Raw genomic sequence first — 115,343 nt, 5'->3', positions numbered from 1 at the left:
AACTGAACGAAGCATTCGCTTCTCAGTCCATCCAAGTCATTCGTCAGCTGGGTCTGGATGAAGAAAAAGTGAACGTAAACGGTGGAGCCATCGCTCTTGGTCATCCGCTGGGCTGTACAGGTGCTAAGCTGACCCTTTCCCTCGTACACGAAATGAAACGCAGAAACCAGCAATTCGGTATCGTCACCATGTGCATCGGAGGCGGAATGGGTGCAGCCGGCGTCTTTGAATTAATAGGTTAATAGGAGGGACGGACCTCGAATGCCGAGGCCCACTGCTCCTTCAAAATAATAATTTTTAGGGGGATTCGAAATGGCGAATCAAACAGAAAAGCTGATCAAGGGTGGAAGTTTTTTAATTGAAGATGTAAGCTGTGAGCAAGTTTTCACACCGGAGGAATACTCTGATGAACAAAAAATGATTGCCAAAACAACCGAGGATTATGTGTTGAATGAAGTTGTACCTGTCATCGATAATCTGGAAAACCATGAATTTGACCACTCCGTTCGCCTGTTAAAAGAAGCGGGGGATCTTGGCCTTTTGGGTGCTGACGTTCCTGAAGAGTACGGCGGATTGGGCCTGGATAAAGTGAGCTCGGCACTGATTGCTGAAAAAATGTCACGTGCAGGCGGATTCTCCATCTCTCACGGTGCACACGTTGGAATCGGGTCACTGCCAATCGTTCTGTTCGGAAACGAAGAACAAAAGCAAAAATACCTTCCTCCATTGGCGACTGGTGAAAAACTGGCAGCATACGCATTAACGGAGCCGGGTTCAGGTTCAGATGCACTGGGTGCTAAAACGACAGCTAAATTGAATGCAGAAGGTACTCACTACATTTTAAATGGTGAGAAGCAGTGGATCACAAACTCTGCATTTGCTGATGTATTCGTTGTGTATGCGAAAATCGATGGAGAGCATTTCTCGGCATTCATCGTAGAAAAAGAGTTCCCGGGTGTTTCAACTGGGCCGGAAGAGAAGAAAATGGGTATCAAAAGCTCATCCACCCGTACATTAATCCTGGAAGATGCTGAGATACCAGTGGAAAACCTTCTTGGTGATGCAGGGAAAGGCCATATCATTGCTTTCAATATCTTAAACATCGGCCGTTATAAATTAGGGGTAGGAGCTGTCGGAGCGAGTAAACGTGCATTAGAAGTAACAGTACAATACACGAATCAACGTCAGCAATTCAAAACACCAATTTCTGCTTTCAACCTCACAAAAGAAAAACTGGCAACAATGGCGTCTAAATTATACGCAGCAGAAAGCTCCGTTTACCGTACAGTAGGGTTGTTCGAGGATCGTATGAGCAAGCTTACGGATGAAGAAGTGAAGAATGGAACGGAAGTGGCAAAATCGATTGCAGAATACGCGATTGAGTGTTCATTGAATAAATTCTTTGCAACAGAAGTACTGGATTATGTAGTCGATGAAGGTGTTCAACTTCATGGAGGATACGGTTTCATGCAGGAATACGAAATTGAAAGAATGTACCGTGACTCCCGTATCAACCGCATTTTCGAAGGAACGAATGAAATCAACCGCCTACTGGTTCCTGGCACGTACCTGCGTAAAGCAATGAAAGGTGAACTTCCATTACTTCAAAAGGCACAGGCCCTTCAAGAGGAATTAATGATGCTTATGCCTGAAGAGGTAGGAGATGAGCCACTGGCTCAAGAAAAATACCTTGTGAAAAACGCGAAGAAAATCGGCTTGATGCTATCTGGTTTAGCGGCTCAAAAGTTCGGTAAAGCCCTTGAAAAAGAACAGGAAATTCTTGTGAACATTGCCGATATCGTTTCGAACGCATACGCGATGGAATCCGTTGTTCTTAGAACAGAAAAAGCCATTCAAAAAGGTGGAGTAGAGAAAGCTCAGCAAAAACTTCTTTACACACAAATCTTCTGTCAAGAAGCATTCAATGAAATCGAACAACATGCCAAAGAAACGCTGGTAGCAACTGAAACGGGTGACACACTGCGCATGATGCTATCCGCACTCCGTAAATTCACCCGCCATACACCGATCAACGTGATCGCAGTCAAACGAGCGGCATCTGAAAAGCTGATAGACGCACAAAAATATACAGTTTAATTAAGTAGTTTAAGGGACGGACCTCTGAAATGGAGGTCCGTCCCTTAATTTTGTTCATAACTTGACATCTACAACTCAATTAATTATTATATGTTTAAACACTTAAACGTTTAAGTGTTTAAACATTAAAGATAAGGTGGTAATCATAGATGAATAAAACAGTATTAATTACAGGGGCTTCAAGTGGTATAGGCTTGCACTTTAGTCATAAATTTGCAGGTTCAGGTCATGATGTGATTCTTGTAGCAAGAAGTGAGGAGAAGCTTCGTATTCTATCAAAAGAAATTAAAAGTAAGTACGGTGTGAAAGCATATGTCATACCATCAGACCTTTCCAAACCAGGAGCATCGGAAACGTTATATGAGGAAGTCAAAGCAAAAGGGATCCAGGTGGATTTCCTAATCAATAATGCAGGATTCGGATTGTTTGGGGAGTTTGAGCGAACTGAACTATCCAAAGAACTGGACATGATTCAAGTGAATATCACTGCCCTTACAGAGTTAAGTAAGTATTTTGGAAAAGAAATGGTGGGCAGAAATAGTGGACAAATTCTGAATGTAGCATCAACAGCAGCATTCCAGCCGGGTCCATTAATGGCCGTTTACTATGCAACAAAAGCGTATGTCCTTTCATTCTCAGAAGCCTTGGCGAATGAATGGGCACCGCACGGAGTGAAAGTAACCGCTTTGTGCCCAGGAGCTACCCAAACGGGGTTCAGTGATGCAGCTGACCTGAAGTCTTCAAAACTATTTCAGTCTGGTGTGATGAGTGTGGAAGAAGTGGTAGATGAGGGATATAACCAAATGATGACGAAGAACAAAACAGTTATCATCCCAGGTTTCAAAAATAGAATGCTGACCCAGTCCATCCGTTTTATGCCGAGGAAAATGGTCACAAATATTGTTCGCAAGGTGCAAGAACGGGTATAATTGAATGTGAATGAGTTTGAAGGGAGAAGACTATGGGTCAAAAAGCAATTGATACATTTCGTGCTTGCATTCCATTATTTCAAGCGCTAAGTGATCCTTATCGTCAGGACATAATATTACTTCTTGCCGAACAAGAACCTCTTACGGTTAATCAGATAACTGAAAATCTAACTTTATCCCGCCCTGCTGTTTCTCATCACTTAAAGATCCTGAGAGATCAACAATTAGTTTCTTTAGAGCAAAAAGGAACCCAGCGCTTCTATTCTCTTGAATTGGATAATGCAACTGTCCTACTAAAGGAACTGGTTGAAACGGTTGAAAAACAATGTGAGTAATGTTTCACAAAAGAAGGATAATAAAGAATATTGTCGAATGTAGAGATAGATTCGAGCAATGTGTATTCTGGATGGGGACTCCCCATCCAGATAAATGAAAGGTGGTGGAATGATGTCGTTGTCTTTTTATTCATATCCGAAGTGTGGTACGTGCCGGAAAGCAAAGAAGTGGCTGGAAGATGAAAACATAGCATTTAATGAAATACATATCGTTGAAACCCCCCCTACAAAAGACGAGCTTAAAAACCTACATGAAAAGAGCGGATTGCCTCTTAAGAAGTTCTTTAATACAAGTGGTAAAAAGTATCGGGAATTAGGCTTGAAAGATAAAGTAAACTCGGCTTCCGATGAGGAATTATTAGAAATACTTTCCACGGACGGGATGCTGATCAAGCGTCCAATCACTACGGATGGAAGTAAGGTGACAGTTGGTTTCAAGGAAGAAACCTTTGAAGAAACCTGGAAGTAAAAAGAGGTCTGGGATTACCAAATCATGGACAATGAAAAAGTTTCATTATTCATGCTAGGTTTTCTTGCTTTTTTAATGAAAAGTGTGTCAATATTAGGTTGTATAACTAGCATTTGGAGGGATAGAGAATGAGTACACCGAAAGAACTTCGTTATTCTGAAGAACATGAGTGGGTCAAAGTTGAAGGGGAAAATGTACGAGTGGGAATCACATCATTTGCACAATCTGAACTGGGCGATATCGTATTCGTTGAGTTACCAGAGGTTGGAGATGAGATCAAAGCGGACGAGCCGTTCGGTAGTGTTGAATCGGTTAAAACCGTTTCTGAGCTATATGCACCTGTATCCGGTAAGGTGGTAGAAGTGAATGAAGAGCTGTCTGATAGCCCTGAGTTCGTGAACGAATCACCTTATGAAAAAGCTTGGATGATCGTTGTTGAACCTTCAGACGCTGGAGAAGTAGACAAGCTTATGACAGCTGAACAGTATGACGAAATGATTAATGAAGGATAATTTCTACCATGCACCTTGAGAATTTCTCAAGGTGTTTTGTTTTTTATTTTGGGCACCATATGAGTAGACGTTTTTTATAAGAAAGCTCTTTTCGCAACAATTGTTGTTCTTAATATATAGACTGCCAGTGCTGTGTGATTCAGTGAGTGTGAACTAGATGGTGAGGGGAAGTTCTCCTCTTTCAGCTAGTATTCGAACGAGCAACCCAGCTTAGCAGAACGGGGCCTCATGCTTAGAAGGTTGATTGGAGCGGAAGGTGCTCGACTCCTGCGGGAATAGCGGGAAAGTTGAGACCCCACAGGGCAAAGCCCGAGGAGGCTCAACTCACGCCCCGCGGAAAGCGAGCACCTGGAGCGGAAATCAACCACTGCACGCTTTATTAAAACAACAAAGTTTACGAAAAATGCCTTCTAAAAAGAAAGGATGAATACGTATGGTGCTCAAGCCTAAGAAATTAGATGTAACCAACAGGGTGACAGGGAAACTGAAAAATGGTGAAGTAGAACTATATTTGGATAATCAGCCAATCGGCAGAATGGCTTTACCTCTTGATGGATTAAGCATGGAGCCAAACTTTGAAGCAAAAGAAAATAAAATTTATCAAAGCTACACTTCCACGGAAGGCGATCAAGCAAGATACACAGATTGTGATGAGGGTGGCTGGTGTTAGAAATGCTCATGGTGCCAGATTCGACAATGAATCTGGCACCATTTGTATAAGCAGATAGGCAAACCACTTGCGCATTTTTTTATAAACATGAGAAAATATAAGTAGAAAGTGGACATCATCTCTTGTTATTTGAATATACTATCGTAATCTTATTTCTGAAAGATAAGGTGATGATCATGATGGAACTTGACGAAAAAGTAATCATTGTCGAAGGAACAACTGACAAACGAAAAGTGAAAGATATCATCAAAGAACCGATTGAAATTATTTGTACAAACGGGACTATTAGCATTACGAAAATGGACGAACTCATTGATGCATTATTGGAAAGGGATGTCTATATCCTCGTAGATGCTGATGATGCAGGTGAAAAATTACGAAAGCAATTTAAACGTGAGTTTCCTGAAGCTGAACATTTGTACATTGATCGTATGTACAAGGAAGTGGCAGCAGCTCCCGAGTATCACCTGGCGTCTGTCCTGATTGGAGCCAATATAGACGTTCATAAAGAATATTTAGGAAAAAGGATGATCTAGTTTTGATTGAGGTAAGTAATACCGAAGCATTAAACGATCTGATTGAAGGCCATACGCTTGAAGCCGTTTACCTTTATACACCGATGTGTGGCACCTGTCAGGTGGCAAGTAAAATGATTGACGTAGTGGAAAAGCTTCCGCAATCTTTTCATTTTGTGAAGGCCAACTTGAATTATTTGCCCCAATTTGCAGAAGAACAATCCATCGAAAGTGTACCCTGCTTGCTTTTATTTAAGGATGGAGTCGAAAGGGAGAGGATTTATGCCTTCCAATCCGTGCCATTTTTATATGAAAGCTTAAACAAGATCACTGATCGTTAGAGGGATAAGAGACCTTTTGGGAGAAGGTCTTTTTTATATGTCTCTTTCTAAACAATTTTCTTTCTACAAACGAAGACATATTTCTCGGGAAATATTGCGAATGGCATCATTTTTTGACTAGTATTCATCCAAATTCTTACTGTTCGACAAATTAGATGAATACGTTCAAAACATGTCGAGAAAGTATAAAAGGGAAAAATACCTAAAAGTGGAATTGTAATAATATAGAAGTTTCACTGGGAGGGTATTCATGCGAATATATTTAGAGGAATTAGTAGATCAGTGTCATTCAAGATATCACTTACGACTCTTATTTCCAGACAGCCCATTTGTTCTTCATTTTGATTGTGGAAGCGATTTGTACGGTATTTCTATTTCGAGCAAGGGATGCGATGTATTAGATGATTTGAGTGAAGACGCTCATTTCGTAATTGAAGGAATGGAGGAAAAAGTGGTTTCCCTACTCACAGGGGAAGAACGGTTGTCTCAACTGATCGAAGCTGGGGCACTTGAAATCAGAGGAGGGTATCGACCGCTTCTATTTGTTGAATCTGTCCTTTGGCTTACGAGGTCAAGGGGAAAAGAGCCGGTGAAAGTTTAAAAAATAATTGACACACTCTATAACCGATGATAAAATCTCTCTTGTAGCAAATTTTCAGAGTCTTTAACTATTTAAAAAAATTTAATAATCGATACTTTACTCTTATAAAGAGAGGTGGAGGGACGTGCCCTATGAAGCCCGGCAACCGTCAATGAAAATTGAAATGGTGCCAATTCACTCAAAGCATATGCTTTGAAAGATGAGAGAAAGGATAGTCCTATATGATTATGCCTTTCTGCTTATCGCAGAGAGGCATTTTTTAATGATTTAGAAAAAGATGACGGGAAAATGCCAGCTATGTGCAACCATAATCTTGATTAAACAGGTCGTTTTACTCCGAAAGAAGGTGGAATACAACATGATTACCATTTCAGATGTGAAAAAAATCTATCAATCCAAATCGGGTCCAATTTCAGCCGTTGATGGCGTCAATATCGAGATTGCCCAAGGAGAAATTTTTGGAGTGATTGGCTATAGTGGAGCAGGTAAGAGTACGCTGATCCGCATGCTCAATGGTCTCGAAGTTCCTACAGAAGGAATAGTGGACGTGAATGGTCAAATCGTTTCCCGGGTAAAGGGTAAAAAACTGCGGGAAGCAAGACAGTCGATAGGCATGATTTTTCAACACTTTAATCTCCTCTGGTCTCGTACAGTATTAGAAAATATACAGTTCCCATTAGAAATTGCTGGAGTACCAAAGAAAGAGAGACTCCATAGAGCCAATGAATTATTGAAGCTTGTAGGATTGGAAGGCAGGGGAGATGCCTATCCTTCTCAACTGAGCGGCGGACAGAAACAACGAGTGGGGATTGCAAGATCCCTTGCTAACAATCCCGATGTCCTTCTATGTGATGAAGCTACTTCCGCTCTAGATCCACAAACAACTGATTCCATTCTTGATTTATTGGTGGATATTAATAAACGCTTAGGGCTGACGATTGTCCTGATCACTCATGAAATGCACGTGATTCAGAAAATCTGTCACCGTGTCGCAGTCATGGAACAAGGAAAAGTCGTGGAACTCGGGGATGTATTGGAAGTGTTCCGAAATCCACAAGAGCAAGTGACAAAGCGTTTCGTGAGAGAAGTCTCGCAAGTAAAAGAAACGGGTGAAACCATTGATCACCTATTGATGCAATATCCTAATGGGAAAGTGTTGAAATTTACTTTTGTCGGTGAATCAACTGAGCAACCGCTTATCACCACTCTGATAAGGAAGTTTGACTTAGACGTAAACATCCTTCAAGGACAAATCTCCCAAACTCAAAAAGGTGCCTATGGAACGTTATTTGTTCACCTTGATGGGGATGAACGGACCATTAAAGATGCATTGACGTTTGTTCAAACGCAACTGGTTCAAGTGGAGGTGTTAAGAGGATGATTGAAAATTTATTTCCAAATGTAGATTGGGAGAAGATGTGGGAAGCAACCCTCGAAACCCTGTATATGACCGGGATGTCTGTAGTGATTACCTTTGTACTCGGAATGATCCTTGGGATTTTGCTCTTCCTCACCTCTAAGGAAAATCTATGGGATAACAAACTGACATACACGATTACAAGTGCAGTCGTAAATGTGTTCAGATCGATTCCATTCATTATATTGATCGTGTTGTTAATTCCGTTCACCAAGTTTTTATTGGACACAATCCGTGGAGCGAATGCAGCTTTGCCGGCACTGATCATTGGAGCTGCTCCGTTTTACGCCCGTATGGTAGAAATTGCTTTAAGAGAAGTGAACAAAGGCGTCATCGAGGCCGCGAAAGCGATGGGGGCGAAAACGAGCACAATTATCTGGAAAGTCCTGATCCCGGAATCCATGCCGGCTTTGATTTCAGGAATTACAGTAACAGCGATTGCTCTCGTTGGATATACGGCAATGGCCGGGGTCATCGGAGCAGGCGGTTTAGGAAACCTGGCCTATTTAGATGGCTTTCAACGAAGCAGGGAAGACGTGACGCTCGCCGCAACCATTATGATCTTACTCATTGTGTTTGCGATTCAAATATTAGGTGATTTCTTTACAAATAAATTAGATAAACGGTAAAAGGAGAGAAATATCATGAAAAAATGGGTAGCAGGAGTTATTGCAGCAACAAGCATTTTTGGATTGGCAGCATGTGGGAGTAATTCAGAATCAGGAGGAGGCAGCGACGAGAAAGAATTAGTGGTTGGAGCTTCCAATATTCCTCACGCTGAAATTCTTGAACAAGTGAAGCCTTTATTAGAGGAGAAAGGTATCAATTTAGAAATTGAAACGTACCAAGACTATATCTTGCCAAATAAAGATCTGGATAATGGGGATATTGACGCAAACTATTTCCAACATGTACCGTACTTAGAATCTCAAAAAGCGGAACACGGTTATGATTTTGAAAATGCTGGCGGCATTCACATTGAGCCGATTGGCGTTTATTCTAAAAAGTACAAATCCCTTGAAGAGCTGCCTGAAGGTGCAACGATTCTAATGAGTAATTCTGTAGCAGATCACGGACGTATTCTTACGTTATTAGAAGAAAAAGGTCTTATTACATTGAATGATGGAGTAGACAAGACAAAAGCAACGCTGGAAGACATTAAAGAAAATCCAAAGAAACTAAAATTCGATTACGAATATGAAGCAGCTCTTCTTCCACAATTGTATGAAAATGAAGAGGGAGATGCTGTTCTGATTAATTCCAACTATGCGATCGATGCAGGTTTGAATCCTTTGGAAGATTCGATCGCCATTGAAGACAGTAATTCTCCATATGTGAATGTGATTGCTGTGAATAAAGGTGACGAAAACAAAGAGGAAGTGAAGGCGCTTGTTGAAGCTCTTCGTTCAAAAGAAATCCAGGACTTTATTAAAGAGGAATGGGACGGGGCAGTTGTTCCGGTGACCGAATAATTTCATATAGCGTAAATAAGAAACCCGATTCTGATTGATCAAAATCGGGTTTCTTTTCTGGATAAGTACTTACCGTATTTTTTTTAAACATAATCATTTCCATTATAGCTCATACTATTTTCGATGAATCTATTTCAGAAATGGAGCTGAATGAAATGCAGATAGAACCAAGAAATACAACAGAAGCTGCCCTTCATGATTATAAAATGGGACTTGGAATCTTCACTGAAAAAATGCCTGAGCTTGCCGAGCAGTATAATACGTTTACCGAGCACTGCTTTAGAGAAGGAGTTCTTTCAAAAAAAGAAAAGCAGTTGATCGCGTTAGGAATAAGTCTTTATTCCCAGGATGAATATTGCATCATCTATCACACAAAAGGATGCCTGGATCAAGGGTGTTCAGAAGAAGAAATCCTTGAAGCAATAGGAGTAACGGCTGCATTTGGCGGCGGAGCTGTCATGAGTCAGGCTGTGACTTTAGTACAGCAATCGATTCAGGATTTGAATCAGTTAAAACAATAAGTAAGGGATGAGTCGAAGGGGAGGAATCCTCTTCGATTTTTTTGTTGAAATTAGTGTTTGAACAAGGCTTTTCATTCAATTACATAATCTTCCTGGGCTTTGTCAATTAGTGTGTTGGATGGTGAGGTGACTTTTCTTGAAGTTAGCGTTTAACAGCCATAAAGTAGTAGCACAGAGTGGATTGTAGCGGAAGGCACTTGACTCCTGCGGGAAATAGAGGAAAAGTAGAAAAGCGGATGCGGCTCGCTCAGCCCCGACAAGCATAAGATGAATGGGCCTAAGAAGGCGTTCTTTGCCTTCTTGGACCATTTAGCTTATGACCTCGAGGGGCTAGCCGCCGGAGCTAGAAAGGTCGAGACCCCGCAGGGCAAAGCCCGAGGAGGCTCGACTTCCTCCCCGCGGAAAGCAAGTCCCTGGAACGAAAAGGAACGGTCCCTGTTTTCAAATTACCATCCGTTCAATAGAAAAATTACATTTTTGGAAGCTGCCCGAAAACAGTGGGAGAGACCCTAAAAGATCGACAAGGATACTCACCGGCCGTACTTTCTTTATGTAAAATAGCGACAATGTTTATGAAAAAAGCTATTTTATTTAATATGAGGTGGAAAGTTCGTTTGTGATCACCAAGTACTAAATACTTATTCAATAAAATGAATATATATTAAAAAAGCTATTAATTGGCAGTATAATGGCGGAATTTTGTGAAAACTTAATGGTAGCCCCTCGGAGTCAGGTTGAAAAGATGAATTTAAGAAAAAATGACCCTATACTGGTTTTGTCTTGTGAACGAGGGGGTAGTATAGTTGTAAAGTAATTAAAAACCTGAAAGGAATGATTCATTATCGACTCTCTTGAGAGTATCTCGTACACAAGTGAAATGGAAAAGGCAATGCATGGAGCCCATGGGATTGGTTATGAGGTGTACAAACGAAAGCATGATGTCAGAATGCAAGTAGAGAAAAGAAGAGAGCAGGACTATAAGGAAAGCAGAAGAATGATTGCTGCACTTGATCGTAAGGTGCACTCTAATATATAATAAGGAAGAAAAAAGGAAACCAGTGTAGACGATGCACTGGTTTTTTTATTGTTATGCAATCAACGCCAAGTCTAATAACGGAAGAACAAAGCGGACGGTTTCATAGGTTTCAAATTATATCAGTATCGATATGTTCACCATGACAGGAAACTGTATAAGAAACCCCTACATTTTTCCTGTATTTTAAGTTAACAATAGAAAAGGATTATCTTGTCAAGTTTACACTATCTGTATAGTTGAAAAAGTTGATAATAGCTTTTATTTGTTATAAGATTGTAATGAGAATAAATTGAGAATGATTAAAGAATTTAATTCTTAAATTCATTATAAAGTCACGGAGGTAAATACACATGGCAGGTTCTACTTTAACAATTAAAGATCTTCATGTTGAGATTGAAGGAAAGGAAATCCTGAAAGGGGTTAACCTTGAAATTAAAGGTGGAGAAATCCACGCAGTAATGGGACCAAATGGTACAGGTAAATCTACTTTATCTTCTGCTATCATGGGTCATCCAAAGTATGAAGTGACAAAAGGAAGCATTCACTTCGACGGTGAAGATGTGCTTGAAATGGAAGTTGATGAGCGTGCTCGCGTAGGTCTATTCCTTGCAATGCAGTATCCTAGTGAAATCAACGGTGTTACGAATGCGGACTTCTTACGTTCAGCAATCAACAGCCGTCGCGAAGAGGGCGAAGAAATTTCTCTAATGAAATTCATCCGCAAAATGGATTCTGAAATGGAATACCTGGAAATGGATCCAGATATGGCACAGCGTTACTTAAACGAAGGGTTCTCTGGTGGAGAGAAGAAGCGTAATGAAATCCTTCAATTAATGATGTTACAACCTAAGATCGCCATCCTGGACGAGATTGACTCTGGTCTTGATATCGATGCCCTTAAAGTTGTATCAAAGGGAATCAATAAAATGCGCGGTGAAGATTTTGGTTGCTTAATCATCACTCACTATCAGCGTCTTCTTAACTACATCACTCCTGATCATGTTCACGTCATGATGCAAGGACGCATTGTGAAATCTGGCGGAGAGGAATTAGCACAACGCCTGGAAGCTGAAGGATATGACTGGATTAAAGAAGAGTTAGGAATCAAAGACGAAACTGTTGGCCAAGAAGCGTAAGTGTTAGGGGGATGAAAATGACTGTAGAAACGAAACTACCAGTAGATCAGGACTATGTCAGCTCCTACTCAAAACAACTTGGAGAGCCAGAATGGTTAACAACCCTTCGTACAGATGCCTTTGATAAAGTAAAGGATCTAAGCCTTCCAGTTGCTGATAAAACAAAAATCACGAATTGGAATTTTACTCAATTCCAGAAGCATACTGTGGAAAGTGATGCGTTTTCATCATTGAGTGAGCTGCCGGATGAAGCTAAAGCATTAGTTGATTTGGAAAGCACAGACCAAAGTTTATATATTCAACGTAATAATACACCTGCTTTTCTTTCTCTTTCGAACGAATTAAAGGATAACGGTGTTATTTTCACGGATATTTTTACAGCAGTGAAGGATCATAGTGAACTTGTTCAAAAGTACTTCATGACTGAAGGCGTTAAAACGGATGAGCATAAGCTAACAGCACTTCATGCAGCGTTAATGAATGGAGGGGCATTCCTTTACATTCCGAAAAACGTAGAATTAACCCAACCGATTCAAGCGGTATACGTCCATGACAATGCTGAAGTGGCGATGTTTAACCACGTATTGGTTGTTGCTGAAGACAATAGCTCTGTCACGTATGTTGAAAACTATATTTCTACTACAGATGTAGAAGGTGGCGTATACAACATCGTAACGGAAGTTGTGGCAAATAATAATGCGAAAGTGGCGTACGGTGCGGTGGATAATCTAGCAAGCGGATTAACGACTTACGTTAACCGTCGTGGAGTTGCACAAAGAGATGCACGCATCGAGTGGGCTCTTGGATTGATGAACGATGGAGACACCGTTTCTGAAAACGTAACAAACCTAATGGGCGATGGCTCATACGGAGATACAAAAACGGTTGTTGTTGGACGCGGAAAACAGAAACAAAACTTCACGACAAAGGTTGTTCACTTCGGTAAAAACTCTGAAGGATACATCCTTAAGCATGGAGTAATGAAAGACGAAGCATCTTCCATCTTTAATGGTATCGGTAAAATTGAACACGGTGCGTCTAAGTCGAATGCAGAGCAAGAGTCTCGCGTCTTGATGCTTAGCGAAAAAGCACGTGGAGATGCAAACCCGATTCTTCTTATCGATGAAGATGACGTAACGGCAGGTCATGCTGCGTCTGTGGGTCGAGTGGATCCATTGCAACTATACTACCTGATGAGTCGTGGTATCCCGCAGCATGAAGCGGAACGTCTGGTTATTCATGGTTTCTTGGCTCCAGTGGTGAAACAATTACCGATTGAAGGAGTTAAGAAACAACTTGTTGAGGTTATCGAAAGGAAAGTAAACTAATGGATGTAAAAGAGATTCGTAAACAATTTCCGATTCTCGACCAGGAAGTAAATGGCCATCCACTTGTTTATCTTGACAGTGCCGCAACATCACAAAAGCCAGTTTCAGTTATCGAAGCGATGAATGATTATTATCGTGGATATAACTCTAATGTTCACAGGGGTGTTCACACTCTTGGGACGAGAGCGACAGATGGATATGAAGGTGCCCGCGAAAAGGTCCGTAATTTCATTAACGCTTCCTCGACTCAAGAAGTAATCTTTACCCGTGGGACGACAACAGCAATCAATACAGTTGCAGCAAGCTACGGTCGCGCCAACCTTACCGAGGGTGACGAAATTGTGATTACTCACATGGAGCATCACAGTAATATCATTCCTTGGCAGCAGTTAGCCAAAGAAACCGGAGCGACTTTAAAATATGTACCTCTTCAAGAAGATGGAACGATAGCGATTGAAGATGTCAGAGCGACCGTCTCATCTCAAACGAAAATTGTTTCGATCATGATGGTTTCAAACGTGCTTGGTACGATGAACCCAATTAAGGAAATCACCAAGATTGCTCATGAAAATGGTGCAGTCATGGTCGTTGACGGAGCACAGGCCGCTCCACATATGAAGATCGACGTACAAGACTTGGACTGTGATTTCTTTGCCTTTTCAGGTCATAAAATGGTAGGTCCCACAGGAATCGGAGTGCTTTATGGTAAGAAAAAACACCTGAACAAAATGGAACCGGTCGAATTTGGTGGAGAAATGATTGACTTTGTCGGACTTCAAGAATCCACCTGGAAAGAGCTTCCGTGGAAGTTTGAAGGTGGTACACCGATCATTGCAGGTGCCATTGGACTTGGAGCTGCGATTGATTTCCTTGAAGAAGTAGGACTTCATAACATTGAAGAACATGAACATAAGCTTGCGGCTTATGCATTGGAGAAAATGAATGAAGTTGAAGGCATGAAAATTTTCGGACCAAGTGATCCCGGAAAACGCGCAGGTCTTGTTACGTTTAACATTGATGATGTTCATCCGCATGATGTGGCAACCGTACTTGATGCTGAAGGGATTGCCGTTCGCGCGGGTCATCACTGTGCACAACCTCTGATGAAGTGGTTGAACGTATCCGCAACAGCACGTGCCAGCTTCTACCTCTATAATACGGAAGAAGATATTGATAAACTTGTTGCAGGCCTATTGAAGACAAAGGAGTTTTTCAGCGATGTCTTTTAATAATTTAGATCAGTTATATCGACAAGTCATCATGGATCATTATAAGAATCCACGAAATAAAGGTTCTTTAGAAGATGGAAGCTTTACCATCGATATGAATAACCCTACTTGTGGAGATCGCATACACCTGACTTTAAAGGTGGAAGATGGTATCGTTCAGGATGCGAAGTTCGATGGAGAAGGTTGTTCGATCTCCATGGCTTCTGCTTCAATGATGACACAAGCGGTTAAAGGGAAAGAGATTGAGAAAGCATTGAAGCTTTCCAAGATCTTCTCTGATATGATGCAAGGCAATGACTATGACGACGATGTGGATTTAGGAGATATTGAAGCATTACAAGGAGTCGCGAAATTTCCTGCCCGTATCAAATGTGCGACATTGGCATGGAAAGCGATGGAAAAAGGAGTGTCAGAGGAAGAGCAGGAATAATGCTCTCCTTCGGCACTACCAAAGAATGGAGGAATCAACATGGCTAAGAAAGCGCCTGAGATTGGAGATTATAAATATGGATTCAGCGACAAAGACGTCTCAATTTTTCGTTCCAAACGTGGTTTGACGCGTGAAATCGTAGAAGAAATCTCCCGCATGAAAGAAGAACCTCAATGGATGCTTGATTTCCGTTTGAAGTCACTTGAGCATTTTTATAATATGTCTATGCCTCAATGGGGCGGTGACATGCAGGAACTGAACTTTGATGAGATCACTTACTATGTGAAGCCTTCTGAAAAGTCAGAACGCAGCTGGGATGAAGTACCTGAAGAAATCAAGCAGACGTTTGATAAATTAGGTATTCCGGAAGCAGAGCAAAAGTATCTTGCAGGGGTTTCTGCTCAATATGAGTCAGAAGTTGTATACCACAACATGCAATCAGATCTTGAAGACATGGGGATCGTTTTTAAAGATACAGATTCTGCTCTTAAAGAGAATGAAGAACTTTTCCGCGAGCACTGGGCAAAGGTTATTCCTCCAACGGATAACAAGTTCGCTGCCCTTAACTCAGCGGTATGGTCCGGTGGATCTTTTATCTATGTTCCTAAAGGAATCAAGGTGGATACACCACTTCAAGCCTATTTCCGCATTAACTCAGAGAACATGGGTCAATTCGAGCGTACACTGATCATCGTGGATGAAGGCGCAAGTGTTCACTATGTTGAGGGTTGTACAGCACCTGTTTACACAACGAATTCACTTCACTCTGCAGTCGTTGAAATCATCATCAAGAAAGATGCGTACTGCCGATATACGACGATTCAAAACTGGGCGAACAACGTGTTCAACCTGGTTACCAAGCGTGCTGTATGTGAAGCGAACGCAACGATGGAATGGGTGGATGGAAACATCGGTTCTAAATTAACGATGAAATACCCGGCGGTTATCCTTAAAGGTGAAGGCGCTCGAGGTATGACACTATCCATCGCATTGGCAGGTAAAGGCCAGCATCAGGATGCCGGAGCGAAAATGATTCACTTGGCACCAAATACTTCTTCTACAATCGTTTCTAAATCCATCTCCAAGCATGGTGGTAAAGTAACGTACCGTGGAATTGTACACTTTGGCCGTAAAGCGGAAGGCGCACGTTCAAATATTGAGTGTGATACGCTGATCATGGATAACCAATCAACTTCCGATACGATCCCTTACAACGAAATTCTTAACGATAACATCTCGTTAGAACACGAAGCGAAGGTATCAAAAGTGTCTGAAGAACAATTATTCTATCTTATGAGCCGCGGTATTTCAGAGGAAGAAGCAACAGAGATGATCGTAATGGGCTTCATCGAGCCATTCACGAAAGAACTTCCAATGGAATACGCAGTCGAAATGAACCGCCTGATCAAGTTCGAAATGGAAGGTTCAATCGGATAATCTTTTAAACCAAACTCCCTTGATGTCTCATCAGGGGAGTTTTTTCTGGTTCCAATAATCACTACGATTCTTCCTCAATCCATTCAAACATAAGAATTTCCATTCCCCTTATGATAAAATGGACATGTTCATAATAAAGCAGGTGAATGAAGATGATATACATAGGTGTAACAGGCTGGGGAGATCATGATACCCTTTATGAAAATGTTTCCCCTAGAGACAAACTAAAAGAATACGGTGCTCATTTCCCCATCGTCGAGGTGGATACAACTTTCTACGCTGTCCAGCCTATTCGAAATGCTGAAAAATGGGTAAGGGAAACACCCCGGGACTTTAAGTTTATAGTAAAAGCGTATCAGGGTATGACGGGACATCAGCGGGGAGAAATCCCTTTCGAAACAAAGGAAGAGATGTTTAGGGCCTTTAAAGAATCCCTTGCTCCATACGTAGATTCAGGTAAGTTAGCGATGGTACTGCTTCAATTTCCCCCTTGGTACGATTGTAATAAGGAACATGTTGACTATATCCGGTACTGCCGGGAACAATTAAAAGGGTTCCCCCTGTCGCTTGAGTTCCGTCATCAAAGCTGGTTCAGACCACAGTTTCGGGATAAGACGTTAACGTTTATGAAAAAGGAAGGGTGGATCCATAGCATTTGCGATGAACCTCAGGCAGGAGAAGGATCTGTACCGCGGGTCTTGGAAGCCACTCATAAAGATGCGACTCTTATTCGGTTTCACGGCAGGAATCTGTATGGCTGGAATAAACCGAATGGAGGAGATTGGCGGGAGGTTCGTTATTTATATCGCTATAATCGTGCTGAATTAGAGGAGTGGATTCCGCATATTTATCAGCTGCACAAAACCTCTAACGATCTTTATATTCTTTTCAATAATAATTCCGGTGGAGATGCCGCTGATAACGCGAAAGAGCTCATTGAATTATTAGGCATTGAATATGGAGGACTTGCACCAAAGCAACTGGATTTATTTTAGCTGACAGGAGATGAAAGACAGATGGAATGGATTGTTCTTCTATCAATCGGACTTTTAGCAGGAGCAATAGGATCCCTCGTCGGATTGGGCGGAGGCGTCATCATTGTTCCTGCCCTCATTTATTTCGGTACATATACAAGCTTGATAGAAGAAATGAACCCTCAGACAGCAGTAGGAACATCATTGGTCATTATGATTTTTACAGGGTTATCATCCACCCTGGCCTATCTAAAGCACAAGACCGTAGATTATAAAAGCGGTTTGATCTTCTTTGCAGGCAGTGGGCCGGGTTCAATACTGGGAGCGTGGGTAAACAAGGGATTGAACATGGAAAGCTTTAATTTATACTTCGGCATTTTCATGATACTGATCGCCATTATTCTCATGGTCCGAAACAAGTTAAAGCCTATTGAGAAATTCAAGGATGCTTCCTTTCAACGGAAGTTTACGGATCCCGCTGGAAAGACCTTTCGTTATGGGTATCCTCCTTTATTAGGAGGGGCTATTGCTTTTGTAGTTGGATTTACGTCAGGTTTATTTGGCATTGGTGGCGGATCATTAATGGTACCTGCCATGATCTTAGTATTTCTTTTTCCTCCCCATGTAGCCGTTGCCACATCCATGTTCATGATTTTTCTATCTGCGTTGGTTGGCTCAGGTACACATATCATGTTAGGCAATGTAAAGTGGTTGTATGCTCTTGCCCTTATTCCTGGGGCCTGGATTGGAGCTAAGTCCGGGGCCTATTTAAATACGAAACTTGAATCGAAAGTATTAGTGAGTATTTTACGCATTATTTTAATTTTAATTGGAATTCGATTGATTTACCAAGGCATTACAGGATAACATACCTCCAATAGGAGTGAGCAAATAGTGAGAGAAACCATTCATATTTATCATACAAACGACCTTCACAGTCATTTTGAACATTGGTCAAGGATTCGGGATTTTTTGAAAATGAGAAAACAATGGCATCTTGATGAAGGGGATCCTGTTTATCTATTTGATATCGGAGATCATGTGGACCGCTGGCATCCATTAAGTGAAGCGACTTTAGGAAAAGGAAACATCGAATTTCTAAATGAAGTCGGCTTTGATGCTGTAACGATCGGGAACAATGAAGGTATTACACTGGACTATGTAGATTTAAACAGCCTTTATGATCATGCCGATTTTCACGTGATTGTAGGCAATCTATTAGATCAGTCTGGACTACATCCAAGCTGGTTAAAGCCTTATCATATTTTTCGAACGGATAGTGGAATGAAGATAGGGGTCATTGGATTGACAGCCTATTTCAAACCATTTTACGAAGCTCTCGGCTGGAATATTACATCTCCAATGGATGAACTGCAGAAGTTGGTTCAAGAGCTTCATCCACAGGTGGATATGATAATCCTTCTTTCACATTTAGGGATAAGGGATGACGAGGTGATTGCAGAACAATTTCCTGAGATTGACGTTATCCTCGGAGCTCATACCCATCATGTACTTCATCAAGGAAAAGAAATTAAGGGAACGATGCTTGGCGCAGCAGGAAAGTTTGGTCATTATGTTGGGCATATGATGATTGAGGTTGATATAACCAATAAAACCATCATAGGGAAAAAAGCACAGCTCTATGAACAGCACGAGCTTCCCTCTGTCGAAAAGGAAGAACAGGAAAGCCTGGAGTGGTATCAGGCAGGAGAGGATTTGTTAAGAAAAGAAGTATCATCTCTTACGAAATCCTTATCCGTGGATTGGTTCAATCCATCCCCGCTTCCGAACGTTTTATGTGATGCCCTTGCTGAATGGTGCCGGGCTGATTGTGCCTTTCTTAATTCAGGCTTGCTCATCGATGGACTGAGTGAGGGATCGGTGACGAAACAGGATTTGCATCGCATCCTGCCTCATCCGATCAATCCCTGCCTGATTAAGGTGAAGGGGGCGGAGCTTAAGGAAATCATTAAACAAACATTTAATGAGGAATGGCCGCATCTTCAAGTGAAAGGGTTAGGGTTCAGAGGCAAAGTGATGGGACGATTTGTATACACGAATGTTCAATTCGGAGACCATGAAATCTTAATCGATAACAAGCCGATCGATTCTCAGAAAGTGTACAAGCTTGCCTTACCTGATATGTTCACGTTTGGACACTTCTTTCCTGACCTTCAAAGACTAGAAAAAAAATACTTTATGCCTGAGTTTTTACGAGATGTTCTTGAATGGAAATTAAAGCAGTAAATGTTTCACCGTTTCCTTTTCCGCGTCATACATATGAGTGAAAGGAGCGATGAAACATGATGAATGTATTTCCGATTACCATTCAGGGACATACCTTTTTAGCGATTTCTGTTGAACTGCCCAAAACCAATCTCCTCGTTGTGACGAGTGATATAGGATATATAATGTGTGGAGCACTGGACGTAGCGTTACTAAATGAGAAGTTAAAAGACAGAGGAATCATTGCAGGAAGAGCCGTCGGTGTAAAAACAATCGATCAGCTACTTGATGCCCCTCTTGAATCCATCACCATAGAAGCAGAAAATCGCGGCATCACACCGGGCATGATCGGCCGGGATGCATTGTTAAAAATGATATAAGTGTCAAGAAGGACCAGTTGCTCTTTTGAGGGCGCTGGTTTTTGTTTTGGTGTCGGAGGACACCATCAATATTCTTTCATGAATAATTAACAATATACAAGGAAATACACCTTGCAAGAACGTTTTTATCCTTTATAATGGAGATACTAGGAAATTTTGTCGAAAAATGAAAGAATTACATAGGAGAATTCTATGAGGCTTATATCAACTAGGGCTTTGAAACCGGGCATGGTTCTAGCTACAACCGTATATAATATGAGAGGTCAAGCTTTAATTCATGATAACGTTCCGATAACAGAACGCATGATTTATAGATTGCAGGAGCTTAGTATTCAGTATGTCTATATTGAAGACTCGCTTTCGAGCGGAATCCATGTAAATGGGACCGTTTCGAATAAAGTGAGACAGCAAGCTGTAAACAATATTGAAATGGCCTTTAATCAATTAAGCGCATCGAAAACGGCGCCAAGTGCGCTCATGATTGAAGATAGTGCTAAGCAATTGAAGCAGGTGATTGATGTAGTCTTGTCTGAAGTAAAGGCAAATCATGATCTCCTAACCATTTTGACAGATGTTTTCACATATGATTCCTATATTTTTCATCATTCATTTAATGTTACATTGTATACGCTCTCAATTGGTCTTGAACTTAAGCTCTCTGCTAAACAGCTCGAGCAGTTAGGGGTGGGAGCGATTTTGCATGATATCGGTAAGATGCTGGTACCAGAGGAGATTCTATTGAAGCCAGGTAAGCTGACAGAAGGCGAGTTCTCTGAAATTAAGAAGCATTCTGAACACGGCTTTGAGATTCTGAGACAGCTTCATTCTGTGTCTTTGATCATTGCTCATTGCGCTTATCAGCATCATGAGAGGCTTGATGGATCCGGTTATCCACGGGGAATCAAAGGCGAGGATATTCATCCGTTTGCAAAAATCATTGCAGTGGCGGATGTATTTGACGCCATGACGTCTAATCGTGTGTATCGGAAAGCCATGCTTCCACATCAAGCGTTGGAGGTATTATATGCAGGCAGCGGCACCCTGTTTGATACAAATGTAATCGGAGCCTTCAGGTCTTCTGTTGCCATCTATCCAAATGGGATGGTTGTGGAGCTGAATGATGGCCGAAAAGGAATAGTGACAGATCAAAATAAAGGGGTAACGGATCGACCGGTGATTCGGATCATCGAAGAAGACGGACAGGAATTACAAACCCCTTATCCCATTGATTTAAGCACGGAATTAGATAAGGTGATTACCGGGTTTGACCCGGATTATGAACCCCAATCTCTAAAAATTAAATAATTTTTTTGCGTTAAACCCCTCTTACTGTGCATACAAATAGCTTGTAAGGGGGGATTTTTTTGTCAAAGTTTAAAACATACAAACCCCGAAGAGGAGGGCCGCTACCTTTTCGATATGTGATGATCATTACGATTCTATTCTTTATGATATCTACTGGATTCGGGTTGTGGATCATTAATAAAGGTTTAAAACCGACACTTCTTGCTTATGCTGAGACCCAGACCAGCAGGATCGGTACGTTAGTTATCAATAAAGCAATTAACAAAAAAATTGCCGATGTTCTTGATATTTCGGATATAACGGAAGAAGTGAAGAATACAGAAGGCGATATTGTCTCATTTAAATACAATACTCAGACAATCAACCGGGTTCAGGCAGAAATCACAAACTTAGTACAGCAAAACCTGCAGGAAGCAGAGGAAGGAAATTTAGAAAACCTGGAATTTATTACCGAAGTGGAAATCGATGAAGGGAAATCTAAAGCAGCGAAGGGCATCACTTACTCGGTGCCTCTTGGTCAGGCGACCAACAACGTGTTACTCGGTAATCTGGGTCCAAAAGTGCCCATTCGCTTTCATTCGATCGGGGATGTCCGTTCCGATATTAAAACGACAGTAGAGCAATTTGGGATCAATAATGCTGTTGTAAAAGTGTTTGTCGAGCTTGAAGTCAATGTCCAGATCATCATTCCATTTGCAACGAAAACGGAAACCATCAAGCAGGATATCCTGGTTGCCATGGGTACCGTTCACCTGGATGTACCACAGTTTTATAACAATGGTGGAGGTGAATCCAGCCCATCCATTGAAATTCCCACAAATTAGTCAGGAAAAAAAGTTGTCAAAAGAATGATAGTTTGTTATATTAATAAAGAAAATTTAATAACACACCACATCATCAGTCCGATGGGGTAGAGGCGCAGGGTTCAAGAGTATGCTGTTTGAGGATGACAACTGGGAGAACAGATGAAAGGGAACTTTTGCCGAAGTAAATATGCATGTCGAAGGTGTATTTGCTGGGGTTATCTTGAAGAAGGATAACACTGTCATTATAGGGGAATCTCTATAATGGGGAGCTACAGATCGTGATGGAGCACTTAAATTACTTACTAAGGTAATGATAGTTTCTCTATCGTTGCCTTTTTTTATTATCCTCTGTCATGCTACGATGGTTCCCCCCTATCAAATAGGAGGAGGACACTATGGAAAACACGATTTACTCACTATTACCACCCCTTTTAGCCATTCTTATGGTTATACTTACGAGACGGGTTCTACTTTCACTCGGAGTAGGAATCGTTGCGTCTGCCTTTCTGTTAGCAGATTTCTCAATTACAAAAACATTCAGCTTTATGTGGGACGCCTTTAAAGGCATCTTTGTCGCAGATGGAGCACTCAACACCTGGAATGTCTATATTATTTTCTTCTTACTTATTCTTGGTGTGATCACGGCGTTTGTGAACATTTCCGGCGGTAGCCGCGCATTTGGTGAATGGGCTATGAAACGTGTGAAAACGAGAAAAGGGGCACAGCTTCTTGCAGCCGTTTTAGGTATCATAATTTTTATTGATGACTATTTTAACGCCCTTGCTGTAGGACAGGTTTCGAGACCCATTACGGATCGCCACAAAATTTCACGTGCAAAACTAGCCTATATCATTGACTCCACATCGGCACCGATTTGTGTCGTTTCACCAATCTCAAGCTGGGGAGCGTACATTATCGGGATTATCGGTTCGATTCTTGCTGCACACAGCATCACTGAATACACAGCATTTTCAGCATTCGTTCAAATGATTCCAATGAACCTTTACGTCTGGGCAGCTGTCCTTCTTGTGATCATGGTTGCTGCTAAAGGCTTGGACTTCGGAAAAATGAAAGAGCATGAAGTAAGAGCCCTTGAAACAGGAGCCCTTTATGACCCTGAAAAAGAGATTCCAGGCGAATTGAAAAATGATCTGCCTGTAAGCTCGAAAGGATCAGTAGGAGATCTTGTCTGGCCAATCGTGGCTCTGGTCATCGGTACAATCGGAATGATGCTCTGGACAGGGTATCAAGCCGTCGGATCATTTGACATCCTGCCGATATTTGAAAATACAGATGTAACGAAATCTTTATTATATGGTGGATTATTCGGTCTCCTTGTTGCGCTGATCTTCTTCCTTCGTCAAGTCAGCTTGAAAGGAATTGAAGGCAAAGCCGTTGGAGTAGCAGTAGTGGAAGGAATCAAATCCATGCTGCCAGCCGTTTACATTCTTATCTTCGCATGGACGATCGTAACATTGATCGATCAATTGCAAACAGGTACGTATCTTGCGGGTCTGGTTGAACAATCCAGCTTACCGATGCAGGCACTTCCGGTCATCTTGTTCTTAGTTGCCGGAATCATGGCGTTCTCCACAGGGACATCCTGGGGATCGTTTGGTATCTTACTGCCGATCGCCGGGGAAATTGCAGCAGCGACAGATGTAAGTATCTTATTGCCTGCTATGGCAGCCGTTTTAGCTGGATCCGTATTGGGAGATCACTGTTCTCCAATCTCAGATACGACGATCCTTTCCTCAACTGGAGCAGGAAGCAATCATATCGATCACGTTCTCACACAGCTTCCATATGCATTGATCGGAGCGGTTGCTGCTTCAATTGGATACCTTGTACTGGGATTCACTGGTAGCACGTTACTTGGTTTAGGAGTTGTGATTATTTTAATCCTGGCATTCGCTTTTCTGTTTGGTGAAAAAGCAAAACCGGCTGTATCAGAACAATAATGAAATGAAGAACCAGGAGCTCATCGGCTCCTGGTTTTTTTATGCAATTTTCACTTGATGTCAGGGTATTTATTAAAACCCATGGTGGTATCAAGAAATCCCCCTCGACCTTTCCAATCATTAATCCTTCATGTTTCGACAAAATTCATATAGTGAAATAGTACCTGTCCCAATTTGAAAAAATCTCTCTGTAGGCTTAAAAATAGCTTTGACAATTGTCCTGGAACTAGCTATACTGACTTTAGATTATAAATAATCTGAAAATATAAAAATTTCAAATACCTTAATATGGTAGTTGAAAAGAACTAGGGGGGACCAATATGGAGAATCGTGCCCAGTTTGGAACACGAGCAGGATTTATTCTAGCTGCCGTCGGGTCAGCAATCGGTTTGGGAAACATTTGGCGTTTTCCGGCAGTAGCGTATGAAAATGGTGGAGGAGCATTCTTTATTCCTTATTTATTCGCTCTTCTAACAGCGGGAATTCCATTATTAGTACTTGAATTTACATTAGGTCATAAGTACCGTGGCTCAGCACCGCTATCTTATTTCCGTCTTAATAGGAAATCAGAGTGGCTTGGCTGGTGGCAGGTGTTAATTGCATTTGTTATTTCTACCTATTATGCCGTCATTATCGCGTGGGCGATGTCCTACAGTGTATTTTCTTTCAATCTAGGTTGGGGCAAGGATACAGAGTCATTCTTATTCAATGACTATTTAAAGCTTACGGTTGATCCTGGTCAAACGGGCAGTATCGTTCCTGGAGTATTCATTCCACTTGTATTGGTCTGGGTGATTACATTAGGAATTCTTTTCAAAGGTGTAAAGAAAGGAATCGAAGTAGCGAATAAGATCTTTATTCCGGCACTAGTTATTTTATTCTTAATCATTGTTGTTCGCGCTTTAACATTACCTGGAGCATTGGATGGTCTGGACGCTTTCTTCAAACCGGATTTCAGCAAAATTGCTGATCCAAGTGTATGGGTAGCAGCATACGGACAGATTTTCTTCAGTTTATCAATCGCTTTTGCAATCATGATTACGTATTCGAGTTATCTTCCGAAGAAATCGGATATTACAAATAACGCGTTCATCACAGGATTCAGTAACTCGGGCTTTGAATTATTAGCAGGTATTGGAGTATTTGCTGCTTTAGGTTTCATGGCTCAATCTCAAGGTGTAGGTGTTCAGGAAGTAGTAAGCGGGGGAGTTGGATTGGCGTTTGTGGTATTCCCGCAAATCATTAATGAATTCCCGGCCCTTAACGGATTATTCGGATTCTTGTTCTTCGCTTCCCTGGTATTAGCAGGGCTGTCATCACTTATCTCGATTACAGAGACGTATGTAGCAGGTGTTTCTGAGAAGTTCGGGGTTTCCCGTACAAAAGCCGTCCTATTCGGTGGAGGACTTTCTGCAATCATCTCTATCTTATTTGCGACTCAAGGTGGATTACTGTTCCTGGATGCGGCAGACTACTTTATCAATCAGTTTGGTGTAGCATTCGCCGGATTAGTTGAAGTTGTAGTAATTGCCTGGTTCTTACGCAAGTTAGGTGCATTTCAATCCCACGCCAATGGAATCTCTGATATCCAGCTTGGTGCATGGTGGAAGATATGCTTAGGTGTCATCACACCAATCGTCCTTGGATGGATGATGTTCGGTTTATTCAAAATGAACCTACTAAAAGAATTTGAAACTGAAACTGGAAACTACGGTGGTTACTCGGATGCCTTCATTCTTTACAGTGGTTGGTTTGTTGCAGGATTCGCGATCCTCGCCGGTGTTGCTTTCTCCTTTAAACGCTGGCATGCAAAAACAGAAGCTGAGAGCTATAAGGAGGTAAGCTAATATGACTGGTAGCGCTATTGCAATGATGGTTGTAGGGATGGTCATCATCTGGGGTGGATTAGCAGCTAGTATCATGAACGCTGTTTCCAAATCCAAATCCAAAAAACAGGTATAAAAAGATGAAGCAGACGATGGGATAACCATTGTCTGCTTTTTTAACGTTTTTTGCTTTTGATTCTGTCTTGTCGTTCCCACATTCGTAAGTGAGGGTATGGATCAAAGGACCACTCCGTCAAGCCGTTATCCTTATACATCCCATAGTGCAAATGGGGAGGGAATTTTCCCGATGTTCCAGGAGGTCCATATCCCGAGCTCCCAACACCGCCTATGACCATACCGGGTTCAACCACTTGTCCTACGTGAAGATCTTTAGAGAAACCACTAAGGTGAGCAAAGTAATGATACGTATTATTAATGTCACGTATCCCGATCCGCCAGCCTCCATATCGGTTCCATCCTTTCATCTCAATGATTCCATACGATGTCGCTCTTACAGGTGCACCATAATCAGCAAAGAGGTCCGTCCCTTCGTGAATTCGTCTTCCTCCCCAACCACGGGCATCACCCCAAGTGTTTCGATAACTGTAGTTGAACCTGAGGGGAAGGGGAAAGGCTTTCTGGTTTAAATGGATTGTACCGTATTGCTTATAAATTTTTGCATTTCCCATGATGATACTGACCGTTTTATCACGTTTGTAATAGTCCCACAGAGCAAGTTTGAAATTATCCCGGTCAATTCCGTACCGCAATATTACCTCTGTCAAAGCTGCCAATATATCTTCATCACTCTTCAGGCTCGCTTTACCGTCGAAGTCTCCATCCCGGCCCACTCCATTGAATAGAGCGATTGTTTCGGGATTGTCATCATCCGGATTAGGGTTTAGAGGGCCGACCCACTTTTCTGGCTCCATATAAATCGATATAAGAGAAGAGGGCTTTTCCCGATCTTTACGGGCAAACCGAAGACTCCTCTCGTACTGATCAATGGCAGCGAGATAGTACCAGGGAATTTGAGTAAGTGCCTCGCTTTTCTGGAATAACTCCATTCTCTTTGTGTGGATCTGTTCATCTGTCAGCTTTTCTGCTGCAAAGGTTTGACAAGGACTAATGAACATGCAAAAAGCCACAAAGGTAAAGACCAATCGTTTGTACAAAATAATCCCTCCATTTTTAGGGGCCTACTTCTAGTTTGTATCGTTCACCGGGATTCATAATCATCAATAAATGGTAATAGGGTATCACATGCTTGTTTTCGCTTTTTTAGTATGATAAAGTGACAAAAGAAGTATATTGATGATGGCTTTTTTTACATAAGATGAACGATCTAGAAAGCGTTTCACTCTTTGCCTAAGTCAGAATTATTTAGGATTGGAGATGAGGGGTATGAGTAAGAAAGATGAACATATTCGGAAACCGGATTGGCTTAAAATTAAGCTGAATACGAACGATAATTATATGGGCTTGAAGAAAATGATGCGTGAAAACAATCTTCACACGGTATGTGAAGAGGCTCGTTGTCCTAATATTCATGAATGTTGGGGAACTAGAAGAACAGCTACATTCATGATTCTTGGAGATATTTGTACAAGAGCATGCCGATTCTGCGCAGTAAAAACAGGCCTTCCAACTGAATTAGATCTGAAAGAACCAGAACGCGTTGCAGATTCTGTTCAATTAATGAATCTGAAGCATGTAGTTATCACAGCTGTTGCCCGTGATGACCTGAAAGATGGTGGATCACAAGTCTTTGCTGAAACAGTTCGTGCAATTCGTCGGAAAAGTCCATTCACTTCAATTGAAGTATTACCTTCTGATATGGGTGGAGTATTCGATAACATCAAAACACTGATGGATGCAAAACCAGACATTATGAATTACAATGTCGAAACCGTTCGTCGCTTGACTCCAAGAGTTCGTGCCCGTGCTACATATGACCGCACATTGGAATTTTTGCGTCGTGCTAAAGAATTAAACCCGGATATCCCAACAAAATCAAGTATCATGGTCGGTCTTGGGGAAACAAAGGAAGAAATCCTTGAAACAATGGATGACCTTCGTGCAAACCATGTTGATATTGTGACATTAGGTCAATACCTGCAGCCATCTAAGAAACACTTGAAAGTACAGAAATATTATCACCCGGATGAGTTTGCTGAACTACGTGAAGCAGCGATGCAAAAAGGCTTCAGTCACTGTGAAGCAGGTCCACTTGTTCGTTCTTCATACCATGCAGATGAGCAAGTTAACGCAGCTGCCAAAGCAAGACAAGCAGCCGGAGAGCAAGAAGTTCAAAAGGCATAATCATTTATATATAAAAGGACTGACCTGAAGGAGAAAATCTCTGACAGTCAGTCCTTTTTGTAGCTAAGTAGAGGATGACAAGGGATGCATTTAAGCATTTACGCCATAATGCTTCGCCTCTGGTCAGCCTCCTCCAATCTTACTTTTAATCGACCATGTTGTCTGTGTTGTCTTTTCGTTTTTGGCGATCTTTGTTAATTTTATGGACGTCGTCGTCCTGCATTTCGTATTTCTCAGATGTCATTTCACCATTTGGATTTTCACCTGCGTCTACATTTCTTCCCTGAGGAGAATCCTGCAGCATTAGGTTAATGGTATCATCGATAGCTGTGTTGGCGTTACGGCTATCACTATCCATCTTGGCAAGGTTCTCTACATTCCGCATCAGGCTCTTGTCATCAGTCACATAGACGTGGTACCAGCGGGGAATAACAGACATGGCTGTTTTCTTTACCTGATCGGCTACTTCAAAGCGACCATCTTTATCCTTTTTGTCGGTCACATATGAAATCAATACTTCTTCGTCTGTGACAAGAGTGGAACAATCTTTCACGTCAGGAAGAGCCACACTCATTTTGCTGATCGTGTCGGCTACTTGTTCACGATTGATGCTGTACATATCCTTGGTGGAAATGGTTTGACCACCTGTAGGACTTTTCTGTTGGCGAACATAACCGAAGTCCTCACCGCGGTGGGCTCCTTTTTTGGTCCAGCTATTTTCGTTGTACAGGTCTTCCCGGTCATTCACGTTTATGGTGTTTCCATTGTCGTGAAACATTTCCTCATTGGCCGTGTCGATTCCATCACAGGCAGTTCCGATTAGCGCAATACTTAAAACAGTTGTACCCAGAATGAATTTATTCAACTTAAACACCCCCTATTTGATAGGGTGACCATCTCTTATGACAATTTTTCATAGTAATTAATGGACAATCCGTTATAATTTAAGATAAGGAAATGAAAGTGGGTGGACGAAATGATTTGTGTGCAGAATACATGCTACGAAATCGTTGAGGAATTTAGAGACGGATTCAACGAGGAAGCATTTAAGGAAAGATATAGCGATATCTTAAGCAAATACGACTATATCCTTGGGGATTGGGGATATGGCCAGCTTCGTTTAAAGGGATTTTTCGATGACCACAATCAAAAAGCGTCATTTGATACAAAGGTAAGTACACATAAGGATTACTTGTACGAATATTGTAATTTTGGCTGCGCTTATTTTCTTTTAAAGAAAGTCAATAAATAATGATGAAAGGAACAAACCGTCTGGTTTGTTCCTTTTGTATTTTTACTTATTTTCAGTATATGGAGGTTCTTCATTCACATCGGTGTCTGCATGAACAGGATGAGACCCAGGCTCCTGACGTGGAATATCCTGATGAAGTGATTTGTTTTCATAGTTGAAGGCACTGTAATACCGTTGTCCTTCTTCCCATGGAGTGCTTTTGTTCTCGACTGGAGTATGCTTTCCCCGCGGAGATCCGTAAGGTCCTTCAGGAAGTGTTTCTGGAACGATAAAATTGCGATACGTTTCAACATTAGAGAAGTCACTATATACTTCTTCTTCTTTGTCTCTAGGTTCTTTACTCATTTTATCTCCCACCTTTCATACTTGTAGTATGTGAGAGTGGGGTGGACTTCATTCTTCAGTGCACATTTTACAAAATGATTTCCCCTAAGAAGTCCCTCAATTCATCGGCTTCTTCCAGAGTTAACTTGAATACACTTTCTACATATCCGGGTTCATCAAGATCATCTCTGCCAACGATCGCAAATCGACTGCCTTGAAGGTCTAGTACCAAAGATTTACCATAATATCGATCTGTCTGGGTAATAGCTAAGTCGTACCGCTGATTTTCCCCCATAAAGCTCACAAATCGTGTTTTTGTATTTTCTGTATCATCGTATAAATAAAATCGTTCACTCATGACGATGTCCTCCTCTTTTTCTGCTTATTTCATCATAACAAACTGAAGTGAGTTTTGCAGGATGTACCTGTATGGTGATGGTGAAATTATGTTAGAATAAAGTGTGATGATATCGTTCAGGAAGAGGTGGCACCATGTATTTCGTAGATAGAGAAAAGATTGAAGTGATATTGCTTTATATGAGTGAGCAGTTAACCATCGTTCGTTCCAATGATCAATGGAACTCCATAGTAGAAAAACTAGCCCTGGAGCGAATGGCTCATACGATCATTGAATCCGTACTTGATGTAGGGAACAGCATGATCGATGGGTTCATTATGAGAGACCCTGGAAGCTATGAAGACATCATTGACATTCTTTTGGATGAAAACGTGATCGATGACAAGATGAGTAGAGACCTCAAGCTTCTTGTAGGCAATCGTAAGATACTTGTTCAGGAGTATACAGCCGTCAACCATGATCAATTACATAAGGTTTTAAACGAGGTATTCTACTCGTTAGAGAAGTTTCCTCAACAGGTTCGCAGCTACCTTGAAAATGAACTGGGACCTGTATCCGCATTTAAAAATTAATGAGATATGACAGCGCTTTCTGACCAGGAAGCGTTTTGTTTTATTTAAAGCTACATTTTATCGTAAATAGAACAGACTTTAAGGTGTTTGGGCATACTAAAACAATCATATGGAGGTAAACAATGAAAGAATATAAAGGATACTTAATCGATTTAGATGGCACGATGTATAAAGGGAAAGAAAAGATCGAGGAAGCGGGAGTATTCGTTAAACGTCTTCAGGAGAAGGGATTACCCTATCTGTTTGTAACAAACAATTCTTCAAGAAGACCTGAGCAGGTTGCAGAAAAGTTGCAGTCCTTTGCCATTCCTGCCACGAAGGAACAGATATTCACAACATCAATGGCGACAGCTCAGTATATAGCAAAGAAAAAACCAAATGGAACCGCATATGTCATCGGGGAAGAAGGAATTCGTTCGGCACTGGAAGATAGCGGGATTACTCTTAGGGATGAGAAACCGGATTTCGTAGTAGTGGGGATAGATCGTGACATTAATTACGAAAAATTGTCTCTCGCTTGCCTGGGTGTTAGAAATGGTGCTACTTTTATTTCAACCAATGGAGATATCGCCATTCCGACTGAAAGAGGATTGCTTCCTGGGAATGGTTCCCTGACGTCAGTTATCACCGTCTCCACACAAACAGAACCGACCTTTATCGGAAAGCCCGAATCGATCATTATGGAGCAAGCCCTATCTGTATTAGGGGTCCCGAAGGAAGACACGTTAATGGTTGGGGATAACTATGATACCGATATTTTGGCTGGAATCAACGCCGGACTCGATACGCTGCTTGTTCACACTGGAGTCACAACCAAAGAGGCTTTAAGTTCGAAGGATATTCAGCCGACCTACACAATTGATACATTAGACGAATGGGATATATAATAATAAAAAAGTGGAGGCTGTTTTTACAGTCTCCACCTTATAAGCCCTTCTGAATACAAAAATAGAAAAATGTCTTAAATTAGTAACACATTCATAATAGACAACCCTCGTTCGTATAAGTAAAATAGAACTAGTGTTAAAAGAAGTAATCAAAATACTATTTATACTTAAGGACCTACGTAATTGGTCCTTTTTGCTAATATCTATGCCTCTATAGATACTGTAGCAAGTAAAATAATAGCAGGAACGAGAATTATACTCCTAAAGTATTATATGGTTTTTCCTCTAACTAACTTTTCCATTACACATATTTGAGTACTCAGAAGGACTAGGAAGACAGGATCTGAAAAACAATAAGAATATTTTTAAAAAATATTACGAAATTAAGTGTAAAGGTATTAATCTAGGGTAAACATCAAAGGTAGTAGGGGACTATTAGCATTGATACCTTTTCAATTTCTAACTATTCTTTACGAATGCAAACAACTTTAAGAATGAAAGTCACTGTTTCATAATTGATTTTCGAAACATTCCACGTCATTTCTAAAGAATTTTTAAAAGGGTAGTGAGGTAATGAGTATTACAGTTACAGGACTTGTCGGAAAGAAAATAAGGTACCACAGAAGAGCAAAAGAAATCACCATACAAGAATTAAGTCACAAATGTGGATTGACGGTTAATTATATTTCGTTGATTGAAAAGGGAGAGGCAAACCCGTCCCTGAACAAGTTGAATGCCATTGTATGTGCTCTTGACGTTCAGTGGGAAGACATCATGCCGACTTGTGAAGAACACGAAGACATCTACAATCAAACGATTCTTTAATGAACTAATTTTCTCTTTTTAATTTCTTGTTCGATCAGAATGATAAAATCATTACTGAGTTTTAACTGTTTTGCTTCCTTGTATGCAGCGATAAGGGCTAGGTCACTTAGGAGTTGGACGTGATTTCATCTTGTTTATTTTTTGTATGTATGTGTGAACCCGTCTAATCCCGTTTAAGTGATGGCCTTTATTTGCTGTGTATTCGTTTAGAAGTCCTTGATACAACTATATTTATGGTAATTACAACTATAATTGTAATTATATAAAACTATTCATTGATGTGCAATAATAAAGTTAGTGAAAAGGAACTATTTATGTTTTATGTGATTTTTAGGGGATACAGTATGATTTATTTTGTCAGTTTTTAGGACACTTCTTCTTTCACTAAAAAAATCAGACGACGCCTGTCGTCTGATTTGGATACGTATTTTATTCCGTCTAGGCTTATTCTGCGCATTTAGCCCGGTGTGCCAGTCTACTTGATGCAGCTGCTGCAATTGCACCTACAATATCGTCCAAGAAGGTATGACACATACCAGATGATTTATCATTCAACCTCTCCAGGATTCCCGGCTTTTGTTTATCGATATAGCCGTAGTTTGTAAATCCAATCGATCCATATACATTAACAATTGAAAAGGCTAGAATTTCATCCACACCATATAAACCTTCATCTACTTCAATTATCGCCTGAAGTGGTTCTTCCAGCATTTTTTTCTCAGCTAATATATCAAGTTGAATACCCGTTAGTATCGCATTTTGCACTTCCCGCTTCGTTAACACACGTTCAACGTTATAGACACATTCCTTTAGTTCAAGATCAGGATGGTACTTTTGTTGAAGGTACATGACCAATTGAGCAATATCTTCAATCTCTACTCCTCTTTCATGCAGCCATTTACGTGCCGTTTTCTCTAATAAATCCATTGATTCTTTATCCTTCATCCTATTCACCTTTTCTTTGAAAGATTATAAAACCCCTATTTCGATTAGACGAAGCCTTGTTTTACACATATGATTCCCATTTGAAAAATAGACATAATAATAGCTTCTATTCTCATTCTTGCCCATCTCCAGTTTTAGATATTCATAATTGTCTATAAAGGTTGTTTTCATATAAAGTGAGTGAGTGGTAATGAAGTGATTTTGAAAGGAATTGACATTATGAAAAAGGACTTGTTTGACACGGATCACCCTGTGAAAAAAGATGGTTACTTTAGATAGGAGAGATCAATATGTCTCAAGAAATATTAATCAATCATTTTGGATTGCATCCAGAGCGGGCATTTTTTGATGGAATGATGGATCGATATATGGTCGGGGGATTAGTATATAGTATTGTGGGCGTATCGAATATGGAACAAGAAACCTTAGTGGAACTCTACAAATTGGCAGAACACCTAAAAAGTCAGGGAGATCGGCATGTTTCAACCTTCGTCCAGAGCAACGAAGGAAGATTCCTTGTGGTAGAAAAGGATAAAGATTATGTGGTGCTGCGAAATGAAAGCATCCAATCTCCCCCTGATAAAAAGATGGGCAGAAAGTTAAGCAAATTCCATTTCAGGGGACGGACCTTTGAAGAAAAAGTAGAGAAAATAAATCGTATGGGACAGTGGAAAAGTCTGTGGGAAAAGAGGCTTGCTCAGTTAGAGAAGGCTTATTATCAGGTTATTCAGGACCAGCCGGCTGACGAGTTTGAACGCCGCTTTGTTGAGAGCTACCCTTATTACAGTGCTTTGGCAGAAAACGCCATCCAGTACCTGGTTGATACGGAGCTTGATGAGGATCCGAAGCCAGAGGATGCGGGAACGGTTTGCCATGAGCGTTTTCTTCAATCCACATGGGGGACGGAAGTGTTCATTCATTTTCCATTCCAATGGGTGTTCGATCACTGCAGCCGGGACATAGCAGAGTGGGTGAGAGAACGCTATTTCATGAGAAGCCAAACGTTTCATCCTGAGCTCCAGGAATTCATCAGAGAGTATGAATCCATTACCCCACTCTCACCATTCTCTTGGAGACTGCTGTATTCACGTCTCTTGTTTCCCCTTCACTATTTCGAGTGCATAGAGGAGTATTATATTTCACAATCAGAACAGAAGAAGAAGGTAGTTGAAGATAAGCTGGAGCGCTATCTGAAAAATTCCCACCAATATGAAGCATTCCTGTCTGACTTTTATCATATGTCTGAAGTTCCCGTTAAAAAATGGGGAATTCCCCTTGTTGCATGGCTGTAACATCGACGACCCTCCCAATCTGAACGGCCTTCACTTTTATGCTAAACTGTAGAAAAAGAGTGAAGGTAGGGACTACATATGAAGCCATCCATCTATATTACAAGAAAATTGCCGGAATCAATCATTGCACCCTTGCAGAAAGAATTTGAAGTTGACATGTGGGAGCATGAAGATGTTTCGGTACCAAGAGACGTTCTTCTCCATAAAGCAGAGAGTGCCTCTGCTTTACTTACGATGTTATCGGACAAGATAGATCGGGAGCTGTTACAGAGATCTCCACAAGTAAGAGTCGTGGCAAATCTGGCTGTCGGCCATGACAATATAGACCTTGAAGCGGCAAAAGAATTAGGCATCACCATATGCAATACGCCTGATGTTCTAACGGAAACAACGGCTGATTTAACCTTTGCATTATTAATGGCAACGGCAAGACGAATCGTCGAGGCAGACCGTTATGTGAAAGAAGGAAAGTGGAAAAGCTGGTCACCCCTTTTATTAGCCGGCTTAGATATTCATCACAAAACCATTGGCATTCTCGGAATGGGAAGCATAGGTGAAGCTGTGGCAAGAAGAGCGAAGGGATTCAATATGAATGTTCTATATCATAATCGTTCCAGAAAATATGCAGTGGAACAAGACCTTGGTGTTCAATATGCAACTTTGGAGAAACTCCTCACTCAATCGGATTTTGTCGTGGTTCTTGCTCCCTTAAACGAAGACACAGAAGGTATGTTTCAAGAAGAACAATTCTTATTGATGAAAAATACAGCGATTTTCATCAATGCAGCCCGTGGCCCGATCGTAAGTGAAGAAGCTTTAGAACAAGCGTTAAAGAGGGGAGATATTGCAGGGGCAGGATTAGATGTATTCGAAGCGGAGCCGATCGATGCAGACCATCCTCTTCTCAAGTTACATCAAGTGGTCGCACTTCCTCATATCGGAAGTTCCTCTAAAGAAACACGTTATGGGATGATGGCTTTATGTGTAGAGAATATTCATGCCGTATTAAAGGGAAAGAAACCGAGAACATCCCTATAGTCAAAAAGAAACAGCCTGAATCCAATGAAGGATTCAGGCTGTTTCATTAATGGTGTATTAGAATACTTGCTCTACTTCAACGATACCAGGAACTTCTTCCACTAATGCGCGTTCGATTCCTGCTTTTAATGTGATGGTTGAACTTGGGCAGCTTCCACAAGCACCTAGAAGGCGTAATTTTACAATACCATCTTCAACGTCCACTAGTTCACAGTCTCCACCATCGCGAAGTAGGAACGGACGTAATTTATCTAATACTTCCTGAACAGGTGCGATCATTTCGTTTTCAGCCATATTTATCTACTCCTTTCCTTACTCTCTATTATAATGACATATTCACAAAAAATCTATCAACCTGCAAACTATTGGGAATTTCTTTTTTGGAAATGGTTCTTTAATGAATTGTGGTGTAATATTATGGACCGTTCCTTTCCGCTACACTCTGTGCCACTAATTTTCATGCATTTTAAATCTCGCCAAACTTCACATTGCATAAGAAATTTTCAAAATGCAATTCCCAGTACAGAATTTACATATAATCGTTCCAACCCGGCTGTTTTTTTTGTAAAATAAACAAAGAGGGAAACAAAGGGGAGAGAGTGACATGGAGAGAAAACCTGTTGAACTTTACGTGTATGGGGCAGAAATACTGTGTCCAAGCTGCGTAAACTTACCATCATCGAAAGAAACGTACGAATGGCTTGAGGCTGCTGTTAGTCGTAAGTATCCAAACCAGCCATTCGTGATTAAATATGTTGATATCCACAATCCTCCTGAAGATGAATTCGTTAAGCAGTTTGCTTCAAGAGTGATCGAAGAGGATATGTTTTATCCGATTGTTCTGTTAGAAGGGAATATTATCGGAGAAGGAAATCCCCGCTTAAAGACAATCTATTCTGAGCTTGAGAAATTTGGGTATAAAGCGGTTTGATTGATTGGGGTATCAGGGCTGTCCTTATTGGGAGAGTCCTTTTTAATGAAAGAAATAAAGCTGAACCTAAAAAAAAGAACCGCACATTGCGGTTCTTTTTTCCATCATCCATTATGATATTTATACATCCATAACACACCGGATTTCAACAATCGAGCGACGCGACCTGTGATGGAGCGCTCGTTTACCAGACCGAAACCATGTTTCTTTCCGAGCGAGCCGAGAATTCCTTTTAGCTTAATCTTAGGTAATTCTGCCGGCAGCGGTTCATTCTTCCAACGTTTAAGTAAGACTGTCACGATTTGTTCCGCTTGTCCCTCAGCAAGCTGGGCACTTGGAGCTTGAGGAAGGCTTGCGCAGTCACCAACCACGTAAACATTCTCATCCTGAGGCAGGTTATGATACTTTGTCAGAATAACGCGACCGCTTGCATCTTTTTCAACATCCATATCTCGGACGACTTTGCTTGGTTGAATTCCTGCTGTCCATACGATGGCATCGCAAAAAATTTGTTCTTCATGGTTATGAAGGGTGTTTGGTTCCACTTTTGTGATGTTCGAGCCGTTGACGATGTCTACATCATTCTCGTCGAACCAACTGTGAACATAAGAACTTAACCGTTCAGGGAAGGCATTAAGAATACGCGGACCACGATCGAATAGCTTAATTTTCAAATCAGAACGGCTTTCACGAAGCTCACTCGCAAGCTCGATCCCGCTTAAGCCGGCTCCAACAATTCCTACGATCGAACCAGCTGGAAGATTACATAAGGTTTGGTATGTTTTACGGGATTTTTCAATTGTTTGAATGGAGTAAGTATGTTCGTCAGCACCGGGAACATTATGATATTTATCCTCACAACCGAGTCCAATCACAAGGTCGTCATAAGGAACTGGATCTTGATCTTTCATATTTACGAGTTTGTTTTCCATGTCCACTCCGGAAATATCTCCGTACACATAGGATAAACGGGCATGTTCCGGGAATGATACGCGTACATGTTGATCTGAAATCGTACCAGCAGCTAATGCGTAGTATTCAGTTTTAAGACAGTGGTAAGGATTTCGGTCAATCAGGGTAATCGATACATCTTCAGGTAATTGGTTGGGTAATAAGCGAAGAAGAACTCGCATATTACCGTATCCTCCACCAAGCAGCACTAATTGTTTCATGAAAAATTTCCCCTTTTTTGCACTCTACATTATTGTTGAAATAGTGTGTTTGTATATGATTTATATCCCTAGAGTTGTATGGGACAGGATTCAAAGGACATTCACGTTAAAACGGGTCCTGAAAAAGTAAGCATTTTCAATATGAAGCATAATTCGAGCAATTATCACATTAATAAACCTATTAACATTAAAAGTATATCGAAATAGTGGCGTTTTCACAACAGAAATAAGCGAAAATGTTCACAATCTGTTATACCATTACATGGAACTCAAATGATTGACGATATTGATAAAAAAAGGTAGCATAACAAAGAGTAGTGAGGTGATAGAATTGAAACCTATTATAGAATTTTGTATAAGCAATCTTGCTAGTGGTGCGCAAAAAGCGCTTGAGATATTAGAAAGGGACCCCAACCTTGATGTCATTGAGTACGGATGCCTGGGTTACTGCGGAAAATGCGCACAATCCTTTTATGCTCTCGTCAATGGTGAAGTCGTAACAGGGGACACACCTGAAGAACTGGTGGATCATATCTATCAGTTCCTGGAAGATAATCCGATGTTCTAAAGAAAAGCTGGTCTTGTGACTGGCTTATTTTTTTTGTCTTATTGAATTCTTTTTCCTCTAAAGTAGCAACAAACATGATCAAAAGAGCCCAATAAAAAGTTTTCTTACATTCATTCACCAAAGCTCCTTTGGTTGAGTAGTAAAATAGAAAGGAGTATACTAAGTAGTAAGAAATGAAAAGGTTGGGGGTGTAGTAAATGAGTGAAGTTGTCATTCTAACAGAAGCCGCTGCCCTTCAGATTAAAGATATGATGAAGGAACATGACGAAACAGATGCCATGTTGCGAGTAGCGGTAAAAGGGGGAGGCTGCAGCGGCCTTTCTTACGGTATGGGATTTGAACATGAGCTTCAAGATGGAGATACAACACTGGAACAACATGGAATAAAGCTTGTTGTAGCTAAAAATGATGCTGCTATCTTGAACGGTACTAAAATAGATTACAAGCAGTCCATGATGGGCGGCGGGTTCACCATCGACAATCCGAACGCCATCGCTTCATGCGGATGCGGATCATCATTCGTGACGGCGACGAATAAGGGTACGCCGGAGAACTGCTAATGATTAAAAGGGACGGACCTCCAAAGTGGAGGTCCGTCCCTTTTCAAGTATCAATGAATATTCTTTAACGCTTCTTCGACAGGTGTGTCACCGCTTAAGATCTCGAATACTTTGTGATTGGTTTCTTCGATTGTCAAGGCGTCGACAAGTACTTTCGCGACATCTTCACGGGAAATGTCTCTGCTTTTGTCTTCAATGGAAGTGGCTGCTTCAATTTTTCCAGTTGCATCATCAAATGAAAGGGAGCCAGGGCGGACGATCGTGTAGTTTAGGCCGCTTTCCTTCAAGTGGGAATCCGCTGCACCTTTTGCTTTTAAGTAGAATTGCAATTCATCCGGGCCGCTTGACGGGTTATCGGCACCCATTGAGCTAAGCATCACAAAACGCTCAATTCCCATCTTCTTCGCATAATCCACCGCTTTTTTTGCACCCTCCTGGTCAATGGCAAGAGTTTTATCGTCACCGGTCGATCCGCCACTACCAGCTGCAAATATAACGGCATTTACATTCTCAAGAGCGTATGAAAAGTCCTGCTCCAGGTCTGCAACAATCGGTCTTGCCCCTAAATCTTCCATATCCTTCGCTTGTTCTGTTTTTCGAATCATGGCTCTCACGAAATGCTGACTGCTATTTGAAAGTTCTTTCACTATGTGACGGCCAGTGTGACCATTTGCTCCAATAACTAATACATTCATTCTCTCCATCATCCTTTATCTAAGTTTTTGTCTTATTATTGGTCTACCCATTCATTGCTAAAATAAACAAATCAATGGGTGATGATGGAAATCACTCGTATACGTGGATGTTTGATGCATATCAGGTCACGTTGCTTCTTCGATTGGATATTCCGTTTCATAAGAGCTGCCATCTTTTTGCTGTTTTCCTTTGGGTGTTGTCTCCTCCAAATGAAAAAGAGGCTTAGGAATACATATCCTAAAACCTCCCTAATAATAGTCTTTAATCTGTAAACATGGATGTACTGTGCATCGGTTGGACTCTTGCCTTAGGGTCCATATATGCTTTGGCATTGTTAACAGCTGTCGGTGCCTCACCAAATCCGCTTGCAATAAGCTTCACTTTACCGTCGTACGTACTAATATCACCTGCTGCGTATATACCTGGAATATTCGTTTCCATTCTTGAGTTGACAACGATCGAATTCTTTTCAATCTCAAGGCCCCAGTCCTTAATCGGACCAAGAGAAGAAACAAATCCAAAGTTTACGATTAACTCATCAAGATCAATAATTTCCTTCTCATCACCCTTAGTTTCTTCTAAAATCAATTGATTGATTTTGTTATCATCCACAACCAGTTCTGAAGGGACATAAGGTGTCTTAAGTTCAACCGTAGAATTGTGCAGGTTTTCCACACTATGCTCATGTGCCCTGAATTTATCTCTTCTGTGAACGAGGTAGACTTTTTCTGCAATCGGCTCAAGCATAAGCGCCCAGTCAACGGCAGAATCACCACCACCACAAATGACAACTTTCTTGCCTCTGAAATGTTCCAGGTTATCAACAAAGTAATGAAGATTCTTACCTTCAAATTCAGACGCATGCTCTAGTTCCAGGCGTCGAGGCTGGAAAGCACCGTTCCCTGCTGTGATGATGATCGTTCTGGAAAAATGAATCTCTTTATCGGTTGTGAGCTTAAACATGCCATCAGCCTGTTTTTCTACACCTTCCACAGCTTGCTCCAAACAGATCGTCGTCTCAAACTTTGCCATCTGCTCTTTTAAATTATTGACAAGATCCTGGGCTTTCACTTTAGGAAAACCGGCAACATCATATATGTATTTCTCAGGATATAGAGTAGCCAGCTGGCCCCCGAGTTGTGGTAAACTTTCAATAATCTTAACTGATGCTTTTCTCATGCCGCCATAAAACGCCGTAAACAATCCAGTAGGACCGCCGCCTATGATCGTAATATCATACACTTTTTGATCTTCCTTCAACTAGATCCCTCCAACAATTAAGATGTATTTCACTTTAATTTATTCTATCATAGAGCGATCGATTCTTCACAATAATTGAAATTATAATTGGGAATAATCAGTCTTTTTGAGGAGTGGAGTTTCAGACTTTTGGGGGAGATAAATGATCATCCGTTTTCGGGTTGTCCAGCTCCAGGACTAGAGCCGCCTCCGCTTTTCGGAATATTCTTAAGTTTTCAATTTCCTATATATATCTTGAAAATGCATGGTAAAAAGAATATTATGTAATGTAGGCATAATGTTAAGAATTTATGACAATTCTCGCATAAGTATGTAGTAGTTCGTGAAATACGTCACATACTTTCTTGTTTATCGTTTTTATTTATTTTTTATACAATCCTTTCCTCTTAATTGAAGGAAAACTTCTCGTTTGATTTGTTTCAGTTTCTTTCCTATAGGGAAAAAGGTAATAGCATCAGATTGAACGGGATAAAAAAGCATGATGTGGAGGACTCTAAGAGTATCCAAAGCAAATTTATCAAAAAAGGTGGATGTGATTCAGTTGAGAAAGCCAAGAATCGTTGTATTAGGTGCAGGTTATGGAGGATTAATGACGGTAACTCGTCTTCAAAAGCAATTAGGTACAAATGAAGCAGAAATTATTTTAGTTAATAAAAATGATTATCACTACGAAACCACTTGGTTACACGAAGCTTCTGCAGGTACACTTCATCATGATCGTGTACGTTACAACATTAAAGATGTTGTCAATACAAGCAAAGTAAACTTCTTACAAGCTACTGTTGAAGATATTAAAGTAGAAGAAAAGAAAGTCATCACAAGTGACGGTGAAGTAGAATTCGATTACCTGGTCGTTGCATTAGGTGCAGAATCTGAGACTTTCGGTATCCAGGGTCTTCATGAGCATGCTTTCATGATTTCGAACATCAACTCTGCCCGTCAAATCCGTGAGCATATCGAATTACAATTTGCTACGTATAAAAACGAAGAAGAGAAAAACGATGACCGCCTTACAATCGTTGTAGGTGGAGCAGGCTTCACTGGTATCGAATTCTTAGGTGAATTAGGAAACCGTGTACCTGAACTTTGTCACGAATATGATATCGATCGTAAGAAAGTACGTATTGTGTGCGTGGAAGCTGCACCAATGATCCTTCCTGGATTCGATCCTGAGCTAGTGAAGTATGCTCGTGCCAAGCTTGAGAAAAAAGGTGTAGAATTCCACATCGGAACTCCACTTAAACAAGCGACAGCGGACAGCGTATTAATCGCTAAAGGTGAAGATGAAGTAGAAGAAATCAAGGCTGGTACGATCGTATGGGCTGCAGGTGTACGCGGTAACTCCATCATCGAAAGAGCGGGAATAGAAAACATGCGTGCCCGTGTGAAAATCAACAAAGATCTTCGCGCTCCAGGTCATGATAACATCTTCATCATCGGTGACTGTTCACTAATGATCAATGAAGAGACAGAGCGTCCGTACCCTCCGACTGCACAAATTGCGATGCAACAAGGGGAAGTATGTGCCCGTAACATTGCTTCTTTACTACACGGGAAAGATCATATGGAAGAATTCACTCCAGACATTAAAGGAACAGTATGTTCACTGGGTGAAGACGATGCAATCGGTGTCGTTTACGGTAAGAAAATCACTGGGACAAAAGCTTCCTTCATGAAGAAAGTAGTCGACAACCGCGCTCTTTACATGGTTGGCGGACCATCACTTGTCTTCAAAAAAGGAAAGTTCAAGTTCTTTTAATTCTTAAATCATATAGTGAAAAGCAGGGTGGTTTCCACTCTGCTTTTTGTTATGGGGAGATGTTGATGGGGGTGTTTGCAGTGAAAAGAGGGAAAGTTTGGCTGGCGGTTGCCGGACTGGTCATTGATGAAAGTGGTAAATGGCTTGTGGTGAAAAAGAAATACAGCGGATTAAAAGGAATGTGGTCTTTCCCAGCAGGCTTCGTCAATGCAGGAGAAACAGTAGACGAAGCGGTCATTAGAGAAGTGAGAGAGGAAACAGGTTTACAAACGTCGGTCAAAGGAATCATCGGAGTAAGATCAGGAGTCATCCAGAATGACATTAGTGACAACATGGTGATCTTTCTGTTGGAAAATAAGAAAACTTCTTCTATCCTTATCGAAGAAAAAGAATTGTGGGATGTTGGGTGGAAGTCGCCTCAAGAATTATTAGAGGATGATAAAACATCCGTGATGGTGCATGAGATGATAAAAGCAATGACATTCCAACATAAGTTAAATCCGATTGAAGGGATAAACCCAGGAAATCAGTTCGGATACACTCAATACAAATTATTTTTATAAAATTCTGTAAACTTTAAGAAAAAAAGAGATAATGAAAGAAAAACATAAATGTATTCGCTTTCTTAGAGGTACATCCCCTCTACTGTCCCTTTTCTTTATTCTGGATAGATGATATATTATCAGAAAATTAAGAAATTAAAGAAAAGGGAGAGGGAATGATGAGAGCTACTGCAAGTACTAAAACAAAATACTGTCTTTACTGTTCAGGAAAAGGATACTTTCAGTTAGTATTAGGTGGTTCTGAAACGTGTCCGTGCTGCGGAGGCAGCGGGAAGCAAAAATAAGCTCTAAAAGTTAGATGGCAAAAGCAGGCCTAATGAAGGTTGATACTTCGTTTATGAAGTATGAATACTGACATTGGGTCTGTTTTTTATGTCTGCATGATAAATAAGTTTATTTTGTGAATAAGCCACAAAACTTCCTTGAAAATATTGACGCTTTCATTTCACTCGGGGTACACTATTATTTAGTGTTTATGGAGGTGTAAACGGTACAATGCCTATACATGTAATGATTATTTCGATGCTTTTATTTTTTGTTCTATTTTTCGGAATAGGTTTTTTGTTAAATATGTTATTGCGTATGACGTGGATTATGGCTATCATTTATCCAATTGTTGTTATTTTTATCGTAGACGATGTTCGTTTTATAGATTATTTTCGAAATGCAGGCGGGTCGTTTTCTGAGTTAGGTACGAAAATCAGCCACTTGGCTGTAGCCGATCTTGTGATTTTGGGAAGTGGATTGGCAGGAGCGATTCTGGCAGGAGTCGTGATGAGGATTTTAAGAGCAAAAGGATATCGCATGTTTTAACCGCATCCGTTTAACCGAGACATCTTTCTCGAGTTGAACGGTTTTTTATTATGACTTTTTATAAAAATTGTACATACTAATTGAAGTAGGAAATATCATCGTCAGCCCCTGTAAAGTCGCATATGGCCGCATATGGGCGTTGAAATTCCTCTATAAGGGACTCTCGAAACTACCACCCTAATAATTTCCAAATATTGAAACTATTCGATTTTTTTCTCAATTTATGCATATATCCCCTCCTGGTTGGGAAGTAATAATGGTGGGAGGAGTGAATACATGAATTTGTTTAAAACATGGACGAAGAGATTCGTTATGGCCAGTTTGTTTGTCCTTGCACTGGGAACTACGTTTCAATCAGTTTCGGGAGTAGAGGCCGAAACCTTTAAAACCTGGTTGATGGACAAGGGTGAACATGATCAAGCCGGTTTGAATTATAAAGAGCATCAGACAAATCGTTTAGGATTGTCATTTAAATTTCTTAAGAGGCTGGCAGGTTTTGAGACTCAGATTTCTGCGAGTACACCTGTTGAACCGAGGACGTTGGAAGAGTCGGTTGATTGGGATCAGTATACGAAGCATAAGGTTGTAGCGACAGGCTATACAGCCGGGATTGAATCGACCGGGAAAAACCCTGGGCATCCCCTCTATGGAATTACATACTCTGGAGTGAAAGTGAAACGTGATTTATATTCTACGATTGCAGCCGATCTTTCCGTTTATCCTATTGGTACCATTCTTTTTATCCCCCATTATGGATATGGGGTAGTAGCCGATAAAGGGAGCGCTATTAAGGGGAATAGACTGGACCTCTATTACGAGACAGTGGACGATGTGTATAATGAATGGGGTAAACAGACGCTGGATGTATATGTAATCCAGATGGGTTCAGGTGAGTTATCTGAACAGCAATTAGTGGATCTTAATGAAAATAAATCCATGCAAGTGTTTAGACAGCAGATATTATCACCAAAAGAAGAATAGAATAGAGCTCGCAGTTCAACTTGAACTGCGAGCTTTTTATCATCACTGGACCTCTTTATACAATTCAGGATGAAGAACTCCTGCAAGCTTGACAGCACCTTTTAACAGAAGGGGTGATGGCCTGCAATAGAGAGCTTCTTCCAGAACGAAAATCCGGTCATTTTGAATAGCCTTCATTTCGTTCCAACCAGGGCGCTTCTTCACGATTTCGGGGTTAACCCGTTTCTGCTGAACGCCGACCCAGGCAAGACAGATATAGTCTGGATCACGTTTCAGTACATCTTCCCAATCCGTTTGAACACTTGCCAGATCCACATCATCAAATAGATTTCGAGCACCGATCATCTCGCTCAACTCGGTTAACCAGTTGATCTTACCAGGGGTGAAAACGGGCTTTGGCCACCATTCCCAGTATAGAGATGGTGGATTTTGAACCCAGGAACTGATCATTTTTAAGCGTTTTACGGTCTGCAAAAATTCTTGTTGTCGGATCATGGCATGTTCTTCTATTCCACAAGCTTTCCCAACCGTTAAAAGGTCTTCTGCTATGTCAGAGAAGCTCTGTGGATTTAACGTGATGTGGGGGATGTTCCGCTTTTCCAGTTCTTCTATGTTTTTTTCCATACCGGGTACACTTAATGAAGAAAACACCAAATCAGGTTTCAAGGACTCTACCTTATCCATGTTAATAGAGAGATCCGGTCCAAGCCGGGGAAGGGACTCGACCTCTTTAGGATAATCGGAGTAATCATCCACTCCTACAAGATTCGGTGTTAATCCAAGATAATCGATTATTTCTGTATTACTGGGGCAGATTGAAACAATTCTCATCGTGACACTCCTAAGCATAAAAGAAATAATGAAGCAGAAGGGTTAGAATAATCCCCGAAAGTCCCCCAAAGAACACTTCAATGGGTTTGTGACCGAGTAATTCTTTTAGCTCCTTGCGCTTTTCTTGTTCAGGCTTGTTCTGCCAGCCTTTTGCTTCTGACATAAACCTCTGGAAATCCACCATCAACCGATTCAGAACAATCGCTTGTTCTCCTGCCTGCCTTCTGACACCCGTTGCGTCGAACATCGTGATGATGGCAAACATGGCGGATACAGCGAAGATTGGTGAATCCACGCCCACTTCCAGGGCCACTCCAGTAGATAATGCCGTTACGGCCGCTGAATGGGAACTCGGCATCCCGCCTGTTGAGGTAATCAATGACCAATTTAATTCCCTCGTAGCGATAAACTGTATGGGAACCTTTACAAACTGAGCAAAAAAGATCGAAAATAAAGATGCCCATAATGGAAAATTAAAAAATACTTCCATGCTGTTAAATGCCACCCTTTCAATTGTTTGAATAAAAATAATGTTCTCATTATATCATACCCTATTAACCACTGAATTAACTTTGTGGATTGGTTTGGTAGAAAGTCGAAATAATGGGACATCTTCGCTATAATAGAGAGCGGAGGTGTCGGTTAAAATGAAATTTTCGATTAATCAAAATGAAGTAAGAACGGCAAATCAAGAGTGCCTGGTCGTTGGGGTTTACAATCAGCCAACATTCGAAAGAGAGCTGAAAGAACTTGATCGCACGTTTGAAGGCTATCTTACGCAACTTGTAAAAGACGGAGACATTTCTTCGGAAGCAAAGAAAGTGTCAAAAATACATACATTTGGAAAACTGGAAACAAAGCGGTTATTATTTGTAGGTCTTGGAAAACAAAAAGAGCTTACGTTTGATTCTTTAAAAGAATCGTTAGGCGTAGCATCAAAGGCTTTAAAAGAGATGAAAATGTCTTCTTTTTCAGTAGCATTGGATACATTTGTTTCTGAAGAAATGACAGCAACAGATGCAGCTCATGCCTTTACAGAAGCCTTTACGATGTCTACATATGAATTCCACGGATACAAGAAGAAATCAAATCGACCAGAGGTACAGGTAGAGTCGATCGAGTTCTTTACAAGCTCAGATTCTAAGGAAGTAGAGATGGCTTTACATATCGGCTCTGCCTTTGGTAACGGAGTCAATTCAGCCCGTACGCTGGTGAACACCCCCGGTAATCTATTAACCTCGACGAAATTAGCAGAATACGCCCTTGAATTAGCTGAGCGATACAACTTTGAAGTTGAGATTTTAGATAAAGAAGAGATGGAGCATCTGGGAATGGGCGCACTGCTCGCAGTAAATCAGGGATCCGTCGAACCACCGAAAATGATTGTTCTTAAATACAGCGGAAAAGATGAATGGAAGGATGTCATCGGTTTAGTCGGAAAAGGAATCACCTTTGATACAGGCGGTTACTCGATTAAGCCTAAAGATGGAATCGTCGGAATGAAAGCCGATATGGGAGGAGCTGCTGCAGTTCTTGGTGCCATGGAAATCATCGGTGAAATCAAACCGGAACAGAACGTCGTTGCCGTCATTCCTTCAACAGACAATATGGTGAGCGGCTCTGCATTCAAGCCTGACGATGTGATTACCTCTATGAGCGGTAAAACCATTGAAGTATTGAATACAGACGCTGAGGGCCGTCTTGCGCTTGCTGACGGTATGACCTATGCAAAGCATCAAGGGGCAAATTATTTAGTGGACGTTGCAACCTTAACAGGGGGAGTCATCATTGCTCTGGGTGAAGACAAAACAGGTGCTCTCACGAATAATGAAGCTTTCTTCGAGCAAGTGCTGGAAGCGTCAGGTGAATCGGGCGAATACATTTGGCAGCTTCCATATACGGAAAACGATAAGAAACGTGTTCGTGGCAGTGATATTGCCGACTTGAACAATTCACCAGGACGGGCTGGTCACGCCATCATGGGTGGCGCATTTGTCGGAGAGTTCGCTGAAGGTCTACCTTGGGTGCACCTTGATATCGCCGGTACGGCTACCACCAAAGGCAGTTATGAACTGGGGCCTGCTGGTGGAACGGGTGTCATGGCAAGGACGCTTGCACTATTAGTTGAGCGTTTTGTGCCTTTAGAGAAATAATGTGATGGATCGAAGAGTCTTTTTTCAGTGCATGAGCATTCCAGCACTGAAAGAAGGCTTTTTTTGTTGGAATTCCTTATTTGTAATGTATAGGATAGCTTAATTTGTGGATGAAACCGGGATCCGGTTTAGGATAGCAGCTAATCCAGCCGTTTTGCTTTAAAATCCGGCCGAAATAGGGGAAAATCCAGCCACTTTTCTTCAAAATCCGGCCGAAAAGGTAGAAAATCCAGCCGTTTTCGACCAGAATCCAGCCGATTAACATTTAATGGGAATTAATTCAACTCACCCGGAATCACTAAGACCCAACCAGACCCAACAGTCCACATGAACCTACCGTTTTCCTGAAAAATCCCCCATGCCATCTTTCACCCTGCTAAAGTGTTGACAAACTCTCTTTATCTTGTTAAAGTTGAAATCGTGATTTTATTACTCTACCAATTTAGTGAACTAAAGGAAAACGATATATCGTTGTATGGAGAATTTTGAGGAGGAAGTAGTTATGAACGCAGTTGTTATAGCGGTTCTTGTCATGCTTGTACTAAGCTTGGTACGTGTGAATGTTGTATTCGCTCTGATCACTGGTGCGTTAGTCGGAGGATTGACTGGTGGATTGGGATTAGACAAGACGATTGCCGTATTTTCTGATGGAATCAGCGGCGGGGCAAATATCGCGTTAAGTTATGCATTACTGGGTGGATTCGCAGTGGCGATTTCCTACACGGGAATCCCGAATCTGCTTGTTGACTGGGTACTGAAGGTTGTTGGGAAAAAAGGCGATTCTAGAAAAACAGCACTTTCGAAAGCACTTATTGTTTTATCTATTTTAATTATGGCTTGTTTTTCACAGAATGTAATTCCGATTCATATTGCCTTTATTCCTATTTTGATTCCACCTTTATTAAAGGTGATGACAGAGTTACGTATAGACAGACGTTTAATTGCATCCGTGATTACGTTTGGATTAACGGCTCCCTATATTCTTTTACCAGTAGGATTTGGCTTGCAATTCCATGAGATTATTGCACAAAACATGGGTACAAGCGGCATGGAGATTGCATTAGGTGATATTCCAAAAGCGATGCTTCTTCCAGTAGGGGGCATGGTGATCGGGTTACTCATCGCCGTATTTGTGAGCTACCGTAAACCAAGGGACTACAATGAAGCAGAAGAAGTGATCGCTGAAGAGAAGGTCGTTTATAATAAAAGAGCGATGATTTTCGCCCTTGTTTCCATCGTTGTCGCTTTATACGTTCAGCTTCAGCTGGAATCAATGATCTTTGGTGCATTAGCCGGTATTGCTGTTCTTTATATTTCTGGATCAGTTAAATGGAAAGAGGCAGACGGGTTACTGAATGAAGGTATGAAAATGATGGCGTTCATTGGCTTTGTGATGATTACTGCATCAGGTTTTGCTGAAGTGGTAAAAGCCACAGGCGATGTCGAAACATTGGTTGAAGCGACTGCTGACGTAATCGGCGGAAACCAGGCATTAGCTGCTCTTATCATGTTGATTGTAGGGCTTCTAGTGACAATGGGAATCGGATCTTCATTTGCTACGATTCCGATCATTGCAGCCATTTTCGTACCACTTGCCATGGAGCTTGGATTCAGCCCTCTCGCAACGATCGCGATTGTAGGAACAGCAGGTGCACTTGGTGACGCTGGTTCTCCGGCATCAGACAGTACGCTTGGACCGACAGCAGGATTAAATGCAGATGGACAGCATAATCATATTTGGGATACTTGTGTACCAACATTCTTACATTACAATATTCCACTGATCCTGTTCGGTTGGATTGCAGCAATCATTTTATAAATGGAAAAAGCAAGGGATGTGTTCCCTTGCTTTTTTTTATTGAATAGGTAACCATCGTCGATAATTATGCCTTCCCTACATCCACCGAACAATTACGATCAAATGACAGCAATCCACCTGGCCAAGCTTCTCATCGAAGACTAAACGCACACCGTCAGGATTAAATGAGACTACGGGTTGTACTCTTGTGCCGATGGTTTGAAGTAATTTATGAACTTCAGGGAGGTTTGATTGCTGTGCAGCATTCATAAACTTCGATGAAAAATCTTTAGAACTGTTAATTCTGCGCAGTACCTTTTGGGCGTCATCCATCAGGCTCAGGGTTTTACCCGCTGATGACATAAATGTTTTGGTTTCAACAGGGGGATAGTTGCGGTTGTAAGAAGGCTGTGCCCTTGAATAAATAGGAGGATAGGGGCGTTGAGTGGGCGGATAAAAAGGATGGTACCGATACATAACATAACCCCTTTCTTAGGAATGCTCTAAGGATATGTATGAAAATGAAGAGGGAATTATTCATGAAACAAAAGGTGGATGGGGAGAGAGGTCAAGCCCTTTGAGGCAAAATAAAGGATTTTCACAGCCACTATAGAACAGATAATAGAGAAGAAAATATTATGAGGTGATTCACATGAACATGGAAAATACATTAATCAGCGCGTTAGGAATTGAGTTTGTCGAACTGGGAAAAGGAAAAGTAATTGCGACGATGCCCGTAAATGAAAACACGAGACAGCCATTCGGGTTCCTCCATGGAGGAGCATCAGTGGCACTTGCAGAAACGGTTGCGAGTGTCGGGGCGGTGCAATTAATTGATCTGGATAAGGAGATTTGCTTCGGTTTGGAGATCAACGCCAATCATATTAAAGCAAAGCGTGAAGGTCTTGTCACTGCGACAGGAACGGTGATGCACCAAGGGAGAACCACAATGGTTTGGGAGATTAAGATCACGGATGAGGACGATCAATTGATCTGTGTTTCAAGATGTACGATGGCAGTTGTTCCAAAACGCTAAACTGAATTCTTACATATCCATACGTTTAAAAAGTGAATAAATGGGAAATCAATTACTAACCATTTAAATAGGAGGCAATATTTAATGAGTTGGACAAAAAATGATTATCCGGATTCACTCAAAAACCTGCCTGCGGACGTTCGACACAAAGCCATTGAGATTGCCAATGCTCTTCTTGATGAAGGGTATGAGGAAGGAAGAGCGATTGCGATTGCCACTGACCAGGCCCATAAATCTGAAGAAGGGAACGCTTCGGATAAAACGGAATATCATGTCACCCCACATGATGACGGCTGGCAATTAAAGAAAGCAGACGGACAACGTGCCATCCTGGTAGAAGAGACAAAGGATAAGCTATTGTCAAAGGCAAAGGACTATGTGACGGATCATTCCGGCACGCTTGTTGTACACAAACAGGATGGAAGTGTAGAGGATCACTTGTATCAACGATAAGAAAAAGGCTTGACCAACCGAGGAGATCCTCGTGGGGTCAAGCCTTTTTGTATGCTGCTTACTGATTGTTTTGACGATCGTATTCTTTTTTATTTTTCAGGTCATCCCGAACACTTTTGTCCCAGAGCTTAACCCCGGAATTATAAGCAGCTCTTGAGATGAGGTGTCCAGCAACCGGTGCCGTCACAAAGATGAAGACGATTGTCAGAATCAGTCTCGAATTAAAGTGTCCATGCTCCAAATAAAAGTAAAGGAATGTTGCCAAAAGAATCGACATCACGCCCAGTGTCGCACTTTTAGAAGCCGCATGATTTCTCGTATATACATCGGGGAGCCTCAGCAAACCAAAGGCAGTGACCAGGCTGAGAAACCCTCCTACTACTAAAAAGAATCCGATGAAAAATCTAATGATCTCGCTCACGTTCGATGATCTCCCCTTTCTCTAAGAACTTTGAAAAGGCAACGGTTCCTAAGAAAGCCAGAATCCCAAGAAGGAGAATAACTTCCAGAAAGGCGTAAGTATCGAGCATAATGGATACGAGGGCGATGATGGCAATCAGATTAATACCGATTGCATCCAGGGCTACCACACGGTCGGGAGTGGTTGGCCCTTTCACAACCCTGTATACAAGTCCCAGCATGGATAGGGAGACGCATAGCAGTGTGATTTGAAAAATCGTGTGTAACATTAGCGGCTCACCTCCATAATGGCTTTTTCAAAGGAATTTTTTATCTCATCAATGGCTTGATCCACATCCGGGATATCGATGGCATGGACATAAAGGATCTTATTATCATACGATACATCCATCACGAGGGTCCCGGGTGTTAAGGTAATGAGATTAGCTAATAAGGTAATCTCCCAATCTGTTTTTAAATCAGTCGGTAAAGCAAAGATTCCCGGTTGGAAATCAAGCTTGGGTCTTAGAATCGTTTTTAAGACCGAGATGTTAGCAAGGATAAGTTCTTTTAAGAACAAGAACAATAAGTTGATCACGGCAGTCACGCGCAATAAATAAAACCGTGAGCTGAAAAACCTTCTGAATGCAAAAATCACAAGCAATCCTAGCAAATAGCCAATTATGAATGACTGAGAAGTAAAGGATACCGAAAGAAACATCCAGACAAAGGCCATGAAAAAGTTTAATAAAATTTGAAAAGCCATTCTACATTACTCCTTTAACACTGCGTCTATATAGAGATTCGGATTCACCAGTACTTCCGCTGCTTGTGAGAATAAAGGACGGATCGCTTCGGCACCAAAGCCGTAACATACAGCTAACACAACGAGAATCGCTGAGGTCATCCATAAGTAACGAGCGTGTCCTTTTGAAACTCCTTTGTATTCTTTCGGATTACCCCATATACCGTTCAGGAAGATTTTAATAACAGAATACAGTACTAAGAGACTTGAGGCGAGAACCACTCCTGCACCTACATAGGCTTCTGCAGCAAAGCTTCCTCTCAGAATTAATAGTTTTCCAATAAATCCACTCAAAGGAGGGATACCTGCCAAGGAGAATGCAGCGACCAGGAATGTCCAGCCGAGCCACGGGTACTCCTTGATGAGACCTCCCATCTTCTTAAGGTTAGTCGTTCCCGTTATCGCGATCATCACCCCGACAAGGAGGAAGAGGGCGGCTTTAATGAACATGTCATGAACTAGATAGTAAATGGCTCCTTCTAATGCTTCAGGGTTCATGGTCGACACCCCGAACAATATCACACCAACTGCAATGATGATGTTGTAGATAATGATTTTCTTAACATCCCAATACGCGATGGCGCCGATACAGCCAAGCACGATTGTCAGGATGGCTAACATGCTCAGGATTTCATGTGTATACCCGATATCATGGTAGAAGAATAATGTGTACGTTCGTAAAATCGAATAAACCCCTACCTTTGTTAGCAAGGCTCCGAATAAAGCAAGCACCGGTGTTGGTGGAGCGTAGTATGAGCCTGGTAACCAAAAGTAAAGAGGGAAGATCGCACCCTTAAGTCCGAAGACTAAGAGAAACATGATGGCGATCGCTGTAAGAATTCCCGGCTGATTCACATCAGCAATCTTTCTCGAAATATCTGCCATATTCAGTGTCCCCACTACGGAATACAAGTACGCCACGGCAATAACGAATAAAGCAGAGGAGATGACATTGACAAGGATGTATTTAATTCCTTCACGCAACTGAGCCTTTGTCCCGCCAAGAACGAGCAGAACATACGAACTCATCAGCATTACTTCGAAAAAGACGAAGAGGTTAAAGATATCCCCGGTTGTAAATGCCCCGTTCACTCCCACCAATAGGAATTGAACAACAGGGTAGTAGTAGAATCGTTCTCTGTCGGCTCCTATCGATTTGAAGGAGTAAAGTAGCACAACCAATGTGATGATGCTTGTCGTCGTCACCAATAAAGCAGAGAGCATGTCAGAAACGAGTGTAATCCCAAAAGGAGCCACCCAGCTTCCTAAGTTAATCGTTTGTATTCCATCATTGTAGATGGTGTTGATGAGTACAAGGGATGCTGCAATGGTAGCCAGAGTCGATAGGCTTGAAATCCCGCGTTGTAGTTTCACATATTTGCTGATAAACATTAAGATAATCGCCGTAAATAACGGGATTAAAATGGGTAGTATTAATAAGTTAGTCATTTCCTTCGTTACCTCTCATCTGATCCATATTATCCGTTCCAAGCTCTTGATATGCCCGATAAGCAAGAACAAGGAAGAAAGCTGTCACTCCAAAGCTAATAACAATCGCTGTTAAAATCAATGCTTGTGGTAACGGATCGACATAAGATTTTGCGTGTTCTCCAAGAAGAGGTGCAGCTCCTCCTTTTAGACCACTAATGGAAAGAAGTAAAAGATGTGCACCGTGACTCAACAATGCTGTTCCAATAATGATTCGGAGCAAGCTTTTGGATAACATTAAGTACACGGCGATGGTAATAAGGATTCCGACAACAATGGCCATTAATATTTCCATTATTCGCTCACCCCAATCGTTTGAATAATGGTCATCGTGACACCGATCACAACCAGATACACTCCTGTATCAAATAAAACGGCTGTATGCAGGGATGTCTTTCCTAACAATGGAAGATGGAAATAATCGTACGCATGAGTCAGGAAAGGAACATCAAACAGAAGTGCCCCCGCAGAAGTCGCCACAGCCAGAAGTAAACCAATCGCAGTAAGGATTTTATAATCCACTGGCAGGATAGTAGCTACTGTTTTGATATCATACGCCAACAACAGTAATACAATCGCAGCCGAAGTCATCAAGCCTCCAATAAAGCCTCCACCCGGGGTATAGTGCCCGGCGAAGAAAAGTCTCAGAGAAAACAGGATAATGATGAATGCGACAACGTTCGTTACGGTTTGTAAGATGACGTCATTCGTTTTTGTTTTCATCCTTCTTTCCCCCTTGTCAGACGCAATTTAATCATGGAGAAAATACCAAGTGCGGCTATCGCCAACACACAAATTTCAAATAATGTATCAAATCCACGGAAGTCAACGAGTATGACGTTGACCATGTTCTTACCGCCGGCTTCTTCATACACATTCTCGATGTAATAGCTTGAAATTGAGTCATAAAGCTTAGTGCTGTAAGCAGAAATCGCAAATAAGGTAACGACCACCCCGACTCCAATGGCAATCAATGCATTTCCAAGCTTAAATCTCATTCGTTCTTCATGCCTGCTTAATGGAGGCAGGTGATAGAAGCAAAGTAAGAATAGAGCAACGGACACGGTCTCGATTACAAGCTGTGTCAGAGCAAGGTCCGGAGCGCGGAATAATACAAAGAATAAAGAAACCGTATATCCGGCAGCCCCCAGCGAAATGATGGACGTTAATCGAGACTTTGCAAACAAGATGGTAACCGAGCTGATAATAAGTAAAAGCGCTATGGCCACCTCATAGACCCCAATCGGAGCCAAATCATCCGTATTGATCGCAAATGCTCCTTTAAACCACAAACTAAACAGTAATACGGCAATTAAGAAAGAGAATATATATACAAGATACGTACGGATAAAACCTGTCATATAACCTTTTGTAAAGTTGTAAGCTCCGCGTTCGGTTCCGATTAATCCACCATCATAAAATGAATTCAATGTGAAACGATCAGGGATCCATGAGTACACTTTTCTCCATTTTGGAAGGAGGAGATATAACAGGATTCCAAATAGAATGACCCCGAACGTCATAAACAGTTCAGGCGTAAATCCATGCCAGAATGAAATATGAGTTTCGACAGCATGTCCTTCCTGAATCAGGCTGGGAGTAATGGCAGCCACTGCCGGAGCGATGATTCGTTCTGACAGGATATTTGGAAAGAAACCAAAAATAATCACAAGTGAAGCCAAAATGATTGGTGGAATCAACATTCCAAGTGGAGCTTCATGTGGCTTCTTTTCAAGTTTCTCCGGTTGGTGTTCACCTGTGAAGGTTTTAAACACAAGAATCATGCTGTAAATAAATGTGAACACACTGCCTACCCAAGCAAGGATTGGGAAAATCATGCCCAGTGTATCCAAGTTGAAAATATCCATTTCAAGGACCCTTACCATTCCTGTAAAGAACATCTCTTTACTTAAGAATCCATTAAATGGAGGAAGTCCAGCCATGGAGAAGGCTCCGATAATCGCAATGGTGAAAGTGATCGGCATAAAGTTCATCAACCCACCAAGCTTACGAATATCCCTCGTGCCTGTTTCATGGTCAATGATACCGACAACCATGAACAAGCTTCCCTTAAAGGTCGCATGGTTAATTAAATGGAAGACGGCTGCAAGGGTAGCCACCATATAAATATTATCTTCCAATTGACTATAGTGAAGAGCCGCTGCTCCGACTCCCAATAAAGACATGATAAGACCAAGTTGACTGACGGTTGAAAATGCAAGTATTCCTTTAAGATCCGTTTGTTTCACCGCATTAAAGGAACCCCAGAATAGTGTAAAGATACCGAATCCGCCCACAAGCCACAGCCATACACTTGATTCTGCAAATACCGGGCTCATGCGGGCAACAAGATAAATACCGGCTTTGACCATTGTGGCAGAGTGCAGGTAAGCACTGACCGGTGTCGGTGCCTCCATGGCATCAGGTAACCAAATGTGGAACGGGAATTGAGCGGACTTCGTGAATGCGCCTAATAGGACAAGCAATAATGCTGGAAGGAACAGTGCTTCAGTCATGAGCTGATCTGCTTGCATGACTAATTCCCTGATGCTGAAGGTCCCACCCATAAGATAGAGAAGTAAAAATCCTCCTAGCATGCTCAGTCCACCAAATACGGTAATGAGCATGGATTTCTGAGCACCGTATCTCGAACGTTCACGATGATACCAGTAACCGATTAATAAGAATGAGGAGATGGAAGTGAACTCCCAGAACATATAAAGAACGATTAGGTTATCAGAAAGGACAACTCCCAACATCGCTCCCATAAACATCATTAGATACACATAAAAGTTATGTAGTTGTTCTTTCTTCTTATCTAAGTAATAAATCGAGTACAGGACAACCAGTGAACCAATCCCTGTGATGAGAAGGGAGAAAAGTAATCCAAGGCCGTCAACATAGGCGATGAAGTTGATCCCGAAGGAGGGCATCCACTCCAAGGTTTCCTTGACGGTGTCTCCATTTTTGGTAATGGAGATGAATTGAAAAAAGTAAGTAAATAAAGCGACTGGCAGCAGTAATACGAACCAACCGGTATGTACATTCCGAAATGCCTTATAAAGGAATGGAATGAGTATGGCAAATAAAAAAGGCGATACAATAGCCCAATGTAACAAAGTCATATAAAACCCCCCTCATGTAAAATTCATTTATTCTAAAGCATGGTCTAATGTCTTTCCAGTTTTTAAACAAGCATCTTCTTTCAAAAACCTCGACCGAAGCTGAACCTCAAAGAGCATTATAACGTAAAAAATAAATGCTTGCATTACTGAGGATTCCGTTCGTATCAGATTGTTCATGAAGTATTAAATATGAAGACAGACGGAAAATACACCTGAAAAATTGTTAGATTTTTTCTGAATTACTCGAGCTCAAGAATAGTTTCGGTCTAATTGGAGAATCCTATCCATAAGGTGGTGAAGTTATGAAAAAGAAAACTGTAGCGGTTACGACCATATTCTTTACTTTTTTTGGCTTTGCGTGGTTAATTGAATCACAAGATCGGTTTAATAGAGGAATCATTGAAATTGAAGACCCTACCAGTATGAATATCAGGCCGGTTCAATATGGTGAAACAGAAGAAGTGGAAGAAGAAGTAACGAGAGATCCCATTCCTCAAAGACAACCATTTGGATCGCGGGAATATATTCGAGTCGTGCCGCATTCTGGCCCTGAGACCCAACAATAAGGTTCTGTCCTTTCTGCAATGAATGGAAGGGGCAGTCTTTTTGTCATTTTCACGAAATGAATGATAGGTATATAGTCATTGTTCCTTCTGTTTCTATACCCTTTTCAAGATACTCATAAACGATTATGATGAGAGTGGTTGAAGAATCGTTATGGGAGAGTTTTGATTGAAAAATACATACTTAACAAGTTACTTGCCTCTTTTTTCTATATTATTATTTAGCCTTACGTTTTCCGTATATGGTGTGGAAGTGTTTGTAGACATCTTCAAGAAAATTGGTGTCTATCCCGGAATGAGGGAGTTTTTATCGGATATGCAATTAAAGCTCGCCATTTTGATTTTGTTAATGGTTGCTTTTTTTATGGTGTTTGCTGCCTTGAAGCTGATAGCGGAGACGATCAATGGTGTATCCATGCTGTTTTTCTCCATGGATTCGAATGGTTTATTGTATAACCGCGTTCGAACAGGCTCGATGATTTACTTTATCGGTGGCCTCGTGTCTGTCCTGAGTCTGAAATCCTTCCTGGGACTTTTGATCATATTTACTTTAAGCTCCATCGTGTATTTTATTTATTTTGTTTATAAAATAAGTCCATCCCTCTCGAAAATGGGAATCATCGGAGTCGTCAGTTTACAGGTGTTCTCGTGGTCATCCTTATTCTTAACGATATTCTTTGTTTTTTTGAAATTATACAACGGGGTGATGGCGAGTTTGCCAGTGATGTCGAAGGTGAAATTTTAGTAACAAAAGAGTCTTCGGCACATGCTGAAGACTCTTTTGTTATTCCATGATTCTTTTCCAAATCTTATGACTTGGCCGCTGTTGCTCGATCTGACTCATGTTCCGGGGGATGTCGTGCCCGACCCATACTCCAGTAGTGAAGGTGTCTGTTAATCCCATCACCCAGTAGTCATGATAGTTATTGGTGGTTCCGGTTTTGATTCCCACATAAGGTTTTGAAACGTAAGCTGTCCTTCCGGTTCCCGAAGTAGCTGCTTCGCCCAGCATTTTTCTTATTTTGGATGTTGTATCTGCGGACCATACCTTCTTCTGATCATTCTTCCATTTATAAAGAATCTTACCGTTATTGTCTTTCACGTGAATAATGGCATGACTCTCCTGGTAATTCCCATCAATAAAAGATGTATAGGCATCGGTTAATTCCAAAGGGCTCATTCCATAAGTGAATCCTCCAACCGATGAAGCAAACGTTTTGTCCTCGTTTGAGACCTTTTTAAATGAAAAAGCAGATAGGGATTTAAAGGCTTCCTCTATTCCGACTCTTTCCAGCAATCGAAGTGCCGAACTGTTATAGGATTGCGCCAGCGATTGTTTTAACGTCACGTTACCAGGCTGAACCCCTCCATAGTTTATAGGGCAATAATCACCGATGCAGTACCGGTTCGCATTCACTTTATCTGTAATGGAAGCCTGGTATTTCTCAATATATGGCCCATATACAAGAAGTGGTTTTATCGCTGATCCTGGTTGCCTGAAGGCTTGAAATGCATGATGAAAATTGTATTTCTGATACTCCCTGCCGCCGGACAAGGCCACAATGTTCCTTGTCTTGTTGTCGATGGTGATAGTGGCTCCCTGTAGCTCTTTCTGTAAATTATCATTTAAGGCTTGAACACTTTTTTGTTGAAGAGCTGGATTTAAAGCAGTTTGAATCCGGACACCTGAGGAAATCACTTCCTGAAAACGTTCCTCAAGCTTCTGAGCGATCCTTTCCTTTTCTTCAGGAGATTCTGCATTTTCTAATTCCAATTTGTACCCCTCGTGCATGGAGATCAGTTCTTTTAATTCGTTTTCAACGTAAAAAGCGTAGTCAGGGTATAAGTCTTTTTTCTTACGAACGTTTAAACTAATCGGAACTTTTTTTAGTTTTTCCGCCTGTTCTTTAGAAAGCTTGGACGTAGCCACTAGAATATCCAGGAGGCGCTCCTGACGAACTTTCGTTTGATCGAAATGATCGATGGGATCATATTTTCCCGGGTTATTGGGAATCGATGCAATGAACGCCATCTCTGCCTGATTGAGTTCCGTTACACTCTTCTGAAAGTAGTACTGTGACGCAGTTTCAATCCCATAAACACCATTACTGAAGTAAATGACATTCAGATAAAGCTCTAAAATTTCATCTTTTGATAATGATTTTTCAATTTCATGGGCATAAAATAACTCGGTCAATTTACGATTGTACGTTTTTTCCTGACCTAGATATAAATTTCTTGCGAGCTGCTGTGTAATCGTGCTCCCACCCTGTTGAATGTGGGTAAACACTAAATTTTTCACAACAGCTCGAAGAATCGCTCCGGCATCAAATCCAACGTGTTCATAAAAGTTCTGATCCTCTGACGCGACTAGAATTTCCTCCATAAAGGGAGGAATCTGTTCATCCGAAACATATAAACGATAGGGACGGTTCACCTCTGAAAAGACATGCCCGTTTTGGTCGAGGAGTAAGCTCGTCCGATTAAGGTCTATGGTATCTACACTTACAGCGAGTTCCAGTTCCTTTTGAAAGCTTTGTACTTTGTTTAATTCATCCGTCGTAAAAAATAATGTGGTAAAAAATATGAGCATAAAACTAATAACCGTTATATAACCTGCGAAAACTCTCATTTCTCACTCTACTTTTCTAGTAATCTTTCACATGGCTGGTTGTTTCAGAATGACGTATACTCCACCATAGTAATCCAAACGCGCCCAAGAATAAAGCACCTGTTACATAAAAAACGGAAGAAATACCAATATATCCTGACACAACCCCTCCGAAAGCAGGTCCAACCACGTTTCCAAGAAAACGAAAGCTTTGATTGTATCCAAGCACTTCCCCTTGCATGCTTATAGGGGCTTCCTGACGGATATAAGCCGTCACACAAGGAATCATCCCGCCAATCGCGATCCCAAACAAGAAACGGAACAGGACGAGTTGCCAAAGTTCAACAGCAAGTGCTTGAGGCACGATGAAAATAGATGCCAGAACAAGGAGAATCGATAAAACTTTTTCATAACCAATATCATCACCAAGCTGACCCCACCGTCTGGTCGCGAGTAAATTACCAAATCCGGTAGCAGAGAAAGCAATTCCCGCCAGAAATGCCAGATTCGTAGAAGAGGTAAGTTCGTCTACATAAAGGGCGAGAAGAGGCTGGATGCTAAAATTCGCAACCTGGATAAGGAATGACAGTAATAGAACCGTCACTAATAATTTGTGACTGAAAATATGGTGAAGCACTTCTTTACTTGAATACTGGTTTCGTTGATTCTGTTGCTCTTTGCTCCGTTGCTCATTAATGCCTATTAATACAACAGTTGCTGCTACGGCAATGGCAATGGAGGTGAAAATAAACGTGTAGGAAAAGCCCACATTATCGGCGAGGATCCCACCAATCACCGGACCGAATAACCCTCCTGACACGGTTCCCATTTGCAAGGTCCCCAATGTGCGACCTGCTTCTTCCTTGGGGGTCTGGGCGGAAATAAGGGCCATTGAGGTAGGGATGAAGCCTGTCACAGCCCCCATGACCATTCGAAGCAGAAAGAGTCCCCACACCGAATCCATAAAGCCCATTAGAAAAATGGACGCAGCGATTCCGTACCCTGTAATAAGGAGGATCGGCTTATACCCGAAACGGTCTCCGATCCGTCCCCATAATGGAGAAATAAAGAAAGCCGTTAAAAATGTAACCCCAAACACAAACCCTGACCAGCGCTGTACATATTCTTCACTGTACGTACCAAAGGTTTCGATATAAAGGGATAAAAACGGCAAGACCATTGTCGCGCTTGCCGCTACCAGGAAATTGGCCAAAAGCATAATCGTTAAATTCTTTTTTTTGATTGAAATGGTTAACACCTTCTATGTGATATTTATTTCGCATACCTAAATATTCATTTTATTAAAGATACAGTCTCCAGTCCAACGAAGAACATTTATTCACGGTGAAAACCGGGAATTAGTCATAATTTCTAGGTTCAACATGATATAATGTAAGAATAAGAAGTATGGGAAAGTGACGTGTGTACCATTATTTTTGCATTCTATTTATTATAGATAAATTGGGGTCTTATCCACATTTTGAGGAGGGAGTATTGTGGCGAAAGCGGATCAGCTTGTGTTCATAGATTTTGAGTTTTCTATGCCGGAACGACATAGAGTCCCCAAAGGTTTTTATCCAGAGATTATCGAAGCTGGTGTAGTGGTGGTTCAGAATGGGAAAGTGTCAGATACGTTTTCATCTTATGTGAAACCGACTGCGTTTCCCAAACTAACCAATCGCTGTAAACGGTTCTTATCGATCAATCAGCAAGAAGTCGATACGGGAATATCGTTTCATTGCTTGATCGACTATTTTAACGGTTTAAATGCAAGGGGAGTCGAGAAGGTAGTAACGTGGGGAAACATGGATATGAAGGTACTGAGGGATAATTGTTCCCAGACTGATATTCCATTTCCTTTCCAAGCTCAATTCGTCGACTTGTCCATGGAATATAAACGCTTCTTTGGTGATCAAAACCAAACGGGGCTATGGAAAGCAGTTCAGGAATACGGTAGAGAAGGAGTCGGAAAACATCATAAAGCATTAGATGATGCCCTCACCACCCACCATATCTACAATCTGGTCGAAAAAGACAAAAAATACCTCGATAAAGCTGAACCCACAACCATAGGGGACAGAATCGACCTCTCCAAATTTTACAATCAGCTTGCATGATGAAATGAGGGACGGACCTTACTAAGGTCCGTCCCTCATTTTGGGTTAAAATGTCAGACTGTACATCAATTCATATTCTCTCTGAATGGACTGGAGTGTTTCCAGGCTCTTTTGGGCGTGAGGGGAAGAATCTGCTTCCAGCTCATTTTTAAGAGTAAGGTAGGCAGCCACTAATGATTCATTATAGTCTACTATGTTCCCATCAAAGGGCTTGACCATTTTCTCCGGCATGTTTGCCTGCTCACGGTGGGCAAGGGCTTTTCTCTCGTGAAACAGTGGAACATCCACCTCCTGAGGATTATGCAGGTCCCCTTGTCGAGGGTGTTTTAACACTGAGAGAATCTTCACCACATAGGCACCTGGCCGCTCTCCGGTCACCTCGCCGATATACTTCCCGGTTTTATAAAAAGCTGTGACATAATCACCAATTTGTATGTTTTTCATAAAAAATCCTCCTCTAATACTTCAAACTCTATTATAATGAAAGCGGAATGAATTGAGAAATAACTACTATAAAGGTAACATGTGGAGGTACATATATGAAGCGTCTGATGATTGTAATCCTATTTTTACTAGGTTTAGTACTTGCTTCTTGTGGACAAACAGAGAAGGAAGATACCGCTAAAGAAGAAACACAACAAACAGAGGAAAGTAAGAATACTGCGGAAGAATCCAAAGGAGATGACACAATGACATTCCCTCAGCTTACAACAGAAGTTGCTGAAAACGAGAAATTAGTAGAAATGAAAACCTCAATGGGAACGATTAAAATAAAGCTATTCCCCGAGCAGGCACCTAAAACAGTTGAAAACTTTATTACTCATAGTAAAAACGGCTATTATGACGGACTGAAATTCCATCGCGTGATCAAAGACTTCATGATCCAGGGGGGAGACCCGAATGGAAATGGAACGGGTGGAGAAAGTATTTATGGTGAATCCTTTGAAGATGAGTTCTCACCTGAATTGTTCAACCTTCGTGGCGCCCTTTCCATGGCCAATGCAGGTCCTGATTCGAATGGAAGTCAATTCTTCATCGTGCAGAAGGATGACATCGATCCACAGTTTGAAGAGCAAATGAAATCAGCAGGATTCCCATCAGAAATCATTGACGCTTACATGAAGAATGGTGGAACGCCTTGGCTTGATCAAAAGCACACCGTGTTCGGTCAAGTGGTTGAAGGAATGGACATCGTTGATGAAATTGCCAACGTAGAAGTTGGTGCGAACGACCTTCCAAAAGAAGAAGTTGTGATCGAAAGCATTAAGGTTGTAAAATAGGAATGAGAGAGCTGTGAACCCTTTTGGAGGTTCAGGGCTCTTTTTTTTATAGCGTGGAGGATTTGAAGGTTCAGGATATGCAGGAATATACAAGTATTTCCTCGGAAATTGTCGAGGCTTGTTCCCGGGGCTGTTCAATAAATCGTTAAAAACGGACCGAATTCAAGTTGGTTTGTCCTTTACAGTGTTGGTATAATAAAAGAAGAGTTTGTTTTTTGAAAGGAGCTTACGATGCTTTCTTCTTATGTATTAAATTTATTTCTTTACTTTCCTGAAGATAAGTCGGAATATATCCCGGCAAGCATTACAATGGCCATCTTCTTAATAGCTGCCTTATTGACGTTCCGTTTAATTATAAAGGTTTCAAAACGTGAAGAATTGAAAACGAAGAAGATGGAAGAGGAAGCGGGGCAGCGTAAAAGGGAATCAGAATAAAAAGAATGAAACACGCTTAAATATAGGCGTGTTTTTTTGTTGTGTTGATTCACCCCGATTTTCTTCTAATACCGTCTCCAACCTGCAGCTTCTTTTCGGGCAAAAAAGGAATACTTTTTCCCTCAAACGTCAACAATGGAGGAAGAGTATGCAGATTTGGAGGAAGAGCGATATGACAAAATTATCACTATTATATATGATCTTGATGAGTGTTTTACTTGGGGCATGTGCCATTGAAAACCCCAAAAAGGTCGAAGTGGAAATGAAAAATGAGAACGGGGATTCACTTGGAAAAGCCACCCTGCAAGAGAAATCAGACGGAGTGGAAGTCGGCTTGGATCTTGAAGGCCTGCCACCGGGTGAGCATGGGATTCATATCCACGAAAAAGGAGTATGTAAACGTCCGGATTTTGTATCTGCAGGGAATCACTTCAATCCGGATGACACCAAACATGGACTTCTTCATCCTGAAGGGGCCCATGGAGGAGACCTGCCTAATATCATCGTGGATGATGACGGGACAACAAAGGCAAAGCTGATGGCAGGGGGGGTCACCTTGACAAAAGGGAAGACATCTCTATTTACAAAAGAAGGTACTTCTTTGATCATTGATGAAAATAAGGATGATGGCATGACGCAGCCTTCTGGTGATTCCGGTAAACGTATTGCCTGCGGGGAAATTGTGAGCGATAAAAAGAAGTAGAGTGTGTGCGGATTTGCAGCACAGTGTACCAGGTACAAATAGTTCGAATTGTACCAGGTACAAATGATTCGAGTTGTACCAGGTACAAATAATTCGAATTGCACCTGGTACAATTAGAATTTGAAAAGTAAAAAAAACGTGCAAAAGTTGAAATTAACACCCTCTACCCCAACCGATTTCATTCCAGATGGTCACTCAATTCAATGCTTGAACCAATTTATTAACCCAACACTCATTGGTTTGTCCTTATTCTAATCAACACACTAAGATATTTGTGTAATAACATCTTTAAGATTCCAGCTGATGAAAAGGGATACCAATCGATCAAAGCGATGACCTCCCCTCTTTAATACAAAAAACGGGAAGAGTTGCCGGCAACTCTTCCCGTTTTTAACATCAGCTTAAAGCTTTTCGCAATCTTTCCAACCCATCCATCAGCGTCCCTCGTGGACAGGCAATATTCATTCGTACAAAGCCTTCCCCGCCAGGACCGTATTTCGTTCCGGGTTCCAATGCGAGTTTTCCTTTATCCAATAGACGTTCCTTCAGTTCTTCATCTGATAGATTCATCTTTGTGCAATCAATCCAGAGCAGGTACGTTCCTTCTGCGTCCACCACTTGAAGATTGGGTAAATGCTTCCCAATGAACTCCTTCGTGACTTTCACATTTTCCTGCAGGTACGCAAGTATTTCTCCCAGCCATGCCCCACCAAAGCGATAAGCTGCGTCCATTCCAACAATCCCAAACGTATTGAGAGTGAAAAAGCCCTGTTTTTTATGAATGGCGGCGATCTTTTCCCGGAGATCGGGATTGGGAGTGATCATGGCTGAAGCCTGTAATCCAGCGAGATTAAAGGTTTTACTTGGTGCGATGCACGTGATCGTTATATCCCGGAACGAGTCATTCAGAGATGCTAATGGAATATGCTTGTGCGTGTCGTATACCAGATCTGAGTGAATTTCATCCGAGACGATCACGACATTGTACTGATGGCATAATTCAGCCATTTTCGTAAGCTCTTCTTTTTTCCATACACGTCCGCTCGGGTTGTGTGGATTGCATAGTAAGAACAGTTTTGCGCCTGTTTTCAGTGATTCTTCAAAGGCATGATAGTCAATGGAATAGCTGCCGTCTTTATACTCTAATTGAGCATTGACAATTTCCCGGTCATTGTCCTCCACCAAGCTGAAAAACGGTGTATAGACGGGGGACTGAATGAGTACTTTGTCACCGGGTACAGTGAGGGCTTGAATAATGGTTGAAATGGCCGGCACGACTCCTGGACTGTACTGCAGCCACGTCTTCTCGATGTCCCAGCCGTGACGATTTTGTACCCAGTCTTTAATGCTTGATGCCGTTTCATCCCCTACAAAGGTATAGCCAAAGATTCCGTGCTTCAATCGTTCCTGCAGGGCATCCAATACATCTTGTGGAGGAAGGAAATCCATATCTGCCACCCACATGGGCAAAACATCGTCTTTTCCAAATACCGTTTTCGTCAGGTCCCACTTTACGGAGGATGACCCTTTTCGGTTGATGATTTCTTCGAATTTACTCACAAATTTGTCCCCTTTCTAAATATGTAATGATTAATATAATCATATGATGTAATCGAAAAAGATGAAAATTATTTGTTTATCCTTATTGCGGATCTTGTTCGATTTAACTTGTAACATAAAAAAGGGACTTCTCCCTACGTTTCAGAAATGAGCGCTTGGGAAAGTCCTTTTTTGTATAGTGGTTGTGTCTGAGTATCGTCGGAAAACTCTGCCGCATTTGCAGATACAAATTGATGAATGTATTCCAATACTTCCTCAGGCTTCTCTTCAGGAACGAGATGACCGGTTTCCTCTAGGACCACCAGCCTTGAGTTCGGGATATCCTGTTTCAACTTATGCCCCGTGGATAGGGGTACCACTCTGTCATGTTCTCCCCAAACAAGGAGGCACGGTGTTTGGATGTTACGTAAGTCGTTCCCTGATAAATCTCCTTCACGGTCTCGAATCATCCTTGTTAAGGCCTTGAAAATATCATCATCCAGAAAAGGTTTCAAATATCCAAACATCATTTCATCATCAATCATTTTTGAATCATGTACCACATTTTCAAGATTATTCCTTACACCTGATCGAGTTAGCCACAGCTTTACATACAGATGGAAAAAGGGGATGTGACTTAGCATCGTGACAGGCCACTTCATTTTCTTGAGATAGCCGGAACTGCATAGGAGAACGCCTTTTTCGACTAATGAAGGTGCTTTTTTCATCACGTTCAAAGCGATTTGACCACCCATTGAATGACCAGTTAAATGGACATTCCTTACATTCAAGTGATCCAATAAGGCGATGACCGTGTTGGCCAAGTTGTCGTAAGAATAGATAAATCGGTTGTTTTTCTCGCTATTCCCAAAGGGAGGAAGATCGATGGAAATGACATTATAATTTTCTTTCAAAAGAGGTGTAAGCCGTCTAAAGCTAAAGGTTGACGATAGAAATCCATGAAGAAGGACGAAGGTTTCCGAGGCTGTAGGATGCTGATGATGTTCAAAGTAAACATTGGCACCATTCACTTGAACCACTTTTGCAAAATCTTGTTCTTGCATACTTCGTCACTCCTCTCTACTGGCTTACAGGTATTTTACCCGTATTTACTCATTTAACACCTCTATTTGAAAGTTGTAACATATTCAATTGTAATTATAGATGGAATGGGGAAAATAGCCTTAAAGTGATGAACCCTCTTTTCATAATAGTGACTTCTGATATAATAAAACCATTTAGTGGTGATGAGGAGGAAGAAGAATGCAACTAAGAGAAATGGAACTGGATTTAGTTAGGATTTTACAGAAGGATGCCAGGATTTCCACCGAGAATTTAGGGAAAATGCTTCAAGTATCAACAGATGAAATAGAGGAAGCGATTGAGAAGCTTGAAAAAGACAATGTTCTGGTCAGATACAGTACCGTTGTGGATTGGTCCAAGGTAGAAGGACATGAAGGGGTTACGGCGATGATCGATGTAAAAGTCGCTCCAAAAAGAGGAGTAGGATTTGATGAAGTGGCTCACCGTATTTATCGTTACAAAGAAGTGAAGAGCGTCTATCTAATGTCGGGGGCGTATGACCTTTCTGTGACGGTGGAGGGCCGATCCATGCACGAAGTGGCTACCTTTGTGTCTGAGAAGCTATCGACTCTTGATTCTGTATTATCTACAACAACTCACTTTCAATTAAAGAAATACAAACATGATGGAACCATTTTTGGTGATCATGGTGAAGATAAACGAATTGTGGTGTCACCATGACAACCAAGACCTCTTACATATCTCAATCAGTGAAAAACTTAAAGCCTTCCGGTATCCGGAAATTCTTTGATTTGGCTGCAAATATGGAAGGCGTCATTTCGTTAGGGGTTGGGGAACCAGATTTCATTACCTCATGGACGGTTCGAGAAGCCGCGATTCTGTCCTTGGAGCAAGGCTATACCTCATATACAGCAAACGCAGGCTTACTTGAGCTCCGGGAAAAGATTGCTGCGTATATGAAAGATGGATACTCCGTCGACTATGATCCGAAAAACGAGATCATTGTGACGGTCGGTGCCTCTCAAGCCCTTGATATCAGTATGCGGGCAATCATTGATCAGGGAGATGAAGTGATTGTAGTGGAGCCAAGCTTCGTTTCCTACGTACCACTTGTTCAATTGGCAGGGGGAGTACCTGTAACGGTTGAAACCAAGCCGGAAAATGACTTCAAAGTCACAGCCGAAGAACTTGAAGCAGCCATCTCCCCGAGAACGAAAGCCGTCTTACTCTGTTCGCCAAATAATCCAACAGGGACGGTCCTTGAAAGAGAGAACCTGGAGGAATTAGCAGAGGTGATTCGTAAGCATGATTTGGTGGTCCTTTCAGATGAAATTTACTCTGAGCTGGCCTATGATCATCACCACGTGTCCATTGCATCTTTAAAGGACATGAGAAAACGTACCATTGTGATCAATGGATTTTCTAAAGGGTTTGCCATGACGGGCTGGAGGCTGGGTTATATTTGTGCACCTGAAGAGATCGCTTCGTCATTACTTAAAATTCATCAATACGCCATGATGTGTGCGTCTACACCTGCCCAACATGCCGCGGTGGAGGCACTGGATAAAGGGATGGATGATGTGATGGAAATGAAGCGAAGCTATCGCCATCGACGCCACTATTTTGTGGACTCTTTAAATGAACTGGGATTAACCTGTCACACCCCGGGAGGAGCTTTCTATGCCTTTCCATCCGTTAAGAAAACAGGAATGTCTTCAGAGGAATTCGCAGAAAAGCTTCTTATGGAAGAAAAAGTTGCGGTTGTACCTGGTAATGTGTTCGGAAAAGGCGGAGAAGGATATATTCGTTGTTCTTATGCTTCAAGTATGGAGCAGCTGCAGGAAGCTGTGAAACGGATGAAGAGATTTGTTGAGAATCATAGTTAGAAAATGAAGGGTGCCAGGCACAAAGAAACACATTTGTGCCTGGCACCTATTTAATTTGGGCAAAAAAAAATAGGACGATGAAATATCGTCCAACAAATGAAAACAAAAGGGGGAATACTTAGAAAGCTTATTTTCAGTATGACCCCTTTTTCAATTATTTATACATCATTTTATAAAAAGTTTTTAAGGCTGGCTCTTTTCGTATTTCAACTCATATAACATTTGCATCACACGCAGGAAATCATCTTCAGAGAATTCCTTTGCCTTGCGGAGGATCAACTTCGTTCGTTTGGGACCCAATTCTTTGATCAGCTGCTCCATTTCAACATCAACTCCGGTCGGATGATGATCCTTGACTTCCCGTTCAAGCAGCTCGGAAGCTGGTATATCAAGAACGGTTGAAAGCTTTAGAATTGTTTGTGTATCAGGGATTTGCAGATCGGATTCATACTTTTCAATCGTCTTCGTGCCTAATCTGGCCCTTAAAGCAAGCTCCTGTTGAGATAATTTGCGCTCTTCGCGTACACGTCTTAAATTCTCACCAAAGTGTGACATGCTAAAGTCCCTCCCCATAGAATATCTTCCTTATATCTATAGTTTATCACCATTTGGAAAAAAATAGCCCGCCTTCTAGTGAACAAAATGTTAAAAATAAAAGGTCCGTCTTTAGGGACGGACCTCTCATTTAAGATATGAAAACAAGTAGAATGGCTACGGGTACGATGTAGCGCAATAGAAAGATCCAGCAATTGAACAGGGCCGGTGATATAGACGAACCGGATTGGATTTCGCTCCATACATCTTCTCTCTTTAATCGGTAGGAAACGAATATACTGATCAGTAATGCCCCTATCGGCAATCCGAAATTGCTCGTTATATAATCGGCAAAGTCAAAGAAGTTCTTTCCTTGAATGAGAAAATCATCGAATACACCAAATGAAAGGGCACTTGGAATACCTGCAAAAAACACAAGGATTCCGATTAACCATGTAAATGGTTTTCGTTTCGATTGATTTCCTTTTGACAGTGCAGCCACTCCGATTTCAAGTATGGAGAATGCGGAAGTCAAGGTTGCAAACAATAATAAAATGAGAAATACAGTTAAGAAAATGCCGCCGAAAGCAATTTCATTAAAGACGGCTGGCAGGACAACAAAAGCAATTCCAGGTCCTTCATCCGGTTGGAAACCAAGGGCGTACACAGCAGGGAAGATGACCAATCCTGCCAATAATGAGATAAAGATATTTAACCCGGATACGCTGATGGCGGACCGTGGCATACTATCTTCTTTTGAAAGATAAGATGCATACGTCACCATGACAGAGAGTCCGACAGTAAGGGCAAAGAATGCCTGTCCTAGCGCAAGTAACATCGTTTCCCCATTCAAATAGCTCCAGTCCGGCAATAACAGGAAGCGGACACCTTCCATTGCGCCTTCCAAGGTAAGGGACCTGACGACTAAAATAATAAATAAGATAAATAAAGCCGGCATCATATAACGACTTGCACGTTCAATCCCTTTTTGAATCCCGCCTTGTACCACAAGTATTGTGATCACAATAAAGATGAATTGTGCAATCAGCACTTCCTTAGGATTTGCAATGATGCTTTCGAATAAGGTTCCATACTCCTCTTGGGTTTTCCCAATTAAAGAGCCTGTAACACTTCTGGCCAAGTAAGAAAGGATCCATCCGCCCACAACACTGTAAAACGATAATATGATAAAAGAAACAACCGTTCCTAAATATCCGATCCAGTGCCAATGGGAATGAGGAGCCAACTTTTTATAGGAAGTGACAGCGTCGGCTCCAGCCCGTCTTCCGATGACAAACTCTGCCAAAAGAATGGGAGCACCGATCAAAACGGTGAAAAGGATAAAGAGTAAGAAGAAGACACCCCCTCCATTTGCACCAGCCATATACGGGAATTTCCAAATGGCACCCAGCCCTATAGCAGAACCGGCTGCCGCCAGAATGAAACCAATCTTGGAAGTCCATTGTTCTTTTTTGGCCATACCTAAGATCCTCCTTTCAAAAAAATAAGATTTTTCAATCGTACTATGTTTTACACCCTCTGTACACCGGATTTTTAAATTTTCAATATATAAGAAATATGGGGGTGAATACCATTAAATGAGAGATAGCGAACAATTTGGCAACATGTATTTCCATTTATTATGTGTGAAAACGTTTGTAAACATTACAATTAACCTAATTTCTAGAAAACTAGTCAAAAACATGATGAATGGGCTGGAAATTTCTCTAAAATGTAGTATACTAATTGTAACAAAACGTTCACAAATTATTCTTTTTTTCGCCATAATTGAAAGCGTTTACTATCTGATTGGAGGGATTTACTATGGATGTATTTCTTGTATATCTATTTATCGCAACGGCTACTCCGCTATTTCTTTGGATAGAACATCGTAAGTGGGCGGTTCTTCATATCCCATTTGTTATAGCCTTATGGGCAGTGTTTATTTATTACGTAGCCGTTCCGGAACTTGGAGGATGGGGACATGTGACGTTGTGGAGCCTATTTGTTGCAAACCTTGCATTCGCCCATATTGCAGCCTTCATGCTGTATGCCTTGCCATTTATCCAAAAGCAACGAAAGAAGAAATCAATCACTGCAAAGAATTAGTCTGATCCAATTTGAATTGGGTTAGGCTTTTTTTTGTCTATTTTAAAAGAATAAATTAATGGTAAATAAATGAAACAAAATCCACTTTGTAGTCGTTACATAAATGAAACATCCAAATGCTGGATGATAAATATCAAATACCGATCATCCTTTACTATTTTCATGAAAAGAAGTATGAAGAAATGGCTGAAATACTGTCAATCAATTTATCTACTGTCAAAACAAGACTTTTAAGAGGGAAAAACCTCTTGAAAAAAGAACTGGAAGAGGCTGGAAAAAGGGAGGGGAGATTGAATGGATGACAAGATGCTTGAAAAACGCATGGAATTATTGAATCAATCGTATAAGAAAATTCCGGATCAGACTAATCCCTCAGACATCATACAAGCCATAAAACAAGAAGGGAAATCCCAAAAGAAGCGAACACTTATTCATTGGCCATACGTCGCAAGTTTCATTGGTGTCCTTCTGATCGGTGCGGTTCTCATCCTGCAGCTTACGATGGATGTACCGGGAAGACAGAATGGGAATCAAGCTGATTTTGCCGGTGAGTCAGACCAACGACTTCAAAGGGAGATAGAAAATGCGAAAGCTCAATATGATGTAAGGAAAATTCAAGCAATGGAGCGGCTCGGGTTTACGGAAGGCATATTTAATTCGACTGTGATCGCACGGGATGCAGGGAGGCAACTCACATATATCGAGTCCATTCCAAAGCGGGACTTCTCAAATGAAAGAAAAGTGGAGTGGATCCAGAGAGCGAGTGACGAGTTGACTCAGATATTGGCTACTCCTGATGTGATGATGAAAAATCTGAAAGCTCCTTTAACGATGGAAGAAGCAGAAGTATGGGTTGATGATTTTATTAAAAAGGAACAAGATATCCTCCCTCTATATGAGGACGAGTTGAATAAGTATGGTGAATATTGGAAGCCTTATGTTGAGAACGGAGAATTGAATATAAAGGAGTTCAATCATATGAATAACGACTATCCCCCCAAACTATGGTTATTGCGGGATGGAATATTCAATAATGCAGTTAAGCTATCGTATAACAGTGAGACGGACCGGCTTGAAACTACATTGGATGTGGAGTACTACAGGATGATCACAAGTCGTGAAGCCTTACCGGAAGGGTATGAATTGTATATGATTACCCGTTTTGATCCAGTCATTAAAGCAGGTGAATTTACAGGGACATGGAAAGAAGCAGCTGATCGCTTGATGGACTACGAAAAGATGTTAAAGGAATTGCCGGAAAATTCAAGGTTCAGGGTGGAAGTGAAGCTTGAATACGATCTTCTCTATCAAAACTTTACAGATGGAAATGTGTATCAGCCCATCTTTGATGAAAGTGATGAAATGAAATCACAAGTTGAAGAAACCTACCGATATATACTGAAAGAGTATCCAGAGTACACAACATCCCTTCATCTGAAAGAAGTATACGAAGAGTTAAGACGTGTAAATTTCGTTAAGCCAGATCGTTGGGTTCAGACGACACCGGTCATTTTGTCTTCAGAGACAGAAGAACTAAATAAAGAGCGCTAAGTTACACTGTTTTAATAATTTTAAAAATTGGGAAGCATAACTAGTGAGAAAGCAATTATAGGTGAATAAATCAATGAAAATGGGGTTAGTTGCAGAGGTCTTATAGAATAAACTTTTGCCGAATCACGGATTCTATGATATAATCTACAATTGCGTGTAAAGACGAAAAATAATATATATACTAGGAGTGTTACCATGACTACAAAATTCGAAACAGGAACTGTTGTAACAGGTAAAGTTACAGGCATTCAACCATACGGTGCGTTCGTTGCACTTGATGAAGAAACACAAGGATTAGTTCATATCTCTGAAATCACTCACGGCTTTGTTAAAGACGTTAGCGAGCACCTTTCAGTAGGCGACGAAGTAAAGGTTAAAGTATTATCAGTGGACGAAAAAGCTGGTAAAATCAGCCTTTCTATCCGTGCTACAGAAGAAGCTCCTGCAGCACCACAAGCAAAACCTGCAGCAGCGAAAAAACCTCGCCGTCAAGGTCAAGGAAGTGTAAAGCAAGCAAACGAAGAAACAACACCAGCTGGCTTCAACACTCTTAAAGACAAGCTTGAAGAGTGGATCGAACAATCAGAACGTGAAGATCTAATCAAGAAATAATACAATTTTTAAGTAGACTGCCTTTCTTGGAGGGCGGTCTTTTTTATAGATTTGTTTTATATCCCTGGAGGTACCGGAATATCCTTTGAAAAAGAGGGATATTGCTCTTTTTTAGAGAATTGATAGATATAAATAGAAAAAATTGATGGGGAGAGGGAGAATATGAAAGAGGAAATAGGGAATCTTTTAGCTGGAAATCAATGCACTCATGTCCTTTATGCCTATCAGGATCGAAATAAATATTTAGAAAACGCCGTAGCCTATATTCTTGAGGGGATCGAAACTGGGGATTCCGTCGTTCTGATTGAGAACGAAAGGAATCTGAATGTGTTGCTCAAACGGTTAAAAACCCAATTAACAAGCAGCCAATTGGAGAGGATTCAGGTTATCAGTAACTTTGATTTTTATCAATCTAGTGGAAGTTACCATCCTCCAGCCATTTATGAACAATTAACAAAAGCCATTACCCCCTACTTAGAGAACGATATTTCTTTTCGCTCGTGGACAAATGTGGAGTGGGGCACATTAGAAGAGCCAACGTCCATTATTGAATGGTTTGAAACAGAAACGGATCGCGTTGTACACGAGTACAATCTGACCGTTGTCTGTGCGTATGATTCAAAGAAAATGCCAGATCAACTGGAAGACGCTTTAAAGAAAAATCATGGATATTTAATGTCGGATGAGAATATTCTGAACTCGAAAGTATATAGTAAAGCCAATTAGTCAGTAAATATATCGTTGATTCTCTTGATGAGAATCAACTTATTTTTTTTGAAGAAGGTTTGGCCGTTCGTGGAATAATCCATCATAAATTAACGAAAAATAATGAATTTTTGAACAATACACTTGTCCGTACCTCCTTAATGGCCTATAATGAGAAATGAAAGCGCTTAATTTAACGAAAATACATATATACAGGAGGATCTTAGATGCTTTATAATAATCCGAACACTGAAGGGTCACTGGTACAATTTAAAGACAAGTATGAGAACTTTATTGGTGGAGAATATGTGCCGCCAGCAAGTGGAGAATACTTTGAAAATGTATCACCTGTTACGGGGAAAGTTTTCACGAAAATTGCCCGTTCAAACAAAGAGGATATCGAAAAGGCATTAGATGCAGCACATGCAGCGAAAGACGCCTGGGGCAAAACTTCTGTTACGGAAAGATCCATCATCTTAAATAAAATCGCAGATCGTATGGAAGAAAATTTAGAAATGCTTGCTGTAGCCGAAACGTGGGATAATGGTAAGCCGGTTCGTGAAACATTAGCGGCAGACTTACCCCTTGCGATTGACCACTTCCGTTATTTCGCCGGATGTATCAGAGGCCAGGAAGGATCTCTTGGTGAGATCGATAATGATACGGTTTCATATCATTTCCATGAGCCAATCGGGGTTGTAGCCCAAATCATTCCTTGGAACTTCCCGATTCTGATGGGTGTATGGAAGATTGCCCCTGCCCTGGCTGCAGGTAACTGTGTCGTATTGAAGCCGGCTGAGCAGACACCTGCTTCCATCATGGTTCTGGTTGAACTGATTGAAGATTTGCTGCCTAAAGGTGTACTGAATGTTGTTCAAGGGTTTGGAGTGGAAGCAGGGAAACCCCTTGCGCAAAGTAAGCGTGTTGGTAAGGTAGCCTTCACAGGTGAAACGACAACTGGCCGACTGATCATGCAATATGCATCTCAAAACATTATCCCTGTTACGTTAGAACTTGGTGGAAAATCACCTAATATCTTCTTTGAAGATGTAATGGATCAGGATGATGATTTCCTTGATAAAGCAGTCGAAGGTTTCGTGATGTTTGCACTTAATCAAGGAGAAGTGTGTACATGTCCTTCAAGGGCGCTGATCCAGGAATCGATCTACGATAAGTTCATGGAGCGTGCAATCGAACGCGTGAAACAAATCAAGCAGGGGAACCCGTTGGATTCAGATACAATGCTGGGTGCTCAAGCTTCTCAAGAGCAATTGGATAAGATTCTATCTTATATTGAGATTGGGAAAGAAGAAGGAGCGGAATTGCTCATCGGTGGTGAGCAAAATACACTGGATGGAGATCAGGAGGCAGGTTTCTATGTGAAGCCGACGGTCTTCAAAGGCAACAACAAAATGCGTATTTTCCAGGAAGAAATCTTTGGCCCTGTTGTTTCCGTTACAACGTTCAAAACGAAAGAAGAAGCCCTTGAAATCGCCAATGATACTCTTTACGGACTTGGAGCAGGTGTATGGACACGTGATATGAACACGGCTTACCGTTTCGGTAGAGAGGTTCAAGCAGGACGCGTATGGACGAACTGCTATCACCAATACCCGGCACATGCGGCATTCGGTGGATACAAAATGTCCGGTATCGGTCGTGAAAATCATAAAATGATGCTATCACACTATCAACAAACGAAGAATTTACTAGTTAGCTATAGCCCTAAAGCGTTAGGATTCTTCTAAAATGGAACAGCGACTAGAGGCAACTGAACAAGCCCTTCAGCTGATTGAAACGTTAAAAGGCAAGCATGGGGCCCTCCTGTTTCATCAGTCTGGAGGATGTTGTGATGGCAGTTCTCCTATGTGTTTAAGTCAAGATGATCTGATCATTGGTGACAGTGATGTATTAGTAGGTACTGTAGCCGACTGTCCTTTTTATATGAACGAACAACAATATGAGTATTGGAAGCATTTCCGGATCATATTGGATGTAAAGGAAGGAAGGGGAGGAGTGTTCTCTTTGGAATCAATGGAAGGCGTACGCTTTATTACGGATTCCAAACTGATCAAAGCATAAATGTGAATCTTATGGTTCTACCCTTCTACTCTCAATAATAATTTCTAGAGACAACTTTTTTATAGGTTGTCTCTTTTTTATTGTCTTTAGAGCGATTGATTGTGTGGGTATGCCTATCGTATGCTGACTTTACTAATTTTAACGATTACAATTTTAGAATGATTATAATTTGTAATTGACTTTCGTTCTCAAATAGTTAAAATAAAACTATAATTACTTAATAATTATTATAATCTAAAGGAGTGTCTGAAGTGGATAATAGAAAACTAACAACGAATCAAGGTGCCCCGATCGGCGATAACCAGAACTCATTGACAGCTGGGGAAAGAGGACCTGCGCTGCTTGAAGATTATCAACTAATTGAGAAGCTGGCTCATTTCGATCGTGAGCGAGTTCCTGAAAGAGTCGTTCACGCCAGAGGAGCGGGAGCGCATGGTGTATTCATTACAAAAAACAGCATGAAAAAATATACGAAAGCTGCACTTTTTCAGGAAACTGGCAAAGAAACACCTGTATTTGCCCGTTTTTCCACCGTCGTCCATGGCCAGCATTCACCGGAGACCCTGCGCGATCCCCGTGGATTTGCCGTCAAATTCTATACTGAAGAAGGGAACTGGGATTTTGTGGGGAACAACCTGCCTGTTTTTTTCATTCGTGATGCCATGAAGTTTCCGGATATGGTCCATTCTTTAAAACCTAATCCACAAACGAATATCCAAGAACCTGAGAGATATTGGGATTTCATGTCATTAACTCCTGAATCAACCAACATGCTGCTGCATCTCTACACAGATGAAGGGATTCCTGCTAATTATAGACAAATGCGAGGGTCAAGTGTGCATGCATATAAATGGGTGAATGCTGCCGAGAATACTGTTTATGTGAAGCTAAGCTGGAAACCAAAGCAAGGCATTGAAAATTTAACAACAGAAAAAGCAGCTGAAGTTCAAGGGAAAGATTTTAATCATGCAAGCCGTGATCTATACGAATCGATTGAAAAAGGGGATTTCCCGGAATGGGACCTGTATGTGCAGGTGCTGGACCCAATGGATATGGATGCCTTTGATTTCGATCCTCTTGACGCAACGAAGGATTGGTCAGAAGGTGACATTCCATCTCATTTTGTCGGAACCATGATTTTAAATAGAAATCCTGAAAATATTTTTGCTGAGACAGAATCAGTGGGTTTTAACCCAGGAGTGCTAGTAAACGGGATGCTTCCGTCAGAAGACAAGTTGCTGCAAGGAAGACTATTCTCTTATTCAGATACACAGCGTTACCGAATCGGTGCAAACTACCTGCAGCTCCCGATCAACTGCCCATTTGCTCAAGTGGCCAATAATCAGAGGGACGGACAAATGTCGTTCAAGCAGCAAACGAGTCCGATAAATTATGAGCCGAACAGCTTTAATGATACGCCGAAAGAAGTGTCAGGGTATACAGAGGTTCATCAGCCGATGGCAGGAGAAACAGGAAGACAGAAGATCCAGAAAACGGACGATTTTGGTCAGGTCGGTCACATTTACAGAAGCTATCCCGAAGAAGTGAAGAAGCAAGTCGTGAAGAATATTTCAAGTGAATTATCAGGAATCAACGAAAGAATTGCCCTGCGTGCAGTGTGCAATTTCTTCCGGGCGGATGAGGGGCTTGGGAAGGATTTGGCGAAGAGTATCGGATTGGATCTGACGCCATATTTGCAGCATGTGAAATAAATATGGATGAGTACTGGTCTTTTTATCGGTGAAGGTGTGCTGATGAAAGGGCTGGTGCTCTTTTTTCTATTGTTGGGGAGATGTAAGCAACGCGACAAACAGCATCACCGCGCCACCAAAAAAGCCACTCCCCTAAAAGGAAAGTGGCCAAATACCAACATTAAAACGCATTCCGCTCAATCCTATACTTCCGTATCCGATACTGCAGATTCTGCCTGCTCATACCAAGGGATTTCGCTGTTTTAGTGATATTAAAGTCATGGTATTTCAACGCTTTTTGAATATAATAGGTTTCAGCTTCTTCCATGAAAATTTCCAACGGCTTGATTTCGGTTCCAGATTGGTAAAGAAACTCCGATTCATCCTGACTATTTTCTCCTGTCGAAGTATGATGAATCCTCTGCCTGAATCCGAATGGAAGATGATTGAAGCCAATCTCTTCTTCAAACCCCACCAAGCTAAATGCTCCTTCAATGACATGCTCAAGCTCCCTCACATTGCCTGGCCAGTCATACTGGTGGAAAATTTCACTCACTTCATCCGAAATCCCTTTAATACCCATAGCGAAATGGTGGTTGAACTGGTCAATGAAATAGTTCACAATCTCCGGTAAATCTTCTTTTCTCGAGCGGAGAGAGGGGATAAAGATTGAAACAATGCTCAGCCTGTAATAGAGGTCCTTTAATAACCGCCCTTCTGCAATTGCGTCGATGGGATCCTCGTTCACAGTCGCCATCACCCGCACATCATATGGAAGGTCCGTCCCTTGGGAAAAGAAGTTTAGCAGCTTCTCTTGAAGGGAAAGGGGTAATGAGTTAATTTCGTCCAGTAGCAGTGTGCCTCCCTGTGCTTGTTGGAAGAGGGAGGGGCGGTGTTCTTCCGGATTGCTGTCCTTTCGCTCCTCGTGAAACAGGATTTCTTCTAGCTTATCATCATGTAGTGACGAGCAATTCTGGGTGATGAAAGGGCGATTGGCACGGGCGCTGTCGTTGTGGATGCTTTGTGCAAAAAGCTCCTTTCCGGTACCGATTTCACCACATATCAACACAGGGGAAGACGTCCTTGTCGCCCGCTTTCCGGTTTCGACGGCGTCCTGCAGTCGGTGATGTTTACCGATGATGCTGTCAAAGGTAAATAAACTGCTCGGACGCTTATTTATATGATCTCTCATCACCTTTTCGAGTTTCGTGATGTCTCTGGCAATTTCAATCGCCCCAATTAGCACTTCATCGTGAAAGATCGGAAAGGTGTCGTTCATCGTCGTGATTTCGATTCCGTTCATATTAAAATAAGTTTGTTTCACATTAAGGGTTGGTTCCTTTGTGTTCAGAACTTTAAGAAGGGTACTTTCTTCTTCAGAGTGAAATTGGAAAACATCCAGCAAATTTTTATCCAGGACGTCTTCAATTTCCATCCCTTCGATTTCGCGCATTTTTCGATTGTAGATGATGGTTCTTCCGGTAGAATCGATGACATGTATGCCTGATTCGAGATGTTCAGCGACTTTTTCGTACATATACAAACGTTTTTCTGATTCCAGCATGCTGTCTCTCTCCTCTTCTTTTTCATTAGGTCTTACTGCAAAACGTATCGTCTATCAAGCATCTATTTGCGCAAATTTTCCTTCCGTCCGTTACTGAATTGATGACTGTTAAGCAATTAAATTGGCAAAAAGAGCGGATTTATAAAAAATTTTAAAAAACTCTTGAAAAATGCAACTATCTTTTGCATTATTATAAGTGTAAGGGTTTTCTAAATGCAAACTTTTTTTGCATATATGTTAACTAACCTCGTCATAAGCCTTTAAAAATAGAATGTTTTAAACAAGGAGGAACTTTCATGGCAGTAAGTACTCATTCGATTATCGAACAAACGGAAAAGTATGGTGCGAAAAATTATCATCCCCTACCAATCGTTATTTCAGAAGCAGAGGGTGTATGGGTTAAGGATCCTGAAGGGAATAAGTATATGGATATGCTTAGCGCCTATTCAGCTGTAAATCAGGGACATCGTCATCCAAAGATCATACAGGCATTAAAAGATCAAGCAGATCGTGTGACATTGACTTCACGTGCTTTCCACAACGATCAATTGGCTCCTTGGTACGAGAAGATTTGTAAGATGACCGGTAAAGACATGGCTCTTCCAATGAACACTGGTGCTGAAGCAGTGGAAACAGCGATCAAGACAGCTCGCCGCTGGGCATATGATGTGAAGGGTGTAGCCGAAAACAGTGCGGAAATCATCGCATGTAACGGGAACTTCCACGGAAGAACGATGACAGCTGTTTCCCTCTCTTCAGAAGAAGAATACAAGCGTGGCTTCGGTCCGATGCTTCCGGGAATCAACTTGATTCCTTACGGTGACTTGGAAGCATTGAAATCCGCCATTACACCAAATACAGCAGCTTTCCTAATCGAACCTATCCAAGGAGAAGCAGGGATTGTATTCCCTCCTAAAGGCTTCATGAAAGCAGCATATGAATTATGTAAAGAAAACAACGTCCTATTCATTGCAGATGAAATTCAGGCAGGTCTAGCACGCTCTGGTAAAATGTTTGCGTGTGAGTGGGAAGATGTTGACCCTGATATGTACATCCTTGGAAAAGCACTTGGTGGAGGGGTATTCCCGATTTCTTGTGTTGTTGCCAATGAAGAAGTGTTAGGTGTATTCAACCCAGGCTCCCATGGTTCTACTTTTGGAGGAAATCCAATGGCATGTGCGGTTTCTGTAGCATCCCTGGATGTACTGATCGATGAGAATCTGGCAGAGCGTTCTCTTCAAATGGGAGAATACTTTATGAGTAAACTTCGTGAGATAGATAATCCTATGATTAAGGAAGTTCGTGGTAGTGGTTTATTTATTGGAGTGGAACTTAACGAACCAGCCCGTAAATACTGTGAACAGCTGAAAGAAGAAGGACTGCTTTGTAAAGAGACACATGATACAGTCATTCGTTTTGCTCCACCACTTGTCATCTCACAAGAAGACCTGGATTGGGCAATCGAAAGAATCAAAAAAGTATTATCTTAATCCCAAGGGTGAATAACCATTTAGCAAGAAGATTTTTTTCTTAGACTGAGCGTAATAAGGCGTGAAAATAAAAATTATTTCTTTACCAAGTCAATGGTTTAAGATACGGTAATATGTTACAATTACAACGTTTCAGATCACATAATAAAGAGGCGAATGTTTACAATGGGAGAAAACCTTAATCTGTTTACTTCTACACAGCATGTCATCAATGATGCTTTATCTAAGCTAGGATATACGGAAGAAATGTATGAACTTCTGAAAGAGCCGATTCGTATGTTGACCGTTCGAATCCCGGTTCGAATGGACGATGGCAGTATCAAGGTATTCACTGGCTACCGTGCACAACATAACGATGCAGTCGGACCTACCAAGGGCGGGGTACGATTCCATCCTGAAGTAGATGAAGAGGAAGTAAAGGCCTTATCCATGTGGATGAGCTTGAAATGCGGAATTGTTGATTTACCATACGGTGGAGGAAAAGGCGGGATCATCTGTGATCCAAGAACGATGTCTTTCACTGAACTTGAAAAGCTAAGCCGCGGTTATGTTCGTGCCATCAGTCAGATTGTGGGTCCTACAAAGGATATTCCAGCACCTGATGTGTACACAAACTCACAAATCATGGCTTGGATGATGGATGAATACAGCCGTCTTCGTGAAAATGACTCACCAGGATTCATTACAGGAAAACCGATTGTTCTTGGTGGTTCCCAAGGTCGTGAAAAGGCAACGGCTCAAGGTGTTACAATCTGTATTGACCAAGCTGCAAAGAAACGTGGCATCGACATCAAAGGTGCACGCGTCGTGATCCAAGGTTTTGGAAACGCAGGAAGTTTCTTGGCGAAGTTCATGCACGATGCGGGTGCGAAGGTCATCGCCATTTCAGATGCCCATGGTGCCCTTCATGACCCGGCAGGTTTGGATATTGATTATCTATTAGATCGTCGCGATAGCTTCGGTACAGTAACGACTCTATTTGAAAACACGATTTCAAATAAAGAATTATTGGAGCTTGAGTGTGACATCCTTGTTCCAGCAGCGATTTCAAACCAAATCACTGAAGAGAATGTCTATGATATTAAAGCATCCATTGTGGTAGAAGCTGCAAACGGTCCGACTACCTTTGAAGCAACTCGAATTCTTTCTGAAAGAGGAATCCTGCTTGTACCGGACGTACTTGCAAGTGCGGGTGGAGTTACGGTTTCATACTTCGAATGGGTTCAGAACAACCAAGGGTATTATTGGACGGAAGAAGAAGTAAACGAGAAGCTTCATGCTAAACTTGTCGAAGCTTTCAACAATGTATACGAAACATCTCAGAATCGTCGAGTGAATATGCGACTCGCCGCATACATGGTCGGCGCACGCAAAATGGCTGAAGCCTCCAGATTCAGAGGTTGGGTGTAACGATCGCATAAAATAAAGAACGTGTTCTCAATTTATTGGGGATGCGTTTTTTTTTCGGTTTGTAAAGGAATTTTCTATTTGTATCAAAATGATTAGAGAGCATCGATTCTGGGTAAAATCATTAAAATTGACAATAAGCATAAGTCGTCGTACGATATTAATGTTCTTATGTTTAAACTATTAAACATTAAAGATTCGGAGGGATTCATGTGTCAACTGAAATGATTATCGAGGAAGCTTCTCTTGAAACGGTTGAATCAGCACTTCAAAAGCATAAGCGATTTTTCAAGTCAGGGGTTACCCGGCCAATTCAATATAGAAAAGACTTGTTAGAGAAATTCTCAGCAGTCATAAAAAATCATGAAGCAGAAATCATCGATGCATTGAAAAGAGATTTAAATAAATCAGAGATGGAAACGTATGCGACAGAAATCGGCATCCTGCTTGAAGAAATTCGATTTGTTCTGAAGAATATCGACGAATGGGCAGAACCTAAAAAGGTCAAAACGGCGAAAACACATATTGGCTCTAAAGCCTATACCGTGCCGGAGCCTTACGGGGTTACCCTGATCATCGCACCATGGAATTACCCAATCCAGCTTGCACTAGCCCCTGTCATTGGAGCGATTGCAGCGGGGAATACAGCCATTATTAAACCGTCAGAATTAACTCCTACTACATCGGCATTATTAGCGGAAATGATCAATACTCATTTTGACCCAAGACAGCTTTTCGTGATTGAAGGTGGAGTGGAAACGACGCAGCATCTTCTAAAACAGCCATTTGATTATATTTTCTTTACGGGAAGCGTTCCCGTTGGAAAAGTGGTGATGGAAGCAGCGGCAAAACAGTTGATACCTGTCACTCTTGAATTGGGTGGGAAAAGCCCGTGTATCGTGGATGAAACGGCGGATATCCCTCTGGCTGCGAAGCGCATCGCCTTCGGTAAAGTGACAAATGCCGGGCAAACGTGTATTGCACCTGATTACTTATTTGTTCATAAAAGCAAGCTAGATGAATTTATCACTGAATTTAAGACAACGGTTATTGAGTTTTATGGAACAGAACCATTAAAGAGTGAAAAATTTGGTCGGATTGTCAATGAGCGTCATTTCAATCGTTTAACAAGCTACCTGGAAGATGGAGAAATCCTCTTAGGGGGAAATGTAGATGCTGGGAGCTTAAAAATTGAACCCACTTTAATGAAGCCGAGAGATTTTACTGTACCGGTGATGCAGGATGAAATATTCGGCCCTATTTTCCCAGTCATAGAATATGAGGAGCTTGATGAAGTCATTGAATTTGTGACAGAGCGACCGAAACCCCTGGCTCTATATTTGTTCACGAGCAATCCAGTCACCGAAGAGCGAATTAACGGATCAATTTCCTACGGCGGCGGTTGTGTGAATGATACACTCATGCACATCGTTACACCATATCTTCCTTTCGGAGGAGTAGGTGAGAGTGGGATTGGGAATTATCACGGGGAATCAAGCTTCTCAACTTTCTCACATTATAAAAGCATCTTAAAGCAGACGACGAAGTTCGACTTAAGCTTCCGTTATCCAAGTGGAAGATTTGGCATGCAGATCATTAAGAAGTTACTGAAATAAGAAAGGTGACCCAAAGAATGGGTCACCTTTTTGAACTGTTAAGCGAAGGATCAAAGTGTAATCCTCGTTAATTTTGATGCTGTTTGAGCATCATTTATCTTGTTGGTTCAGTATGAGGTTCTCTTTCAAGCTCTTCCGTTGGTTTGAATAATAGTCCAAGGTTAATTAGACCAGCAATACCAACTAAGCCGTAAATGATACGGGATAGAGCGGCATCTTGACCACCAAAGATGGCTGCAACAAGATCGAATTGAAAGAAGCCTATAAGTCCCCAGTTCACAGCACCAATGATGGTAAGAACCAAAGCAATGCGTTGAATTGCACTCATGTTGTTTTCCTCCTTATTTGAATGGCTCATTTATAAGTTTCCCATTGCAATTATTCCTATTCAGATTGACTGCAACAAAATTTCCATGTGCAAGTTCTTTGCATTTTGGGGATGATATATTCGATAATAGGAAATGTGTTGAAGACATTTTGGGTAACGAAATAGTTCGGCCCTTATAAAATACAAGGAGGTAACAACAAATGAATGACTTTACTTTTTACAATCCAACCAAATTGATTTTTGGAAAAGGACAAGTAGAACAACTGAAAGAATTGGTACCTCAATACGGTAAAAAAGTGCTTGTCGTGTATGGTGGCGGAAGCATTAAGCGTAATGGGTTATACGATCAGGTAATGTCTGTATTGAAGGATATTGACAGCGAAGTATTCGAGCTTTCCGGAGTAGAACCGAATCCACGCCTTTCCACAGTCAGAAGAGGTGTAGAGATAAGTAAAGAAAATAATATTGAATTTATATTAGCTGTCGGCGGCGGAAGTGTCATCGACTGTACAAAAGCAATTGCTGCTGGTGCAAAATATGATGGAGATGCATGGGATCTTGTAACCAAGAAAGCTTTTGCGAAAGAAGCTCTTCCATTCGGTACCGTCCTGACTCTTGCAGCGACCGGTTCTGAAATGAATGCAGGATCTGTTATCACGAATTGGGAAACGAATGAGAAATATGGTTGGGGCAGCCCGGTGACGTTCCCGCAATTCTCTATCCTGGATCCGGAAAATACGTTCACAGTTCCGAAAGATCATACAATCTACGGTATGGTGGATATGATGAGTCACGTGTTTGAGCAGTATTTCAATAATGCAACCAACACACCACTTCAAGACCGTATGTGTGAATCCGTTCTGACTACGGTTATCGAAACAGCTCCGAAGTTGATCAATGATCTTGAAAACTATGAGCTTCGTGAGACGATTCTGTACTCTGGAACAATTGCCCTTAATGGAATGCTGCAAATGGGCTACAACGGTGACTGGGCAAGCCATAACATTGAACATGCCGTGTCAGCCGTATACGACATCCCACATGCAGGTGGACTCGCGATTCTATTCCCTAACTGGATGAAGCATAACCTGAAAGTGAATCCTGCACGATTTGCTCAACTGGCAGAACGAGTATTCAATGTCGATCCTGCCGGTAAGTCAGAAGAGGAAGTGGCACTGGAAGGAATCGAAAAGCTTCGTGAATTCTGGACGAGCATCGGTGCCCCGTCCCGCTTGGCAGACTATGATATCGACGACAGTCAACTTGAATTGATGGCAGACAAAGCGATGGTGAACGGCGAATTCGGTAACTTCAATAAACTGAATAAAGACGACGTTCTTGCGATTCTGAGAGCATCACTATAATAAGTATTGGGAGGGACGGACCTTGGTGAACAAGGTCCGTCCCTCTTCTTGCGTGAGAGTTGGAAAATATAGCTAATCGGCTGGATTTTTTGTGATTTCGGCTGGATTAAGGGGTGAAACGGCTGGATTCTGAACCATTTCGGCCGGATTTTTCAACAAAACGGCCGGATTCGATTCCGTTTCGGCCGGATTTAAGATTCTTACTCAAATTACTCCCTTATTTTTCATGCCGTTTGCATTCCATCCGTCTATTTTCACGATATAATCATTACTCTTCTGACCCAAACAACGCCTCATCGTTAATGATCACCCATTCACGTAAGGAACCGAATCCGATTTTACTGGTCTTAATGGGGAGGGACCGACCACGTGAAGGTCCGTCCCTCTTTTTGGTTTGCTGACCCATAATTAGGGAATTATAAGCTGGTGAGAACTGTGGTTAAAAAAAGTTTTTAATGCACACGCTTACATAAGGGGAGCTTTCTTGATTCTCGAGTCAGCTTTCGATAAAGTGAGATAGAAGAAAATATTTTAATCGGAGGATGGTTATGACACACATTCGTTTTGATTATTCAAAAGCGTTATCGTTTTTTGGAGAACACGAACTTACATACTTAAGTGATGCCGTAAAGGTTGCTCATCATTCTTTACATGAACAAACAGGTGCAGGAAACGACTTCCTTGGATGGATCGACCTCCCTGTAGATTACGACAAAGAAGAATTCTCCCGCATTCAGAAATCAGCAGAGAAAATTAAAAATGATTCTGATGTGCTTCTTGTAATCGGTATTGGTGGATCATACTTGGGAGCCCGTGCAGCGATTGAAATGCTGAACCACAGCTTCTACAATGCCCTGCCGAAAGAAAAGCGTTCAACTCCACAAGTATTATTCGTTGGACAAAACATCAGCTCCACGTATATGAGAGACTTAATGGATCTCCTTGATGGAAAAGATTTCTCCATCAATGTGATTTCGAAGTCCGGTACTACGACTGAACCAGCGATTGCTTTCCGTATCTTCCGTAAAATGCTGGAAGAAAAATACGGGGTGGAAGAGGCTCGCAAACGCATCTATGCGACAACGGATAAATCGAAGGGTGCCCTTAAAACACTGGCATCTGACGAAGGCTATGAAACATTTGTTGTTCCTGATGATATCGGAGGCCGCTATTCTGTTCTGACAGCAGTTGGGCTGCTTCCGATTGCTGTAAGCGGAGTGGAAATCGAGACAATGATGAACGGTGCTGCACAGGCGCGTGAAGATTTCGGCAAATCCGAGCTTACAGAAAACCCTGCTTATCAATATGCAGCGGTCCGCAACGCCCTATATAATAAAGGGAAAACAATTGAAATGCTCATTAACTATGAGCCTGGCTTACAATACTTTTCTGAATGGTGGAAGCAGCTGTTTGGAGAAAGTGAAGGGAAAGACCAAAAAGGAATTTATCCTTCTTCAGCTAACTTCACTACAGATCTGCATTCTCTTGGACAATATGTTCAAGAAGGACGCCGTGACATTTTTGAAACGGTCATCAAGGTTTCAGAGCCTCGGCATGAGCTGAAAATCGAGAAGGCTGACAGTGATCTGGATGGCTTAAACTATTTAGCCGGTGAAACAGTGGATTTTGTAAACAACAAAGCGTTTGAAGGGACATTGCTTGCCCATACAGATGGTGGCGTACCAAATCTGATCGTGGAAATTCCTGCAATGGATGCATACACATTCGGATACCTGGTGTACTTCTTCGAGAAAGCATGTGCGATGAGTGGATACCTGCTGGGTGTAAATCCATTTGACCAGCCGGGCGTGGAAGCATATAAAGTGAATATGTTCGCCCTTCTTGGAAAACCAGGCTTTGAAGAGAAGAAAGCTGAGCTTGAAAAACGTCTTAAATAAGGAAAGAGCACTGAGGGAAATCTCAGTGCTCTTTTTACATTTTTCTTTTACTTTAGGAGAAACTATCCCTAAAAGAAAGGGGATGGATCCACGTGATTGAGCTTTCATCTAGCATTGAAGGACAGCATTACCAACTGTATAAGCTTGAACAGCTATTAAAACCGCTTGGATATTCGATAGGTGGAAATTGGGATTATGATCACGGCTATTTTGATTATAAAATTGATGACGAAGTTGGCTACCAGTATTTGAGAGTACCGTTTACGTCTGTTGACGGTCAATTGGATTCAAGGGGGGCCACGGTTGAATTCGGTAAACCGTTCCTTCTCTCTCATAAATACCAGCGTGGCTTGGACGATTACGCATCAACCGGAACCTTTTCAGGCTCTGTCAATCAATTTTCTGAACCACAAGATCCCGATGCAAGCTTCCCGGAAGAATATATTGAAGTCGGGAAAGAACTTGTAAAAGAGCTGGAGAACGTTTTGTTCTCTAGTTAGAGATCACAAGCAGTTCATCATTTTCTTCAATCAAAGTCGTCAAAGGAGGATTCACAGTCGTGATTTCTCCTTTTTTTATGCCCAATAAGATAATATTGTTCTTCAGAAGATGTGCACTCAATGAATGAAAATTTTCATCGATGTATTCATCGGAAACAGGGATCAGCTTCAGATTATTTCCTTTAAGATGGTTCAAAAGCTTTAATATCGTCTTAGACATCCCTTGAGAAATGATACTGTTCATCATCACGTAGCTGGTTTGCATATTCGTTTGAATTACTTCATCGGCTCCAGCACGTTTGGCATTGGCCACTTGATCCTTCTGGAGAATTTCAACGACCGTATACAATTCAGGGTGATTCCCTTTAATGGCGAGAAGAGTCAGGACAGAATTCATGTCTGCCGTTTTCTCATCTTTATTTTGATCAGCGGTAATGATGGCGATCGATGCTTGATGGAGATTTACTTTTTTTAGAATCGCATCTGTAAAAGGGGTTCCCCTCACAAAATGAATACGGTTATTGCTATATGGATTCTTTTGAAGGGTTTCATCGACCAAGATGATATCACATTGGGACTGCAGGGATGTTAGTTGGTTAATCACTTCACGCGTCCGTTCATTCCATCCTACGATTACAACATGTTCTTTCCCCTTGAACGCAGCTCTGCCTTCCAAATATGCATTTTGTGTCATCACCGTTTCTGCTGCAAGGGTGACAAAATAAGTAGAAAGAAAACCGGCACCTACTAAGATGAGAATAATGCCAATCAGTCTGCCTTCAAACGATGAGGGAACAAAATCCCCATACCCAACAGTGGAAGTCGTAATAATCGCCCACCAGATCCCATCGAATAGGGAAGGGAAGGTATCGGGCTCGATGAAATGAATAATCGTTCCAAACGAGAGCATCAGCGTAATCGCAATCATAAATATCCGAACAACTAAAGGCCAGCGCAAAAACCCCTGAAACATCTGCTGTACCATTCTACCAGCTCCTTTTCATCTGCACTGACCATTATTGCCCATTCAGGTTCTTCTAAAACTCACAAAGCCATTCTTTCTTTAACAAGCTGTACATGTAAGCATCATATTTATGGTCATCTTGAAGGATATATTCTCTGAGTAATCCTTCCTGTTTGAAACCAAGCTTTTCAATCACTCTTGCAGAAGCTTTATTATATGGGACGATCACTGCCCCTACACGATTCATTCCTTTATCTGTAAACAGATAGGTAAGTAAAGGGGAGAGTGCCTCTCCCATGATGCCCTTACCCCAGTGGCCGGGGCTCAAGTCATAACCTATTTCACAGCGTTTATAGGCTTTGGAAATGGCGTGGAATCCGCATGTACCGATCATTTTGTCACTGGTATTCTCCACAATCGCCCAGCGCATGGGACCGCCTGTTTCAAGGTGTTTTTCGTAGTTCTCTACCATACTGACAGCCACTTCTTTCGATTCAATCGGACTCATGCCAAAATAGCGGAGAACGTCCTCGGACGTGTATAGCTCATAAAGAAAATCTACATCTTTCATTGTGAGTTGTCTTAGTGTTAATTTCTCCGTTTCGAATACTGGATATTTTTCCATTATTTTCAACCCCTTTGTACATGAAAGTATATCACGGAAGTGCCGGATCGAGGATAATGAATTTTGATTGAGTACACTTCAAAAAGTATTGTGGCAAAAGTGAATGGGAAAGGGGCCGGATAAACTCTATGAAGGATGGTCGCTTTATTCTGCCAACAATATTCTTACTCAGCATGGATCTAGAAATCTATTAAGTATAAACGTTAGTTTGTATACAAAGTTTACTCTATTATATGGACAAACTTACATTCATTGTGACAGGTTATACATATGATATATTAAAAAATTTAATATATCGGAGGAATAGAATTGAATAATAGAACAATTAAGTGGAGTGGCTATACTTGGAATGTGAAAAATTCTTCAACTAACAAATGGGGTCCCGGACCGAATTATTTTTCAGGTAGTACCGAAAATGTATGGGTAGACAGTGCGGGAAGATTGCATTTGAAAATAACAAAACGAAACAATAAGTGGTACTGTGCTGAAGTATATAACACGCAAACCCTTGGTTATGGAACGTACCGATTTTTTGTGGATGGTCGCCCGGATCTATTGGATCCAAATATAACTTTGGGATTATTCACATATGATGGTACTTCTGCGGATGCTGCTGCGAATAATTATCGGGAAATTGACATTGAATTTGCGAAATGGGGAAATCCAAAAGGACCAAATTCTCAGTACGTGGTTCAGCCCTATACAAAGGCGGGGAATATGATTCAATTTCAAACGTCTCTAAGCGGAAACTATTCAACCCATAGTTTTTTATGGACTCCAACAACCATTAAATTTCTTTCCCTTCATGGACATTATTCAAAACTACCAAGTCCAATAGAATGGTATCGAATCAAGGAATGGACATATAGAGGAGGAGATATTCCTAATACCAAAAACGAAAAAGTAGACATTAACTTATGGTTATTTGGAGGAAGGGCTCCATTGAATCAAAAGGAAGCAGAAATTGTGATAACTAAGTTTCAGTTTATACCACTTGCTAACTAATCGTTTAGTGTGAGATCAAAGCTATAGCAAAAACAAGATAATAAAAATAAGATGGGGAAATCTTGTATACAAGATTTCCCCATCTTATTTCGGTATGGAGCATAGCGGGATCGAACCGCTGACCTTTTGGCTGCCAGCCAAACGCTCTCCCAGCTGAGCTAATGCCCCGTGATCGGTCAAGATTTATTATAAGAAATATACATAGCTTTCGTCAATCCTTTTTTATAATATTCTTCTTTTTAATCTATAAATATCCCAACAATTATAAAAAAAATAGCGACGAACCATTGTTCGCCGCTCTCAAAGACACGGACCAAACTTAATCACTCCATATCTTCATCCTTTCATCTATTTAAAAACTCTAACCCTTTCACTAGTGCCAGAGCTTCTTCATCGGCGATCACCGTTACATGATCATGCTGATTCAGAATAGAAGCAGGGAAGTCCTCTGAGATTTTGCCTTCAACTAACTTTTTCATCGCCGCTTGTTTGGCCTCGCCTGAAACCAGTAAGAGAATTTCTTTACTCTTCATGATCGATGAGATTCCCATGGTAATAGCATGTGTCGGAACGTCATCGATTGAATCAAAGTAACGGGCATTAGCCTCACGTGTAGACTCTGCAAGCTCAACAATGTGAGTGTTGGATTCAAACGATGTACCTGGTTCATTGAACCCGATGTGTCCGTTGCTTCCGATCCCTAGTATTTGAAGGTCGATCCCCCCGTGGGAGCGGATTTTTTCATCATACGCTTCGCATTCTTTTGCGGGGTCGGCTGCTTTTCCTGAAGGGATATGGGTGTTTTCTGAATCTATATCAATGTGTTTAAATAGGTTATCATTCATGTAATGGTAGTAGCTGTTAGGGTGTTTACCTGATAGGCCGATGTATTCGTCCAGGTTGAAGGACGATACATATTGATAAGACGTTCCGTTTTGTTGATGATCATGAATCAGCACCTCGTAAAGCCCTTGTGGTGTTCCGCCTGTGGCTAAACCCAGTGTTACGTTTTTACTTTTTTTTACCTTGGATAATAGATAGTCTGCAGCGACTTGACTCATCTCCTGGTAGTCTTTCACTTCAATTAGTTTCATGAGTATCATCCTCTCGAATATAGGCTATTTTTCCTTTACATATCGTTGTGTATACGTCTTTGTTTTCGTCTAATATGACGATGTCTGCATCTTTCAGGGGAGCAAGGCTTCCTTTTCGATCAAAGACATTTAATTGTCTGGCCGGATTTTCAGCGGTCATTTTGATCGCACTTCTCATATCACCCGTAGTAAATTCCTGGATATTCGTAAATGCGTCTTTCATCTTCAATACGCTTCCCGCTAAAGTGTCTTCGTCCAATAAAGCTTTCCCGTCCTTAACCGTCACCATCTGTCCGCCAAGGTCATACTGACCATTTTTCAAGCATTTGGCTCTCATGGAATCAGTGATGAGGATCAGTCGCTCATCTGTAATCTGATTGAATGCCAATTGTATCACTTCTGGTCGAACGTGAATTCCATCTGAAATCAATTCCACCATTAATTCCTGTCGTAAGAAGGAAGCACCGACAATCCCGGGCTCACGATGATGAAGTCCTGACATTTGATTGAACAAGTGGGTCACATGGGACAAGCCGGCATCGATGGCTTTACCGACCTGATCAAATGTTGCATTGGAATGGCCTACTGAAGAGATAATCCCATTCTCTTTTAAATAACGGATCAATTCATGGTCATCATCAAGTTCGGGAGCGAGAGTGACTAATTTTATATGGTTTTGAGATAGGGCCTGCCAGTGTTTAAATATGTCAACACTTGGCTTTTGGATTCGATTGAGAGGTTGTGCTCCTGCTTTGTCCGGATTGATGAACGGTCCTTCTAAATGAATGCCGAGAATTTCTGCCTGACCATCACTTTGATGCTTTGACATATAGTCTGCGGTTGCCTTCAATGCTTTTTCGATTGCATCGGATCCTTCTGTCATGGTTGTTGCAAGGAAGCTGGTTGTTCCTTCTTTCGGAAGTGTCCCGGTCATCGTATCAAGAGCTTCTCGCTTTGCATCCATTGTGTCTGCGCCATTTACTCCATGAATATGAATATCTATCATTCCTGGGATAACACTATACCCATGGGGAAGAGAAATCACTTTATACTCTTCTGAATCGGTTAACTGGGAACGTTCACCCATTTCGGTGATCTTTCCATTCTCTATTTTGATAAATCCTTTTTCATAAACTGTATCTTCTGCATAGATGTTACCATCCAGGATAAGTAGTTTTTTTGTATTTGAGGTCACTGAAATCACTCCTTGAATACTTTACAATTCTACAATACCACCAGAAAGTATAGATGTCTATACCAGTTAGAGTTATAATAAATGTTTTACAATTCAGACTGGTGGGGAACTTTTCTAACTTACTGAACAATAAGTTCCAATCGTTAAATTGGTATAGACATCTATTCCTTTTTAATGATATGATGTGTTTTGCTTAAACGCTTTCACTTGAAACAAAAGGAGAGGATAGTATGTTAGGTTTCTTGCAAAGAATCGGTAAATCGCTCATGCTTCCAATCGCGGTTCTGCCTGCAGCTGCATTATTGCTGCGCTTAGGTCAGGATGATTTATTGGGAATCGCGTTCATGTCTGAAGCAGGAGATGCCATATTTAAAAATTTAGCTTTAATCTTTGCCATCGGGGTGGCAATCGGATTTTCGAAAGATGGTAATGGTACGGCTGGTCTGGCGGGTGCCATCGGTTATTTGGTGTTAACGGGCGGTTTAAAAGCCCTTGACCCTGATGCCAATATGGCGATTTTCGGTGGAATCATTTCCGGGGTCGTGGCAGGTTTATTATATAACCGTTTTAATGATATTAAACTTCCGGCCTGGCTTGGCTTCTTCGGAGGCAGACGTTTCGTTCCGATTGTAACTGCTGCGTCAATGGTTATACTCGCAGGTGTTTTTGGAATCGTTTGGCCTCCGATTCAGAGCGGGATCAATTCCATCGGTGAATGGATCATCGGTGCAGGTGCAACGGGAGTAGGTGTGTTTGGCCTGTTGAATCGTCTCTTGATTCCAGTCGGGCTGCATCACGTGTTAAATACACTTGTATGGTTTGAATTTGGAACATTTAAAGACACAGCAGGAGAAATCGTGAAGGGGGACATCCCGCGTTTCTTTGCGAAGGATCCAACAGCTGGAACGTTCCAAACCGGATTCTTCCCGATCATGATGTTCGGTCTTCCGGCAGCTTGCCTGGCAATGATTGTGACTGCCAAAAAACATCTGCGTGCAAATGTATCTGGTATGTTAATCGGATTAGCAGTTACTTCATTCTTAACAGGGATCACTGAGCCGATTGAATTCAGTTTCATGTTCTTATCTCCTGTTCTTTATGGAATTCATGCGGTTTTAACGGCAAGTTCAATGGTCATCACATACCTACTTGGGATCCATCACGGTTTTGGTTTCTCAGCAGGTGCCTTCGATTACATCTTGAATTTCAATATCGGTCAAAAACCTTGGCTGTTATTAGGGGTAGGCATTCTTTATGGAATCATCTATTTCCTCCTATTCACCTTCTTGATCAAGAAGTTTAATTTGAAAACTCCGGGTCGTGAAGATGATGAAGATGTGGTAGTAGCAGATGAGAATTCAGGTGGAAATAGTAAATATGAAATAATGGCTGAACATTTCCTGAAGGATCTTGGCGGGAAAGAAAACCTGGCAGTGATCGATAACTGTGCCACACGATTACGATTACAGATCAATGACGCCGCACTTGTAGATGAAAAAGCGTTAAAAGCACACGGGGCTAAAGGTGTGATGAAGGTAAACAACAAAAACCTTCAAGTCATTGTCGGGACTGATGTGGAATTTGTTGCCGATGAGTTAAGAAAGTTAAAATAAATGGAGAGAGCAGACGGGTTTGTCGTTTTTGACAAAATCGTCTGCCACTTTCATATAGACCTCGGATAATTGTCTGTTATAAACAGGGTGTATATACTAAAATAAAAGATAAATCGTTTAATTCGAAAGGAGAAGCGTTCGTGGTTAATAAAAATTCTCCTCTTCCTTTGTATTATCAGTTAGAAGAACACCTTAAACATTTAATACAGTCTGAAGAGCTAAAACCAGGGGATGCCCTGCCTTCTGAGAGGGAGCTTGCTGAAGCATTTAAAATCAGCAGAATGACCGTGAGACAGGCGATCACCAATCTTGTGAATAAGAATGTGTTATATCGAGAAAAAGGGCGGGGAACATTCGTCTCCCACCGGAAGATTGAACAAAGCCTTCAAGGGTTAACAAGCTTTAGCGAAGACATGAAGAGTCGCGGTTTAGAGCCAGGAAATAAATTATTGCATTTCGAAATTTCTCCGGCAGGGGAGGATATACAGGAACTTCTTTCATTAGAGGAAGAAGAGCTTGTGTATACTATGAAGCGAATTCGCCTTGCAAACGGCGAACCGATGGCCCTGGAAACGAGTCATATCCCAGTCAAGCTTCTTCCTGGATTGAATCAGGAAATACTGGAAAAATCCCTGTATCATTATATTGAAGGTGAGCTAAACCTTCACATCAGCCATGCCACTCAATCAGTGGAAGCGGCGATTGTGACCGAAGCGGATACGAAGCATCTGAAGGTCAAGAGCGGTGAGCCGGTGCTGCTCATCCAACGCGATTCATTCCTGGAGGACGGCACTCCTTTTGAATTGGTGCGATCTATATATCGAGCTGATAAATATAAGTTTAAAATTAACTTGGACAGACTGTAAAAAAGAGTAGGAGCCTTATTTATAAAGGGCACCTACTCTTTTTATCTATAATCCTTTCGTTAACAAGGGAATACGCTTATGATACTTCTCAATTAACACCTTGTTATGATCATCTGCACCATCCACGTTTCCGCTGATGAAGATAGGCGGCTCGTATCCTTCTTCCACCATGTTTTCTATGGCACCAGCCATAACGCTATTCAAAATCGCCGCCCCGACGACGGTTGAAGAGGGAGAGAATGGAACAGCCACTCGTTCATCGGTCAGTATTGCATCCCCGACGATAGAGTGATTGTTAATGGCAAGATCCACTACTTCACTAAGAAATTTTCCGCTGGGATGTCTGGATGTTTCTTTCTCCACGTAGTCAAAGGAACTGATGGATACAACATAAGCACCCTTTTCCTTCGCGTGAAGGGCAACATCGATTGGAACGGGATTTTTTCCGGAAGTGGAGAGAACAACCACCACATCATGGGGCTGAATATCTTGTGCATTCATGAATTCACTCGCATACCCTTTCGCTCGTTCTAAATGAGAAGATCGCACGGCTCCTTCATGAAGCATGAGTGGCTCTATCAAAATCGGATTGATCGGAACGAGTCCACCTGCTCTATAGAATACCTCTTCAGAGAGGATGTGGGAGTGACCACATCCGAAGAGCTGGATGATGCCATCTTGTTGAATGGAAGAAGAAATCTTCCCGGCAAGCACAGACATTTTGTCAGCTTCAATGGTTTGCACAACATGTAACTTTTCCTGGATTTTTTCAAAGTATGTAGAAATCATTATTTTTCCCGCTTTCATTTTTTCTATCAGCATATCATATTCCTCATGAAAATTTTTAGTCTACACACTTTACATGTTATCTTTACGCTAAATCGTGGTAACATAAGGAGTAATGAACTGTACGGAGGACATATATGCGTATTTTTAGAATTTTAAACAACAATGCTGTTGTAGTGGTGGACGGGCCGCAGGAGAAAATTGTGATGGGGAGCGGGATTGCTTTTCAAAAGAAGCGAAATGATATTATTCCCAAGAACAAAATTGAAAAGATCTTTGTCCTTCATGAACAATCCTCGGAGAAATTCCAGCAGCTACTGGCTACCTTGCCGGAGGAACATATTGAGATCGCTGAAAACATCATCAGCTATGCAGAGGGACATTTAAATGCCCCTCTTAGCGATCATATCCATATAGCCCTGACGGATCACCTGTCATTTGCACTTGAGAGACTGCAGCAAGGAATCCCCATCCAAAATAAGCTCTTGAACGAAATCAAGCTGCTTTACAAAAAGGAATATGAAGTTGGGCTATGGGCTAAAGAAGAGATAAGGGAGAAACTCGGGATCGAAATCCCTGATGATGAAGCGGCTCATATTGCCCTTCATATTCATACGGCGAAGATGGATGCCCCTTCCATGAGTGAAACGTTGAAGCATGCAACGATCCTGAGGGATTTTGTCGATCAGGTAGAATCGATTCTTTCCATAGAAGTAGAAGAGTCGAGCATCAACTATCAACGATTGATCACCCATCTCCGTTTTGCGCTAAATCGGATTGAGCAGGGAGACCAGTTTGATCCCATCGATGAAGACATGCTTGAACTCATTCAGATGAAATACCTAAGGGCTTATGAGTGCTCAAAGGAAATCACAAAATATCTTCAGGAAGAATACAACATTGACTTCCCTCCTTCAGAGGTTGCGTATATCGCGCTGCACATAGAGCGCCTCTTAAAGTAAAAGTAAATGGTTGACGGTACCGTTTTCATATTGTAGAATGAACTCATCAATTTCATACAGTAGGATTGTTACTGATCATGCAGGCAAGACCTAGAATCTTTAAGACGATAATGGTAAGCGTCTCTCTTTGACCTACCTCTATTCTCTTAAGGGTACTAGGTCTTTTTTTATTGATATTTTCAAAGAAACAGGAGGGATTCATGATGAACTATCGTGAAGTGGCAGAACAGCTTGTCCCGTTATTGGGCGGAAAGAATAATGTTGTAAGCGCTACTCATTGTGCGACGCGTCTGCGTCTCGTGATTGACGACGAAAGTCAGATAGAAAAGAGCGCCATCGAGGAATTGGATGGTGTGAAGGGGGCATTCTCAAGCTCCGGTCAGTTCCAGATCATATTCGGGACAGGGAATGTAAACAAAGTATTTGAACATTTCGGCCCTCTTGTTGGAGCATCAGTTGAAGATAGGTCACCAACGGGGGAGTCTCACAGCGATGCAGCCAAACGGAAGATGAACCCATTTGCCCGTTTTGCACGTACATTGTCAAACATATTTGTACCCATCATCCCTGCAATCGTAGCGGCTGGTATGTTAATGGGGCTCCTTGGTCTGATGAGAACGTATAAATGGGTAGATCCTGAAAGCGGTCTATTCGTGATGCTGGACATGTTCTCTTCTGCTGCCTTCATCATTTTACCGATCTTGATCGGGATGAGTGCAGCGAAAGAATTTGGCGCGAATGGTTACTTAGGTGCTGTCATCGGGGGGATCATGACCCACCCGGCATTACTGAATCCATGGGGTCTTGCCGATGCCCAGCCGGACACTCTTGATTTCTTCGGATTCGGCGTTGAAATGCTTGGGTACCAAGGGACGGTTATTCCTGTACTATTAACCGTTTACTTAATGGCGAAGATTGAAAAAAGCTTACGCAAAATTGTACCAAATACCGTTGATTTGTTGGTGACACCGTTCTTAACGGTCATTTTCACAGGATTTACCGCCCTGCTTATCGTTGGACCACTTGGAAGAGTCCTCGGTAACGGAATCACAACGGTTCTCGATGTTGTATACAATACAGCCGGTCCGATAGCGGGACTGATCTTCGGTGGATTGTATTCAACCATCGTATTAACAGGTGTTCATCACAGCTTTCATGCCATTGAAGCTGAGCTGTTATCAAACATCGGCGGAAACTATTTGCTGCCAATTTGGGCAATGGCCAACGTTGCACAAGGTGGGGCAACACTCGCCGTCTTCTTTAAAACGAAAAATAAGAAAACGAAGGAAATTGCTGTACCTGCAGCCGTTTCAGCTTTCCTGGGAATTACAGAACCGGCAATCTTCGGGGTTAACTTAAAGTATCGCCGCCCGTTTATTGGAGCAGCCATCGGTGGAGCACTTGGAGGAGCTTACGTGGTATTCACTCAAGTGATGGCCAACGGGATTGGACTGACGGGTATTCCGATGTTTGCGATCGCTCAAGACCCACTTAATTATGGTATCGGATTTGTCATCGCTGTAGCAGGCGCATTTGCAGCAACCTTATTACTGGGTTGGAAAGAAGAAGCAAAATAGAAATCTTTATCCTTACTAGTCACCTGACTAGTAAGGATTTGCTATATTTAAAGTAGAAGCGAATGGAACGAGGAGGAACTCGATATGAAACAGGGAATTATCTCACTGGGAGAAGCACTGATAGACTTCATCCCTTTAGATGAACAAAATACTACCTATCAAAAAAGTCCCGGAGGAGCTCCCGCCAATGTGGCTGTTGGACTTGCTAGATTAGGCGCGAGATCTACCTTTTTAGGGAAAGTGGGAGCTGATGTATTAGGGAGGTTCCTGCAAGAGACTCTTCAGGAATATGGTGTTCGGACCAATCAAATGCTTTTAACTCCTGATGTCCGTTCGGGAGTGGTATTTGTAACCAATGGAGAAGACGGAGAGCGCAGCTTTGACTTTTACATTGATCCGAGTGCCGACCGATTCCTCCAAGTAAATGATATAGACGAAGAGGATTTCGTTTCCCATAAAATCCTTCACTTTGGTTCCATCTCCATGATCAGCTCTCCGGCGAAAGAAGCGACGCAACATGCTGTGAAAGTGGCGAAAGAGAATGGTTTACTGGTTTCGTATGATCCCAATTTACGATTAGGATTATGGGATTCTGAGGAAAATGCCCGAGAAACGATTAAGAGCATGTTATCTGAAGCGGATGTTTTGAAAATTTCTGAGGAAGAACTCGAATTTATTACTGGTGAAAGAGAGATTGAAGCAGGGGTAGCGAAACTAAAATCATACAATATTCCTTTCTTGATTATCACGATGGGGGCAGAAGGAAGCATTGTGTATGTAGGAGATGCTCGACAGTACGTACCTGCCATGAAGGTGAAAGCAGTGGATACAACCGGGGCCGGGGATGCGTTTGTATCCGGGATTCTCTATTCTCTACATGAATACAAAGGGAATATTGAATCCTTATCAATAGAAGAAGCAGCCCGCATGGCCCGGTTTGCAGCCATATCCGGTGCACTTGCTGCCTCAACAAAAGGGGCGATGACGGCTCTACCTACTTTAGAAGAAGTAAACCATCATCTAAGGAAAGGTGAGATACGATGACCAAAGATGAACAGCTTCGACAAGAAGTATATGAAGAAATGGAAAAGCATAAGGGTATTGTAGAGCAGGATCCCTACCGCCTTCATTATCACCTCATGCCACCTGTGGGACTATTGAATGACCCGAATGGATTTATCCAATTCAAAGGGGTCTATCACTTATATTACCAGTGGATGCCCTTTAAAACAGGACATGGTGCGAAGTTCTGGGGGCATTACTCGTCAAGGGACTTAGTGAACTGGACGCATGAAGACATCGCCCTCACGCCTGCAGAATGGTATGAGAAAAATGGTTGTTATTCCGGAAGTGCCATCGAGCATGACGGGAAAATCTATGCGTACTATACAGGGAACGTGAAGGACAAGGAAGGGAATCGGGAATCCTATCAGTGCTTAGCACTCTCGGAAGACAGTATTCATTTTGACAAAAAAGGTCCCGTCGTTCACTTGCCGGAAGGATTTACCGCCCATTTCCGCGATCCAAAAGTGTGGGAACAGGATGGAGCATTTTTTATGGTTGTAGGTGCACAGACGACAGAGTTAAAAGGAGCAGTCGCTTTGTTGCAATCGCATGATCTAATTGATTGGGAGTATCGGAGCGTCCTTGCAGGTGGAGGCGTGGGCAAACTTGCTGACTTCGGTTATATGTTTGAATGTCCCGATTTGTTCAGGTTAGAAGATCAGGACATCCTAATTTTCTCGCCGCAGGGAATAGAAGCTTCCGGAATGAAGTATCAAAATGTGTATCAGGCAGGCTATGTTGCCGGACATTTTGATTCAGCTGCAGGAAGGTTTGAACATGGCGATTTCGAAGAATTGGATCGCGGCTTCGACTTCTATGCACCACAAACGACAATCGATGACAAGGGCCGCCGTATTCTATTTGCCTGGATGAGTGTACCAGATCAAAATGAACAGGATCATCCCACCATTGAACATAAATGGCTTCATACAATGACCTTGCCTCGTGAGCTGAAGCTTGTGAACGGTAAGGTGAGACAGGTTCCTCTTGTAGAATTGCGGGATTTAAGAGCCGGAGAAGCTATAGAACACGAGGTTGAATTGGATAAAGAATGCCGCGAACTCAGTGGCGTAAACGGAAAAGCGTTTGAATTGGAGATCGAGGATTTGTCCTTATCTGAAGGGTGGTTTGATCTTTCCATTGGAGATGGAGGCAGACTCGTTTATTCTATCGGGGAACAGATGGTGACTCTTGAGCGCAAAAGCTATGTAAATGGAGTGGTAGAGAAGCGGCAATGTAAAGTGGAGAAATTGAATTCATTAAGAGTGTTTGTCGACACTTCTTCCATTGAAGTATTTATAAATGGAGGAGAAGAAACGTTTACAGCCCGGTTCTATCCATCACCAAACACTGATGCTGTAGTATTCGGAGCTTCAAACCAGGCTGGTTTTACCATTAGAAAATGGGATCTGGACCATGTAAACTTGAAATAGACTGCCGATTCGGTGGTCTATTTTCTTTTTCATACTAAAAGATAGATGTTATAGTAAGATAATATAAATCAGATTTCCTGAAAGGATTTTTCATTATGACTTATAAAATGATTGTACTGGACTTAGATGATACATTATTACGAGATGACCAAACGATTTCGGGTCGTACAAAAGATGCTTTACTTCAAGCGCAGGAAGCTGGAGTGAAAGTTGTCCTGGCATCCGGCCGCCCCACGTTTGGGATGAAGTGGGTTGCAAAAGAACTGAAGCTGGACCGATACGGAAGCTATATTCTTTCTTTCAATGGATCGAAAATAATAGATTGCAAGACAAACGAAGAGAAATACAGTCGAACTCTATCAGCCGAAACCGCTCATCGCTTATATGATTTGAGTAAACGGGAAGATGTAGGGATTCTGACTTATGCTGATGATGCGATTGTCGTAGAAGAAACAAGTGAATATGCTTCTATTGAAAGTGAATTGACAGGGCTGCCTGTAAAGGTGGTTCCGAACTTTAAAGAAGCAATTAAGGAGCCTGTTGTGAAGGCACTCATGTTAAAAGAAGCCGATCGATTGGTGGAAGTCGAGAAAAAACTTCAAACCGAACTGGAAGGTGAACTGAGTGTGATGCGCTCCAAACCATTCTTCTTGGAGTTTACACAGCTTGGAGTGACAAAAGGAGCAAGCCTCGACTATCTGATCAAGCCGATGGGCATTAAAGCGGAAGAGGTCATTGCCATAGGGGACAGCTACAACGATCTTGCCATGATCGAATTTGCAGGGCTGGGTGTCGCCATGGGCAACGCTCCTCAGGATATAAAAGCAAAAGCGGACTACGTTGCGGCCTCTAATATGGAGGACGGAGTAGCGGAAGTCGTTGAAAAATTTGTGTTGAATAAACTTTCGAGAGTGTAAAGAAGAAACGACCGAAGTCCTTTTAGGGGATTTCGGTCATTTTTTTTAAGGAGTATAGGGAATTGTGAAAAAACAGGAAAATAATGTATAATATGCACCGTCCTATGATACTATTAAAACTAATCATTCCTACAGGGGGACAATCCATTGAGAGTAATCGGTGGTATTTTACTCAAATTCTTCTTATCAATCATAGGCATTATTTTAATAGGCGGACTGCCCGTGCTCCTTTCAGGAATAGGTCATCGTGAATTGAGGTTGCAGGCATATGTGCAATCTGTTAAAGATATCATTTATGCCTTGTTTCATCCGGGGGATTTAACCTATATCATTATCGGAGGGCAGCTGGAACGCGATTTATTTCCTTATATATGGGACCCGATTTCCTATTCGTTACTCGTTTTGTTTTCTGCTTTTCTTCTGGCATGCTTCTTAAGTATTCTCCTCACGATCCTCACCATGTTGTTTTCTCAAAGAAACAGAGACCGAATCAAGTTCACCCTTTATTTGATCGAATCGATGCCGGATGTTCTGGTTATTTTGCTTTCGCAGTTATTTGTACTCTCCCTGTATAAGCAAACGGGCATCCTGTTTTTTGAAATTGCATCAGTCGCCACTGAACGCGCATTTCTATTACCTGTGCTCGTATTGGCGATTTTACCTACAGTTCAGCTGTTCAGGATTTCGATTCTTTCATTTGAAAGTGAAGAAAGCAAAGACTATGTGACCCTGGCTCGATCCATTGGACTGGGGAAACTGGTGATATTGACGTTTCAGATTTTAAGAAACGCTGTCGTTTCCGTGTTCTTTCAATCAAAGAAGACCGTCTGGTTTATGCTCTCCAATTTATTTGTGCTGGAGCTCCTATTTAATATAACGGGGATAACTCGTTTCTTAATGTCGACTCTGCAGCCGAAAATGTTTACAATCGCCATTCTTTCTATATTCATTCCTCTGTTTGTCTTTTACACGTTGGGAGAAATGGTCCTTTCTAAAAAAGCCAATAAGGGGGAGGAAATATAATATGAAGAAAAATGTTTGGAAGAACCCGCTCTTTCTTATTGGATTTACATTTATCGCATTCATGCTTACCTCCAGTTTTGTCTATTCAATTATGTGGGGGAATGAAGTGCGGAGATTGTATTTTATTTCTGTTGAGGGTGTTGTAGTGGAATCTTCTCCAATTTCACCAAAATGGTCTTTCCCATTTGGAACGGACCCCCTGGGGCTTGACATGCTCGGAAAAATCATTATTGGTGCCAAGTATACAATTCTAACGGCATTAGTGATCGCCTTCTTACGTGTGTTTTTAGCGATCCCACTCGGGTTGGTCCTTGGGACGTTTCTTGTGAAGTATAAGAAGTACGTTAATGGCTGGATTGATTCTTTCCATTACATCCCCTTGACGATCCTCGCGTATTTTTTGTTGGAACCGATCCTTTGGGAACCGTTTGAAGGTTTTCCTAATTCGATTGTGGAACGTTTCATCCTTGAGATACTGATCTTGACCTTACTTATTGTGCCCATATTGTCAGCTCTGATTGGCAATGAAGTCTCTTTGCTTTATAAACATGACTTTATCATGAGCGCGAAAACTCTGGGTGCAGGAAAGTGGCGAATCATCTTTAAACACATTCTGCCCGGGATGAAAGAGAAGCTTGTCATTTTGCTGGGTCAGCAATTCATGCAAGCTCTTATCATTTTTATTCATTTAGGATTATTAACCCTGTTCCTTGGTGGAACCGATGTAGACTATCAATTGATCAATGACCCTCCAAGATCCATCACCTATGAATGGTCGGGAATGATCGGGGACTCCTTCAGGTACCTTCAGGGAGCACCGTGGGTTCCACTGACACCGATTCTTTTCTTTTCGGCAACAATGTTATCGGTCTCGTTGATGATCGAAGGATATGTCCAATCCAATAGCGGGCAATCCTACTATAGGAAGAAATTTAAATCAGCCTATCGTCCATTAACTAAGAAACCTGATCAACCGGGACAGGCTGAGTTTCAAAGGGTAAAAATGAAAAAGATTTGAGCATAATAGTATAGGAAGCAAGATGATTGATATGGTAAAAATTTCATCGTTTTTTGTGTTTGATTAAATGGATTCCGGGGAATAAGTTTACACTGAGCAAACAATCTTAAATCACTATTAACATTTTTAGTATATATATCCACAGGATTGGGAAAGTATGGGGCGTTCACGAATTGTTCAAAATGGACAAAGCCTTGACAGCTCAAGCTTTCCTGCCTTGTTTGTTACGGAATGTCGAATTTTCATGAAATATTTTTGTTACGATTCACAACAAATTGTTATACACATGAAATTATTTTTTGTTATAATACTCGTTGTTGATTCAAATGAATTTACATTTGCTAAACAAATTCTTAATAAACTTTCAGTCATACATGTTCTAAATAAATACTAATAAAAAAGGTGATGAAGCATGAACTTCTTAAAAAGACAGTTTGATGATATGCGTACTGGGAAGTTATCGTTCTTCTTTACAGTCGTTATACTATTTTGGATTAAGACTTATGCCGTATATTTAGCTGAATTTAACCTGGGAATACAAAATGCGCTTCAGCATTTTCTTTTATTTTTTAACCCATTAAGTTCTGCCCTATTATTCTTTGCCTTCGCATTATTCTGGAAGGGCAAAGGGAGATATATTGCGTTTATCGTTATTAATTTGTTAATGTCCTTCGTTCTATACGCGAACGTCGTGTACTACCGATTCTTTAATGACTTTATTACAGTGCCTGTTATTTTACAGGCAAAAACGAATAACGGTCTTGGTGGCAGTGCACTTGAATTAATCAGTCCATTAGATATTCTGTATTTCCTGGATCTATTCATTATCATTGGATTGATGGTTCTTAAGAAAGTGAAGCCACAGGAGAAATTGCGTTTCCGTTCAGTGTTCGCGGTCATGACATCTGCAGTCCTTGTGTTCTTATTGAATTTAGGCTTAGCGAACATTGATCGTCCTGAATTATTGACTCGCAGTTTTGACCGTAACTATCTAGTGAAGTATCTTGGAACTCACAACTTTACGATTTATGATATTGTTCAAAACTCCAAAACGTCTGCTAAACGAGCTTTGGCCGACAGTAATGAAGTTTCAGAAGTTGAAAATTACGTAAAAGCAAATAAAGTAGAACCAAATCCTGAATACTTTGGTAAAGCAAAAGGGAAAAACGTTATCTACATCTCCATGGAATCACTGCAGACATTTATGATTGGCAGAGAGCTAAATGGAGAGGAAGTTACACCATTCTTGAACTCTTTGGTGGACAGTGAAGAAGCGATGTACTTCGATAACTTCTTCCATCAAACAGGTCAGGGGAAAACATCCGATTCTGAGTTTATTATTGAAAACTCACTATTCCCACTTCCTCAAGGTGCTGTATTCATGACACATGCTAACAACACGTATCAATCAGCTCCTTCGATTCTAAAGGGAGAAGGATATACTTCAGCGGTATTCCACGGTAACTATAAAACATTCTGGAACCGTTCTGAGATGTATCGTTCTATGGGCTATGACGAGTTCTTCGATGCAACGTATTACGATATGAGTAATCCAGAAGAACAGCTTCCATATGGTTTAAAGGATAAGCCGTTCTTTGAAGAATCAATTCCGATGCTGGAAAGTTTAAAACAACCGTTCTACACAAAATTCATTACATTATCCAATCACTTCCCGTTTGACCGCCATGAGGAAGATGCTAATTTCCCTCAGGGTGAAACAGGTAACGGTGTAGTAGATCGATATTTCCAAACGTCTCACTACATGGATCAAGTACTGGAAGACTTTGTGAATGATTTGAAAGAAAAAGGTTTATATGAAGATACGATGATCGTTCTTTATGGTGATCACTATGGAATTTCTGATAACCATAATAAGGCGATGTCCGAGGTATTAGGTAAAGAAGTGGATAACTATGAAAGTGCTCAGCTGCAACGAGTACCATTGTTGATTCTTAACTCTGGTGCAGAAGGTGGAGTTAACCATACGTACGGTGGACAGATTGATCTTCGCCCTACGATTATGCACCTTCTGGGAGTAGAGACAAAAGATTATCTAAGCTTTGGTCAGGACCTGCTTTCTGAAGAGCGCAAGCAAATCGTACCTTTCCGTAATGGAGATGTCATTACAGATAAGTACTCTGAAATTAAAGGAGTCTGCTACGATAACGAAACAGGTCAACCTGTAGAAGAAGGAAATAAGGCATGTGAAGAAGCAAGTAAGGAAGCGAACAAACGTTTAGAGCTTTCCGATAAAGTGGTTTATGAAGATTTACTTCGCTTCTATAAACCTCAAGGATACAAACCGATAGATCGTTCAGATTATCAGTATAATAATCCTAATCCAAAAAGCTCAGAAGATCCTGAAGCTTCAAATGAAGAAAATCACGAATAAAATATGTAACTTTAAGCAAGCTCCATCCACCGATTTCGGTGAGGTGGAGCTTGTTTTTTTTGGAGGTTGGGTTGTTGGGGTTTTGAAGGGGGCGAATTCAACCGTTGAATGAATCGTTAGGGTTTGACAGGCAAATATCGGCATGGATTTGACAGACGAATAATGGCTCGAATTTAACAGTTGAATAATGGAAGAAATTCAACAGAAGAATAAATAAAGAAACGTTTGATTGATTTTGATTGATTTATGATAGAAAATGATTACTTTTGATTAAAAATGATTGATTTTTGTAAACGTTCTCATTATAATGAGAGTAACAAGAAACGGAGAAAGTAGGAGAATGCTATGTTAACGGAGGAACGACATGGAATCATCTTAGACTTATTGAAGGAGAAAGATACGATAAAAATCCAAGAGATTGTGGATGTTACGAACGCTTCTGAGTCAACGATCCGCCGGGACTTAACACAGCTCGAGCAAGAGAAATTTCTGAAACGTATCCACGGTGGAGCTGCAAGGCTTCAAGGGAAATTGAAGGAATTGAGCGTTTCTGAAAAATCATCCAAAAGCTTTCATGAAAAGCAGTCCATCGGTCAGTATGCTGCTTCCCTCGTAGAAGAGGGGGATTGCATCTTTTTGGATGCAGGCACGACAACATTGAGTCTCATCGACCACCTTCCGCAGATGGATATTGTGGTTGTAACGAATGGGTTGACTCATGTGGATACACTCATCCAAAAAGGATTTAAAACGTATATGATCGGTGGATATGTAAAGCCTGTCACAAGAGCGATGGTCGGGAGTGGAGCGGTTGAATCCTTACGCCAGTATCGATTTGATAAAGCATTTATGGGTGCGAACGGGGTTCATGCTCAATATGGATTCACGACTCCGGACCCCGAGGAGGCTCAAGTAAAGCGCATGGCCATTGAATTATCAAGAGAAGCCATGTTCTTAACGGATGACTCCAAGTTTGGAGAAATTGCATTCAGCAAAATTGTGGATCTCGATAAAGCCATGATTATAACGAACGCACTGGATGACGAACATGACACAGCAATAATGAAACAAACTACGATAAAGGTTGTGACACCATGATCTATACCTTAACACTGAACCCTTCTGTGGATTACATTATGGAACTTGACTCCTTTCAAAAAGGAGGTCTAAACCGAAGTGAGAAAGAAAGTGCTTTTCCCGGAGGTAAAGGAATCAATGTCTCCCGAGTTTTACATGTACTGAATGTAGAAAGTGTTGCTCTTGGATTTGCAGGAGGATTTACCGGTGAGTATATTAAACAATTTTTAAATAAAGAAAAGATAAAAGCTGAATTTGTCGAAGTAGAAGAAGCTTCACGGATTAACGTGAAGGTTAAGTCTGATGATGAAACGGAAATCAACGGTAGTGGACCATCGATTAGCGAGGAACATATACAGCAGTTACTTCAGCGAATATCATCATTAACAGAAGAAGACATGATCGTTCTGGCGGGAAGCATACCTGGATCGGTGCCTAAATCATTTTACCAGGAGATTGCTGAACAATGTAAGGAACAAGGAACGAAAGTGATTATCGATGCCGAGAAAAACTTGATTCAGCCAGTTCTTTCCTTGAATCCCTTCTTGATCAAACCGAATCACCATGAGCTGGGTGAGATGTTTGATGTGAATATTGAGTCAGTTGATGATGCGGTTCACTACGGAAAGAAGTTGAAGGATTACGGAGTCGAAAACGTGATGGTTTCAATGGCGGAAAAAGGTGCCCTCTTACTGACCGGTAAAGAGGTATTGTATTCTTCCGTACCAAGTGGAAAGTTGCAAAGCTCGGTCGGTGCAGGAGATTCAACCGTTGCCGGATTCCTTGCGGGACTATCAAGGGGCTGGAGCATTGAGGACGCATTCCGCTTGGGAACCTCGGCTGGATCTGCCACGGCTTATTCAATCGGTCTTTGTTCATCGGATAAAGTGGAAAGCTTATTTGAAGAAATTCAGATTACGAAAAAATAGGGGGGAACAAACATGAGAATTACTGAATTACTAACGAAAGATACGATTCAGCTAAATATATCTTCTACATCAAAAACCGGAGTCATTGACGAATTGGTTTCCGTATTAGATAAAAGCGGGAAGCTAAAGGACCCTAAAGAATTTAAGCAAGCGATTCTTAATCGTGAAGCACAAAGTACAACAGGTATTGGGGAAGGCATCGCCATTCCTCACGCGAAAACATCGGCAGTCAAATCACCTGCCATTGCATTCGGCAAATCAGCACATGGAGTAGACTATGAATCTCTCGATGGGGCTCCTGCTCATTTGTTCTTCATGATTGCAGCAACAGAAGGGGCCAATCAAACACATCTAGAAGCGTTAAGCCGTCTTTCCTCTATGCTGATGGACTCCGATGTCCGCAAAGCGTTAGTGAATGCTTCATCAAAAGAAGAAGTTTTAGAGATTATTAATGTTCATGATCGAGAGGACGAGGAAGAGATTCCTGCTGAATCTTCCACAAACGTAGGGAAGGTCCTGGCTGTAACGGCATGTCCTACAGGGATTGCTCATACGTATATGGCAGCAGATGCGTTGAAAGCCAAAGCGAAAGAAATTGGTGTAAATCTAAAAGTAGAGACGAACGGATCCGGTGGAGCGAAGAACGTCTTAACTTCTGAAGAAATTGTAAACGCTGTAGCTATAATCGTAGCTGCCGATACGAAAGTGGAAATGAATCGTTTTAAAGGAAAGCACGTGATTGAAGTTCCTGTTGCAGAAGCGATTAGGCGTCCTGAAGAATTATTGAATCAGGCTATGAAACAAGATGCGCCTCTATATAAAGGTGGAGAGCGATCCGGTGAGACTCATGCTGGTCCTGAGAAAAAACAAAAGTCAGGCTTTTACAAGCATCTGATGAATGGTGTTTCCAACATGCTTCCATTCGTTGTAGGGGGAGGGATCTTGATTGCGATCTCGTTCTTATTCGGCATTCAGTCAGCGAATCCTGATTCTCCTGAGTATAATGAATTTGCAGCCATGCTAATGAAAATCGGCGGAGATAATGCCTTTTACTTAATGGTGCCTGTCTTAGCGGGATTCATTGCCATGAGTATAGCTGACCGGCCAGGATTTGCCCCTGGTATGATTGGCGGGTTGATTGCTGCAACGGGTCAAAGCGGGTTCTTAGGTGGAATTATTGCCGGTTTCTTAGCAGGTTATGTAGTTCTCGGAATCAAGCGTTTAACAAACAATTTCCCTCCTTCATTGGAAGGAATCAAACCTGTATTGATCTATCCGTTGCTGGGGATTTTCATTACTGGATTCATCATGCTTCAGTTCCTTGTGGAGCCACTGAGTGCAGTGAATACGGGGATTCAAAACTGGTTGGATGGACTGGGAACAGGGAACCTGATTTTACTCGGACTGGTTCTTGGTGGAATGATGGCAGTCGACATGGGGGGTCCGATCAACAAAGCTGCCTTTACATTCGGCATTGCCATGATTGAAGGAGGAAACCTTGCTCCCCATGCCGCCATCATGGCGGGTGGAATGGTACCGCCACTGGGGTTGGCCATGGCAACGACAATATTCAAGAAGAAGTTCAATGATAATGAGCGAAAAGCGGGTATCGCGGCATACTTTATGGGAGCATCTTTTATTACAGAAGGAGCGATTCCGTTTGCTGCAGCCGATCCATTCCGGGTCATCCCTTCAATTGTGACTGGTTCTGCGGTTGCAGGAGCGTTAGCGATGTTCTTTGGGATTGGTTTACCTGCCCCCCACGGTGGATTATTTGTTTTCCTGGTAGTAGAAGGGAATCCGTTCTTATATCTGTTAGCAGTACTGATTGGCTCTGTTATTACAGCCGTGATGGTTGGGTTATTAAAGAAGCCGATTAAATGATTCATGAAAGAACCAGGTGAATTCCACCTGGTTTTTTTGATTTTTGCGTTTTAAAAGGTTCGTTCCAGGTAAAAAGTATAGGTAGATGATGGAGAGGGGAAAAGCTATGGAGATGATAGATTATCTGGAGATTCCAGATGAGTTTTACACTGCTCTTATTCGTATTATGTTAATCGTTCTACTGAGCGGCTTAATTGGTATAGAGAGGGAATTTAAAAATCACCCGGCTGGTTTACGCACTCATATTCTTGTGGGTGTCGGCTCCTGTTTATTGATGCTTGTTTCCCTATATGGATTCGAACCGTTTTTAGACGAACACCCTCAATTGGTTGGTTTTGACCCAAGTCGGATTCCCTCCTATGTTATTTCGGGTATCGGCTTTCTTGGTGCGGGTACGATTATGGTCCATGGAGGCGTGACGGTTAGAGGTTTAACCACTGCCGCCAGTATTTGGGTTGTTGCAGGCTTGGGGTTGGTAGTCGGCATTGGGATGTATTATTTAGCTATCTTTACAACACTGGTAATCGTCGTGACGTTATTTTTCTTGAACAACCTGGAAAACTTTTATAAGGAGAAAGTGAAGCATAAAAAGCTCCTGCTCCTTAGTCTGACCGTGCAAAAGGGGAAAGGGAATATCACGTCTATAAATGACGCACTTCATGAGCATGGAATCGAGATCACTCAATACCAAATTGAAGAAGGAGATGAAATGGAGGGGGTGGAGGCCTTTAAATATTCCCTTCTTATATTAACTCCAAGTGCCCTTCAGTTTAATGAAGTACTGGAAGTTGTCCAAGATTTAGAATGTGTAAAAAAGTTCCAGCTTCACAAAAAATAAAAAGGAACGAGGGTGTTCATGCATCCTCATTCCTTAACGTTTATAAGCTTTCAATTTCCACATCTTTTATCCCTTCTATTTCTGAAATCGTATAGTATATGTCTACGGTCTTTTTTCTGAAGTCCACAATGATTTTCAATTCTAAAAGGTGCTGCTGATTCTTTAAGTCTTTGATGCGGATATTTTCAATAGAAATTTCTTCTGCTTTAATTCGTTCAATAATCGATTTGATCTCTTTTTTCTCCAATATCGTAGCACGCAAAGACAGCTCTTTTTCCCGCAATCGTTTCGGTCCTAAATACGTAATGATAATCGGCACCACTTCAACGGAGACAATCAAGAGGATCACACCAGCCGTAGCTTCCATATAGAAGCCTGCTCCAACAGCAATTCCAATTCCTGCCGCTCCCCAGATCATAGCTGCAGTCGTTAACCCGGAAATACTGTCATTCCCTCTTCGTAAAATGACACCGGCACCTAAGAAACCAATCCCTGAAACAATCTGAGCTGCCAGTCGCAAAGGATCCATCGTGATATTTACTTTATCCGATCCCTCCGAAATATAAGCAGACTCAATAGAGACAATCGTTAATAAACAGCTCACGATACATATAACGAGAGACGTCTTTAAACCTACAGGCTTTCTCTTTAACTCTCTCTCAAGCCCAATGATTAACCCTAATACCGCAGATACACCCAGCTTTATCATGAATGTCGTATCTAATAGCTCCATCAAGCCCCCTCCAGTTCTACGTTTATCTCTGAATATTCATGTAGTAATTTACCCCTGCTGATTATAAAATAGGAGCAACGAATACATATCAGGAGGTTTGTCATGTCAGACACAAAGGTTAATCCGTATCTATTACTCGCAATCGGAGTCATCTCCGTATCAACCTCTGCCATCCTGGTGAAAGTATCGAGTGCACCAGCAGGTGTCCTGGCCTTTTACCGGTTGTTTTTCACAGTTTTATTAATGTCCCCTGTATTTTTCTTAAAGTATGTGAAGGAACTGAAAGTTATTACTCTGAGAGATTGGATGTTTTCAATTTTAGCCGGGGTCTTTCTGGCCTTTCACTTCATACTCTGGTTTGAATCCTTAAATTATACTTCGGTTGCAAGTTCTACGGTACTCGTCACATTGCAGCCATTATTCGCTTTTATCGGGGCTTACTTGTTCTTTCAGGAAAAATTAACAGGGAGAGCCATCATCTCGGCGGTTTTAGCTGTTAGTGGAAGTGTCATCATAAGCTGGGGAGATTTTAAAATAAGCGGAAGCGCGCTATGGGGAGATATTTTAGCCTTAGTGGCGTGCGCTCTTGTAACAGGATACCTGTTATTCGGGCAGACGATAAGAAAGCGGCTATCCCTCATTACCTACACGTATTTGGTCTATGCGATCAGCTCAGTCGTTTTATTCTTATATGTCATGATGCGTTCCGAAAGCCTTGGGCCGTATCCGAAAGAGGATTGGGTATACTTTCTATTGCTTGCCATCATCCCGACACTATTAGGTCATTCATTATTCAACTGGTCCCTGAAATGGTTAAGCACCTCAACCATCTCTATGGCCATCCTATTTGAACCAATCGGAGCATCAATCCTTGCGTATTGGCTCTTAGCTGAAAAAGTGATGATGACTCAAGTGGTTGGAGGTCTTGTCATAATCATCGGCGTTACCTTCTTCTTAATAGAAGAAAGGAAATTAAAAAAGATGGTCCAAAAAGTCAACGAGGTGAAAAAGAATGAAGAACTTCCGCTTTAGAAAAGCAAACCTTCAAGACTCACCCGGGTTAGCATACGTACACGTCCATAGCTGGAGAACGACGTACAAAGGAATTGTTTCAGAAAACTATCTTCAGTCTTTATCAATAGAAGAAAGAGAACAAAAGTGGGTACAAATCCTTTCCGGATCTCATCATACGTATGTATGTGAATTGGATGATGGGCAAATCATCGGCTTTGTTTCATTTGGGAAAGAGCGTTCAGGGGAGTACGAAGGGGAGTTATATGCCATTTATCTTCTGGAAGAATATCAAGGTAAAGGCATCGGGAAAGAGCTCTTAGAAATTGCCGCTACAGGTCTTAAAAAACAAGGATACAACTCTATGTGGATCTGGGTGTTGAAAGAGAATCCATCCAAACATTTCTATTATGCCTTTAATCCTACACGCATTAAGGAAGAGGTATTAACGATTGGTGGTGAATCTCACCAGGAAGAAGGTTTGCTGCTGAACCTGAATTAAAAAGGAGTAAAGAAGCGTTCATTACGCTCCTTTACTCCTTTATTAAATTGCTCAACACTAATCGTTAACAGAACCTTTACTCAAGAAAATACGTATGTAAAACCAGAAAACACAAACGCCATGACGACTGAAAAGATGAAGGTCATTCCTCTTACAGGTGTACTGCTTTCGCTTATCTTAAGAGCTTGTACATATGAATACGCAAACAGATACACAGCCATGATGAATGATAGAGATAAAGCGACGTTAGAAAGCATGATTAATAGATCTCCTTTCAGGAATGCGTAGTAATAATGTATATGGAGGTTTACTGGTAAACAGAACAACAGAAGAGGTTGATTAAGTTTTTAAAGTTTTCCTTAAAAATATATTGCAATAACATTAACAGCATGTTATATTTATAAACGTCGCTGATGCAGCAAACACCATTACGAAAAAACAAATGAAAAAAGTTGTTGACGCGAGAGTAAAAGTTATGTTATATTAATAAAGTCGCTTCAGAGCGGAGTGGACAAACCTTGAACCTTGAAAACTGAACAAAACAAGACAATACGTCAACGTTAATTCTAGATTTATTTTTAAAGAGCTATTCAAACTTTTATCGGAGAGTTTGATCCTGGCTCAGGACGAACGCTGGCGGCGTGCCTAATACATGCAAGTCGAGCGGATTGGTGGGAGCTTGCTCCCATCAGTCAGCGGCGGACGGGTGAGTAACACGTGGGTAACCTGCCTGTAAGACTGGGATAACTCCGGGAAACCGGGGCTAATACCGGATAACTCATTTCCTCGCATGAGGAGATGTTGAAAGATGGCTTCTTGCTATCACTTACAGATGGACCCGCGGCGCATTAGCTAGTTGGTGAGGTAACGGCTCACCAAGGCGACGATGCGTAGCCGACCTGAGAGGGTGATCGGCCACACTGGGACTGAGACACGGCCCAGACTCCTACGGGAGGCAGCAGTAGGGAATCTTCCGCAATGGACGAAAGTCTGACGGAGCAACGCCGCGTGAGTGATGAAGGTTTTCGGATCGTAAAACTCTGTTG

The 115,343-nt window shown here is 41.6% G+C and carries 122 protein-coding genes, 1 tRNA gene, 1 rRNA gene, 1 pseudogene and 2 riboswitches (2 of these 127 only partly in view); of the genes and pseudogenes, 88 read left to right on the top strand and 37 right to left on the bottom strand.

The window, feature by feature from the left end:
- From AAEM60_RS19335 to AAEM60_RS19195, 29 genes are all read left to right on the top strand, one after another.
- Positions 1-242, top strand: the end of a protein-coding gene (locus AAEM60_RS19335) for an acetyl-CoA C-acetyltransferase (RefSeq protein WP_148970072.1). Its footprint begins 937 nt before the window's first position; only the last 242 of its 1,179 coding nucleotides appear in the window; the start codon falls outside the window, past its left edge; it ends in the stop codon at positions 240-242.
- Positions 243-312: 70 nt separating this feature from the next.
- Positions 313-2,097, top strand: coding sequence for an acyl-CoA dehydrogenase family protein (locus AAEM60_RS19330; RefSeq protein WP_299743621.1), 1,785 nt, complete (start codon positions 313-315; stop codon positions 2,095-2,097).
- A gap of 149 nt (positions 2,098-2,246) precedes the next feature.
- The gene (locus tag AAEM60_RS19325; protein ID WP_341356896.1) at positions 2,247-3,026 is read left to right on the top strand and encodes an SDR family oxidoreductase; all 780 of its coding nucleotides are present in this window, start codon (positions 2,247-2,249) and stop codon (positions 3,024-3,026) included.
- A 32-nt stretch (positions 3,027-3,058) separates the two neighbouring features.
- Entirely contained in the window at positions 3,059-3,361 is a 303-nt protein-coding gene (locus AAEM60_RS19320) for a metalloregulator ArsR/SmtB family transcription factor (RefSeq protein WP_044338179.1), read from the top strand.
- A gap of 112 nt (positions 3,362-3,473) precedes the next feature.
- Entirely contained in the window at positions 3,474-3,830 is a 357-nt protein-coding gene (locus AAEM60_RS19315; RefSeq protein ID WP_299744017.1) for an arsenate reductase family protein, read from the top strand.
- Between the two features lie 128 nt (positions 3,831-3,958).
- On the top strand, positions 3,959-4,342 hold the full coding sequence (gcvH, locus tag AAEM60_RS19310; protein ID WP_044338178.1) for a glycine cleavage system protein GcvH: 384 nt from the start codon (positions 3,959-3,961) through the stop codon (positions 4,340-4,342).
- Between the two features lie 433 nt (positions 4,343-4,775).
- Complete coding sequence (locus AAEM60_RS19305) at positions 4,776-5,012, top strand: YusG family protein (RefSeq protein WP_299743636.1); 237 nt, start codon at positions 4,776-4,778, stop codon at positions 5,010-5,012.
- Between the two features lie 176 nt (positions 5,013-5,188).
- Positions 5,189-5,548, top strand: coding sequence for a toprim domain-containing protein (locus AAEM60_RS19300; RefSeq protein ID WP_044338481.1), 360 nt, complete (start codon positions 5,189-5,191; stop codon positions 5,546-5,548).
- Between the two features lie 5 nt (positions 5,549-5,553).
- Positions 5,554-5,868: a thioredoxin family protein gene (locus AAEM60_RS19295; protein WP_341358025.1), complete on the top strand. Its 315-nt coding sequence runs from the start codon at positions 5,554-5,556 to the stop codon at positions 5,866-5,868.
- Positions 5,869-6,118: 250 nt separating this feature from the next.
- Positions 6,119-6,469, top strand: a complete 351-nt coding sequence (locus tag AAEM60_RS19290) for an SCP2 sterol-binding domain-containing protein (RefSeq protein ID WP_341356895.1) — start codon at positions 6,119-6,121, stop codon at positions 6,467-6,469.
- Between the two features lie 99 nt (positions 6,470-6,568).
- A riboswitch (SAM riboswitch) is annotated at positions 6,569-6,675 on the top strand.
- 152 nt (positions 6,676-6,827) lie between these two features.
- Positions 6,828-7,850, top strand: a complete 1,023-nt coding sequence (locus tag AAEM60_RS19285; RefSeq protein ID WP_299743648.1) for a methionine ABC transporter ATP-binding protein — start codon at positions 6,828-6,830, stop codon at positions 7,848-7,850.
- Positions 7,847-8,515, top strand: coding sequence for a methionine ABC transporter permease (locus AAEM60_RS19280; RefSeq protein ID WP_341356894.1), 669 nt, complete (start codon positions 7,847-7,849; stop codon positions 8,513-8,515). Before AAEM60_RS19285 ends, AAEM60_RS19280 begins: the two co-directional genes overlap by 4 nt.
- A 15-nt stretch (positions 8,516-8,530) precedes the next feature.
- Positions 8,531-9,358: a MetQ/NlpA family ABC transporter substrate-binding protein gene (locus AAEM60_RS19275; RefSeq protein WP_299743653.1), complete on the top strand. Its 828-nt coding sequence runs from the start codon at positions 8,531-8,533 to the stop codon at positions 9,356-9,358.
- Positions 9,359-9,513: 155 nt separating this feature from the next.
- Positions 9,514-9,879 (top strand): carboxymuconolactone decarboxylase family protein, encoded by a 366-nt coding sequence (locus AAEM60_RS19270; protein ID WP_299743656.1) that lies wholly within the window; start codon positions 9,514-9,516, stop codon positions 9,877-9,879.
- Between the two features lie 877 nt (positions 9,880-10,756).
- Positions 10,757-10,915, top strand: a complete 159-nt coding sequence (locus tag AAEM60_RS19265; RefSeq protein WP_299743659.1) for a hypothetical protein — start codon at positions 10,757-10,759, stop codon at positions 10,913-10,915.
- Between the two features lie 350 nt (positions 10,916-11,265).
- Positions 11,266-12,051 carry a Fe-S cluster assembly ATPase SufC gene (gene sufC, locus AAEM60_RS19260; protein ID WP_044338171.1) on the top strand — a complete coding sequence of 262 codons (786 nt, stop codon included), beginning with the start codon at positions 11,266-11,268 and terminating at the stop codon, positions 12,049-12,051.
- Between the two features lie 17 nt (positions 12,052-12,068).
- On the top strand, positions 12,069-13,379 hold the full coding sequence (sufD, locus tag AAEM60_RS19255) for a Fe-S cluster assembly protein SufD (RefSeq protein WP_341356893.1): 1,311 nt from the start codon (positions 12,069-12,071) through the stop codon (positions 13,377-13,379).
- On the top strand, positions 13,379-14,608 hold the full coding sequence (locus AAEM60_RS19250) for a cysteine desulfurase (RefSeq protein ID WP_299743667.1): 1,230 nt from the start codon (positions 13,379-13,381) through the stop codon (positions 14,606-14,608). The genes sufD and AAEM60_RS19250 overlap by 1 nt, the downstream gene beginning before the upstream one ends.
- The gene (gene sufU, locus AAEM60_RS19245) at positions 14,598-15,038 is read left to right on the top strand and encodes a Fe-S cluster assembly sulfur transfer protein SufU (RefSeq protein WP_044338168.1); all 441 of its coding nucleotides are present in this window, start codon (positions 14,598-14,600) and stop codon (positions 15,036-15,038) included. The genes AAEM60_RS19250 and sufU overlap by 11 nt, the downstream gene beginning before the upstream one ends.
- Positions 15,039-15,077: 39 nt before the next feature.
- On the top strand, positions 15,078-16,475 hold the full coding sequence (gene sufB, locus AAEM60_RS19240; protein WP_148970815.1) for a Fe-S cluster assembly protein SufB: 1,398 nt from the start codon (positions 15,078-15,080) through the stop codon (positions 16,473-16,475).
- Between the two features lie 152 nt (positions 16,476-16,627).
- On the top strand, positions 16,628-17,470 hold the full coding sequence (locus AAEM60_RS19235) for a DUF72 domain-containing protein (RefSeq protein WP_299743677.1): 843 nt from the start codon (positions 16,628-16,630) through the stop codon (positions 17,468-17,470).
- A gap of 21 nt (positions 17,471-17,491) precedes the next feature.
- Positions 17,492-18,316 carry a sulfite exporter TauE/SafE family protein gene (locus AAEM60_RS19230; protein ID WP_299743680.1) on the top strand — a complete coding sequence of 275 codons (825 nt, stop codon included), beginning with the start codon at positions 17,492-17,494 and terminating at the stop codon, positions 18,314-18,316.
- Positions 18,317-18,343: 27 nt separating this feature from the next.
- The gene (locus tag AAEM60_RS19225; RefSeq protein WP_341356892.1) at positions 18,344-19,696 is read left to right on the top strand and encodes a bifunctional UDP-sugar hydrolase/5'-nucleotidase; all 1,353 of its coding nucleotides are present in this window, start codon (positions 18,344-18,346) and stop codon (positions 19,694-19,696) included.
- A 56-nt stretch (positions 19,697-19,752) separates the two neighbouring features.
- Positions 19,753-20,055 (top strand): DUF1805 domain-containing protein, encoded by a 303-nt coding sequence (locus AAEM60_RS19220; protein WP_299743686.1) that lies wholly within the window; start codon positions 19,753-19,755, stop codon positions 20,053-20,055.
- A 192-nt stretch (positions 20,056-20,247) separates the two neighbouring features.
- Positions 20,248-21,360: an HD-GYP domain-containing protein gene (locus AAEM60_RS19215; RefSeq protein ID WP_341356891.1), complete on the top strand. Its 1,113-nt coding sequence runs from the start codon at positions 20,248-20,250 to the stop codon at positions 21,358-21,360.
- Positions 21,361-21,419: 59 nt separating this feature from the next.
- Complete coding sequence (yunB, locus tag AAEM60_RS19210) at positions 21,420-22,184, top strand: sporulation protein YunB (RefSeq protein ID WP_148970790.1); 765 nt, start codon at positions 21,420-21,422, stop codon at positions 22,182-22,184.
- Positions 22,185-22,263: 79 nt separating this feature from the next.
- A riboswitch (Lysine riboswitch) is annotated at positions 22,264-22,446 on the top strand.
- 115 nt (positions 22,447-22,561) lie between these two features.
- Complete coding sequence (locus AAEM60_RS19205) at positions 22,562-24,127, top strand: Na+/H+ antiporter NhaC family protein (protein WP_341356890.1); 1,566 nt, start codon at positions 22,562-22,564, stop codon at positions 24,125-24,127.
- A gap of 320 nt (positions 24,128-24,447) precedes the next feature.
- Complete coding sequence (locus tag AAEM60_RS19200) at positions 24,448-25,974, top strand: sodium-dependent transporter (RefSeq protein ID WP_299743697.1); 1,527 nt, start codon at positions 24,448-24,450, stop codon at positions 25,972-25,974.
- A gap of 1 nt (position 25,975) precedes the next feature.
- Positions 25,976-26,089 carry a methionine/alanine import family NSS transporter small subunit gene (locus tag AAEM60_RS19195; protein ID WP_299743700.1) on the top strand — a complete coding sequence of 38 codons (114 nt, stop codon included), beginning with the start codon at positions 25,976-25,978 and terminating at the stop codon, positions 26,087-26,089.
- A gap of 40 nt (positions 26,090-26,129) precedes the next feature.
- On the opposite strand, the gene AAEM60_RS19190 is transcribed toward AAEM60_RS19195, so the two are convergent.
- Entirely contained in the window at positions 26,130-27,089 is a 960-nt protein-coding gene (locus AAEM60_RS19190; protein ID WP_341358024.1) for a M23 family metallopeptidase, read from the bottom strand.
- 268 nt (positions 27,090-27,357) lie between these two features.
- Between AAEM60_RS19190 and lipA the strand changes: the two genes are divergently transcribed.
- Complete coding sequence (lipA, locus tag AAEM60_RS19185; RefSeq protein WP_299743703.1) at positions 27,358-28,275, top strand: lipoyl synthase; 918 nt, start codon at positions 27,358-27,360, stop codon at positions 28,273-28,275.
- A gap of 145 nt (positions 28,276-28,420) precedes the next feature.
- Here lipA and AAEM60_RS19180 read toward each other — a convergent pair whose 3' ends face one another.
- Positions 28,421-29,149 carry a YhcN/YlaJ family sporulation lipoprotein gene (locus tag AAEM60_RS19180; RefSeq protein WP_299743705.1) on the bottom strand — a complete coding sequence of 243 codons (729 nt, stop codon included), beginning with the start codon at positions 29,147-29,149 and terminating at the stop codon, positions 28,421-28,423.
- A gap of 102 nt (positions 29,150-29,251) precedes the next feature.
- On the opposite strand from AAEM60_RS19180, the gene AAEM60_RS19175 reads away from it, so the two are divergent.
- Positions 29,252-29,527 (top strand): YutD family protein, encoded by a 276-nt coding sequence (locus AAEM60_RS19175; protein WP_299744023.1) that lies wholly within the window; start codon positions 29,252-29,254, stop codon positions 29,525-29,527.
- Between the two features lie 42 nt (positions 29,528-29,569).
- Here AAEM60_RS19175 and AAEM60_RS19170 read toward each other — a convergent pair whose 3' ends face one another.
- Complete coding sequence (locus tag AAEM60_RS19170) at positions 29,570-29,872, bottom strand: cytosolic protein (RefSeq protein ID WP_341356889.1); 303 nt, start codon at positions 29,870-29,872, stop codon at positions 29,570-29,572.
- Positions 29,873-29,939: 67 nt separating this feature from the next.
- Entirely contained in the window at positions 29,940-30,209 is a 270-nt protein-coding gene (locus AAEM60_RS19165) for a DUF3055 domain-containing protein (RefSeq protein WP_299743716.1), read from the bottom strand.
- Between the two features lie 134 nt (positions 30,210-30,343).
- On the opposite strand from AAEM60_RS19165, the gene AAEM60_RS19160 reads away from it, so the two are divergent.
- The 3 genes from AAEM60_RS19160 to AAEM60_RS19150 all read left to right on the top strand — a co-directional run bounded on the left by AAEM60_RS19160 (position 30,344) and on the right by AAEM60_RS19150 (position 32,493).
- Positions 30,344-30,781 (top strand): DUF86 domain-containing protein, encoded by a 438-nt coding sequence (locus AAEM60_RS19160; RefSeq protein WP_341356888.1) that lies wholly within the window; start codon positions 30,344-30,346, stop codon positions 30,779-30,781.
- Positions 30,782-30,903: 122 nt separating this feature from the next.
- Entirely contained in the window at positions 30,904-31,668 is a 765-nt protein-coding gene (locus tag AAEM60_RS19155) for a TIGR01457 family HAD-type hydrolase (protein ID WP_299743721.1), read from the top strand.
- Between the two features lie 573 nt (positions 31,669-32,241).
- Entirely contained in the window at positions 32,242-32,493 is a 252-nt protein-coding gene (locus tag AAEM60_RS19150; RefSeq protein WP_299743724.1) for a helix-turn-helix transcriptional regulator, read from the top strand.
- Here the strand turns inward: AAEM60_RS19150 and sda are convergent.
- Together sda and AAEM60_RS19140 are read right to left on the bottom strand one after the other, a co-directional pair.
- Positions 32,490-32,591 (bottom strand): annotated as a pseudogene (gene sda, locus AAEM60_RS19145) (sporulation histidine kinase inhibitor Sda); the annotation flags it as partial. The gene AAEM60_RS19150 and the pseudogene sda overlap by 4 nt on opposite strands.
- A 346-nt stretch (positions 32,592-32,937) precedes the next feature.
- A complete protein-coding gene (locus AAEM60_RS19140; RefSeq protein ID WP_113968983.1) occupies positions 32,938-33,438 on the bottom strand; it encodes a phosphatidylglycerophosphatase A in 501 nt (166 codons plus the stop codon).
- 290 nt (positions 33,439-33,728) lie between these two features.
- On the opposite strand from AAEM60_RS19140, the gene yutH reads away from it, so the two are divergent.
- Together yutH and AAEM60_RS19130 are read left to right on the top strand one after the other, a co-directional pair.
- The gene (yutH, locus tag AAEM60_RS19135) at positions 33,729-34,730 is read left to right on the top strand and encodes a spore coat putative kinase YutH (RefSeq protein WP_341356887.1); all 1,002 of its coding nucleotides are present in this window, start codon (positions 33,729-33,731) and stop codon (positions 34,728-34,730) included.
- 78 nt (positions 34,731-34,808) lie between these two features.
- Complete coding sequence (locus AAEM60_RS19130) at positions 34,809-35,768, top strand: D-glycerate dehydrogenase (RefSeq protein ID WP_341356886.1); 960 nt, start codon at positions 34,809-34,811, stop codon at positions 35,766-35,768.
- Positions 35,769-35,825: 57 nt separating this feature from the next.
- On the opposite strand, the gene AAEM60_RS19125 is transcribed toward AAEM60_RS19130, so the two are convergent.
- Positions 35,826-36,062, bottom strand: a complete 237-nt coding sequence (locus AAEM60_RS19125) for a NifU family protein (RefSeq protein WP_034763763.1) — start codon at positions 36,060-36,062, stop codon at positions 35,826-35,828.
- Between the two features lie 310 nt (positions 36,063-36,372).
- On the opposite strand from AAEM60_RS19125, the gene AAEM60_RS19120 reads away from it, so the two are divergent.
- Positions 36,373-36,699, top strand: coding sequence for a YuzD family protein (locus tag AAEM60_RS19120; protein WP_299743742.1), 327 nt, complete (start codon positions 36,373-36,375; stop codon positions 36,697-36,699).
- A gap of 104 nt (positions 36,700-36,803) precedes the next feature.
- On the opposite strand, the gene AAEM60_RS19115 is transcribed toward AAEM60_RS19120, so the two are convergent.
- Positions 36,804-37,871 (bottom strand): NAD(P)/FAD-dependent oxidoreductase, encoded by a 1,068-nt coding sequence (locus tag AAEM60_RS19115; protein WP_299743745.1) that lies wholly within the window; start codon positions 37,869-37,871, stop codon positions 36,804-36,806.
- A gap of 331 nt (positions 37,872-38,202) precedes the next feature.
- On the opposite strand from AAEM60_RS19115, the gene AAEM60_RS19110 reads away from it, so the two are divergent.
- Positions 38,203-38,439 (top strand): YuzB family protein, encoded by a 237-nt coding sequence (locus AAEM60_RS19110; RefSeq protein WP_258549604.1) that lies wholly within the window; start codon positions 38,203-38,205, stop codon positions 38,437-38,439.
- A gap of 197 nt (positions 38,440-38,636) precedes the next feature.
- Positions 38,637-38,999 carry an iron-sulfur cluster assembly accessory protein gene (locus AAEM60_RS19105; protein WP_299743748.1) on the top strand — a complete coding sequence of 121 codons (363 nt, stop codon included), beginning with the start codon at positions 38,637-38,639 and terminating at the stop codon, positions 38,997-38,999.
- Between the two features lie 50 nt (positions 39,000-39,049).
- On the opposite strand, the gene AAEM60_RS19100 is transcribed toward AAEM60_RS19105, so the two are convergent.
- On the bottom strand, positions 39,050-39,694 hold the full coding sequence (locus AAEM60_RS19100; RefSeq protein WP_299743751.1) for an SDR family oxidoreductase: 645 nt from the start codon (positions 39,692-39,694) through the stop codon (positions 39,050-39,052).
- A gap of 262 nt (positions 39,695-39,956) precedes the next feature.
- Positions 39,957-40,955 (bottom strand): NAD(P)/FAD-dependent oxidoreductase, encoded by a 999-nt coding sequence (locus AAEM60_RS19095; protein ID WP_299743754.1) that lies wholly within the window; start codon positions 40,953-40,955, stop codon positions 39,957-39,959.
- Positions 40,956-41,496: 541 nt separating this feature from the next.
- Here AAEM60_RS19095 and AAEM60_RS19090 point away from each other — a divergent pair.
- From AAEM60_RS19090 to AAEM60_RS19070, 5 genes are all read left to right on the top strand, one after another.
- On the top strand, positions 41,497-42,714 hold the full coding sequence (locus tag AAEM60_RS19090) for an NAD(P)/FAD-dependent oxidoreductase (protein ID WP_299744027.1): 1,218 nt from the start codon (positions 41,497-41,499) through the stop codon (positions 42,712-42,714).
- 65 nt (positions 42,715-42,779) lie between these two features.
- Positions 42,780-43,277: an NUDIX hydrolase gene (locus tag AAEM60_RS19085; protein WP_341356885.1), complete on the top strand. Its 498-nt coding sequence runs from the start codon at positions 42,780-42,782 to the stop codon at positions 43,275-43,277.
- 158 nt (positions 43,278-43,435) lie between these two features.
- Entirely contained in the window at positions 43,436-43,561 is a 126-nt protein-coding gene (locus tag AAEM60_RS19080) for a YuiA family protein (RefSeq protein WP_172655674.1), read from the top strand.
- Positions 43,562-43,772: 211 nt separating this feature from the next.
- Positions 43,773-44,090 carry a YuiB family protein gene (locus tag AAEM60_RS19075; protein ID WP_299743760.1) on the top strand — a complete coding sequence of 106 codons (318 nt, stop codon included), beginning with the start codon at positions 43,773-43,775 and terminating at the stop codon, positions 44,088-44,090.
- 276 nt (positions 44,091-44,366) lie between these two features.
- Positions 44,367-45,071: a 3D domain-containing protein gene (locus tag AAEM60_RS19070; protein ID WP_341356884.1), complete on the top strand. Its 705-nt coding sequence runs from the start codon at positions 44,367-44,369 to the stop codon at positions 45,069-45,071.
- A 42-nt stretch (positions 45,072-45,113) separates the two neighbouring features.
- Here the strand turns inward: AAEM60_RS19070 and AAEM60_RS19065 are convergent, their stop codons facing one another.
- Complete coding sequence (locus AAEM60_RS19065) at positions 45,114-45,902, bottom strand: cobalamin-binding protein (RefSeq protein ID WP_341356883.1); 789 nt, start codon at positions 45,900-45,902, stop codon at positions 45,114-45,116.
- A gap of 10 nt (positions 45,903-45,912) precedes the next feature.
- The gene (locus AAEM60_RS19060) at positions 45,913-46,392 is read right to left on the bottom strand and encodes a divergent PAP2 family protein (protein WP_149157587.1); all 480 of its coding nucleotides are present in this window, start codon (positions 46,390-46,392) and stop codon (positions 45,913-45,915) included.
- A gap of 157 nt (positions 46,393-46,549) precedes the next feature.
- On the opposite strand from AAEM60_RS19060, the gene AAEM60_RS19055 reads away from it, so the two are divergent.
- Complete coding sequence (locus AAEM60_RS19055; protein WP_299743771.1) at positions 46,550-48,055, top strand: leucyl aminopeptidase; 1,506 nt, start codon at positions 46,550-46,552, stop codon at positions 48,053-48,055.
- Positions 48,056-48,557: 502 nt separating this feature from the next.
- Positions 48,558-49,874 carry a Na+/H+ antiporter family protein gene (locus AAEM60_RS19050; RefSeq protein ID WP_299743774.1) on the top strand — a complete coding sequence of 439 codons (1,317 nt, stop codon included), beginning with the start codon at positions 48,558-48,560 and terminating at the stop codon, positions 49,872-49,874.
- Between the two features lie 75 nt (positions 49,875-49,949).
- Here the strand turns inward: AAEM60_RS19050 and AAEM60_RS19045 are convergent, their stop codons facing one another.
- On the bottom strand, positions 49,950-50,330 hold the full coding sequence (locus AAEM60_RS19045; RefSeq protein WP_299743776.1) for a hypothetical protein: 381 nt from the start codon (positions 50,328-50,330) through the stop codon (positions 49,950-49,952).
- A gap of 175 nt (positions 50,331-50,505) precedes the next feature.
- Between AAEM60_RS19045 and AAEM60_RS19040 the strand changes: the two genes are divergently transcribed.
- Positions 50,506-50,889 carry a PaaI family thioesterase gene (locus AAEM60_RS19040; protein ID WP_299743779.1) on the top strand — a complete coding sequence of 128 codons (384 nt, stop codon included), beginning with the start codon at positions 50,506-50,508 and terminating at the stop codon, positions 50,887-50,889.
- Positions 50,890-50,973: 84 nt separating this feature from the next.
- Positions 50,974-51,342, top strand: coding sequence for a DUF2188 domain-containing protein (locus AAEM60_RS19035; RefSeq protein WP_299743782.1), 369 nt, complete (start codon positions 50,974-50,976; stop codon positions 51,340-51,342).
- 58 nt (positions 51,343-51,400) lie between these two features.
- Here AAEM60_RS19035 and mnhG read toward each other — a convergent pair whose 3' ends face one another.
- From mnhG to AAEM60_RS19000, 7 genes are read right to left on the bottom strand one after another with little or no spacing between them, the layout of a single operon-like run.
- A complete protein-coding gene (gene mnhG / locus AAEM60_RS19030) occupies positions 51,401-51,763 on the bottom strand; it encodes a monovalent cation/H(+) antiporter subunit G (RefSeq protein ID WP_299743783.1) in 363 nt (120 codons plus the stop codon).
- Positions 51,747-52,031, bottom strand: coding sequence for a Na(+)/H(+) antiporter subunit F1 (locus AAEM60_RS19025; RefSeq protein ID WP_299743786.1), 285 nt, complete (start codon positions 52,029-52,031; stop codon positions 51,747-51,749). The genes mnhG and AAEM60_RS19025 overlap by 17 nt, the downstream gene beginning before the upstream one ends.
- On the bottom strand, positions 52,031-52,507 hold the full coding sequence (locus tag AAEM60_RS19020; RefSeq protein ID WP_299743789.1) for a Na+/H+ antiporter subunit E: 477 nt from the start codon (positions 52,505-52,507) through the stop codon (positions 52,031-52,033). Before AAEM60_RS19020 ends, AAEM60_RS19025 begins: the two co-directional genes overlap by 1 nt.
- Before the next feature lie 6 nt (positions 52,508-52,513).
- Positions 52,514-53,995 (bottom strand): Na+/H+ antiporter subunit D, encoded by a 1,482-nt coding sequence (locus tag AAEM60_RS19015; protein ID WP_299743791.1) that lies wholly within the window; start codon positions 53,993-53,995, stop codon positions 52,514-52,516.
- Complete coding sequence (locus tag AAEM60_RS19010) at positions 53,988-54,329, bottom strand: Na(+)/H(+) antiporter subunit C (RefSeq protein ID WP_044338125.1); 342 nt, start codon at positions 54,327-54,329, stop codon at positions 53,988-53,990. Before AAEM60_RS19010 ends, AAEM60_RS19015 begins: the two co-directional genes overlap by 8 nt.
- Positions 54,329-54,757 (bottom strand): Na(+)/H(+) antiporter subunit B, encoded by a 429-nt coding sequence (locus AAEM60_RS19005; RefSeq protein WP_341356882.1) that lies wholly within the window; start codon positions 54,755-54,757, stop codon positions 54,329-54,331. Before AAEM60_RS19005 ends, AAEM60_RS19010 begins: the two co-directional genes overlap by 1 nt.
- Positions 54,754-57,159: a Na+/H+ antiporter subunit A gene (locus tag AAEM60_RS19000; protein ID WP_341356881.1), complete on the bottom strand. Its 2,406-nt coding sequence runs from the start codon at positions 57,157-57,159 to the stop codon at positions 54,754-54,756. Before AAEM60_RS19000 ends, AAEM60_RS19005 begins: the two co-directional genes overlap by 4 nt.
- Before the next feature lie 302 nt (positions 57,160-57,461).
- Between AAEM60_RS19000 and AAEM60_RS18995 the strand changes: the two genes are divergently transcribed.
- Both AAEM60_RS18995 and AAEM60_RS18990 read left to right on the top strand, forming a co-directional pair.
- Positions 57,462-57,725: a hypothetical protein gene (locus tag AAEM60_RS18995; protein WP_299743802.1), complete on the top strand. Its 264-nt coding sequence runs from the start codon at positions 57,462-57,464 to the stop codon at positions 57,723-57,725.
- A 166-nt stretch (positions 57,726-57,891) separates the two neighbouring features.
- Positions 57,892-58,467, top strand: a complete 576-nt coding sequence (locus AAEM60_RS18990) for a DUF5366 family protein (protein ID WP_299743804.1) — start codon at positions 57,892-57,894, stop codon at positions 58,465-58,467.
- Between the two features lie 39 nt (positions 58,468-58,506).
- Here the strand turns inward: AAEM60_RS18990 and AAEM60_RS18985 are convergent, their stop codons facing one another.
- Entirely contained in the window at positions 58,507-60,354 is a 1,848-nt protein-coding gene (locus tag AAEM60_RS18985; protein WP_299743807.1) for a transglycosylase domain-containing protein, read from the bottom strand.
- 16 nt (positions 60,355-60,370) lie between these two features.
- Positions 60,371-61,582 carry an MFS transporter gene (locus AAEM60_RS18980; RefSeq protein ID WP_341358023.1) on the bottom strand — a complete coding sequence of 404 codons (1,212 nt, stop codon included), beginning with the start codon at positions 61,580-61,582 and terminating at the stop codon, positions 60,371-60,373.
- A gap of 247 nt (positions 61,583-61,829) precedes the next feature.
- Between AAEM60_RS18980 and kapD the strand changes: the two genes are divergently transcribed.
- Positions 61,830-62,450: a 3'-5' exonuclease KapD gene (gene kapD, locus AAEM60_RS18975; RefSeq protein WP_299743810.1), complete on the top strand. Its 621-nt coding sequence runs from the start codon at positions 61,830-61,832 to the stop codon at positions 62,448-62,450.
- A gap of 45 nt (positions 62,451-62,495) precedes the next feature.
- On the opposite strand, the gene AAEM60_RS18970 is transcribed toward kapD, so the two are convergent.
- Positions 62,496-62,894, bottom strand: a complete 399-nt coding sequence (locus AAEM60_RS18970; protein WP_299743813.1) for a kinase-associated lipoprotein B — start codon at positions 62,892-62,894, stop codon at positions 62,496-62,498.
- Between the two features lie 95 nt (positions 62,895-62,989).
- Here AAEM60_RS18970 and AAEM60_RS18965 point away from each other — a divergent pair, with 95 nt between their 5' ends.
- The 3 genes from AAEM60_RS18965 (at position 62,990) to AAEM60_RS18955 (ending at position 64,868) form a co-directional block, all read left to right on the top strand.
- Positions 62,990-63,730 (top strand): peptidylprolyl isomerase, encoded by a 741-nt coding sequence (locus AAEM60_RS18965; protein WP_299743817.1) that lies wholly within the window; start codon positions 62,990-62,992, stop codon positions 63,728-63,730.
- A gap of 231 nt (positions 63,731-63,961) precedes the next feature.
- A complete protein-coding gene (locus AAEM60_RS18960; RefSeq protein ID WP_299743820.1) occupies positions 63,962-64,165 on the top strand; it encodes a hypothetical protein in 204 nt (67 codons plus the stop codon).
- A 172-nt stretch (positions 64,166-64,337) separates the two neighbouring features.
- Positions 64,338-64,868, top strand: a complete 531-nt coding sequence (locus tag AAEM60_RS18955) for a superoxide dismutase family protein (RefSeq protein ID WP_299743823.1) — start codon at positions 64,338-64,340, stop codon at positions 64,866-64,868.
- 396 nt (positions 64,869-65,264) lie between these two features.
- Here the strand turns inward: AAEM60_RS18955 and AAEM60_RS18950 are convergent, their stop codons facing one another.
- Positions 65,265-66,428: a MalY/PatB family protein gene (locus tag AAEM60_RS18950; RefSeq protein WP_299743826.1), complete on the bottom strand. Its 1,164-nt coding sequence runs from the start codon at positions 66,426-66,428 to the stop codon at positions 65,265-65,267.
- Between the two features lie 134 nt (positions 66,429-66,562).
- Complete coding sequence (locus AAEM60_RS18945) at positions 66,563-67,471, bottom strand: alpha/beta hydrolase (protein WP_341356880.1); 909 nt, start codon at positions 67,469-67,471, stop codon at positions 66,563-66,565.
- Between the two features lie 199 nt (positions 67,472-67,670).
- Between AAEM60_RS18945 and AAEM60_RS18940 the strand changes: the two genes are divergently transcribed.
- Both AAEM60_RS18940 and AAEM60_RS18935 read left to right on the top strand, forming a co-directional pair.
- Positions 67,671-68,171 carry an Lrp/AsnC family transcriptional regulator gene (locus AAEM60_RS18940; protein WP_299743832.1) on the top strand — a complete coding sequence of 167 codons (501 nt, stop codon included), beginning with the start codon at positions 67,671-67,673 and terminating at the stop codon, positions 68,169-68,171.
- A complete protein-coding gene (locus AAEM60_RS18935) occupies positions 68,168-69,337 on the top strand; it encodes an aminotransferase (RefSeq protein ID WP_341356879.1) in 1,170 nt (389 codons plus the stop codon). The genes AAEM60_RS18940 and AAEM60_RS18935 overlap by 4 nt, the downstream gene beginning before the upstream one ends.
- Positions 69,338-69,520: 183 nt before the next feature.
- Here the strand turns inward: AAEM60_RS18935 and AAEM60_RS18930 are convergent, their stop codons facing one another.
- The gene (locus AAEM60_RS18930) at positions 69,521-69,892 is read right to left on the bottom strand and encodes a helix-turn-helix transcriptional regulator (RefSeq protein ID WP_299743838.1); all 372 of its coding nucleotides are present in this window, start codon (positions 69,890-69,892) and stop codon (positions 69,521-69,523) included.
- A 130-nt stretch (positions 69,893-70,022) separates the two neighbouring features.
- Complete coding sequence (locus AAEM60_RS18925) at positions 70,023-71,351, bottom strand: sodium-dependent transporter (RefSeq protein WP_341356878.1); 1,329 nt, start codon at positions 71,349-71,351, stop codon at positions 70,023-70,025.
- A 344-nt stretch (positions 71,352-71,695) separates the two neighbouring features.
- On the opposite strand from AAEM60_RS18925, the gene AAEM60_RS18920 reads away from it, so the two are divergent.
- From AAEM60_RS18920 to AAEM60_RS18885, 8 genes are all read left to right on the top strand, one after another.
- Positions 71,696-71,980, top strand: coding sequence for a spore morphogenesis/germination protein YwcE (locus AAEM60_RS18920; RefSeq protein WP_341356877.1), 285 nt, complete (start codon positions 71,696-71,698; stop codon positions 71,978-71,980).
- 116 nt (positions 71,981-72,096) lie between these two features.
- Positions 72,097-72,282: a sigma factor-like helix-turn-helix DNA-binding protein gene (locus tag AAEM60_RS18915; protein ID WP_341356876.1), complete on the top strand. Its 186-nt coding sequence runs from the start codon at positions 72,097-72,099 to the stop codon at positions 72,280-72,282.
- Positions 72,275-73,531 (top strand): hypothetical protein, encoded by a 1,257-nt coding sequence (locus AAEM60_RS18910; protein WP_341356875.1) that lies wholly within the window; start codon positions 72,275-72,277, stop codon positions 73,529-73,531. The genes AAEM60_RS18915 and AAEM60_RS18910 overlap by 8 nt, the downstream gene beginning before the upstream one ends.
- A 195-nt stretch (positions 73,532-73,726) precedes the next feature.
- Complete coding sequence (yugI, locus tag AAEM60_RS18905; protein WP_299743853.1) at positions 73,727-74,143, top strand: S1 domain-containing post-transcriptional regulator GSP13; 417 nt, start codon at positions 73,727-73,729, stop codon at positions 74,141-74,143.
- Between the two features lie 162 nt (positions 74,144-74,305).
- Positions 74,306-74,869: an MEDS domain-containing protein gene (locus AAEM60_RS18900; protein WP_299743856.1), complete on the top strand. Its 564-nt coding sequence runs from the start codon at positions 74,306-74,308 to the stop codon at positions 74,867-74,869.
- 206 nt (positions 74,870-75,075) lie between these two features.
- Positions 75,076-76,596, top strand: a complete 1,521-nt coding sequence (adh, locus tag AAEM60_RS18895) for an aldehyde dehydrogenase (protein ID WP_299743859.1) — start codon at positions 75,076-75,078, stop codon at positions 76,594-76,596.
- A 1-nt stretch (position 76,597) separates the two neighbouring features.
- Positions 76,598-76,930 (top strand): DUF779 domain-containing protein, encoded by a 333-nt coding sequence (locus tag AAEM60_RS18890; RefSeq protein ID WP_341356874.1) that lies wholly within the window; start codon positions 76,598-76,600, stop codon positions 76,928-76,930.
- 251 nt (positions 76,931-77,181) lie between these two features.
- The gene (locus AAEM60_RS18885; RefSeq protein WP_341356873.1) at positions 77,182-78,642 is read left to right on the top strand and encodes a catalase; all 1,461 of its coding nucleotides are present in this window, start codon (positions 77,182-77,184) and stop codon (positions 78,640-78,642) included.
- A gap of 160 nt (positions 78,643-78,802) precedes the next feature.
- Here AAEM60_RS18885 and AAEM60_RS18880 read toward each other — a convergent pair whose 3' ends face one another.
- A complete protein-coding gene (locus AAEM60_RS18880; protein WP_341356872.1) occupies positions 78,803-80,185 on the bottom strand; it encodes a sigma 54-interacting transcriptional regulator in 1,383 nt (460 codons plus the stop codon).
- 296 nt (positions 80,186-80,481) lie between these two features.
- Between AAEM60_RS18880 and AAEM60_RS18875 the strand changes: the two genes are divergently transcribed.
- From AAEM60_RS18875 to AAEM60_RS18865, 3 genes are all read left to right on the top strand, one after another.
- Positions 80,482-81,675: an ornithine--oxo-acid transaminase gene (locus AAEM60_RS18875; protein WP_299743872.1), complete on the top strand. Its 1,194-nt coding sequence runs from the start codon at positions 80,482-80,484 to the stop codon at positions 81,673-81,675.
- Between the two features lie 165 nt (positions 81,676-81,840).
- Entirely contained in the window at positions 81,841-83,085 is a 1,245-nt protein-coding gene (locus tag AAEM60_RS18870; RefSeq protein ID WP_148970825.1) for a Glu/Leu/Phe/Val dehydrogenase, read from the top strand.
- Positions 83,086-83,306: 221 nt separating this feature from the next.
- Entirely contained in the window at positions 83,307-84,698 is a 1,392-nt protein-coding gene (locus AAEM60_RS18865) for an aldehyde dehydrogenase (RefSeq protein WP_299744037.1), read from the top strand.
- Between the two features lie 94 nt (positions 84,699-84,792).
- On the opposite strand, the gene AAEM60_RS18860 is transcribed toward AAEM60_RS18865, so the two are convergent.
- Complete coding sequence (locus AAEM60_RS18860) at positions 84,793-85,026, bottom strand: DUF378 domain-containing protein (protein ID WP_044338099.1); 234 nt, start codon at positions 85,024-85,026, stop codon at positions 84,793-84,795.
- A 200-nt stretch (positions 85,027-85,226) separates the two neighbouring features.
- Between AAEM60_RS18860 and AAEM60_RS18855 the strand changes: the two genes are divergently transcribed.
- The 3 genes from AAEM60_RS18855 to AAEM60_RS18845 all read left to right on the top strand — a co-directional run bounded on the left by AAEM60_RS18855 (position 85,227) and on the right by AAEM60_RS18845 (position 88,788).
- The gene (locus tag AAEM60_RS18855) at positions 85,227-86,390 is read left to right on the top strand and encodes an iron-containing alcohol dehydrogenase (RefSeq protein ID WP_341356871.1); all 1,164 of its coding nucleotides are present in this window, start codon (positions 85,227-85,229) and stop codon (positions 86,388-86,390) included.
- A 548-nt stretch (positions 86,391-86,938) separates the two neighbouring features.
- The gene (locus AAEM60_RS18850; RefSeq protein WP_341356870.1) at positions 86,939-88,288 is read left to right on the top strand and encodes a glucose-6-phosphate isomerase; all 1,350 of its coding nucleotides are present in this window, start codon (positions 86,939-86,941) and stop codon (positions 88,286-88,288) included.
- Between the two features lie 92 nt (positions 88,289-88,380).
- Positions 88,381-88,788, top strand: coding sequence for a YugN-like family protein (locus AAEM60_RS18845; RefSeq protein ID WP_044338095.1), 408 nt, complete (start codon positions 88,381-88,383; stop codon positions 88,786-88,788).
- Here the strand turns inward: AAEM60_RS18845 and AAEM60_RS18840 are convergent.
- Both AAEM60_RS18840 and AAEM60_RS18835 read right to left on the bottom strand, forming a co-directional pair.
- Positions 88,781-89,773 carry a potassium channel family protein gene (locus AAEM60_RS18840; RefSeq protein ID WP_299743902.1) on the bottom strand — a complete coding sequence of 331 codons (993 nt, stop codon included), beginning with the start codon at positions 89,771-89,773 and terminating at the stop codon, positions 88,781-88,783. The genes AAEM60_RS18845 and AAEM60_RS18840 overlap by 8 nt on opposite strands.
- Before the next feature lie 52 nt (positions 89,774-89,825).
- Positions 89,826-90,377, bottom strand: coding sequence for a GNAT family protein (locus AAEM60_RS18835; RefSeq protein WP_299743905.1), 552 nt, complete (start codon positions 90,375-90,377; stop codon positions 89,826-89,828).
- A 309-nt stretch (positions 90,378-90,686) separates the two neighbouring features.
- On the opposite strand from AAEM60_RS18835, the gene AAEM60_RS18830 reads away from it, so the two are divergent.
- Positions 90,687-91,382, top strand: a complete 696-nt coding sequence (locus AAEM60_RS18830) for a glycoside hydrolase family 16 protein (RefSeq protein ID WP_341356869.1) — start codon at positions 90,687-90,689, stop codon at positions 91,380-91,382.
- Positions 91,383-91,477: 95 nt separating this feature from the next.
- On the opposite strand, the gene AAEM60_RS18825 is transcribed toward AAEM60_RS18830, so the two are convergent.
- The 3 genes from AAEM60_RS18825 to nagA all read right to left on the bottom strand — a co-directional run bounded on the left by AAEM60_RS18825 (position 91,478) and on the right by nagA (position 93,671).
- Positions 91,478-91,550 (bottom strand) — tRNA-Ala (locus AAEM60_RS18825).
- 176 nt (positions 91,551-91,726) lie between these two features.
- Positions 91,727-92,476 (bottom strand): glucosamine-6-phosphate deaminase, encoded by a 750-nt coding sequence (nagB, locus tag AAEM60_RS18820; protein ID WP_341356868.1) that lies wholly within the window; start codon positions 92,474-92,476, stop codon positions 91,727-91,729.
- On the bottom strand, positions 92,463-93,671 hold the full coding sequence (nagA, locus tag AAEM60_RS18815) for an N-acetylglucosamine-6-phosphate deacetylase (protein ID WP_299743913.1): 1,209 nt from the start codon (positions 93,669-93,671) through the stop codon (positions 92,463-92,465). Before nagA ends, nagB begins: the two co-directional genes overlap by 14 nt.
- A 230-nt stretch (positions 93,672-93,901) precedes the next feature.
- Here nagA and nagE point away from each other — a divergent pair, with 230 nt between their 5' ends.
- Together nagE and AAEM60_RS18805 are read left to right on the top strand one after the other, a co-directional pair.
- Positions 93,902-95,284, top strand: a complete 1,383-nt coding sequence (gene nagE, locus AAEM60_RS18810; protein WP_341356867.1) for an N-acetylglucosamine-specific PTS transporter subunit IIBC — start codon at positions 93,902-93,904, stop codon at positions 95,282-95,284.
- A gap of 140 nt (positions 95,285-95,424) precedes the next feature.
- Entirely contained in the window at positions 95,425-96,150 is a 726-nt protein-coding gene (locus AAEM60_RS18805; protein ID WP_299743919.1) for a GntR family transcriptional regulator, read from the top strand.
- A 45-nt stretch (positions 96,151-96,195) separates the two neighbouring features.
- Here AAEM60_RS18805 and AAEM60_RS18800 read toward each other — a convergent pair whose 3' ends face one another.
- On the bottom strand, positions 96,196-96,939 hold the full coding sequence (locus AAEM60_RS18800; RefSeq protein ID WP_299744040.1) for an SIS domain-containing protein: 744 nt from the start codon (positions 96,937-96,939) through the stop codon (positions 96,196-96,198).
- Between the two features lie 134 nt (positions 96,940-97,073).
- Here AAEM60_RS18800 and AAEM60_RS18795 point away from each other — a divergent pair, with 134 nt between their 5' ends.
- The 12 genes from AAEM60_RS18795 to AAEM60_RS18740 all read left to right on the top strand — a co-directional run bounded on the left by AAEM60_RS18795 (position 97,074) and on the right by AAEM60_RS18740 (position 112,051).
- Positions 97,074-97,898 carry a PRD domain-containing protein gene (locus tag AAEM60_RS18795; RefSeq protein ID WP_299743922.1) on the top strand — a complete coding sequence of 275 codons (825 nt, stop codon included), beginning with the start codon at positions 97,074-97,076 and terminating at the stop codon, positions 97,896-97,898.
- A 203-nt stretch (positions 97,899-98,101) separates the two neighbouring features.
- On the top strand, positions 98,102-99,475 hold the full coding sequence (locus tag AAEM60_RS18790) for a sucrose-specific PTS transporter subunit IIBC (RefSeq protein WP_299744043.1): 1,374 nt from the start codon (positions 98,102-98,104) through the stop codon (positions 99,473-99,475).
- An 84-nt stretch (positions 99,476-99,559) separates the two neighbouring features.
- Positions 99,560-100,519 carry an aminoimidazole riboside kinase gene (locus AAEM60_RS18785; protein ID WP_299743924.1) on the top strand — a complete coding sequence of 320 codons (960 nt, stop codon included), beginning with the start codon at positions 99,560-99,562 and terminating at the stop codon, positions 100,517-100,519.
- Positions 100,516-101,973, top strand: coding sequence for a sucrose-6-phosphate hydrolase (locus tag AAEM60_RS18780; RefSeq protein WP_341356866.1), 1,458 nt, complete (start codon positions 100,516-100,518; stop codon positions 101,971-101,973). The genes AAEM60_RS18785 and AAEM60_RS18780 overlap by 4 nt, the downstream gene beginning before the upstream one ends.
- 95 nt (positions 101,974-102,068) lie before the next feature.
- A complete protein-coding gene (locus tag AAEM60_RS18775) occupies positions 102,069-102,890 on the top strand; it encodes a Cof-type HAD-IIB family hydrolase (protein WP_299743929.1) in 822 nt (273 codons plus the stop codon).
- 147 nt (positions 102,891-103,037) lie between these two features.
- Positions 103,038-103,913: an ABC transporter permease subunit gene (locus tag AAEM60_RS18770; RefSeq protein WP_341356865.1), complete on the top strand. Its 876-nt coding sequence runs from the start codon at positions 103,038-103,040 to the stop codon at positions 103,911-103,913.
- 1 nt (position 103,914) lies between these two features.
- Positions 103,915-104,931: an ABC transporter permease subunit gene (locus AAEM60_RS18765; RefSeq protein ID WP_341356864.1), complete on the top strand. Its 1,017-nt coding sequence runs from the start codon at positions 103,915-103,917 to the stop codon at positions 104,929-104,931.
- Positions 104,932-105,343: 412 nt separating this feature from the next.
- Positions 105,344-107,323 (top strand): LTA synthase family protein, encoded by a 1,980-nt coding sequence (locus tag AAEM60_RS18760; protein ID WP_299743937.1) that lies wholly within the window; start codon positions 105,344-105,346, stop codon positions 107,321-107,323.
- Positions 107,324-107,668: 345 nt separating this feature from the next.
- A complete protein-coding gene (locus AAEM60_RS18755; protein ID WP_299743940.1) occupies positions 107,669-108,421 on the top strand; it encodes a DeoR/GlpR family DNA-binding transcription regulator in 753 nt (250 codons plus the stop codon).
- On the top strand, positions 108,418-109,329 hold the full coding sequence (gene pfkB, locus AAEM60_RS18750; RefSeq protein WP_299743943.1) for a 1-phosphofructokinase: 912 nt from the start codon (positions 108,418-108,420) through the stop codon (positions 109,327-109,329). Before AAEM60_RS18755 ends, pfkB begins: the two co-directional genes overlap by 4 nt.
- Positions 109,330-109,341: 12 nt before the next feature.
- Positions 109,342-111,213 carry a fructose-specific PTS transporter subunit EIIC gene (locus tag AAEM60_RS18745; protein WP_341356863.1) on the top strand — a complete coding sequence of 624 codons (1,872 nt, stop codon included), beginning with the start codon at positions 109,342-109,344 and terminating at the stop codon, positions 111,211-111,213.
- A 112-nt stretch (positions 111,214-111,325) separates the two neighbouring features.
- Positions 111,326-112,051 (top strand): MgtC/SapB family protein, encoded by a 726-nt coding sequence (locus AAEM60_RS18740; RefSeq protein WP_341358022.1) that lies wholly within the window; start codon positions 111,326-111,328, stop codon positions 112,049-112,051.
- 40 nt (positions 112,052-112,091) lie between these two features.
- Here AAEM60_RS18740 and AAEM60_RS18735 read toward each other — a convergent pair whose 3' ends face one another.
- A complete protein-coding gene (locus tag AAEM60_RS18735; protein ID WP_113968801.1) occupies positions 112,092-112,784 on the bottom strand; it encodes an MgtC/SapB family protein in 693 nt (230 codons plus the stop codon).
- A 102-nt stretch (positions 112,785-112,886) separates the two neighbouring features.
- Between AAEM60_RS18735 and AAEM60_RS18730 the strand changes: the two genes are divergently transcribed.
- Positions 112,887-113,816 carry a DMT family transporter gene (locus tag AAEM60_RS18730; protein WP_341356862.1) on the top strand — a complete coding sequence of 310 codons (930 nt, stop codon included), beginning with the start codon at positions 112,887-112,889 and terminating at the stop codon, positions 113,814-113,816.
- Positions 113,797-114,297, top strand: a complete 501-nt coding sequence (locus AAEM60_RS18725) for a GNAT family N-acetyltransferase (protein ID WP_299743958.1) — start codon at positions 113,797-113,799, stop codon at positions 114,295-114,297. The genes AAEM60_RS18730 and AAEM60_RS18725 overlap by 20 nt, the downstream gene beginning before the upstream one ends.
- An 80-nt stretch (positions 114,298-114,377) precedes the next feature.
- On the opposite strand, the gene AAEM60_RS18720 is transcribed toward AAEM60_RS18725, so the two are convergent.
- A complete protein-coding gene (locus AAEM60_RS18720) occupies positions 114,378-114,554 on the bottom strand; it encodes a hypothetical protein (protein ID WP_299743960.1) in 177 nt (58 codons plus the stop codon).
- A 341-nt stretch (positions 114,555-114,895) separates the two neighbouring features.
- Between AAEM60_RS18720 and AAEM60_RS18715 the strand changes: the two genes are divergently transcribed.
- Positions 114,896-115,343: ribosomal RNA gene (locus AAEM60_RS18715) — 16S ribosomal RNA — on the top strand (it continues 1,104 nt past the right edge of the window).

Origin of the sequence: Rossellomorea sp. y25, assembly GCF_038049935.1 — a bacterium.
Classification (GTDB): domain Bacteria; phylum Bacillota; class Bacilli; order Bacillales; family Bacillaceae_B; genus Rossellomorea.
Note: the sequence above shows the minus strand (reverse complement) of the source record. Positions and strands in the feature narration are given on the sequence as shown.

Coding starts and splice junctions, on each gene's coding strand:
- AAEM60_RS19330 (WP_299743621.1), top strand. CDS start 313: ATGGCGAATCAAACAGAAAAGCTGATCAAGGGTGGAAGTTTTTTAATT.
- AAEM60_RS19325 (WP_341356896.1), top strand. CDS start 2,247: ATGAATAAAACAGTATTAATTACAGGGGCTTCAAGTGGTATAGGCTTG.
- AAEM60_RS19320 (WP_044338179.1), top strand. CDS start 3,059: ATGGGTCAAAAAGCAATTGATACATTTCGTGCTTGCATTCCATTATTT.
- AAEM60_RS19315 (WP_299744017.1), top strand. CDS start 3,474: ATGTCGTTGTCTTTTTATTCATATCCGAAGTGTGGTACGTGCCGGAAA.
- gcvH (WP_044338178.1), top strand. CDS start 3,959: ATGAGTACACCGAAAGAACTTCGTTATTCTGAAGAACATGAGTGGGTC.
- AAEM60_RS19305 (WP_299743636.1), top strand. CDS start 4,776: ATGGTGCTCAAGCCTAAGAAATTAGATGTAACCAACAGGGTGACAGGG.
- AAEM60_RS19300 (WP_044338481.1), top strand. CDS start 5,189: ATGATGGAACTTGACGAAAAAGTAATCATTGTCGAAGGAACAACTGAC.
- AAEM60_RS19290 (WP_341356895.1), top strand. CDS start 6,119: ATGCGAATATATTTAGAGGAATTAGTAGATCAGTGTCATTCAAGATAT.
- AAEM60_RS19285 (WP_299743648.1), top strand. CDS start 6,828: ATGATTACCATTTCAGATGTGAAAAAAATCTATCAATCCAAATCGGGT.
- AAEM60_RS19280 (WP_341356894.1), top strand. CDS start 7,847: ATGATTGAAAATTTATTTCCAAATGTAGATTGGGAGAAGATGTGGGAA.
- AAEM60_RS19275 (WP_299743653.1), top strand. CDS start 8,531: ATGAAAAAATGGGTAGCAGGAGTTATTGCAGCAACAAGCATTTTTGGA.
- AAEM60_RS19270 (WP_299743656.1), top strand. CDS start 9,514: ATGCAGATAGAACCAAGAAATACAACAGAAGCTGCCCTTCATGATTAT.
- AAEM60_RS19265 (WP_299743659.1), top strand. CDS start 10,757: ATGGAAAAGGCAATGCATGGAGCCCATGGGATTGGTTATGAGGTGTAC.
- sufC (WP_044338171.1), top strand. CDS start 11,266: ATGGCAGGTTCTACTTTAACAATTAAAGATCTTCATGTTGAGATTGAA.
- sufD (WP_341356893.1), top strand. CDS start 12,069: ATGACTGTAGAAACGAAACTACCAGTAGATCAGGACTATGTCAGCTCC.
- AAEM60_RS19250 (WP_299743667.1), top strand. CDS start 13,379: ATGGATGTAAAAGAGATTCGTAAACAATTTCCGATTCTCGACCAGGAA.
- sufU (WP_044338168.1), top strand. CDS start 14,598: ATGTCTTTTAATAATTTAGATCAGTTATATCGACAAGTCATCATGGAT.
- sufB (WP_148970815.1), top strand. CDS start 15,078: ATGGCTAAGAAAGCGCCTGAGATTGGAGATTATAAATATGGATTCAGC.
- AAEM60_RS19235 (WP_299743677.1), top strand. CDS start 16,628: ATGATATACATAGGTGTAACAGGCTGGGGAGATCATGATACCCTTTAT.
- AAEM60_RS19230 (WP_299743680.1), top strand. CDS start 17,492: ATGGAATGGATTGTTCTTCTATCAATCGGACTTTTAGCAGGAGCAATA.
- AAEM60_RS19220 (WP_299743686.1), top strand. CDS start 19,753: ATGATGAATGTATTTCCGATTACCATTCAGGGACATACCTTTTTAGCG.
- AAEM60_RS19215 (WP_341356891.1), top strand. CDS start 20,248: ATGAGGCTTATATCAACTAGGGCTTTGAAACCGGGCATGGTTCTAGCT.
- AAEM60_RS19205 (WP_341356890.1), top strand. CDS start 22,562: ATGGAAAACACGATTTACTCACTATTACCACCCCTTTTAGCCATTCTT.
- AAEM60_RS19200 (WP_299743697.1), top strand. CDS start 24,448: ATGGAGAATCGTGCCCAGTTTGGAACACGAGCAGGATTTATTCTAGCT.
- AAEM60_RS19195 (WP_299743700.1), top strand. CDS start 25,976: ATGACTGGTAGCGCTATTGCAATGATGGTTGTAGGGATGGTCATCATC.
- AAEM60_RS19190 (WP_341358024.1), bottom strand. CDS start 27,089: ATGTTCATTAGTCCTTGTCAAACCTTTGCAGCAGAAAAGCTGACAGAT.
- lipA (WP_299743703.1), top strand. CDS start 27,358: ATGAGTAAGAAAGATGAACATATTCGGAAACCGGATTGGCTTAAAATT.
- AAEM60_RS19175 (WP_299744023.1), top strand. CDS start 29,252: ATGATTTGTGTGCAGAATACATGCTACGAAATCGTTGAGGAATTTAGA.
- AAEM60_RS19170 (WP_341356889.1), bottom strand. CDS start 29,872: ATGAGTAAAGAACCTAGAGACAAAGAAGAAGAAGTATATAGTGACTTC.
- AAEM60_RS19165 (WP_299743716.1), bottom strand. CDS start 30,209: ATGAGTGAACGATTTTATTTATACGATGATACAGAAAATACAAAAACA.
- AAEM60_RS19160 (WP_341356888.1), top strand. CDS start 30,344: ATGTATTTCGTAGATAGAGAAAAGATTGAAGTGATATTGCTTTATATG.
- AAEM60_RS19155 (WP_299743721.1), top strand. CDS start 30,904: ATGAAAGAATATAAAGGATACTTAATCGATTTAGATGGCACGATGTAT.
- AAEM60_RS19150 (WP_299743724.1), top strand. CDS start 32,242: ATGAGTATTACAGTTACAGGACTTGTCGGAAAGAAAATAAGGTACCAC.
- AAEM60_RS19140 (WP_113968983.1), bottom strand. CDS start 33,438: ATGAAGGATAAAGAATCAATGGATTTATTAGAGAAAACGGCACGTAAA.
- yutH (WP_341356887.1), top strand. CDS start 33,729: ATGTCTCAAGAAATATTAATCAATCATTTTGGATTGCATCCAGAGCGG.
- AAEM60_RS19130 (WP_341356886.1), top strand. CDS start 34,809: ATGAAGCCATCCATCTATATTACAAGAAAATTGCCGGAATCAATCATT.
- AAEM60_RS19125 (WP_034763763.1), bottom strand. CDS start 36,062: ATGGCTGAAAACGAAATGATCGCACCTGTTCAGGAAGTATTAGATAAA.
- AAEM60_RS19120 (WP_299743742.1), top strand. CDS start 36,373: ATGGAGAGAAAACCTGTTGAACTTTACGTGTATGGGGCAGAAATACTG.
- AAEM60_RS19115 (WP_299743745.1), bottom strand. CDS start 37,871: ATGAAACAATTAGTGCTGCTTGGTGGAGGATACGGTAATATGCGAGTT.
- AAEM60_RS19105 (WP_299743748.1), top strand. CDS start 38,637: ATGAGTGAAGTTGTCATTCTAACAGAAGCCGCTGCCCTTCAGATTAAA.
- AAEM60_RS19100 (WP_299743751.1), bottom strand. CDS start 39,694: ATGAATGTATTAGTTATTGGAGCAAATGGTCACACTGGCCGTCACATA.
- AAEM60_RS19085 (WP_341356885.1), top strand. CDS start 42,780: ATGGGGGTGTTTGCAGTGAAAAGAGGGAAAGTTTGGCTGGCGGTTGCC.
- AAEM60_RS19080 (WP_172655674.1), top strand. CDS start 43,436: ATGAGAGCTACTGCAAGTACTAAAACAAAATACTGTCTTTACTGTTCA.
- AAEM60_RS19075 (WP_299743760.1), top strand. CDS start 43,773: ATGCCTATACATGTAATGATTATTTCGATGCTTTTATTTTTTGTTCTA.
- AAEM60_RS19070 (WP_341356884.1), top strand. CDS start 44,367: ATGAATTTGTTTAAAACATGGACGAAGAGATTCGTTATGGCCAGTTTG.
- AAEM60_RS19065 (WP_341356883.1), bottom strand. CDS start 45,902: ATGAGAATTGTTTCAATCTGCCCCAGTAATACAGAAATAATCGATTAT.
- AAEM60_RS19060 (WP_149157587.1), bottom strand. CDS start 46,392: ATGGAAGTATTTTTTAATTTTCCATTATGGGCATCTTTATTTTCGATC.
- AAEM60_RS19055 (WP_299743771.1), top strand. CDS start 46,550: ATGAAATTTTCGATTAATCAAAATGAAGTAAGAACGGCAAATCAAGAG.
- AAEM60_RS19050 (WP_299743774.1), top strand. CDS start 48,558: ATGAACGCAGTTGTTATAGCGGTTCTTGTCATGCTTGTACTAAGCTTG.
- AAEM60_RS19045 (WP_299743776.1), bottom strand. CDS start 50,330: ATGTATCGGTACCATCCTTTTTATCCGCCCACTCAACGCCCCTATCCT.
- AAEM60_RS19040 (WP_299743779.1), top strand. CDS start 50,506: ATGAACATGGAAAATACATTAATCAGCGCGTTAGGAATTGAGTTTGTC.
- AAEM60_RS19035 (WP_299743782.1), top strand. CDS start 50,974: ATGAGTTGGACAAAAAATGATTATCCGGATTCACTCAAAAACCTGCCT.
- AAEM60_RS19025 (WP_299743786.1), bottom strand. CDS start 52,031: ATGTTACACACGATTTTTCAAATCACACTGCTATGCGTCTCCCTATCC.
- AAEM60_RS19020 (WP_299743789.1), bottom strand. CDS start 52,507: ATGGCTTTTCAAATTTTATTAAACTTTTTCATGGCCTTTGTCTGGATG.
- AAEM60_RS19015 (WP_299743791.1), bottom strand. CDS start 53,995: ATGACTAACTTATTAATACTACCCATTTTAATCCCGTTATTTACGGCG.
- AAEM60_RS19010 (WP_044338125.1), bottom strand. CDS start 54,329: ATGGAAATATTAATGGCCATTGTTGTCGGAATCCTTATTACCATCGCC.
- AAEM60_RS19005 (WP_341356882.1), bottom strand. CDS start 54,757: ATGAAAACAAAAACGAATGACGTCATCTTACAAACCGTAACGAACGTT.
- AAEM60_RS19000 (WP_341356881.1), bottom strand. CDS start 57,159: ATGACTTTGTTACATTGGGCTATTGTATCGCCTTTTTTATTTGCCATA.
- AAEM60_RS18995 (WP_299743802.1), top strand. CDS start 57,462: ATGAAAAAGAAAACTGTAGCGGTTACGACCATATTCTTTACTTTTTTT.
- AAEM60_RS18985 (WP_299743807.1), bottom strand. CDS start 60,354: ATGAGAGTTTTCGCAGGTTATATAACGGTTATTAGTTTTATGCTCATA.
- AAEM60_RS18970 (WP_299743813.1), bottom strand. CDS start 62,894: ATGAAAAACATACAAATTGGTGATTATGTCACAGCTTTTTATAAAACC.
- AAEM60_RS18965 (WP_299743817.1), top strand. CDS start 62,990: ATGAAGCGTCTGATGATTGTAATCCTATTTTTACTAGGTTTAGTACTT.
- AAEM60_RS18960 (WP_299743820.1), top strand. CDS start 63,962: ATGCTTTCTTCTTATGTATTAAATTTATTTCTTTACTTTCCTGAAGAT.
- AAEM60_RS18955 (WP_299743823.1), top strand. CDS start 64,338: ATGACAAAATTATCACTATTATATATGATCTTGATGAGTGTTTTACTT.
- AAEM60_RS18945 (WP_341356880.1), bottom strand. CDS start 67,471: ATGCAAGAACAAGATTTTGCAAAAGTGGTTCAAGTGAATGGTGCCAAT.
- AAEM60_RS18940 (WP_299743832.1), top strand. CDS start 67,671: ATGCAACTAAGAGAAATGGAACTGGATTTAGTTAGGATTTTACAGAAG.
- AAEM60_RS18935 (WP_341356879.1), top strand. CDS start 68,168: ATGACAACCAAGACCTCTTACATATCTCAATCAGTGAAAAACTTAAAG.
- AAEM60_RS18930 (WP_299743838.1), bottom strand. CDS start 69,892: ATGTCACACTTTGGTGAGAATTTAAGACGTGTACGCGAAGAGCGCAAA.
- AAEM60_RS18925 (WP_341356878.1), bottom strand. CDS start 71,351: ATGGCCAAAAAAGAACAATGGACTTCCAAGATTGGTTTCATTCTGGCG.
- AAEM60_RS18920 (WP_341356877.1), top strand. CDS start 71,696: ATGGATGTATTTCTTGTATATCTATTTATCGCAACGGCTACTCCGCTA.
- AAEM60_RS18915 (WP_341356876.1), top strand. CDS start 72,097: ATGCTGGATGATAAATATCAAATACCGATCATCCTTTACTATTTTCAT.
- AAEM60_RS18910 (WP_341356875.1), top strand. CDS start 72,275: ATGGATGACAAGATGCTTGAAAAACGCATGGAATTATTGAATCAATCG.
- yugI (WP_299743853.1), top strand. CDS start 73,727: ATGACTACAAAATTCGAAACAGGAACTGTTGTAACAGGTAAAGTTACA.
- AAEM60_RS18900 (WP_299743856.1), top strand. CDS start 74,306: ATGAAAGAGGAAATAGGGAATCTTTTAGCTGGAAATCAATGCACTCAT.
- adh (WP_299743859.1), top strand. CDS start 75,076: ATGCTTTATAATAATCCGAACACTGAAGGGTCACTGGTACAATTTAAA.
- AAEM60_RS18890 (WP_341356874.1), top strand. CDS start 76,598: ATGGAACAGCGACTAGAGGCAACTGAACAAGCCCTTCAGCTGATTGAA.
- AAEM60_RS18880 (WP_341356872.1), bottom strand. CDS start 80,185: ATGCTGGAATCAGAAAAACGTTTGTATATGTACGAAAAAGTCGCTGAA.
- AAEM60_RS18875 (WP_299743872.1), top strand. CDS start 80,482: ATGGCAGTAAGTACTCATTCGATTATCGAACAAACGGAAAAGTATGGT.
- AAEM60_RS18870 (WP_148970825.1), top strand. CDS start 81,841: ATGGGAGAAAACCTTAATCTGTTTACTTCTACACAGCATGTCATCAAT.
- AAEM60_RS18865 (WP_299744037.1), top strand. CDS start 83,307: ATGATTATCGAGGAAGCTTCTCTTGAAACGGTTGAATCAGCACTTCAA.
- AAEM60_RS18860 (WP_044338099.1), bottom strand. CDS start 85,026: ATGAGTGCAATTCAACGCATTGCTTTGGTTCTTACCATCATTGGTGCT.
- AAEM60_RS18855 (WP_341356871.1), top strand. CDS start 85,227: ATGAATGACTTTACTTTTTACAATCCAACCAAATTGATTTTTGGAAAA.
- AAEM60_RS18850 (WP_341356870.1), top strand. CDS start 86,939: ATGACACACATTCGTTTTGATTATTCAAAAGCGTTATCGTTTTTTGGA.
- AAEM60_RS18840 (WP_299743902.1), bottom strand. CDS start 89,773: ATGGTACAGCAGATGTTTCAGGGGTTTTTGCGCTGGCCTTTAGTTGTT.
- AAEM60_RS18835 (WP_299743905.1), bottom strand. CDS start 90,377: ATGGAAAAATATCCAGTATTCGAAACGGAGAAATTAACACTAAGACAA.
- nagB (WP_341356868.1), bottom strand. CDS start 92,476: ATGAAACTAATTGAAGTGAAAGACTACCAGGAGATGAGTCAAGTCGCT.
- nagE (WP_341356867.1), top strand. CDS start 93,902: ATGTTAGGTTTCTTGCAAAGAATCGGTAAATCGCTCATGCTTCCAATC.
- AAEM60_RS18800 (WP_299744040.1), bottom strand. CDS start 96,939: ATGATTTCTACATACTTTGAAAAAATCCAGGAAAAGTTACATGTTGTG.
- AAEM60_RS18795 (WP_299743922.1), top strand. CDS start 97,074: ATGCGTATTTTTAGAATTTTAAACAACAATGCTGTTGTAGTGGTGGAC.
- AAEM60_RS18790 (WP_299744043.1), top strand. CDS start 98,102: ATGAACTATCGTGAAGTGGCAGAACAGCTTGTCCCGTTATTGGGCGGA.
- AAEM60_RS18785 (WP_299743924.1), top strand. CDS start 99,560: ATGAAACAGGGAATTATCTCACTGGGAGAAGCACTGATAGACTTCATC.
- AAEM60_RS18780 (WP_341356866.1), top strand. CDS start 100,516: ATGACCAAAGATGAACAGCTTCGACAAGAAGTATATGAAGAAATGGAA.
- AAEM60_RS18775 (WP_299743929.1), top strand. CDS start 102,069: ATGACTTATAAAATGATTGTACTGGACTTAGATGATACATTATTACGA.
- AAEM60_RS18765 (WP_341356864.1), top strand. CDS start 103,915: ATGAAGAAAAATGTTTGGAAGAACCCGCTCTTTCTTATTGGATTTACA.
- AAEM60_RS18760 (WP_299743937.1), top strand. CDS start 105,344: ATGAACTTCTTAAAAAGACAGTTTGATGATATGCGTACTGGGAAGTTA.
- AAEM60_RS18755 (WP_299743940.1), top strand. CDS start 107,669: ATGTTAACGGAGGAACGACATGGAATCATCTTAGACTTATTGAAGGAG.
- pfkB (WP_299743943.1), top strand. CDS start 108,418: ATGATCTATACCTTAACACTGAACCCTTCTGTGGATTACATTATGGAA.
- AAEM60_RS18745 (WP_341356863.1), top strand. CDS start 109,342: ATGAGAATTACTGAATTACTAACGAAAGATACGATTCAGCTAAATATA.
- AAEM60_RS18740 (WP_341358022.1), top strand. CDS start 111,326: ATGATAGATTATCTGGAGATTCCAGATGAGTTTTACACTGCTCTTATT.
- AAEM60_RS18735 (WP_113968801.1), bottom strand. CDS start 112,784: ATGGAGCTATTAGATACGACATTCATGATAAAGCTGGGTGTATCTGCG.
- AAEM60_RS18730 (WP_341356862.1), top strand. CDS start 112,887: ATGTCAGACACAAAGGTTAATCCGTATCTATTACTCGCAATCGGAGTC.
- AAEM60_RS18725 (WP_299743958.1), top strand. CDS start 113,797: ATGAAGAACTTCCGCTTTAGAAAAGCAAACCTTCAAGACTCACCCGGG.
- AAEM60_RS18720 (WP_299743960.1), bottom strand. CDS start 114,554: ATGCTTTCTAACGTCGCTTTATCTCTATCATTCATCATGGCTGTGTAT.